The sequence below is a fragment of the Brachyspira pilosicoli P43/6/78 genome (genome assembly GCF_000325665.1).
Classification (GTDB): domain Bacteria; phylum Spirochaetota; class Brachyspiria; order Brachyspirales; family Brachyspiraceae; genus Brachyspira; species Brachyspira pilosicoli.
Genome location: NC_019908.1, coordinates 288,357 through 403,699, shown reverse-complemented (window position 1 = coordinate 403,699; position 115,343 = coordinate 288,357). Strand labels below are relative to the sequence as shown.

The following is a 115,343-nucleotide window of genomic DNA, read 5'->3' as shown; positions in this document are numbered from 1 at the left end:
TCTTCTACTCTTTGTCTGAACTCTTTTGTTTTATTAGTTAACTCTTCATTAGTTAATTTCTTTATTTCTTCTTCAAATGTTAATGTTTTCTCTGCTATAGGTTTTAATATTTTGGCATCATTTTGTTCTTTAGAGCCAAATATTAATTTAAATACTAAATCCATCGCTCCCATTATAGGTAAATCTCCTTTATTAAATCAAGATTGCTTAAACATTATAAACAAATAAATAACTAAAATATTCTTTATTTAAACTTAATAATAACATATAATGTAAATATAATAAAGTACAAAAAAATTATTTTACTATTTAAATTTATTGTTATTTTATTATATAACAAAAAAAATAATAAACTATTATTATGAAGTTATAAAATAGAAAAAGTGAAATATATTTGACTTTTTTATTTAATAATATAACATAATAAAAAAATTTTAATTATTAAATATATATTATATGATTAGAAAATTATTTTATATTATTTTCATAATATTATTTTGCAGCAATCTATTTTCGCAAATTGTAAAAAACGAAATCTCAGAAAAATATATAAAAGAAAATATAGCTGTATTTGAAATACAAGATGTTTCTACAGGTTATAGTAAAGATTTAGGTAAAAAAGTTACAACATTAATAGAAAACTCACTTACTAGAATGAAGAGATTTAATATAGTAGATAGAGAAAATTTAGATAAATACCTAAAAGAAATGGAACTTCAATTAACAGGCATAACAGATGAACAAGTTATAGAAATGGGAAAAATATACGGATACAGTAAAGCTATTACAGGAAAAATAACCCACTCAAGCACAAGATATGATTATGACAGTGATGATGGAACAGGAACAATATATGCTAATGTAGATTTGGTTTTGCAGATAGTTGATGTTTCTACAACAAAAATATTATACTCTTCAAAAGTAAGCGGTTCTAGTTATTATTCTATAGACAGGTATCCTTCACAGGCTTTTAGAGATGCTGCTATTGATGAAGCTTGTAATGATTTGGTTTATAAAGTAAGTACAAAAATGAGAAATATTTTTAAAATAACTTTGAAAATATCTGATATTACAGATGGAAATATTATACTTTTGGCAGGATATGATCATGGACTTACTAAAAATACAAGATTTAAAGTATATTCAAAATCTGAAGATATAGTTTTACCATCTGGAAATGTTATAGAAGGTCAATATAAACAAAAAGGCACTTTAAGAATAAAAGATATGGGAAGTGAATATTCTATAGCAACAATATCGAGAGGAAGAAATATACAAGTTGGAGATATTGTTAGAGAAACTTATATAGGAAACTTTATTTTTGGTCTTAACATAAATTATGCTTCATACAAAATAAATCCTTTAGTAAAAGAATTCCAAGGCACAAACTCTGCTGGCGGTAAAATAAAAGTAAATCTAAATAAAAATGATTATGCTTTAGGTATGCACCTTAAATTCGGTTATGACTTTCAATTATTTTCTCCTAATTTGAGCATGGGGTTATTATTTGGAGATTTTTTCAAAACCAGCTATGGCATTGATACAAGATTTAATTTTGATATAAATATAAAAATATATCAAGAAATAGTAAGGTTGGTATTAACTCCTTATGTAGGACTCGGTGTAACTTTTACAGATATAGGCGAAGTATACGGCGGTGATTATAGAAATGGAAACTTATTAATACCAAATGGAACTAAAATAAAATCTACAGATGTAATGCTAGGTATTGGACTTTTAGCAAATATACAGTATAATATAACTGATACATTAGGTATTAATGCAGGTGTTGGATATAGATTTTATACAAAACCAATTAATGCCGGAACATATTATGAAGATAATAGCTTTAATATGCCTGAGGAAATAAAGACTGTTAATCTAACTGGATTAGAGTTTATGGTAGGAGTATATGGACTTTTTTAAAAGCATAGTAGTATTTTTATTGTTAGCAAAAATATCTTTCGGGGCTTTTTATTTTGCTCCTTCTACCAATATGCCTAGTACTAATAGCACAGAAAATAAAAAACCTATCATAGAAAATAATGAAACATTAAGCTCAGAATATAGCATAGATACTAATAGCGTTAAGTCTATATTTGAAATGAAAGGAACTAATATTATCAATCAAAACGGAGTTATAAGTTCATCTGTAATACCAACAGACGGATACAAAAGCCACCCTTTTAGATACACAGAAGTAACTTTTATATTAGCTGGTTTTTTATCATATAGTTATGCTTCACTTATAGTATTTGGCTTAGATGCTTTAGAAAACTCTTTTGTTCAGCCTTCAACTAGCGGAAGGTCAAGATATAAATCTTTATGGATATCTGCTACAATATTTGAAATTACTGCAGGAGTTATATTTGGTGCTACAGTTGCTTATGATAGTTATCAAAGAATATATGGTAAGAAAAAAGATGGATTAAGCTTTAGTTTTGTGCCATATTATGAACCATTTCAAAATGATGCAGGTTTTATGTTCACATTGAACTACCCTTATAATTAACTACATTATTGCCATGCTTCTTTATAAAGATATTTCTATTAACAAATAATACATAAATAACAAAGCTTATTGCTAACAATATAGCCAAAATAATAACACCTTTAGAATTAATAGCAGCCATTTCAGTATTATTATCTACTACATACTCTTCTGAATTATATGTATTATAAGAATCTTTATTATTATCACGTATTATTTTTATGATTTTTTCATTTTTAGAGCTATCTAAATACCCAAAAGTTTTAGCATATGAAAGAATGTATTCTCTGTCATTTGTAAGTCTATCTATATTATTTAATATCTGTTTCTTTTTTCTATCAAGTTCTTCTATTTTTTCTCTCTTTTTTTCAACAGCCTGTCTTTGTTTATCTATATTAACAAATCCCTTAGAACTAAACACAAATAAAAAAATAATCAACAGTAAACCAACTACTATTATACTATAAAAGATTTCTGCCCTGAGTCTTATATTAAATTGCATAATCATTCGAACCTTAAAAAATATACAATTTATTATCGGAAGTAAAATCTAAAAATTAATTATGCCAATATTAAAATATCAGTATTCCACTATTTTTTCACCGTATTCTAGTCTTAATTTCCTATCAGCCATACTAGCAATAGATAAAGAATGCGTTACAATAATCAAAGTAGATGAAGTTTTTTTAGTCATATTCCACAAAATCTCTCTGATAATTTCAGCATTTTTCTTATCTAAATTTCCAGTAGGCTCATCAGCCAACACAACCATAGGACTATTAATTAAAGCCCTCGCAATAGCAACTCTCTGTGCCTCTCCGCCTGAAAGCTCCCCTATTCTATGATGCATTCTATCTTTAAGCCCAACTGTCTCAAGTAATTCTTCAGCCTTTATGCGGGCATTTTTTTTATCATATTTTAACATTAAAGCAGGTATCATTACATTTTCTATAGCACTAAACTCTCCAAGCAAATTATGAAATTGAAACACATAACCTAAAGACTTGTTTCTAAACTTAGCCAACTGCCCCTCATTCATCTTGCCTATATTGTTGCCGTTTATATTAATACTTCCAGATGTAATATCATCTATACCGCCTATGAGGTTTAAAAGCGTTGTTTTACCGCTTCCAGACTCCCCAGTAATAGCCAATATCTCATTTTTATAAATATCTAAACTTATAGATTTTAATACTTCAACCTTTGGAGGTCCAACATATGTTTTTACTAGTTTATCTATAGTTATTAAAACTTCTCTATTAGCAATATTACTATTCATATTATTATTCATATCTCAACACCTCAGCAGGTTTATATTTGCTTGCTATATATGCAGGTATTATAGCAAATAAAACAGAAAGTAAAAACGATATAGAAGCAACCATAAAAACTTGTGAAAAACGTATTATTGAAGGAAGCCCATTACTTACATAATAAATATCTGGAGGGAAGAAATCAGGCACTATAGGCACAGTTATAGAAGGACTTATATGTGCTGGTATAAACCATATAATGCTTACTATAGATTGTAAAAATGCCCTTATAAACTCTAAAGTTTCATTTACATAGCTTGCAAGAAGTATTCCAAATATCACACCCAAAATAGTACCAACTCCTCCTATTATAGCCCCTTCCAAAAAGAATACCTTAGCTACATTTGAAGGTCTTAATCCAAGAGTCTTTATTATAGCAATATCTCTTCTTTTATCTTTAACAAATATTATCTGGCTTGATGCTATGTTTAGAGCAGCTATTAATATAATAAAAGATAATATTAAACCAAGCATAAGTTTTTCTGTATGAAGTGCCTGAAAAAAGTTTCTGTCAAAAAGCATCCAAGGCATAACATTATAAAACTGCTTTAATGACAAATCTATATTTTTAGCAACCTTATCAGCATCAAAGAAATTTTTTATTTTTACAGCTACGCCTGTTACTCCTCCTTCATAACCCATCATAGCCTGAGCTGTTTTTAGAGGCACTATCACCATTTTACTGTCATATTCATAGTAGCCTGTTTTGTATATTCCCTTTATTGTAAAAGTTGTCTTTTGAGGTCTAAATCCTTTTTCAAAACTTCCAGAAGCAGAAACTATATCTATAGTATCTCCAACAGATAAAGCATAATCGTCTGCCATCTCAGAGCCTATCAAAGCATCATTAGTGCCTAAATTTTTATTATACCCCTCAATAAACTTAAAATACTTAATAAAATCCCTATCTTTTGTAAATATATCATCTTCAAATGAACGAACTGTAATAAGCGTTGTAAAAGTATATGTACGCATTATTGAAGGAAGAACTATATAAGGATAAATGCTTGTTATCTCTTTATTGTCTTTAATATTATCTACAACATACTCATAGTTTAGAAGAGGTTGGTCTCCATAGGCACTGATATTTATATGAGCCCTCATTCCAAGTATTTTATCTCTTATATCATCTTGAAAGCCATTCATAACAGATAAAACAGTAATCATAACCATATCGCCCACAAGTATGCCGAGTATACATATCACTGTAATTATAGAAACAAATGAAAACTTCTTTTTAGGCTTTTAGGTATCTCACACCCAACATTAATTCTAATCTTCAAAAGAAAACTCCAAAAAATTAAAAGTAATTTAGTTGATAGTTTAATTATACTGAAAATTTTTAACTTTGTCAAAAAATCTATTTTAAGTTTTTTGTTTGTGGTGGCTTTGCCCCCTGCGAAGCGTGCCCGGAGGGTGCACACCCCCACTTCTTTTTGCGACCGAAGGAAGTACCTTTAGGTATGACCCAAAGAAGCAAAAAGACTGCATTTTAATAAAGTATTACTTATATATAATCAAAATACAATATATTGTTTATATATTATCTAAATATAAAGCTAAAAACTTGCACTTTTTGCAACTTTTTGCGGCGGGAAAAAGTTGATAAAATATATATCTAAATAACATAGTTATTTAGATATATATAAATAATAATTTTTAAACCATATTTACACAGAAGTAGTTTTTAATAAATATAATACATAAAATATATACACTACTAAAAATATAATTCCCTTTACCTTATTTAAACTTCTTCCTCTTAAAGTAAATAATAACAATATTAAACCGCTTAAAACCATAATAGAATAGTCTATTAAATAATTTTGTGCAGCAGGTAAAACTATTCCTCCAAACTTAAATGAAGCTATAGAAGATATACCAAGCACAGCACCAACATTAAAAATATTGCTTCCAACAATGTTTCCTATAGATATATCAGCCTCTTTCTTTGAAGCTGCTATCACACTTGTAACAAGTTCAGGTATGCTTGTACCAACAGCAACAACTATAAAACCAATAATATGCTCGCTTATAAAATTTCTAAATATACCAGTAACACCTTTCAAAAATATATCAGAACCCACAGCAAGAGCAACTATTGACAACACAATTTTAAATATAGCTCTAGAAATGCTATATGTCTTTGTAGATGATGATACCTCTTTTTCAAATATAGCAAGCTCATCTTTATCTTTAGAGACAACAGTATACAAATAATAAACATATATGCATAGCAAAACTAAAAGTATCACACCCTCTACAACAGATATCTTATCACCAATTAAACTCTTAGTATTAAAATTAAATAAAGTAATAAGTAATACAGCATACATTATAAACATAGAAAGCATAGATACATGATAAGATTTTTTGCCCGCAGCCATATCCATAAACAAAGCAGACACCCCAAGCACAAATACTATATTAAATATATTACTCCCAATAACATTACCAACAGCAATAGCACTCTCTCCCCTCACAGCACCAAATAAACTAACAAAAAGTTCAGGCATAGATGTACCCATTGCAACAACAGTAAGCCCTATCACTATAGGAGGAATCTTTAATTTGTTTGCAATCATTACACTGCCATCAACTATATATGTACCGCCAAGATATAAAAGAAGTATTCCCAAAACTGTAAAAACTATATATAATAAAATATTTGTCATTTATTAAATTATCCTTTAATTGTTTAATTCTGAATCATTATTATTTTCTGTATTATTATTATCAGATTCTATATTATTAGTCTTTTCGTTCTTATTATTTTTTTTAGCTATAAGAGATATTATTAAATAAATTATAAATATTATAAGTATTGCTATTATTAAAGCAGTAGAAAACCATAATGGAAATAATACCCAAACCCAACTCCATGTAACGGCATTAAAAAGTTTTAGTATTATAAATATAAAAGTTAAAAATGTTAAAAAGGCTACTGCTATATTTAGAATAGGTAATTTATTTTTTGTTTGTGTGCTTAGCTCATTTGTTTTTGAATTGTCTTCAGAAAGTTTTTCAGTATTTTCTTTATTCTCTACATTATCTATATTATCATTTTTTTCTTTCTTAAAAAACAATGAGTAAAAAATAATAGTACCAACAATTAAAATTGCTTCCAAAATTAATAACAGTACAATATCTCTCCAATTAAAAATAATAGTTTTACTCAAGTTTAATAAACTCAATGCTATTATAAGCATAGGTAAAAGTTTGCAAGAAATATTTAAAAGATTCTTTAAAAAATATAAACTAGCCATTGTAAAGACATTTTTTATAGTATTAGCTTTCATAATAAAACACCTATTATTATTTTAATAGTATTTATTATAATAATATTTTTAATTAAATTCAAATTATACAAACTTAAAAATAATCAAGTTAAGCAATCAATTTCCGACTAATTAACATAATACAATATATTAAAAACATAAAAAAGGATAAAACAAATATGCAAATTTTTAGCGTAGACTACTTACCTACAAATAATTATGAACTACTAGGTTTAGTAAAAGGCAATATAGTACAATCAAAACATATAGGAAAAGATATATTAGCTTCTTTAAATACATTAGTTGGCGGCGAAGTAACAAGCTACACAGAAATGATAAACGAAGCAAGAGATATAGCTACAAACAGAATGATAGAAGAAGCTAAAAAACTAGGTGCTAATGCAATAATAGGAGTTAATTACAGCACTTCTTCAGTATTGCAAGGCACTACAGAGGTTGTTGCTTACGGTACAGCTATTATACTAAAATAAAAAATTAATTAAAAATAAAAAATTAAAAAAGGATTTTAAATGAGAAGACAAAGCACAGAATTTGAAGATTTAGATATGAATGAAGAGGCATGGCGTATATTTAGAATAATGGGAGAGTTTGTTGATGGTTTTGAAACTATGTCTATATACAACAATGCCGTTACAATGTTTGGAAGTGCAAGAACAAAGCCTGACCATCCGCATTATAAATTAGCTTATGAGACTGCAAAATTATTAGCAGAAAATAAATATGATATCATCACAGGAGGCGGTCCTGGAATAATGGAAGCTGGCAACAAAGGGGCTTTTGATGCTAATGGAAACTCTATTGGCTTATGCATAGAATTGCCTTTTGAACAGAAAACTAACCCCTATGTAAAAGAAGAAATTAAGTTTAGATATTTCTTTGCTAGAAAAGTGATGTTTGTAAAATATGCTAAAGCTTTAGTAGTATTTCCTGGCGGATTTGGTACTATGGACGAAATGTTTGAAACACTTACTCTAGTACAAACTAAAGTATTAAACAAAATACCTATAATAGTATTTGACAAAAAATTCTATACTGGTCTTATGAATTGGATAGAAAAAGATATGATTAATGAGAAGTATATAGATAAAGATGATTTAAATCTTATGCATCATACTGATGACCCTAAAGAAGTACTTAGTATAATTAATAATTTTTATAATAGAAAATAAACAAAATTATGTATAAAATTTTTGTAATTATTTTTATTTTCAGCAATGTTTTATTTGCACAATTAAAAGGGCTTCCTGAGTTTTTTAATTTGGACGGATATAAAACCCTTAAATTTGGTATGAATATAGAAGAAGTTAATAATAAAATTACAAATTATAATACAGACTTATATGCTGACTTTCATCAAGAAATTCAATTAAATGAAAAAACGGTTTTAAACATATATAAAAACCCCGATGATAAGTTGGCATATTATCTATATTTCTATAATGATTATCTTTATAGAATAGAAGTATGCAATCATATAGGCTACAGTTATAACAAAAATGATTTCTACTACCCTTCTGAGGCAGCAGACATAGAAGATATAAAAGAAAAAATAACATTCAAATACGGCGATTCATCTTCCACAGATATAAAATATTATTCATACTACAACAAACCTTTTGAAGAATACACTATATGGTGGTATTCAGATTTATCTAGTGTATCATTATATGTAAAGCCTGATTTAAATAGTTTAGATAAAACTATAAAACTATATTCTTATAGGCTTTCTTTTTATGATGAAACTAAACTAAAAGAAATATACAAATAATAAATATTACTATATTAAATATTATTTAATTCCGAATATTACTATCTATAATATTACTTTTATAAGTATTGACTTTTTTATGTTTTAATTTAACATAATTTTTAATTTTAATAAATTTAAAGGATTTTTAATATGTGCGGAATAGTTGGATATGTAGGAAATAATGATAATGCAATTGATATACTCATTGAAGGACTTTCATCTTTAGAGTATAGAGGATACGACTCTGCCGGAATATCTGTAGTTGATTCAAATAAAGAAATTATTACTTTTAAGGCAGAAGGCAAACTTGATAATTTGAAGAATATTGTTCAAAATAACATATCTTCAAACATAGGTATAGGGCACACTAGATGGGCAACACATGGAGCTCCTTCAGATATTAATGCACACCCTCATTTTACAGAAAGACTTTCTCTTGTTCATAACGGTATTATAGAAAATTATAAAGATATAAAAAAGATTTATTAGAAAAAGGATACAAATTTATTTCTGAAACAGATACTGAGGCAGCAGCAAATTTAATAGATTCATTATATGATGGAGATGCTTTATCTGCTATAAAAAAGGCAGTTAACATAATAGAAGGCTCTTATGCTTTTGCTATTATATTTAAAGATGATGTTAATAAAGTATATGCAGTAAGAAAGTCAGCACCTTTAATAGTAGCTTTAGGGGATAATGAAAACTTTTTAGCTTCTGATGTACCTGCTATACTAAAATATACAAATAAATACGTATTGATAGAAGAAAATAATATTGCCGTTTTGGAAAAAGATAAAATAACCATATATAATGAAAGCCTAAAAGAAACTGATTATAAAATACTTGAAGCTAATTGGACTTTGGAGCAGGCAGAAAAATGCGGATATGAACATTTTATGCTCAAAGAAATTAATGAGCAGCCCAAAGCACTTCTTGATACTATAGAGCCTAGAATAGTTTACGGTGTTCCAGATTTTGAAAGAGACGGAATCACTGATAATGATTTCTGGACATTCTTTGATAGAGTTTATATAGTAGGCTGCGGAACTTCAATGCATGCTGCTATGATAGGAAAAAGACTTATAGAAGATAATTGCAAAATACCTGTAGAATGCGAAATAGCTTCAGAGTTTAGATATAAAAACCCTATACTTACAGAAAAAACTCTTTCAATATTTATATCGCAATCAGGTGAGACGGCTGACACTTTAGCGGCTTTAAATTTGGTTAAAGAGAAAGGATATAAAACTTTAGCAATAGTAAATGTTAATGGTTCATCTATTGCTAGAAGTGCTGATTATGTTATATATACTTATGCCGGACCTGAAATATCTGTAGCTTCAACAAAGGCTTATTCTGTACAGATGGCTGTAATGTATTTGATAACATTTAAGATAGTATTAGATAGAAAAATAAAAGACAATGATTATATAAAAATATTAATAAAAAATTTAATAAACAGCATAGACTCTATAAAAGACGTACTTAATATGAGCGACACTATAAAAGATTTATGCATCGATTATAAAGAAGCAAGCAGTATATTTTTTATAGGCAGAGATTTGGACTATTATCAGGTTATGGAAGGTGCTTTAAAAATGAAAGAGATTAGCTATATTCACTGCGAAGCTTATGCAGGCGGAGAGCTTAAACATGGTGCCATATCTCTTATCACTGATAATACCCCTGTTGTAGCATTAGCTATACAAGAAAAGATATTAAGCAAGATGATAAGCAATACTAAAGAAGTTATATCGAGAGGGGCTAATGTTTTACTTTTTGCTAAAGAAGGTGCTGATATAGATAAAGATGCATACAGAAAAATATTATATCTTCCTAAAGTTGAGGATATGTTTATGCCTATAGTTTCAATAGCGGCATTACAACTATTGGCTTATCATACTGCTGTGATAAGGGGCTGTGATGTTGATAAGCCTAGAAATTTGGCTAAAAGTGTTACTGTTGAATAATATAAATAAAGTATTATTTAATAATTGACTTTTTTGTGTAATAATGTTATTATGTTAAACAAGCCGATTTAATTGGTAAACTTTTCCATAATAGCAAAATGCTCTTTAAAGATAGTTTTTAATAAATTATCTTAAATAAAAAGACATTGTTACTTAAAATTAGTAATCAAAGCATTATGATTTTTTTAATATAGTAATAGTTTAGAAATTTATGGATATAGGGTGCCTTAATCGGTACTCTATTTTATTTTAAAGGATATGCTTATGTCATTACCAGCTATGAAAGACCTCTTAGAGGCAGGCGTTCATTTCGGACATCAAACTAGAAAATGGAACCCTAAAATGAAACCTTTTATTTTTCAGGAGAGAAATGATATACACATCATTGACCTAATGAAAACTTTAACTTACGTAAAAAAAGCTTATGATGCTGTTAAAGAAATGTCTAGAAACGGCGGAAATATACTTTTTGTAGGTACTAAAAAACAAGCTTCACAAAGCATAAAAGAAGCTGCAGAAAAATGCGATATGTATTATGTTAATAATCGTTGGTTAGGCGGTATGCTTACTAACTTCGCTACTATCAAAAAAAGTATTGCTAGACTTAAAAGAATAGAAAAAGAAGAAGTTGATGGTACTTTTGATAAATTACCTAAAAAAGAAGTAATACTACTTCTTAAAGAAAAAGATAAATTAGAAAAGAACTTTGCAGGTATCAAAGATATGGAAAACTTACCAGACATGATATTTGTAATAGACCCTATGCAAGAACATATTGCTGTAAGCGAAGCTAGAAAATTAGGAATACCTGTAGTTGCTGTAGTAGATACTAACTGTAACCCAGAACTTATAGATTATCCTATACCTGGTAACGATGATGCTATCAGAGCTATAAGCTTATTTGCTGGCGTTATATCTTCTGCTATTATAGACGGACAAAACGAGGCTGGAAAAGAAACTTTAGCTAAACATGAATCTACTGGCGAGATTGCTGAAGAGGTTTATGACAATAGTGCTACTGAAGCTGCTGAAGCTATTGCTGAACAGTATGGTGTTTCTGACCAAGACGACCAAGACTAAAAAATAAATAAATTAAATAAAGGATAAAAAAATGGCAAATATTAGTATGGATACTATTAAGGAGCTTAGAGAGCGTACTGGTATAGGTATTATGGAATGTAAAAAAGCTCTTCAAGAAGCTGATGGTGATATGGATAAGGCTATTCGCCTATTAAAAGAAAAAGGTACAGCTGTTGCTGCTAAAAAAAGCGAACGTACAGTTAAAGAAGGTTCTATAGGTTTTTGTGTTAATGATGATAAAACTCAAATTGCTTGTATAGAGCTTCAATGTGAAACTGACTTCGTTGCTAAAAATGAATTATTTGTTAATTTAGCTAAAAGCATTGCTAAAACTGCTATGACTGTTGATAATGCTACTGTTGATACTCTTCTAAACACTAAAGGTGAGAATGGTGAAACTATTCAAGCTATGATAAACGAAGGTATGCAAAAATGGGGTGAGAAAACAGTACTTGCAGAAGTAAAAGTTATGAAGACTGATGGTTTCTTTGGAAGCTATGTTCACTTCAATAATAAACTTGTTACTATTGTTGAGTTTGATGTTAAACCTAAAGGAAAATGTTTAGAGATAGCAAATCAAATAGCTATGCATGTTGCCAGTGAAAAACCTTTAGCTTTAAACAGAGAGGGAATTGACCCTAATGCTGTAAATGAGCAAAAAGAAATATTTGAAAAACAAGTAAGAGATGCTGGCAAACCAGAAAATATGGTAGCAAAAATAGTTGAAGGTAAAATGAACTCTTGGTATTCTGAAAGCGTTCTTATAGACCAAAAATTATTTACAGACAACAAAATATCTATTAAAAGTTTAATAGATGAAATCTCTAAAGAAGCTGGTGCTACTGCTTCTATCAAAAACTTTGCTATAATTTCGCTTGGTGTTTGATTTTAATTAAGACAAATAAAAATAAGGGGCTTTATATTAAGCCTCTTTTTTTATGCCTATGGTATTGGTATAAAAGAACTGCATTTTTATTATAAATTTCATAATTTAATTGTACATTAAAAGGCACTCCCCGCACAACTAAGAAGTTATAATTAAAGCATAACATTACCGTGCGGCAAGGTGGTACAGTTCGTACACGGGAAAAAGTTGATAGAAAATTATTATTTTAATATATTCTTAAAATTTTTAACTTTTTTATTTTAATTATTTTCGGGGACTAGCCCCCGAACCCCCACTTCTTTTATTGGTATAAAAGAAGCAAAAGAACTGCATTTTTATTAAGTATAGCCAAAAATATAATGGTATTATTTTGTATATTTTCTAGATATAAAATAAAAATATTTGCACTTTAGCTAAACGTAAGAGAAGAACTTAAATACTTGTACTTTTTGCAACTTTTTGCTACGGGAAAAAGTTGAATAAAATATACATTAAATAAAAAAATTATTTGTTTTAATGAAAATATTTGCAGGGCTTTACCCTTAACGAAGTACACACCATGCAGCACCCCAGTTCTTTTGCTGATAGGCACCTACTCGGTACGACCGTAGGAAGTGCCTTCGGTATTGGTATAAAAGAACCAAAAGAACTGCATTTTTATTATAAATTTCATAATTTAATTGTACATTAAAAGGCACTCCCACGCACGACTAAGAAGTTATAATTAAAGCATAACATTACTGTGCGGCAAGGTGGTACAGTTCGTACGCGGGAAAAAATTGATAATACTTTTATAAAATATACAAATCTATAAAGTGATTTTTTTGTTTTCTTCAACCGATTCTAAAACTATACAATTAGCACCAATGATAGAATTTTTACCTATTACAGTGTCCCCTCCAAATATAGAAGCATTGGCATATATTGTAACATAATCGCAAACTGTAGGGTGTCTTTTTTTGCCTTCTAAACTTCTTCCATTAGTTAATGATAATGCCCCCAAAGTAACCCCTTGATATATTTTTACATGATGACCTATAAGTGTAGTTTCACCTATAACTATCCCTGTACCATGGTCTATAAAGAAATAATCTCCTATATTAGCTCCTGGGTGAATGTCTATACCTGTTTTTGAATGTGCAAATTCAGATATAGTTCTTGCTATTAAAAACTCTTTTTGATTATAAAATATATGTGCTATTCTATAATGAAAAATCGCTCTAAAACCAGGATATGTTAATACTATTTCATCATAAGATTTTGAAGCAGGGTCAGACTGATAAAAAAACTCTAAATCTTTTTCAAGACTTAATTTAATATCTTTAAGCTTTTCTATAAAATCCAATAATAGAGAATCATTATTTACTATTTTTTTATAAAGTTCAGCTATATTTTTTTCTACAATATCTTTATTAGGAGTCTCTCTAAAAAAATTAGGAAAAACATAGTCCCTTATAAGTTTTACAATTTCTTTTATATCATTTTGATTAGGAAGTTCATTAAAAGTTTTTAGTTTCATAAATATAATCCTTTAATTCCAAGAATATCTCTCTCCTGTATCAGGTAAAATACAAAGCATCTTTATTTTATTATTTAAATCTAATTGTCTTGATAAATCAATTGCAGCATAAACACTAGCCCCTGAAGATATACCAACATATAAACCTTCAGTAAAACATATTTCTCTTGCAGTATTAATGGCATTATCATCTGATACATCTATTATTTTTTCTATTACATTCAAATCCAAAATTTTTGGTATAAAATTAGCTCCTATTCCCTGTATTTTATGAGAGTCAGCATAGCCTTTTGTAAGAAGAGGAGAAGATTCTGCTTCAACTCCAATTACTTTAGTATTTTTATTATTATCTTTAACATACTTCCCTATTCCAGTAACAGTTCCTCCAGTGCCAATTCCTGCAAATATATAATCTACATCTCCCATATCTTTATATATCTCTGGTGCTGTTGTTAAATAATGCGCCATAACATTAGATTCATTAATAAACTGACCTGCTATTATAGAATCAGGTATTTCTCTGTTTAGTTGATTTGCTCTTTCAACTGCTCTATCCATTCCCCCATCAACTAATTCCAACTTTGCTCCATAGTCTCTTATAAGTTTTCTTCTCTCTTCAGACATTGAAGAAGGCATAACTATTATAACATTAAGAGATAAATAGCTTCCAATAGCAGCCATAGCAATTCCGGTGTTTCCTGAAGTAGGCTCTATAATTGTAGAACCTTTTTTTATTTTGCCGTCTTTGATTAAATCTAATAATATTTGTTTTACTGCTCTGTCTTTTATCGAAGCAGCAGGATTATTTTTTTCTACTTTTCCATATAATTCTATATTTTTATTTAAATTAAATTTAGTTTCAATATTACTTAATCTTATAATAGGAGTATTACCTATTAAATCGAGTATGTTGTTAGCTATCATATAAATCTCCAAAATAATAAATATTTATATTATTTTTTATTTGCACTTTTTGGTTCTTTGACGAAGTCCTCAGAGCGTAGATGCGGGAAAAAGAATAATAAAATTTTTATGTTTTTTATTATTTGTGGTGGCTTTGCCCCCACACCCCCAGTTCTTTTATTGGTATAAAAGAACCAAAAGAACTGCATTTTTATTAAGTATATCAAAAAATGCATGGTATTATTTTATATATTTTCTAGATATAAAACTAAAATATTTGCACTTTTTACAGCGAGAAGAAGTTGATAATATATCTATAAAATATATAAATTGCATTTGTAGTAGTTTGTAATTTATTTCAACATGTTTCATAATATATATAATAAAAAAGGGCTTTATTAAGCCCCTTTTTAATTATATATATTCTATATTTTTTAATCTCTATATGGAGAAATATCTCTAAGCCTTGCTACTATCTTTTCTATAGCATCTGCTGTATACATTATTTCTTCCATAGTGTTATCTAATGATAGAGAGAATCTTGTTGAACTATGAGCATATTCAAAAGGAACTCCCATAGCCTGTAAAACAGGAGAAGGCTCTAAAGTACCAGAAGAACATGCACTTCCGCTTGAAGTACATATACCATAACCGTCAAGCAATAAAAGTATAGCCTCACCTTCTATATTTTTAAAACTAATATTTGCAGTGTTGCTTACCCTTTTAGCTCCTCTTCCATTAATTTTTACTTCTTTAATTCTTTTTAAAACTTCTTCTTCAAGTTTGTCTCTCAATTTAGAAGTATGCTCAATGAATTTAGGAAGCTCAGCCTTAACCATAGAAGCAGCCTTACCAAGCCCTATTATATAAGGAACATTCTCAGTACCAGCACGGCGTCCTCTCTCCTGGTGTCCGCCTGTTTGTACTGTTCTTAATTTAGTACCTTTTTTAATATATAAAGCACCAATACCTTTTGGAGCATGTATTTTGTGTCCTGCTATTGTTAGCATATCTATATAAGGCTCATCTTTCATACTTAAAGGCAATTTACCAGCAGCCTGTACAGCATCTACATGAAATACTGCACCAGCATTTTTTACTATCTCGCCAATCTCTTTTACAGGGAAAATTACACCTGTTTCATTGTTGGCATACATTATAGATACTATAGCAGTATTATCATTAATAGCTTTTTTTAAATCATCTATGTTGATGTTTCCGTCAGTATCTACATCTAAAAGAGTGATTCTATAACCCAAACGCTCTAATGATTTGCAAGTTTCTATAACAGCAGGGTGTTCTACCCTAGTAGTGATAATATGATTCTTTGTAGGGTAAGCTTCTATTGTACCCCTAATAGCCATATTATCTCCCTCACTTCCGCAAGAAACAAAACAAACCTCTATAGGGTCGCAGCCTAAAAAGTCAGCAACCTCCCCTCTTGCCTTTTCCATTTCTTTATGCACAGCACCTGCTGGACTATACATACTAGAAGGGTTATAATATTGGTCTTTGAAATATGGAAGCATTGCATCCAAAACTTCTTGATAAACTCTCGTAGTGGCATTATTATCCATATATATAATTTTTTTGTCAGACATAATTCACACTCCTACTACTTCTAAATCTTTATCAACCAACTCTTTAATCTTAGGCTCAACAAAGCCTTTCAAAGTGTTCTTAGAAGCCATACAAGAAGAACAAGCTCCCTTAAAAGATATTTTCACTATGTTGCCTTCTATATCCACTAATTTACAGCTTCCGCCGTCCATTTTAAGCATAGGGTTAATTACTGTTTCTATAGCCTCTTCTATTTTCTTAATCTTTTGAACTGTAGTGAGAGGTGCATTCTTTTGAGCTCTTTCTCTCTCAGCAAGCTCTTCATTTAGTATATCTTCTAATTTTACTTTACAAGCTCCGCATCCGCCGCCTGCTTTAGTATAGAATGTTATCTCATCTACTGTTGTTAAATTATTTTCTCTTATGGCTCTTTTTATTTTAGTATCTGTTATACCAAAACATTTACAAATTATAGCTCCCTCATCATGCTCATCTTCTTCTACTTTGATTCCTCTGTAATTATTAATGGCCTTTTCTAATGTTTCCATTCCCATTACAGAACAATGCATCTTCTCCTCTGGAAGTCCTCCAAGCTCCATTGCTATATCTCTATTTGTAATCTTTTTAGCCTCATCTAAAGTTTTACCTTTTATCATCTCGGTCAAAATACTGCTGCTTGCTATAGCAGAAGCACAACCGAATGTTTGAAACTTAGCATCTTCTATTACTTCAGTATCTTTATTAATTTTTAGAGTTAATTTTAAAGCATCTCCGCAAACGATACTTCCAGTCATAGCTTCAGCATCAGGATTTTCTATCTCTCCAACATTCCTTGGATTTATAAAATGATCTTTTACCTTATCAGTATATTCCCACATATATTTTACCTCCCCCGCTAATAATTATTTATTAATATCGTCGAGTATCTTTTGTATAGTAGGTATACAGCCTCCGCAGCCTGTTCCAGCTTTGGTAATTTTTGATACCTCTTCTACTGTCTTTAATTTATTTTTCTTTATGGCATCTATAATCTCACTCTCTTTCACACCCATACAGAAACATATTGTTTTATCGTCAGACATATTTTTATCTCCTATTATTTATTTTAGTTTAATGTTATAAAACAGACTATAATATTATTTGAAAAATATTAATATTCTATAACCCTTCATTGTTAGAATATTATAACAGTTTAAAAATAAATATCAAGTACAATAACATAGTATTAATTTATTGAGCTATAATACTTTTAAGTAAATTAATAATATAACATAAATTAAACTTTACAAAAAAGCTTATATGATATAGAATTATGTTAATTATAATATATTATTTTTATGGATAATTACTATGAAAACTATTAATTTAATACTTGGAAATCATAATCATCAGCCTGTAGGCAATTTTGACTTTGTATGCGAAAATACTTATCAAAATGCTTACAAGCCTTTTTTAGATATATTAGAAAAATATAAAGATATAAAATTTAACTTTCATTATACAGGCTGTTTGCTTCAATGGTTAGAAAAAAATCACCCAGAACATTTGGACGCTTTAGCTAAACTTGTTTCAGAAAACAGAATAGAGCTTCAAAGCGGTGCTTTTTATGAGCCTATAATGCCTTCTATACCAGACAGAGATAAAGATTTGCAAATAACAAAATTAAATGAATATATAGAAAAAAAGTTCAAAACAACTCCAAAAGGTGCTTGGATAGCTGAAAGAGTATGGGAGCCAACACTTGTAAAACACTTAGCAAAAAACGCAATAAAATATATTATGATAGATGATTCTCAGTTTCTCACAACAGGAATTGATACAAAAAATATGTTTGGATATTTTTTAACAGATGATGAATCTTATAAGCTTAATATATTTCCTATATCTCAAGAGCTTCGTTATTTAATACCATTTAGAGAAGTAGAAAAATCCATCGAATATTTAAAATCTATAGCAACAGAAGAAGGCGACAGAGTAGTAGTATTGCATGATGACGGTGAAAAATACGGAGATTGGCCTGGAACAAAAAAATGGGTTTATGAAGATAAATGGCTTGAAAAGTTTTTTGAGGCACTTACAAAAGAAAAAGACATTATAAAAACTATTACATATAGCGATTATATAGAAAAATATGCCCCTACTTCAAAAATATATATACCTACAGGCTCTTATGAAGAAATGCTTACTTGGGTGCTTCCTGCTAGGGTGCAAGATGAGTTTCATTCAAAACAAGAAGAATTAAAAAAACAAGAAGAAAATGCAATAATAACAAGATTTATGCGTGGGGGTTTTTGGAGAAACTATTTCTTTAAATATTCTGAAAGCAATAGAATGAATAAAAGAATGCTTTTTGCTTCAAATATGGTTAGCGAATTAGATAAATCTAAAGAAAAAGAAGAAGCTTTAGATTATTTATTACAAGGGCAATGCAACTGTCCTTATTGGCACGGCACATTTGGAGGGCTTTATTTAAATAATTTAAGACATGCTACATATGCTAATCTTATAAAATCAACTTCCATTGTAGAAAAAAAGAAATATGGAAGCGGCTATTTTATGAACTATGACTTGGATTTTGATATTGACGGCAGAGATGAGGTTGTAGTAAGTTCAGAGAAATCAAGTTTGGTATTTCACACTTTAAGCGGTTCTATTATAGAATGGGATTTAAAAACTAATAACCCTATAAACCTAATAGACTGCTTAAAAAGAAGAGAAGAGGCTTATCATATTGCAGCTGTTAGAAATGCAAGCAAACAATCTAATGAAAATGAACATGTATCAATTCATGAGATAGCTAAAAAGATAGATGATAATATTGCTAAGTATTTAGTATTCGATAAAAATGAAAAGGTATTTGCTGTTGATCATTTCTTAAAGAAAATGCCTAGTGCTGAAGAGTTTCAATTATTACACTATGATGAAGAAGCTGATTTCTATAATTCTTATTATAATTTAATTGAAAATAATATAGATAAAAATAACGCTAACATAACTTTTGAAAAAAATGGTTTAGTTAATGGAAAAGAAATTCTTTTAACAAAAAAATATATTGTAGAGAAAGACGGCAGTTTTAATATAAACATAACAATATTAAATAAATCTAATGAAGAAATAAGTTTTGTTTATGCTTTAGAAAATAATATTACTTTGCTTGCCGGAAGCGAAAAAGACAGATATTATATTGGGGAAAATAGCAGAATATCTGATAACTTGTCAAACACAGGTGAATACAAAGGCAAAATATTTGGTATGGCTGATGAAGGATATATAAAAATAAAATTATTCTTAGAAACCAATGAAGAGACAAACTTCTTATATATGCCTAATTATACTATATCTGATGCTGTTGATAAACTTGAGATGAATTATCAAAACTCAACTATAGTGTTATGTAAAGAAATAAACTTAAAACAAAATGAAAAAATAGAATATAATATTAAAGCTCGTATAGAAGAATTAAAATAATAAAATAAAGAAGGTAAATGTTAAATGAAAATATTCTATATCATATCAAATAAGAAACATAGCGGTAAAACCTATTTAGCTTCTAATATACTAGAATCAATAAAAATGTTGGGTAAAAGTGTTTGTTATTATAAACCTTTCGTTATGGAGGTAAAAGATAATAAACTATTTGACTGTGAATATATAAAAAATACTACAACATTAAATGCCTCAGATATTTTTGTCTCTTATGCCACAAACGGAAACCTCTCGCCTCTTCATAGTATAAATACAAAAATAGATGAAAGAGATGTTACAGATTTGATAGATGAATGCAAAAAAACTTATGATTATATGGTATTAGAATCTCTATGCCTATATGACCCAATAAAAGAAGATTATAATTTCTTAGATTTAATAACAGATATAGAAAGAGAAAATGAAATACAAATTATACCTTTAATAGAATATGATACTAATGTAATTCATTCTAGTTTTGAACAAGTTGAACTTTTTCATCAAAGGGGTTTTAAAATACCTTTCATAGTTATAAATATAAAAAAAGATGTGTTTGTGCAAAATGAAGTTATAGGCTATATTAGAAGTCAAATATCTCCAATAAAATTGCATACAACCATATTTGATGATTTAGCAGATAAGTCAAAAATCATAGAAATAAAATATCCTAATATAATAAAAGATTTAATATAAAACTTTTACACTATATTTTTATAGAACTTTTCCTTTCTACAACTTCTGGATTATAAATTATTTTTGAAGATTTTTCTGTAAATAATTGCCCATTTCCAAATAATATATATTCTACGCTATACAATATCTTTTCGTACAATTTTTGGTCTATGGAACTTAATCCTAGAAACTCAGATATCTCTAAATTATCAAATCCTATAACACCAATATCCTCCCCCATTTTATACCCCAATTCATTTATAGCCTTTATTCCGCCTATTGCCATTTGGTCGCAAAAATAAAATATAGAATCTGCATCTTCATTATTTAAAACATTTTTTGTTGTATAATAAGATTCTTCCATAGAAAAGTTTTTAGTAGTTATTAACTTGCAATCTATATTAAAATCATTACATGCCATTTTTACCCCATCATATCTCTCTTTAACATCTCCGCTTAAATCATGATGCGTAATAAATACAGGTTTTCTCCAATTATTTTTATATAAATGCTCAATAGCTAATTTTCCGCCTAAATAGTCATTAACATCTATATTAAGCCCATATTCCTGCTGCGGCATATTTAAAAATACTGTAGGAATCAAAAAATCATTTGTACTCTCTTCTGTTTCTGTTGCCAAACTTATTATACCTCTAACATCATTCCATGTCTTTTTATTTTTCTTTAATAACACATTTAAAGGTATATTATCAGTATTTTCATATAATCTTATAGGAATATTATATTTTAAAGTTATTTTCTGAAGATATTTAATAATATCAGAAACTACCATTAAATTATGGTCTCTAATTATAAACAATATATCTCTATAATCTGTCTTCACAATAGACCTTAAATCTTCTGGATAATATTTAGCTAAAATCGACATTATTTCTCTAAAAGTATCAGTATGTAGTTTTTCCGGACTATAAAAAAATCTTTTCACAGTAGTTTCAGCAATATTAAGCATACTAGCAATATTCTCTATTTTTTCTTTCTGCCCCATTGTGTTTCCTTAAATTATTAAGCGATTAATAGATTTTTTATATTATAGAATATTTTTTTATAATAAACAATATAAAAATACAGAGCCAATACTTCTTTTTATCAAAAAAATGATACTTTTTTAAATAAAAAATGAAAAAAATTTAATCATTTTATTGAAATGCAAGCTTTTTTGAATATAATATTATTATGTAATAATGAAACAAATAATATATTAATATTAAAAAACACATTATTTTAAGGAAGATAATATGAAATTTGTTTTAGTTGGTGCAGGAAGTGCACAATTTGGATGCGATATGCTTGGAGACATTTTCTCCACAAAATCATTAGAAGGCTCTCATATAACTTTGCTTGATATTAACAATAACGCCTTAAAAAAGGTATATGATTATGTAAGAGAGTTTATTGAGGCTAACAAATTGAATTTTAGTGTTGATGCTACTACAGAGAGAAAAGAGGCATTTAAGAACACTGATTTCATTATAAGCTCTATAGAAGTGGGAGATAGATTTCAATTATGGGACGAAGATTGGAAAATACCTATGCAATATGGAATACATCAAGTTTATGGAGAAAATGGAGGAGCTGGAGGAGTATTTCACTCTTTGAGAATTATTCCGCCTATTTTGGATATAGTAAAAGATGCTATGGACATATGTCCTAATGCTTATATATTTAATTTTTCAAACCCTATGACTGCAATATGTACTGCTGTAAAAAGGGCTTATCCTAATGCAAAATTTATAGGCATGTGCCATGAGATAGGCTGGCTTCATAAATGGCTTCCAAAAATACTAAAAAAGAATTATGAGGATTTTGAAATAAAAGCTGGCGGGCTTAACCATTTCAGCTGTTTATTAGAGATAAAAGATAAAAAGACAGGAAAAGATTTGTATCCTGATGTATTAAAAAACGCTCATAGTTATTTTGAGCATGAAGTAGGCTATAGTGATTTACTAAAATACGCTAAAGCAAATAATGCATTTTCTAAAACAGAGAGTTTTGACCATTCTATAGAAGAGAAATTGAAAGGTGAGTTTATATGGGCTGACAGAAGATTATTAAAAGTGATATTAGAACAATATAAATTATTACCTATAACAGTTGATAGTCATTTTGGAGAATATATAGCTTGGGCTTGGGACGTTGTTGATCATAGAGGTATATTAGACTTTTATGAATTATACAGAACAGTTCTTTCAAAGGCTGAGCCTAAAATAGAATTAAGAGTAAAAGAGAGAGCTTCAAGCATAATAGATGGTATAGTTACAAACAATAAATACACAGAAGAAGCTGTAAATATTTTGAATGACGGATTAATAGAAGATTTGCCTAATTGGATAGCAGTTGAAGTACCTGCTGAAATAAGCAAAGATGGAGTTAAGGGCGTTAAATTAAACAATATATCTAAAGGATTTTTATCTCTTCTAAGAAACTATGTGAGTGTATATGATTTAACTGCTGAGGCTGCTATACATCATAAAAAAGAATATGCAGTGCAGGCTATACTTGCTAATCCTGTAGTTAATGTATGTAAAAATACAGAGGAAATGCTAGATAGAATGATAGATAATCAAAAGCCATATTTAGATTATTTAAAATAATATTATTTTATTGGCATTAAAAAGTGAGGTTATGAAATATTTTGTACTTTTAACTTAAATATGTAAAAGATATTAAAACATAAAAAATTTAAAAGTTAGGAGGATATAAAATGTTTGCAAATATCGATTTAAGAGCTAGTTTCCAAAAATTTGGGGCGGCTATGTTTGTGCCTGTACTGTTATTTTCTTTTTCTGGTTTAGTTGTAGGGCTTACTATTATTTTTAAAGACCAATCTATAGTAGGTAATTTGGCAAATCCAGACGGCATATTTTACAAGGTAATTTTTATAATAGAAGAAGGTGCTTGGACTATATTTAGAAATATGCCTTTATTTTTCTGTTTGGGTATACCAATAGGTCTTTCAAAAATGGCACCTGAAAGAGCAATATTAGCAACTTTAATATGTTACTTATCATACAATTATTTTATAGCAGCAATACTTAACTTTTGGGGTCCTCAATTTGGAGTTGATTTTACTCAAAATCCAGGCGGAGTAAGCGGTTTAACTTTAATAGCAGGAATCAAAACATTAGATACAAGCATAATAGGTGCTATATTCATAGGTGTAGTTATAACTATGATTCATAATAGATTTTATGAGACAAAACTTCCTGATTATTTGGGAGTATTTCAAGGAACATCTTTTGTGCATATTATAGGTTTTTTTGTTGTATTAGTTTTAGCATTTTTAACTTGTTTAATATGGCCTAAAATACAAGCTTTAATAGCTTCAATGCAAAACTTTTTAGCAAATGCAGGAGGTGTAGGAGTATTTATATATACTTTTTTAGAGAGAATATTAATCCCTACAGGACTTCACCATTTCATTTATGGACCTTTTATTTATGGACCTGCAGTTGTACCGGAAGGTATAGAACCTTATTGGATAACACATGTTTCTGAGTTTTCAAATATGGTAGAGCCTCTTAAACAATTATTCCCAGAGGGAGGATTTGCTTTACATGGAAACTCTAAAGTATTTGGTGCTCCTGGACTTGCTTTGGCTATTTATTTTTGTTCTAATAAAGAAAACCGTGAAAGAATGGCTGCTTTGCTTATACCTGTAACATTAACATCAATACTTGTTGGTATTACAGAGCCTTTAGAGTTTACATTCTTATTTATATCTCCTTTCTTATTTTTAATCCATTCTATATTGGCAGCTAGTTTAGCTACAGTATTATATGAGGTTGGAGGAGTAGTAGGAAACTATGGTGCTGGTTTAATAGGATTTATTACACAAAACTGGATATTTGCAATGAAAAATCATTCTTCTATGGTTATAGCTCATATCATCATAGGTCTTATATTCACTGTTATATGGTTTTTAGTATTTAGATTTTTAATATTGAAATTTAATATTCTAACACCCGGAAGAGGCGAAAGCAAAACTAAGCTATATACTAAAAAAGATTATAAAGAAAGAGAAGCTAAAAAATCAAGCTTTGAAGAACAGGCTGCTATTTATTTAGAAGCATTAGGAGGAAGAACAAATATAGAACATGTTACCAATTGTGCTACTAGATTAAGAGTAACTGTTAAAGATATAAATTTAGTTAAAGATGTAGAATATTTTAAAGAAGGCGGTGCTCATGGACTTGTAAAAAAAGGAAATGCTATACAGATAATAGTAGGTTTATCAGTTCCGCAAGTAAAAGCAAAATTTGAAGATCTTTTGAAAAAAAGTGAGTAATAATTTTTAATAAATTTTTTTTAAGGAGTAATAAAATGAAAAAACATTCAGTTGTTATAGCAGGCGGCGGAAGTACTTTTACGCCAGAGATTATATTAATGCTTTTAAGTGAAGAAGGAAGATTTCCTTTATCAGAATTAAAATTATATGATAATGATGCAGAAAGGCAGGCTATAGTTGGAAATGCTTGTGCTATCATCATGAAAGAGAGAGCTCCTCATGTTAAGTTCTCTTTCACAACAGACCCTAAAGAGGCTTTCACTGGAGTAGATTTTGTTATGGCTCATATAAGAGTTGGTAAATATGAAATGCGTTCTTTAGATGAAAAAATACCTCTTAAATACGGCTGTGTAGGACAAGAAACTTGCGGAGCTGGCGGTATGGCTTATGGTATGCGTTCTATAGGAGGAGTTTTAGAGCTTATTGATTATATGGAAAAATATTCTCCTAATGCTTGGATGCTTAACTATTCTAACCCTGCTGCTATAGTTGCAGAAGCTTGCAGAAGATTAAAACCTAATTCTAAAGTTTTAAACATCTGCGATATGCCTGTTGGTATAGAAGATTTTATGGCTACAATATGCGGATTAAAATCTAGAAAAGAAATGCAAGTTAGATATTTTGGTTTGAACCACTTTGGCTGGTGGACTAGCATAATAGAAAAAAGCACAGGCAGAGATTTAATGCCTATATTAAAAGAACATGTTTCTAAACATGGATATTTACATCCTAGTTTGGAAGGACATATGGATGCTGATTGGCATTCTACTTATGAGAAAGCAAGAGATGTTTTTGCTGTTTCTCCAAACTTTATGCCTAATACTTATTTCAAATATTATTTATTCCCTGATTATGTTGTAAGCCATTCTGATATTAATTATACTAGAACAGATATGGTTAGAGACGGCAGAGAAAAAAGAGTATTTGGTGAATGCAGAAGGATAACAGAAGCAGGCACTGCTAAAGATTCTACATTTGAAGTAGGAGGACATGCTACTTATATAGTAGATTTAGCTTGTGCTATAAGCAATAATACAGGTGAAAGAATGTTATTAATAGTTCCTAACAATGGTTCTATAATAAACTTCGACCCTACTGCTATGGTTGAAATACCTTGTATAGTTGGCTGCAATGGACCTGAACCTTTAGTAATGGGAGAGATTCCTAGATTTAATAAAGGTTTAATGGAACAACAGGTAGCAGTAGAGAAATTAGTTGTTGATGCTTGGATAGAAGGTTCTTACTTGAAAATGTGGCAAGCTATTAGTATGTCTAGAACTGTTCCTAGTGTTGAAGTTGCTAAGAAAATATTAGATGAACTTATCGAAGCTAATAAAAAATATTGGCCAGAATTAAAATAATATAATTAATCATCAATTTTTAAGGGGCTTTAAAAAAGCCCCTTTATTATATTTCAGTATATTCTAAAATAACTATATCTTTTATATAAGTTTTTTTATTCAACTTTTTTGTCGCTCTCGCGGTGCGGACTTAGTCAAAAAGTTGCAAAAAACGCACATACTATAGCTAATGTTTTAGGAATATGTATTAAGTATGAAATAATACATTTATTTTAAGCTAAAAATGCAGCCTTTTTGCTTCTTTGCGGCGGCAAAAGAAGTGGGGTGTGGGGCAAAGCCCTGCAAATAATAAAAATAAAGAAAATTAAAAATTTGCAGTAAAACAATTACTATATATCAATTTTTTATTGTTCTTTTCCCGCAGCATACGCTCTGCGGACTTCGTCAAAGAACCAAAAAGTGCAAGGTAATAAAATAATACTAACTATATTGTATTAAATAACTACTATCCCTTTGTTTGGTATATTCAAAACTTTTATTTCTGATTCTATTTTCTTTTTAGCAAAACTTTCTTTCATAGCATTAGAAACTTTTTTAATAATATTTTCATCGTTTTTAACTAATGCTAATATTGATGAACCTGCACCGCTAATAGTAACAGAATAAGCTCCTGCTTTTTTTGCTTCTTTAAATAATTCTTTAAGCCCTGGTATAAACTTAGCTCTATAATCTTGATGTAGTTTATCATCTGTTGCCACTTCAAGTAAATCAAGTTTATTTGAAGACAATGCAGAAGTAAGAAGTGCTGCTCTTGAAATATTAAATATAGCATCTTTAAAACTTATTTCTTTTGGCAGAGCATTTCTTGCTTTTTCTGTACTTAAATGAAAGTTTGGAATTGCAACTATTGCTTTTAAATTTTTTGGAGTATTAATTTTAACATATTTAAAATCTTCATTTTTGCGTACAACACCAGATATAATTCCTCCAAGTATGGCAGGGGAAACATTATCGGGGTGTCCTTCAAGCTGAACAGCCATATTCAATATATCATTTTCAAGAGAGAGTTTATTTCCTAATATATAATTTGCAGAAAGAAGCCCTCCAATAATTGCTGCAGAACTGCTTCCAAGCCCTCTTGATAAAGGTATTCTGTTTATACATTTTATAATATAGCCTTTTTCTGGCTTTGCTTTTAGTTTTTTGTATACAAGCTTCATGGCGTCAAGTATCATATTATTGTCTTTTGATATCTCATTTTCGCCCTCGCCTATTATTTCAAATTCTATTTTTTTAGAGTTTTCATTTTCGTATATATGTATTTCATTATACAAATCTAAAGCAAGCCCTACACTATCAAATCCAGAACCAATATTGGCAGATGTAGCAGGAATTTTAAAAGTTACAAGTTTTTTATTTTTTGATATTTTATTATTATTTTTTTTATTATTCATAAATCATATTCCTATAGCTTTTCTTATCTCTTCTATATTGTTATCAACTTTTATAGGAGCAGAACAAATCTTTATTGCATTATCAGGGTCTTTAAGTCCATTTCCTGTAAGTACAGAAACTACAACATCACCTTTTTTAAGTTTACCCGCTTTGTAAGTTTTTATAACTCCAGCCAAAGAAGCAGCAGAAGCAGGCTCAGCAAATATACCCTCTTCTCTTGTAAGCATTTTGTAAGCCTCTAATATTTCATCATCAGTAACAGAGTCTATAAAACCATTAGATTCATTAGCAGCATTAACAGCTAACTTCCAACTAGCAGGATTACCTATCTTTATGGCAGTAGCCAAAGTTTGAGGATTTTCTATTACTCTGTTTTGTACTATAGCAGCAGAGCCTTCAGCCTCAAAACCTATCATCTTTGGTAAGTTTGATACCTTTCCGTTTTCTTTATATTCTTTAAAACCCATCCAATATGCAGATATATTTCCAGCATTTCCAACAGGTATAGCCAAATAATCAGGAGCTTTTCCTAAAGTATCGCAAATCTCAAATGCAGAAGTTTTTTGACCTTGAAGCCTAAATGGGTTAATAGAGTTTACCAATGTAATTGGGTATTTATTTGTAATATCCACAACAGCCTTTAATGCTTCATCAAAATTACCTTTAATAGCTATAACCTTAGCACCATACATCAAAGCCTGTGCTAATTTTCCTAAAGCAATATTTCCATCTGGAATAACCACTATACATTGAATACCGCTTCTTGCTGCATATGCTGCTGCAGATGCAGAAGTGTTTCCTGTAGAAGCACACATTATAGCCTTTGAGCCTTCTTCAAGTGCCTTAGCAACTGCCATTACCATTCCTCTGTCTTTAAATGAACCTGTAGGGTTAAGTCCGTCATATTTGAAATATAATTCTATGCCTCCAAGTTCTTTTCCTATCTTTTCTGCTTTTATTAATGGAGTATTTCCTTCATGCAATGTTATTAATGGGGTTTTATCTGTAATTGGTAAATATTCTCTATATTCTCTTAAAAGTCCGTTCCATGCTTTCATAATATTATCCTTTTTAATGTTATTAACTTATAAAAATTAATAATTATTATTAATAGTATTTAATATAGAATATAATATAAACAACAATTTTTCAAGTTTTAATTACTATTAAACAAATAATTTTTTTATATAATGTATATTTTATTCAACTTTTTCCCGCCGCAAAAAGTTGCAAAAAGTGCAAGTACTATAGCTTTGTCATTTGGAATATATAAAGCTAAAATAATATTTATATTTTGTTATATATAAAAAGCTATACTCTATTAAATGCAGTCTTTTTGGTTCTTTGTGCCAACAAAAGAACTGGGGTGCGGGGCAAAGCCCTGCAAATAATAAAAATAAAGAAAATTAAAAATTTGCAGCATATAGTAAAACAATTATTATATATCAATTTTTTTGTTGTTCTTTTTCCCGCAGCAAAAAGTTGCAAAAAGTGCAAATGGTTTAGCTTGGCATGTTTGGAATATATAAAGCTAAAATAATATTTATATTTTGTTATATATAAAAAGCTATACTTCATTAAATGCAGTCTTTTTGGTTCTTTGTGCCAACAAAAGAACTGGGGTGCGGGGCAAAGCCCTGCAAATAATAAAAATGAAGAAAGTTAAAAATTTGTAGTATATACTGTTTCAAAATATTTGATAAATTATAATTTAGTTTTTTAATAATCAATTTTTATAATTTATAATAAAGATTCTCTACTATAATCTGTTATGTCTGTTCCTATTTTTTGAGCCAATTCTTTTACTGTAATTTTTTTATTCATATATAGCATTAAGCTCAGCATCTGTCGCCCCTAAAAGCTCAACAAAAATAACTTTTCCATTTGGAGTATTTATTTCTCCTGCTTCATCTGGTATAGTGATAAAGCCTGTGATTCTTGATTTCTGTTCGGCATCAATTCCTTCTTTTTTGTTTAGTCCATATATATTCATAAGGATTGAAAACCGCACCGCTTTCAAATACATATTTTGCTAATTGCTGTAAAAATCCTACTGCAGTTTTTATTTCATTATCTTGAGTATCATCATCTTTTGTATTATTAATTTGTTTTTCATTCATTTTTAATTTGAAAGTAAGTTCAAAACCAAATCCGCTATACTCTTTATTCTCTGATTCTTTTTTATAAAGTTCACTGAATCCGTAAGTAACAAAATGATAGTATCCATTTCCTCTGTAAATACTTATTCCGTCAAGAGGGTCTTTTCCGCCTAGCATATAACTTATTATAGGTCTGTAATGCAGAGGTTCTTTTTGTTCAGGATATATTTTCTCAAATGTTTCTGTGATAGCGTCGAAACCTGATGTATTTATCTCTTCGTTTAAATCTTCATTACTCATCATTTTATTCTCCGAATTATTATGTTAATTATTATAAAATACAGCATAAATAATAATTTTTCAAGGCTTTTATTAAAATATAAATAATTATTATTTAATTTATTTTGTTTTTATAAAAAATGATTGTAATATTAATTATATATGTTATAGTTGTTGAGAATAAAAACAAATTAAAACAAGGTTATGATTTTTAAACGATTTACAATAAAAAATATTCTGCGAATTAAGCAGTTTTATAATAATCTTAGAAAAAGATTGGAGATTGACTTTCGGTTGATTTCCAATCTTTTTTTTATTTCAACTAAAAATCTAAAAAAAATTTAGAATAATAGGAAGGCAAAATTTGAAACGTTATTTAATACTTGAAGACGGAAGTCATTATGAAGGCATTGGTTTTGGTGCTGATAATTTTAAAATAGGTGAATTAGTTTTTAATACATCTATGACTGGTTATCAGGAAGTGTTATCCGACTTATCATACTGCGGGCAAATAACTGTTATGACTTATCCTTTAATAGGAAATTATGGCATAAACAGAGATGATTTTGAAAGTCTTAATCCAGCAATATTTGGTCTTATAGTAAAAGAGGCTTGTAAAAGTCCTAATAATTTTAGGAATGCAGAAAGTATAGATGAGTTTTTGAAACTAAAAAATATTCCTGCTATAGAAAATATTGATACTAGAGCTATAACCAAAAAGATTAGAGAAGTAGGAACATTAAAAGCTATAATGAGTGACACTATAGAAAATAAAGATGATATAGTAAAAATGCTAAAAGATACACCATATATGAATGACCATGTTAAAAGAGTTTCTACAAAAAATGCATTCCCTATACCAAACAGAGGAAAAAAAGTTGTATTAATGGATTTTGGTGCAAAGCTTGGAATAATAAGAGAGTTAAGCAAAAGAGATTGCGATCTAATAGTAGTGCCTTATGATACAGATTCTAAAACAATAATGAGTTTAAATCCTGACGGAGTAATGCTTTCAAACGGACCAGGAGACCCAAAAGATGTAAAAGAATCAATAAATACAATAAAAGAGCTTATAGGAAAAGTGCCAATATTTGGAATATGTTTGGGGCATCAATTAATAAGTTTGGCATGCGGTGCTAATACAATTAAATTAAAGTTCGGACACAGAGGAGGGAATCACCCTGTTAAAGATTTGGAAACTAATAAAGTAAGCATCACAAGTCAAAATCATAGTTATGCTGTTGAAAAAGAGAGTTTAGTAAATACAGACTTAATTTTAACTCATATATCTCTAAATGATGAAAGCTGCGAAGGGTTAAAACATAAAAAATTCCCAGTATTCTCTGTTCAGTATCACCCAGAATCTAACCCCGGACCAGAGGATAGCAAGTATTTATTTGATAAGTTTATTGATATGATGAATAATAATTATGGAGAGAAAAATGCCTAAAAGAACAGATATAAAAAAAATATTAGTAATTGGTTCAGGTCCAATAATTATAGGACAGGCTGCAGAGTTTGATTATGCTGGTACTCAGGCTTGTCAGTCTTTAAAAGAGGAAGGATACGAAGTTGTGCTTATCAATTCAAATCCTGCTACAATAATGACTGATGCCGCTATAGCAGATAAAGTTTATATAGAGCCTATTAATTTGGATTTTGCTAAGAGAATAATTTATAAAGAAAGACCTGATGCAATATTAGGTTCTTTAGGCGGGCAAACTGGTTTAAACTTGGTTGTTGAACTAGCTGAAAGCGGAATACTAGATGAATATAATGTTGAAGTATTGGGAACAGATTTGAATGCTATAAACACTGCAGAAGACAGAGAACTTTTTAAGAAGCTTATGAATGATATAAACGAGCCTGTGCCAGAAAGCGTAATTGTGCATAGTGTTGAAGAGGCAATAGAGTTTGCAAACAAAATAGGCTATCACTTGGTTGTACGTCCTGCATATACACTTGGAGGAACTGGAGGCGGATTTGCACGCAATGAAAAAGAATTAATTGAGATATGTGAGACTGGATTAAAAATAAGCCCTGTTCATGAATGTTTGGTTGAAAAGAGCATTGCGGGGTACAAAGAAATAGAATATGAGGTTATGCGTGATAATAATGACAATGCAATAGTGGTATGTAATATGGAAAATGTTGACCCTGTTGGAATACATACGGGAGACAGCATAGTGGTTGCTCCTTGTCAGACTTTAAGCGACAGAGAAAATCAAATGCTTAGAAATGTGAGTCTTAAAATAATAAGAGCTTTAAAAATATGCGGTGGCTGTAATGTGCAGCTTGCATTAGACCCAAATAGTTTTAAGTATTATATAATAGAGGTTAATCCTAGAGTATCTCGTTCAAGTGCTTTGGCTAGTAAAGCTACAGGATATCCTATCGCTAAAATAAGTGCAAAAATAGCAGTGGGTATGACTTTAGATGAAATACTTAACCCTATCACTAAAAAAAGTTTTGCTTGTTTTGAGCCTTCTATTGATTATATAGTTACAAAATTCCCAAGACTTCCATTTGATAAATTCCCTAACGCAGACAGACAATTAGGCACACAGATGAAAGCTACAGGAGAAGTGATGAGCATAGGAAGAAATTTTGAAGAATCATTTCTAAAAGCTGTTCGCTCTCTTGAAATAAAATGTGACCATATAATTCATAAAGATGTTTCTGAATATACCACAAAAAAATTATGGGAACGTATTGAATTAAGAGATGATTTGAGAATATTTATTATAGCCGAACTTATAAGACGAAAAGAAGATATAAAAGACATAATAGACATCACTCATATTGATAAATTCTTTTTAGATAAAATAAAAAACATAATAGAGTTAGAAAATAAATTATCTAAAAATAAAATAGGATATAGATATTTTAAGAGAATCTAAAGAGAGAGGTTTTTCAGACAGTTATATAGCCAAAGTTTGGGGAGTGGAAGAGATTGATATATACAAATTAAGACATAAAAATAATATAGTTCCAGTATACAAAATGGTTGATACCTGTGCGGGAGAGTTTGAAAGTGAAACTCCCTATTTCTACTCTACTTATGAGAAAGAAAATGAATCTATTAAAAGCGATAAAGAAAGCATTATAGTTTTAGGTTCTGGGCCTATAAGAATTGGTCAGGGAGTGGAGTTTGATTATTCTACTGTGCATTCTGTTATGACTATAAGAGAGGCAGGTTATGAGGCTATAGTGATAAACAATAACCCTGAAACAGTATCAACAGACTTTTCAATATCTGACAAACTTTATTTTGAACCTCTCACTATAGAAGATGTTATGCATATAGTAGAGCTTGAAAAACCTAAAGGGGTTATTGTTCAATTTGGAGGTCAGACTGCAATAAATCTTGCTGAAAAACTTGTAATGCATGGGGTTAATATACTTGGTACTTCTTTAGAAAATATTAACAGAGCTGAAGACAGACATGAGTTTGAAGAGATGTTAAAAACTCTTAATATACCTCAGCCTAAAGGTGAAACTGCTATAACAGTTGATGAGGCTTTGGTTATAGCAAATAAAATAGGATATCCTGTTTTGGTGCGTCCTAGTTATGTATTAGGCGGGCGTGCTATGGAGATAGTTTATAATGATGCTGCTTTAAAAATATATATGGAAACTGCTGTAAAAGAAGTTAGCAATAAAGCTCCTATATTAATTGATAAATATATTGTAGGAAAAGAAATAGAAACTGATGCTATTTCTGACAGTGAGCATAATGTATTTATACCAGGCATAATGGAGCATATAGAGAGAGCTGGCATTCACTCTGGAGACTCCATAAGTGTATACCCTCCTCAAACTATTTCAAAAAAAGTAAAAGACAGTATTATTGATTATACAAAAAGAATAGGAGAAGGATTTAATTTTATAGGGCTTTATAATATACAATTTATAGTTGATAAAGATGATAATGTTTATGTTCTTGAAGTTAATCCTAGAAGCAGCAGAACAGTACCTTTCTTAAGCAAGATAACTAATGTTCCTATGGCTAATATTGCTACAATGTGTATACTTGGCAAATCATTAAAAGAACAAGGGTATAATGATTTATATAAAAAAGAATCTAACAAAGTATTTGTTAAAGCTCCTGTATTTTCTTTTGCTAAATTAAGAAAAGTAGATACAGTGCTTGGTCCAGAGATGAAAAGTACAGGTGAAGCATTGGGGTTTGATATTAACTTTGAAAAAGCACTTTATAAAGCACTAATTGCAAGCGGAATAAAAATACCTCTTCAAGGAAATGTGCTTCTTACAATAGCAGATGATGATAAGCCTGAAATTATAGATATGGCAAAGCGATTTTCTAATATAGGCTATGGAATATATGCTACAAAAGGAACTGCTAATTTCCTTAGAAAAGAGGGGCTTTATATAAAAGAAGTTTCAAAGATTCACGAAACAGGATTTGAAGATATAATAGATACTATAAGACTAGGCAAAGTTGATTATGTTATTAATACAATAGCAACCAACAGCAAAACTCATTCTGATAGTTTAGAATTGAGACGTGCTTCTGCTGAAAATAATATATCATGTATTACTTCATTAGATACAGCATATGCTTTGCTTAGAGTAATAGAATCTATGAACTTTAGTATAATGCCTATTGCTTAATTATATTTAAATATTTTTGCTAATTACTAAGCATAAGCATCAACATTATTTCCCTTGTCTTTTGGGGCTGATATTGCTGACTTTGTTACGCCTCCAGAAATATATACTCTTTTACATTCTGGGCATATAGATGTGTTTAATGTAACATTTTGAAATAATACTTCACCTCCAGACTTTTGAGCATTTCTTTCATTGTTTGCAACGTGCTCTTGTTCATGAGAGGCTACAGCTGATGGTGCATTAGATGGGCTTATACGTGTTGGCGTTTTAAAAGATACTCCTATATCATTAGAACCATCTTGATATGTTCTATTGGCACAAGTTTTACATACACCTACTTCACTTATTGGAGTTTTTTTGTTTGCTGAAACAGCTGAAATATTTACAATGTTATTTGAATTTCTATAAGCACCTATTTCCATTATAAACCGCCTTTCTAATTACTCTAATATATTATAAACCCATAAAAATAAATATCAAGGAATTTTAAAACTCAATTATTCAGTTTAAATTATCTCTAATTCTCCACTCATACATTAATTAAACTCATCAAAAGTTTTTATATTATCTTTTAATACTGCCTTATAATACTCTATACCCATTATTTTTATATTGTCATGAGTATCATATTTTAATATCGTTCTTCTGTTTTCTTCTGTAAGCATATTTATTATATCGTTGAATACATTTTAAAAATATTTTTTATATAAATACTTTCTAATATAAAAAAGAAATAGCCCAAATAAATGGACTATTTCCTTTCTTAAATAACAAAAATTATATAATAAAACTTATATGAATAAAATTATTTTGTACTAGGACCAAACTTAAATCCTACCTGCAACCCTATATCAAAACTAGAATAAGTAACATCTTCAACTGCCAAGAAATTACCAAACTGAGGATAATTACTAATAAAATTATTGTTTATAGAATACACTGTAGGCTCTAAACCAAAATCATATCCTAAATATAATCCCACATTAATAGCTAAGTTTTGTGCAAAGAATATAGAATAATCAAAAGTTAATTTTATATAAGGTATAACTTTGGTAATAAAATTACTGGAAATATAATTATAATCAATTTTTGTACTGCCTTTAACACTTCCTATTTTATAATAATATTTACCACCTAAAGGCACTTTCACTCCAGCACCAATACCTATAGCAAAATTATAAATATTAAACTTTGGAAGTATTCCAACTTGAAGGCTTTCAAAAGTATAAGTATCAGAAATATTTTTATCAAGCTTGCTTATATAAGAATAACTATCATGGCTATAACCTAACTCTCCAAGCACACTCACACCCATATTATTATTAATAGCAAACATATATCCAAGCTGAGCAGAAACACCAGCATCTAAACCAATGCCGTTATTTTTACCAATAGCATTTCTAACTTCACCATTATGAAGATTATTATAATACTCTCCCCAATCAGTTAAATCATAATCATAAACTCCAAAACTCATGCCAACAGGCACATTTAAAATAAACTCAAATCCGCTAGCCGCAAAACTTGTAGCTGTTATAAAAATAAAAGCAAAAATAGAAAATATAATTTTTTTCATAAATTGCACCGCCAATTTTATAATATGTTATATATTATATTATAACTTTTTCATAAATTTTTCCATAATTTTATACATTTTTATTTACAAATACAAAAAAATAAATATTTTCTAATATCCAATAATAGCAGAATCGGTTCTATAGTCGCACCCGCCATATAATACATTATTCTCATTTCTAAATACTATCTGACCTCTTCCAAAATATCCAAAACCATTTAATTTGTCTTTTTTTATTATATTATGCCCCTTACTCTGAAGCTCTGATGCTAAATTACTATCAAAATTATGTTCTAACTCTATATTTTTTTCACCCACCCATTGCCATCTTGGCTTATCTAAAGCACTTTGAGGATTAAGATTATCATCTATCATATTTCTTAAAACCTGCAAATGACCCTGAGGCTGCATAAAAGCCCCCATTACTCCAAAAGCCCCAATAGGTTTATTATCTTTGCATAAAAAACCAGGTATTATAGTGTGATAAGGCTTTTTTCTTGGTGCTATAAAATTTGCTGATGATTTATCTAATGAAAAATTAGCTCCCCTATTATGTAGTGCTATCCCTGTCTCTGGTATCACTATTCCAGAACCAAAGCCCATATAATTACTCTCTATAAAAGAAACTATATTTCCATAAGAATCAGCAGCTGCTAAATAAACCGTATCTCCGCTATTAAATATATAATTTGAAGGCTCTAATGCTTTATTTTTAGTTATAAGTTTTGCCCTTTCTTTGGCATACTCTTTTGAAAGCATTTCCTCTATTTTTACTTTCATATGCCTTTCATCAGCTATATATTTTTTTGTGTCTGTGAATGCAAGTTTTAATGCTTCTATATCATAATGCGTATTTAACTCATCAAAATTGCTAAGTATATTTAATGCCATTAATACTGTTATGCCATGACCATTTGGAGGTATTTCATAAACATCATATCCTCTATAGTTTGTAGTTATAGGCTCTACCCAAGTCGGATAATAATCATTTAAATCATCTTTAGATAAATAGCCTCCATATTTTTTCATAAATCTATCTATCTTTTCAGCAATCTCTCCCCTATAAAAACTCTCTGCATAAGTATTTCCTATTTCAAATAAAGTTTTCGCATGATGAGGAAGCTTTACAATACTTCCAACTTCTGGAGCTTTGCCTTTAAAACTAAAAGTGTCAAACCAATATTTAAACTCTTCTTTATTATCAGAAACCTTCAAATAATTATTAAAAGCAATATTCCAATCGAAAGCTACTTGCGGCTGTAATGCATATCCATCTTGGGCATATCTAATAGCAGGCTCCAAAACTTCCAACAATTTTAACTTACCAAATTTTTTACTTAAAGAAGCCCAAGTTGCAGGAATGCCGCCAACAGTGATAGGTATTAGTCCATAATGAGGAACGCTATCTAAATTAAGCGACAATATTTTATCAACATCTAAATTTTTTGGTGAAAAGCCGCTTCCATTTATAGCATGCAATTTATTATCAAAATAAACTATAGCAAAAGCATCTCCTCCAAGACCATTAGAAGTAGGCTCTACAACTGTCAAAGCAGCAGCAGTTGCAATGGCACTGTCTATTGCATTTCCGCCCTTTTTTAATATTTCAATACCCGCCTCTGTTGCTAACACATTACTGCTTGCAACCATTCCCTTACTTCCAAATACAACATTTCTAGAAGAACTATATTCATTATTATAAAAATTAAACTTCATAAAAATACCAAAAAATATATTTATTTTAATTATATACTAATAAAAAAAATAAATCATCATTAAAAGCAAATAAATCTAATAATAAAAAGTAATTATTTGTATATTGACAATTTTTATTATATACTCTAATATTACTATATATAATAAAGTTTTTGGAGATAAAAATGGAAATATCGCAAAGAATTCAAAGGCTAAAAACTTCGCCTGTAAGAAAGTTAAACCCCTATGCCGAAGAAGCTGTAAAAAAAGGCATAAAAATCTATCATCTTAACATAGGTCAGCCTGATATTGAAACACCTAAAGTATTTTTGGAAGCTATCAGCAAATATAACGGTAAAACCCTCAAATATGAACATTCAAGAGGTATGAAACCGCTTATAAATAAAATACAAGAATACTATGAGAAAAAAATAGGCGTACATTATGAAGAAGATGAAATTAACATCACTAATGGCGGCAGTGAGGGATTATTATTTACTTTACTAGCTATTTTTGATGAAGGTGATGAAATATTAGTGGCAGAACCTTATTATGCTAATTACAATAGTTTTTATGATGTATTAGATATAAAAAGAAATGCCGTTCGTACTTATGCAGAACAAGGATTCCACCTTCCAAATCGTGATGAGATAGAAAAGCATATTACTCCAAAAACCAAAGCATATATGTTTTCAAATCCTTCTAACCCTACTGGGGTTGTATCTACAAAAGAAGAGCTTGATGATATTGCTTATCTTGCTAAAAAGCACAATATGTTTATTATAAGCGATGAAGTTTACAGAGAGTTTGTTTATGGCGACAGAAAGGCTATAAGTTTTGGTACTTACAAAGATTTAGCAGAAAATGTTGTTATAGTTGACTCTATATCAAAAAGATTCTCTGCTTGCGGTGCTAGAATTGGATGTGTAATAAGCAAAAATAAAACATTTAGCACTGCTGTATTTAGAGAATGTCAGGCTAGATTATCTGCTCCTACACTTGAGATGGTTGGCGCTGCTGCTTTGTATGACTTGCCTGATAACTATTTTGAAGATGCTAGAAAAGAATATGATAACAGAAGAAAAATCATGTTTGAAGAGCTTACAAAGATGGACGGCGTTGTAATGAAAGAGCCTGAGGGAGCTTTCTATGTACTTGCTAAACTTCCTGTAAAAAATGCTGAAGATTTTGCTATTTGGTTGCTTAAAGACTTTAATCTTGATGGGGAAACTGTTATGTTTGCTCCTGGTGAAGGTTTCTATGCAACTGCCGGCTTAGGTAAAGATGAAGTGAGAATGTGCTATGCATTAGAGGCAAGAGACATAAAAAGAGCTATGGAGATTTTGAAACAGGGCTTAATTAAATACAAAAAAGAAGTAGAAAAATAATTTTCTAAAATAAATAAAGGGGCTGTGATAAACAGTCCCTTTTATTTTTATTGATTATCTCCTATATGAGAATATTTATTTATAACTCCAAAGAAATTATTAATAGTAGTTTGAGATATAAGCTTGTTCTCATAGTAATCTATTATATTATTTTTAAATAAAGCAGAAGCGAGTGCATCTTTATTATTTTTATTTATTTTGTAAGTTTGTTTGTCCTTATAATCAAACAAATCTTCTATTGTAATGAAATTAGGATTAATATCTTTAAGCTGAGTTATTCTTAAATTTGTATTTTTTGCTAACTCAGTAAATTGGTCAGCAGAATTATCTCCGTCAATTAAGAGAATTGGATTTTTTGATAATTGGGATAAAGATTTTATTATATCATTTTTCTGTCTTTCATCATTAGGTCTTCCAACTCCATTAATAGGCATAAAAGCAATATTTATTTCTTTATTTTCTATATGCTCCAATAATAATTTGAAAGCTGTAAGATAATTATAATCTGTAATCCCTTCAACATATATTATTCTTGTGTCTCTTGTAATATCTATATGCTTAACACCGAATGCATTAATAATTTTTTCTAATGAATCTACTTTGCCGTAAGTTGCAGAGAAATCATTTTCTATTTTTACACCTATTCCATTTTGTTTTACTTCTACTATTTTTAATTCATCTAAATAATTAATGTCAGCAAAATAAGGAATTTGTATAGATGTAATTATGGTAATACCATTATCTTTTGCAAACTGTTTTAAAAATTTTCTTAGTTCTTTTATTAGAGGTACAGACAAATGTTGTTCAGGCTCATCAATAATGATAATATCTCCTTTCTTTAATTCATTAGGATTTATTGTATTGAAAAATAAGCTAAAAAACCAATTAAAGCCATCAGATTCATTATCTAAATTTGTAAGCCCATTTTTAGTTTCAAAATAGATTCTTATATAGTTAGTTTCTAAAATTATTTTGAAAACATAGTCATTATTAGATTTATAAAGCTCATTGAATCTTTTGGATATAGTATCTTCAAAGAGCCTATTTATTTCATTTTCTTTTTGTTTTGAGAAAGATACATCAGATACTATATAATCATAATTATTTATTAAATATTTATATGTTTCCATATTACTAGTAGATTTAAATAATGAGTATAAAAAAGAAGAGTTTTTTACATTATCTTTATTTATAGTTAACTCTTCATTTTTTATATTTAGTTTATTATGAACATATACCGATGTTATCTCTAATTCACAATCATATTTCATAATATTATTAATAAACTCATCATTAGGATCAATAATATTGTTTTCTATATCTCTATAAGCTTTTTGAATATTAAATTCGTATTTTTTATAAAAATTATTTATATTATAGTAGTCACTATCTAACAAACATTTTAAGAATTTACCTTTATCAATATATGTATATTCATTTTGATAATATATTTTTGTTAAATAATTAATTATATATCTATTTATTTCTTCATCATCAAATAACATTTCTGAATATATTTTTTCTAATTCTTTATTTTTAATTAAAATATTATAAATTATATTAGTTAAATCATTTATTTTTTCTAATTTCCATACAAGTTTATCATTTTCAATTTTCCCTATATATATATTTCCGCTATCTGTTTCAATAAATATTTCTAACTCTGGTTTGCATTCTAAAAAATCATCTATTTTAGGGTTATCTCTTTTATCATCTATGCCGCCTTTAAATGCTTTTTCTACCGCTGAGAGTATGTTGCTTTTACCAGTGCCATTTGCTCCTATAATGCTTATCAATCCACCCTGACCTATATCCCCATTAAGATATAATCTGCCATACTTTACTTCATCTTCTTTTTCTTTATCTGATGCTTCTTCATTTATTATTACAGGGTTAATATTTCTAAAATTTTTAATTGTTACGTATCTTTTCATAAATACTCCCTTATAATTTTTTATTTGCTTTTATCTTTATTTGTAAGTCTCATAACATAATTAAATTTAATATTTTATATTTGATATATTCATAGTATAGCATATTTATAAAAATCTCAATATTTTTATATTAATGATTTATTTTAAATACAAATTAAAAGAAAGTGATTTATATACAAATAAAAAAGAGGCTGTAATAAAACAGTCTCCTTTATTTTGTTTAGTTAAAAATTATTTTTTATTTTAAAGCAGCATTCAATTCTGTATATCCGCCGTCTTTAAGATAATTCACATTTTTAAATCCATTGTCAAGCATATATTGAACTGTTTTGCCTGAACGTCCGCCGCTTTTACAATAAAACATATATTTTTTATTTTTATCTAATGACAATATTTTTTTAGCATAGCCTTTAGCTCTATAGTCAATATTAATAGCACCTTTGATAGTTCCTGTTTGCTTTATCTCTTCTGGTGTTCTAACATCAATTAATACGATGTTTGGATCAGACTTCCATAAAGATATAAAATCTTTAACAGCTAAGCCATTTTTATTGACAACTTTCACATTGTCAAGCTCGTACACAATCTCATTAGTTTGTGTTGTTTGGGCATTAGAAATAATTGTTGTTATTAATAATGCCAAGATAATAAAAATATTTCTTTTCATAGGTATACCCCTTAGTAGTATTTTATATTATTATTAGACGAATATATATAATAATAAGTTCCCAAAATATAAAAATAATTTTTTAATTTTTTATATATAGCTTGTTATTATTATGATTATTTCATCTTTGCTGTCTAATAAAAAGTCTTGAGTAGGATTTAAAAGTATATCATCATACCTTTTTATTCCTATTATAATAATTCCCCTATCAAGCAAATCAAAATAAGCATCTTTAAAAGTTTTATTATCATTAAAATATTTTGAATATGATGATATTATTATGTCTTTTCCATTTTTACTTAAAAGCCCATAAAACAAATACAATATATTATAGTCAATAGAAGCCTGAGCCATAAGCATACCTATTAACTTACCGCTTACTATAAAATCTCTAACATCATCAGAATATATTAAATTCCTTTTCTGTATAGAGTCTAATAAAGATAATATAGATAATTGTATATTTTCTTTTTTTATTATTTGTCTTATGATAAGAAGTATATTTATGCTTTTTGCATCTGTTATGCTGTCTTCAGATATTAAAACTATTTTTGTTATATTAGAGCTTTTTATTTTCTCCAATAAGAATTGATATTTGTTTTTATGCATTTTTATGGCATCATAACTTAAAGATTCTAAGTTTGCATTTTCTATATATTCTTTTATCTCTCTTACAACATCATTATTGTTTTTCTCTTCAGATATTAACAAAATATTATGAATTATATTATTGTTATTATATTTATCATTTTTATTTGCAGTTATGATATCGTTTTTATCATTATTTTTATAGAGAGTAACTAATTTATCATTTTTCTTTATTATATATTTACTGTCAGGTACTTTTAAAAACTCCATATCATTTTCTATTATACCAACAAGTATTATTCCTTTATTCATATATTTTAAAGCAGCTTCTTCAAATATATCATCTTCAAAATTATGATTGCTTTCTATTTTAAAATCATTGCCATCATTAGAAAATAAATCTTCATAAACGCTGCTAAGACCTGTATATATAATGCTTTGAGAAATAAGTTTATATAATAATTCATATTTATAAAGTATATGCACAGTAAAATTTTCATCTTCCATAGATTTTATTATTTCTATAGTATCTTCATTATGAACCAAAAGGCATATATTTATTTTTTCCTCATTACTGCCATCTCTCTCTTCATTTAAAATCTTTTTTAATGCAAGTAAAATATTCAATGACTCAGTATCATCATTATTAATAATAGATATACTAGAACATTTTTTTATATTAAGAAGTTTTATATTTTCTATTCTGCTAGTAGAGCCTTCTCTTATAATAATATTAGATTTTCTATAACCTTTAATAAAAGAAACTCTCTTCCTAATAATATCAACATTATGCTCAGAAAGTAATACTATATTTTTAATTTTTGCAATTAAGAACTCTTCTATAATAGTAAGTGCCTCTTCTCCATATCCAAGTATTATAGAATGCCCCTTTTCCATAATGAAAGCATTACCCTTACTTAAATTGTTTATTCTATCTTGCAATGCTTTATTAATCATAGCAATAAGAGAACCCCAACCGCATACACCTATAAAAGTAACCATTAAAAAAGTAATAACAAGTCCAAAACTTCCGTCTACAGATGATATATTACCAGTATCTATAAATTGCATCAAACTATCCCAAAAAGCATCTTTTATAGGATAATTAAAAACTAGTATTATAAAAGCAGAAACTATTAAAAGAATAATTATTATAACGCAAACTAAAAGCATTAATTGATAGAATAAGCCTTTATTAAGCATTCTATCAATTCTATACTTAAAGTATTTAAATATTTCTTTAATCATATTTTATTATTTATAAGTTCTAAAATAATCCAAAATATCTTTATATTTTTTTACATTGCTGCTTCCAGATAACAAAACAAACTTGTCAAAATTCTCATAAACTTTTTTACCATATTCCACTTCTTTAGCAGCATCATTATTTTTTACAGCTTCATCATATTTATTTTTATATATAATAGCAAGTGAATAATAAGAATTAGGATCCCCTCTCAACTCTAAAGCCTTATTATACATTTCTATAATTTTTTCTTCATTATATTCTTTTTGTAAATATATAGCACCATACATATAAACATCACCCAAATTAGAATATGCAGGATGCTCTTTTAATTCTTTTTTATTTCTAGAATCCAATACACTAATACAATATTTTAATTGAGCATAAGCCTTTGGACTTCCGTCAAATTTACTTAAAGAACTTCCATATTTTGCTACTATATCTAATTGCTCATCTTTGCTAGGTGTCATAGGAACAGAGAAATCTTCTTGAGCTAATAAAATAGTACTGAAAATAGTAAAAAATAATATAATATTTCTTTTCACGTTCACCCCTTAAAGTAATAATATGCAATAATTATCGTAATAAATATAAAAATAATATAAAAATAAAAAAGTAAAAAAGTTATTGACAATATAGTTATTTATTCTATAATTTACACATTAGTTATTACATATTTATAACCCTATACCCATGGAGAATTATTTATGGCTACAACCAAAAAAACAACAACCCAAAAAGAAACAGCTGTAAAAAAAACAGCCGTAAAAAAAGAATGTTGCTGCCGCTCCTAAGAAAACTGCTGCTAAGAAAACTACAGTAAAAAAAGAATCTACTCCTAAAAAGTCCACAGTAAAAAAAGAAACAGTTAAAAAATCTACTACAGCTTCAGCAAAAAAAACTACATCTAAAAAGGCAACTACAGCAAAAGAATCAGTTTCTGCTAAAAAAACAGCTGCAACTAAAAAAACTGCTGTAAAAAAAGAAACAACAGCTAAAAAAACTACAACTGCTAAAAAAACAACCACAAAAAAAACTGGCTAAAAAAAGTAAAAAAGAAGAAGAAATAGTTATTAAAGTAGAAATTGAAGAAGAAGAAACAAAGCCTCAATATATACCTGATGATGTTGATATTGTTAGAGAATTACCTGATAGATATAATGAAACTAAATTAACTTTAATGATGAGAGACCCTGAATGGTGCTTTTTCTATTGGGATATATCTGATTATGATATATCTTATCACTCTTTGAAAAATCGCAGAATTTCTGTGAGAATATTTCATGTATTTGGTTATGATATTACAAATGGTGAAATACATAGAGAAATTGATGTTAATGCTATTTATGGAGATAGATATATAAACTTAGCTATGCCTCATGCTTATTTTATTGCTGAGTTAGGTTATTATGATGAGAATAACAGATTTATTGTATTAGCTAGAAGCAATATGATATATGCTCCAAGAGATTCAATCAGCAGTAATTATGATGAAGAATGGATGGTTAATGAAGAGATTATTAAATTACTTAAAGCTCCTAAAGCTTTGAGAGAAAGTTTATCTTCTGCTACTATATTTGAACTTATTGATTTAAGAGCAAATCATTTACAATCATCATCTTCTTCACTCTTTAGAAGAAAGGAATAATCATTAGCGGTATTAATTTTTTGTAAATAAATTTGTTAGTTAAAAAGACTCAAATTAATGCCGCTAAAAATAATACATATAATGTAGAATCTATTAATATAGAAAATAAATGTCTGCTTGTTATCACTCTTCTTTTCATTACTATAAATGATATTATACTGCTATATAAAACAGGTATAAAATATTTCATATTATTAAAGTCTGAGAAAAATATATTTGCTATAATTACACCTATTAATAATATTATTGGTATAATAGCTGTAATTATTGCCAATTTATCTGAATCTATATAAGTAGTTAGAGTAACAGCTCCTGCTATTTTATCACTTTGTGAAAATTTTATTTCTATTAAAGCTTGTCTTATAAACATAAATATAAAAACAATGCTCACAGAAAATAAATAAGATAATGTATTTTCTTTTAATATGTTTCTATTAAGAAGCAGTATAGAACCATTTAAAAGCGTTGTAACTGCAATAGATATAATTATAGCTTTAAATGGAACTAATTTTTTAAATAATCTAAAGAAGAAAGAGTGATTAAATCTATCATTTTTTTCAAAGCTAATATTGTATGCAGTTCCTAAAAGTGTAGATAATATTGTAAGCATTAATATACCAATATCAACATTGTATGCAAGATAAAACATAATCAATGCACTTACAACAATAATAGTTAAAAATGCTGGTTTATATTTTTGATAAAAAAGGTATCGTCTTTTGTCGCTGATTTTAATAGTATAATTGCTGTATCCATTACCCAAACTCATAAATAAATAATATAATGCCACTATCACCCCTATTCTATATTGAAAGGGTTTATTTAAAATATCATAAATAGCATAAGACATTAAAAAAGCACCGAAAGAAAAAAATATATAACCATAATTAAGAAAATCAAATATTTTATTAATACCTCTATAAAAACTGCTTGAATAATTATCTTTTATAGTTTGGGCAATATCTTCTATTAACCAATCAGGAGTGGAAGCACCTGCCATTATACCTACATTTTTGTATGGGGTAAGGTCTATTTTCTCCAAATCTTCTTTAAACTCTACATAAAATGAAGGCTTTATACTGGAAGCTATTTTGTATAAGTTTCTAGTATTACTACTCTCACTTCCGCCTATAACAAGAACTACATCATTTCTTTTAGCTATATCCAATATTTCATTTTGTCTTTGTTCGGTAGCTTCGCATATTGTATTTTTTATTATTAATTCAGAGTTTTTGTATTTATCTTGTATTTGAGAAACGAATTTGTTAAATGTTTCTTTTTGAAGGGTTGTTTGAGCTACGATAAGAGTTTTTTTATCATCTTCTGGAAGCTTTTCTATATCTTCGTCTTTATAAACAACATAAACATCTTTAGCAAAACCGCATACACCGATAATTTCAGGGTGAGTAGGATTGCCTATAACAATAACCCTATAACCTAATGAACTATGTTTTTTTACTAGAGCCTGAATTTTTGCGACATATTTGCAAGTAAGATTAACTATTTTTTTTGCATGACTAGATAAAGCTTCTCTTCTTTCTGGTGATATGCCATGTGCTCTTATAATTACAGTTTTATCATCAAGCACAGACATATCATCTTCAGTATCTTCGTAGGTTTTAACGCCTGTTTTTTCAAGCATATCTAAAGTTTGAGGATTATGTATAAGATGACCGTCTACATAAATCTCTTCACTGCTTTTAGAGGCTTGAGAAAAAGTTTTTTCAACGGCATATTTAACACCGTCACAAAAACCTGCGAATTTTCCAATTTCTACTTTCATTATTTAGCTTTTACTACTTTGTTTCCTTTAATACATTTAGTGCAAACCAAAGCTTTTTTAGTAGAACCATTAAGTTCTATTTTTATATTTTGCAAGTTAGCATTGAATGAGCGTTTAGTTTTAATATTTGAGTGGCTAACGCTATGTCCATTCTGTTTACCTTTGCCACATATTTCACATACTCTTGCCATCATTTCCTCCAAAAAAAGTTAACAATAATTTTGCAGTTAGTATATAATAAAAACATAATATAGTCAATACTACACTGCAAAATTTTTACTATTATAAAATTTATAAAATTATGTATTTTTAATTATTTCACCCTGTCGCCTGTGCTGTAATAATAAACCCACTTAGCTATATTTTCAGCATGGTCCCCCATCTTCTCAAAATACTTAGCTATCATCATCAAATATATAGCCTGGTCAGCATTCTCAGTTCCGCTCTTTATTAAATTAACCATAGCATCACGCATCTTGTAGAATAATTTATCCACATAATCATCTCTCTCTATAACACTCTTAGATAATTCTCCATTTTTCTCTTTAAATGCCTTAAGACAATTATTAATCATCTCATCAATAATATTAGACATCTCTATTATAGTTTCAATATTATTTTTATACACATTTCCTTCTAATAAAAATCTAAGCAAATCGCATATATCCTTAGCCTGGTCACCTATTCTCTCTAAATCTGTAGCTATCTTTAATGCTGATGAAACTATTCTTAAATCTGTTGCAACAGGGTGTTCTAATAAAAGCATTTTTAATGATGAGCTTTCTATTTTGTAAGATATTCTATTTATATTTCTGTCATTTTCTATAACTTGATTTGCTAATTCAATATCTCCATTTGTTAAAGCCTTTGTAGAGTTTCTTAAAGCCTCTATTATCATATCTCCTGCTTCAACAACATATTCTGTTAATTTATTTAATTCTTCTTCAAATTTTTTCATTTTTTTAACTCCATTTTTATTATAAATTATAAACAATAAAAATTAACCAAATCTTCCAGTAATGTATCTCTCTGTTCTTTGGTCTTGAGGCTTAGAGAATATCTCTTCAGTATCTCTATATTCTATAATCTCACCAAACAAAAAGAAAGCCGTCTTATCAGAAACTCTCATAGCCTGCTGCATATTATGCGTAACTATTACTATAGTGTATTCATTTTTAAGCTCATCAACAAGGTCTTCTATTTTACCAGTACTTATTGGGTCTAATGCACTTGTAGGCTCGTCCATAAGAAGTATTTTTGGATTAACAGATAAAGCCCTAGCAATACATAATCTCTGCTGCTGACCTCCAGAAAGACCTAAAGCATTTTTATTAAGTCTGTCTTTTATATCGTCCCAAATAGCAGCCTTTGTTAAACTATATTCAACTATCTCATCTAGCTCTGATTTCTTTTTTATTCCAAAAGTTCTTGGTCCATAAGCAATATTATCATAAACGCTCATAGCAAAAAGATTAGATTTCTGAAAAACCATTCCTACATTTTTTCTTAAATACGATACATTAACATTTTTATTATATATATTAACTCCAGCTATTTCTATATCCCCTTCTATTTTGCAGTTTGGAACTAAATCATTCATTCTATTAAAAGTTTTTAAAAGAGTAGATTTTCCGCAGCCAGAAGGTCCTATAAAAGCTGTTACGCTGTTTTTGTTTATATCAATATTTATCTTTTTTAAAGCCTGAAAAGATTCATAATATAAATCTAAATCTCTAACTTTAATAGCTATATCAGTATCAAAATTGAAGTTTACTGTATTATTTAATTCATTAGCCATATATATTTAATCCTCTTAGAAATTTAATAATCTTTTTTTAATTTTGTATTCACTAAAAATAATGAAGCATTAAGAAGTATAACCATTATAAGCAAAATGCTTGCAGTAGCGAATGTTTGATTAATGTAAAGACCCTCGCTTGAAAACATCCACATCATAACAGAAAAAGAACTTCCAGCACTAAAATAACCCTTAGGCATATATCTAACAGCACCTGCAGTATATATTAAAGCAGCACTCTCTCCAACTATCCTACCAATACTTAAAATAACAGAAGTCATTATTCCAGAGAAACCGCAAGGCAAAACTATCTTAAATATTGTTCTTACCTTTGAAGCTCCTAATGCCAAACTACCCTCTCTTAAACTTGCAGGTATTGATAATAATGTCTCTTCTGTTTGTCTTATTATAGAAGGAAGTATTATTAAAACCAATGTGAGAGAACCTGCTAATATGCTTCTTCCCATGCCAAACAAATTAGCAAATACCAACATACCAAAAAGCCCAAACACTATTGAAGGTATTCCTGATAAACTGTCTGTAAATATTCTTATTATAGATATTAATTGACTCTTTGCTTTTGAATATTCTGTTAAATAAATAGCAGCAAATACTCCTAATGGAATAGCTATTATTAAAGACATAAAAAGCATCATAGAAGTAGAAACTATTGCAGGCAAAAGCGTCATTTGAGAATTGTTGCTTTCACCAAATAGTAAATTTAATGTTATATGAGGAAGCCCTCTAATAAGTATAAATAATACTATAAATACTAAAAGCAATGTAGATACAATAGAAGCAAACACAGAAATATATTCTAAAATACTAGCCTTTATAGTACTCATTTTCATGTCAAACTTCTTAAAAGAAAAATCATTTATATTTGTTTTAAGCTCTTTGTTTTTTCTAAAAAGACTAGAAAAAGAAAATGAAAAATATAAATTATTTCTTTTTAGAATAGAAAGTACTATATTGATAATAAGTATAAATATAAGAAGCACAAAAGCAGTTGCAATTAATGCGGACCTATGATTACCTGTTGCATAACCCATCTCTAATGCTATATTAATAGTCATAGTTCTAAAATATGAGAATAAATCTTTAGGTATAAAAGGAGCATTACCTGCCACCATCATAACAGCCATTGTTTCCCCAATAGCCCTACCCATACCAAGCACTATAGCAGAAAATATTCCAGACTTTGCTGCCTTTACTATAACACCAAAAATAGCTTGTGAATGAGTGTTACCCAAAGCCCTAGCACCGTCATAATAATATTTGTAAACAGCTTCCAAATTGTATCTTGTAATTGATGTTATAGTAGGAAGTATCATTATAGCAAGTATTATAGAACTAGCTAACACACCTTCGCCTACATCATTAGGAGATAAGTTTTTTAGAAAAGGAACTAATACCACCATTCCAAAAAAACCATAAACTATAGAAGGAATGCCCGCAAGCAAATCTATTACCTGAGATAATATTACTCTTATATTTTTTGGAGCAAACATTGATATATAAACTGCCGTAAAAAAACCAAATCCTCCTCCAAGAAATACAGAAAGAATTGTGATATATAAAGAGCCTACAATCATCGGCAATATTCCAAAGTCCTTTGTTGAAGGCGACCAATTCATTCCAAAAACAAATTTAAAAAATCCAACCTCTTTAAATATTGGCACACTATAGATAAATATAAAAATACATATTGAAAATACAACTATAACTGAAAATATAGAACATATAAAAAATACATATCTCATTATATTATCTATTATTTCATTAAACTTATATTTATTAATATTCTTACTCAAAATACATGTCCTTAAAAATTACTTAGAAATAAAAAAAGCCGATATACAAAAAATATTGTACATCGACTTATTCATTTCAAATTAGTTAGCTACATAGCCGTTTTCATTTATGACCGCTTTCCCTGCTTCACTATTAATGAAGTCTAAGAATGCCTTAGTTCCTTCATCGAGCTCAACACCCTTTTTAGTGAATATATAGAAAGGACGGTATAGCTTGTAGGCATCACTTTTAATATTTTCTACTGATGCTTGAACATATTCATTTTGACCTTTTGCTTTATATGCTAAAGGCTTTATTGTATCATCAATAGAACCCAAAGAAATATATCCAATCTTTGAAGCATCACTCATTACTGATGTTTTAACCTTTCCTGTTCCATCTAATATTTCAACAGTTGCAGGTAATGGATTTTCTTTGCCGATAGAAGTTAAGTCTGTAAAAGCACTTCTTGTACCAGAACCGTCTTCTCTTGAAATAGATTTAGTTACAGTTCCTATAGCAGTATTATTCATGTAAAGATTGTATAATTCTTCTTCGCTTATCTGAGCAATGTCAGCATCTTTATTAGCGATGATTACTATACCATCTTGACACAATAAATAAGCATCTAAACTTGGTAACTCATCTTCTTTCAAATTTCTTGAAGCCATACCTATATTGTTGTTTCCGTTTATAGTGTCCTGAACTCCAATAGTTGAATCTGATGTTTCTACTGTTACAGTATAGTTGGAATTAACTTCTTCAAACTTTTCAGCTAATTTGAACATTAGAGGGGAAACTGAAGAAGAACCTGTTATAACGATATCAGTAGAACTAGAGGCGCCGCCGCCGCAAGAAGTAAGCATGAACATACTTACGAGACTTAAGAAAATCAAAATCTTTTTCATAATATTGATTTACTCCTAAATAGTTTTAATTGCCAAATTAAAAATAGTAGCTCTTAAATTGACACAAGTCTTATATAGTAAAATCAAAATTATGTCAATACAGAAATGAAAAATTATTTTGTTTTTTCAAAATTATTTTTTATTAGATTAAAATATATTAATGAAGAGTTTTATTAAATAATAAGTTTTTTAAATAATTTTATAAAAAAATTCTATTTCAAAATTAAATTAAACATCTCTATATAAAATATTATTTTAATTAATAATATAGAATTATAAATTATGTAAACTAAATTATGTTATTTAAAATATGTAAACTCAATTATGTTAATTATCTTATACTCTTCTTTAAATATTAATCAATCTTTTTTATTATCCATTGAATAGCTATAGCATCTTCCACTATCTCTCCAAGCACAAGCCCAATATTCATTAACTCTTCTCCAGTGTAGATTTTATCAAAGTCATTTACTTTATATTTACTTTTAGGCTCTAATGCCTCTAAACGCAAACGCTTTGTTAATAAATTAGGAACCATATTTATTTGCACATAATTTACAACTATAGTTTTTTCATCAATACTCTTATGAAGCCAAGCATATTCATTACCATAATCTAAACCTTTTAATCTGTAAAGACTTCCAAACTGAACAGTACTTCTTATGAGTTTATAAACTTCCAATTTTTCTGATATAATTTTTTTATCTTCTTTACTTATTTTATTTAAGTTTAATTCTAATCCCAAATTACCCCACATAGCAACATTTGCTCTTGTTTCTATAGTTTCCTTCCTATGTGTTTGATGATTAGGTATATCAGAAATATGGCAAGCTAAAGATATTGAAGGATAAATTAAAGAAGCTCCATATTGTATAGCGAGTCTTTCTATAGCATCAGTATCATCACTTGTCCAAACCTGAGGCATATAATAAAGCATACCAGCATCGCATCTTCCGCCGCCTCCTGCACAGCTTTCAAATAATATATTAGGAAATGCATTAACAATATTTTCTAATACACTGTAAAGACCTAACATATATCTATGAGATTGTTCCTTTTGCTTTTCAGGTTTTAGATAAGATGAACCTAAATTTGTAATATTTCTATTCATATCCCATTTAACATAAGAAATATTATTTTTTGATAAAATATCAGTCATAAAGTTTATTATATAGCCGCATACTTCAGGATTACTTAAATCTAATACATACTGATATCTTGAAGTCTCTATTTTTCTGCCTTTAACTTGAATAGCCCACTCTGGGTGTTTTCTAAATAAATCACTATCAGGAGATACCATTTCAGGTTCAAACCATAATCCAAAACTTAATCCAGTTTTATTTATATCATCTATCAAAGCAGACAAACTTCCGCCAAGTTTTTTTTCATTAGGTATCCAATCTCCCAAAGAACTTTTATCATCATCTCTTTTACCAAACCAACCATCATCTAATACAAATAATTCAGCTCCTATATTTTTTGCCTCTTTAGCTAATTTTAAAAGACTTTCTTTATTAAAATCAAAATAATTGGATTCCCAACTGTTTATCAAAATAGGACGCTCTTTATAAGCATATTTTTTTGACATCAAACAATCTTGATAAAGTTTATGGAAAGTTCTCGACATATCACCTAAACCTTTGTTTGTATATACAAGCACAGCTTCAGGAGTTTGAAACTTTTCATTAGGCATTAATGTCCAACCAAAATCAAAATCATTTATTCCCATTTGAAATCTAGTATTTAAATGCATGTCCACTTCAACACTTGCTTTAAAATTTCCGCTGTATACGAAATTCATAGCATATACTTCCCCATTATTTTCATCAGCATTAGGAGATATTAAAGCAGCAAAGGGGTTTTGACCATGTCCTGATGCACCTCTCACACTTCCTATAGACTGCATTCCCTGCTCTAATTTCCTTCTCTTAATATGACATTCTCTTCCCCAAGCACCAGACAAATGAAGCAATTCAAAATTTGATTCCTGAAGGTCTATATTTGCTGACATTATTTTTTCTATGTATAAAGAATCTGTTTCATGTTTATTTATTACTTTTACTGATTTTGTTATTGCATTATATTTTTCAAATACAGCTAAAGTAATTGTTACTTCAATTTTTTTCAACTCATCAAATAAAACTAATTCTAATACTTCACTATGCTCATCTGATAACACTGTAGGAAGTCCTTCTAATTTCTTTTTAGTTTTATATATGTTATGTGATTTATAACGCAAGTCTGTTATTCTTGAACCGTCTCTATGTAGAAAATGAAATGCTGGTTCTTTTAAATCTGTGTAACCGTAAGAAGGATATATTTGAGGTATTACTTCAAGCTGAAATTTTTTTCTATTATCAGTATATGCCATATAATTAGCTTCAGTTATTTCATCAATAATATAATCTATATTGTTTGCCTCTATTTTTGCCCCCCAATAAGGCATAAATACATAATTATCTTCATGAACCATTAATACTAAAGATGATGAGATAGTGTTTAAAAAGAATAGTTTTCTTTTTTTATGATTTTCGATAATACTAATCATTTTACATAACTCTTAAAATAAATTGATATAAATAAAATTATAATATTTCTAAAATATATAAAACTGTTCTCATTATGTCAACTTATTATTATTGTTTTTATACAAAAAAGTTTTAATATACTTAAACAATGAATAAAAATGCTATAAAATATATTTTTAAAACAATAATAGCCAACCGAAACAAATCGATTGACTATTATCGTATTATTTATGGAGATTGTTATTTAGTTATCTATTTTATTTTATATCCTTCTCATCAAAACCTAATGCTTTGGCAACCCCAAGTCCATAAGCTTTATCAACATTCATACAGTTTTTAATATGTCTTAATTGTACTTCTTTAGTAACACCATTCATATCTCTTGCTGTATTTTCAAACAACACTTGTTTTTGTGCATCTGTCATAAGATTAAATAAAGCTCTTGCATCTGTATAATAATCATCATCATCTTCTCTATGGTCATATCTATAAGCATCACCGTAAATCTTCAAAGGCGGTTCAGCATATTCTCTTTGCTCTTTCCATTCACCTTGTGAGTTTGGTTCATATTCTACTTTAGAACCATTAGACTCTACTCTCATGTATCCGTCTCTGTGATAAGTATTAGCTTTAAACTTAGGAGCATTTACTGGAATGCTAGCATAATTTACACCTAATCTATATCTTTGAGTATCAGTGTATGAGAATAATCTTCCTTGAAGCATTCTGTCTGGTGAGAATCCAATACCTGGCACTATTGTAGAAGGGCTGAATGCTGATTGTTCTACTTCTGCGAAATAGTTTTCAGGGTTTCTATTTAATTCTAAAACACCAACATCAATTAGAGGATATTCTTTTTGCGACCAAGTTTTAGTTAAGTCAAATGGATTTCTTTTGCTTGCATTTGCTTGTTCTTCAGTCATTATTTGAATTTTCATATCCCATTTAGGGAAGTCACCTCTTTCTATAGCTTCAAACAAATCTTTTTGAGAGCTTTCTCTGTCTTTTGCTATTATTGCTGCAGCTTCTTCATCTGTAAGGTTTTTAATTCCTTGCTGAGTTTTGAAATGGAATTTTACCCAATATCTTTTGCCTTCTTTGTTTATAAAGCTATAAGCATGACTGCTAAATCCATGCATATGCCTATAACTATAAGGTATACCTCTATCGCTCATATCTATAGTTATTTGGTGAATAGCTTCAGGAAGTGAAGTTAAGAAATCCCATTTGTTTTGAGCACTTCTCATATTAGTTTTTGGGTCTCTTTTTACAGCATGGTTTAAATCAGGGAATTTCAAAGGGTCTCTAAAATAAAATACAGGAGTATTGTTTCCTACCAAGTCCCAGTTTCCTTCTTCAGTATAAAACTTAATAGCAAATCCTCTTATATCTCTCTCAGCATCAGCAGCTCCCCTCTCACCTGCTACAGTAGAAAATCTTACAAATAAATCTGTTTTCTTTCCAACTTCAGAGAATATTTTTGCTTTAGTATATTTTGTTATATCATGAGTAACTGTAAATGTACCATAAGCCCCAGAACCTTTAGCGTGCATTCTTCTTTCTGGTATAACTTCTCTATCAAAATGTGCCATCTTTTCCATAAACCATACATCTTGAAGCAACATAGGTCCTCTTGCACCTGCTGTCATAGAATGTTGATTATTCTCTACAGGGGCACCAAATTCAGTTGTTAATTTTTTATCTGACATTTTAATTACTCCTTATTAGTATTAATTATTAATAAATATAATATACTACATAAACATACTTATTGCAAGAGAAAACTCCATATTTTTTATAAAATTTTGAATATTTTTTATTAAATCAAAAAATAAAATAACAAATACATATTAAAATTAGAATAATAAAGATAAATTAATAGACAAATATTTATTAGATTATAAAAAACGATAATAAAAAAGAGATGAATATAAAAAATACCCATCTCTTTTTATATAAAATTTAATAATAAAAAATTATAAATTAGCTTTCAATAATTCAATGATCTCTTCTTTACTTAATACTTTTCCATAAGAAAGAACCTTATCATCTAAAACCAAAGCTGGAGTTGACATAACACCATAAAATGCTATATCTTCCATATTTTCTACATGTTTAATAGCCAAATCAAGTTTAGCTTCTTCGATTGCAGCTATAGTATTTTCTTCTAATTTTCTGCAATTTTCACAGCCTGTGCCAAGTATTTTTACTCTTGCCTCAATAGGTTCTTCCTGTACTTTTTCCTCTTCACCGAAGGGATCTATAACAGGTCCTCAGCCACAGCCTCCATTACCAAAAAAAAGATCTTTAAATGACATATAATTTCTACTTAAAAATTTATTTTTTATTATATATAAATTATAACAATTTTTCTTTTAAAATGCCCATTAACTTATCTTCTGAAAGAATTTCACCATAAGAAACAAGCTCATCATTTATTATAAGCGCAGGCAAAGTCATAACACCATAATATGACATAAGAGCTTTATCATCAGTAGATTTAATAGGAAAATCAATATTTAATTTATTTACAGCATTTTGCAAATTAGTAAGCATATCAGCAGAGTTTTCGTTAGATAATAATAGAATTTTATCTACCTCTCTTTGTATACCCTCATCTTCTAGAGGATCAGGTAAACAGCCTCAGCCGAAATCTATTCTTTGCATATGCACCTCTTAAATGTTTTTTATATATACATCATACAGGTATATTGATATAATTGCAAATTTATTTTTAAAAAATATAATTAAATAATATATTTTATAAACTATTTTCTGTAAGCCATTCTCCTATAAGTATGTCTTATTCCCCTAAGAGCAATAGACATAGCCATAATATTTTCAGGCAATGACATTCCGCTATAAGCCGCATCTCCAATATGCACAATATCAGCACCTGCCATCTTTGACCATAAAGTCATCTCTCTAATAGTATTAACATCAGCACCCTCTTGAGAAGTACCTATAGCAGTTTTAGCTAAAGCCCCAAAACTATGTATTCTTTTTATCTGTTCATAAACAAAATCAACAGTATAACCAGGAAGTGTTGAAGGAGCACCAACCATTACAACATCAGCACCAGCTTTAACCATATTATCAAGCTCTTCCATAGAATATACATTATCTCCGCCTGCTCCATGCATCTTGCCTGCAATAATAAGAATTTTATCGCCGCAAACGCTTTTTAATTCTTTAGCAGATTTTGCTATGTTTTCTATTGTAACTCCTGTATTAGGGTTTCCTGTAAGAACAACATAATCAAAACCATATTTAAGAAGTTTCTCATAATTTTCTTTTGAAGCTCTAAAACCAGGATTATAATTGCTATCTTCTGGTACTGGCTCCAAATTAACGCCAATTAATCTTCCTGTAATTTTTTTTAAATCTTTTACTATATTATCATTATTTTTATTTATTTCATTAACCAAACCTTTTAATCTTGCAGAAAGCCAAGTTTGCTCTGAAGAATCAGGATTTTCTTTGTACAATCCCCAAATAAAAGGCTTATTCATATCAAATAAATTTAATGTAATAAAATCAGCACCGAATGCACTTGCTGCTTCTGCATTACTTACAGAATCTATTAAAGGCTGATGTCCGCAGCACACTTCTGCCATAACAGACCTTCCCTCAGATTTTTTTATAATATCTTTTAATAAAGATGCATTCATGTTTAATACATCTTCTAAAGCAAGTTCAAAAATTCTTTTACCCATAATAATATACTCTCCTTTTTAATTATTTATTTTCTTCTTTTAACTCTTCTAATAAAAGCTTTTTATCATAAGCTATTAAGAAAGGGAAATACATAGCAGTTAAAACAGCTAAATTAATTAAAACCAATATTATAGACTTCCAATCTCCTCCCGTAGCAAAATAAGCATATAAAGGAGCAGGGAAAGTCCAAGGCACAACAGCAACAGTCTGAGAAATAAAACCTATCTTAGTAGCTATATAAGAAATAACAACACATATCATAGGACCAGCAATATATGGAACCATTAAATATGGATTAAGCACTATAGGAGTTCCAAAAACTATAGGTTCATTAATATTAAACAAACAAGGAGCCAAAGAAGATTTTCCTAAAACTTTCATATATTTTGATTTTGCCACAAAAGCCATCAATATAACAAGTCCAAGAGTACCGCCGCCTCCGCCTATCCATACAAAAGCATAATAAAACTGATTTGTTAATATATAAGGTATAGCCTCGCCGCTTATATATGCCTGAGCATTAGCTTCAAAAAGCTGTAAAAGTATTGGCATAGTGAAAGCCTCTACTATAGAACTTCCATGAATACCCAAACACCATAAGAAACATATAAAAAACACCATTATTAATGCACCTGGCAAACTGTTTATTATAATAGGAAGCCAGAAGAATAATTTTTGTAATATTACATGTAAATCTATAATGCCTGAAGGAAATTGTTTTGGAAATAATGCTGGTATTAAATGAAGAAGTTCAAATAATGACACTATCACCAATAAAGGAATTAAAGCTTCAAATGACCTTATAACACCTTCAGGAACACCGTCCGGCATTTTTATAGTTAAGTTTTTCTTTTTAAAGAAATTAAATATAAAGCATACAACAATTACACATAGAAAACCTACAAACATTCCCTTACTGCCCATATTATCCATAGGTATTATAAGACCTAAAGATTTTAAAGGAGCTGAAGAAACATTAAAAGTCTCTCCAATATTAGGTAAACTATCTAATTTCAACAATTCCATCAAAGCAATCTGATTTTCCTCTGTTACTACAACTTGAGAAAATGATACAGCTTCTAATGCTTTAGTCCAATCTAAAGTCATAAAAAAAGCTATCAAAGAAATTAATATAGTTGGAATTGTAGGAAGCTCTAAATTTCTTGATAAATGATAGGCTGTACCTATTATAACAAATATAGATATAATACTCATAGTAGCCTGAAAAGGCATTAATATAATATCTCTATTTAATGCAATCCATTTAAAAAGTCCAACTGTCTCAAACCAAGAACTAGGAACAGGGGGATATGCTATAAGCAAGAAAAAACTACCAACTATAGTTATACTTATAACAGATATAACACCCTCTTTAATTGCACTAATATATTTATTATTAGACAATTTAACAACGCTATTAAGCAAAACATTTTCAATGAACTTATTCATAATTATCCCTTATATTTTTTTGAAGTATAAAATATAAGAGATAATTGTCAAACTAAAATATTACCACAATAATCTGGTAATAAATTGTTATTATCAGCCAATAATTATATTTTTATTAATATAATTTTTTACACAAAATAAAAAGACATTAAACAAATAACCTATTATTATTATACCCACAGTAACAATACCAACAAAAGTTATAAGCAAAGGCATCTTTACAACCTTTTTAATCATAATCATAGAAGGAAGAGAAAGAGCAGTAACAGACATCATAAATGATAATATAGTACCTAAACCAGCCCCCTTATAATATAAACTCTCAGCAATAGGAAGTGTACCGAATATATCAGCATACATTGGAATACCCACCAAAGAAGCCAAAGGCACAGAATACCAATTATTTTTTCCAAGTATAGCATTTATCCATGCTTCAGGTATAACATTGTGTATAAAAGCTCCAATTCCAACCCCTATAAATATATATAAATAAACCTTTTTTATAGTTTGCTTTACCTGGTTTTTTGAATATATTAGCCTATCTTTTTTTGTTCATCTTTGCTATTTCTATATTAGCATTAGATTTTATATTTTTCACAAAGTCTTCTAAATATCTCTCCATTTTAAGCTTGCCTATTATAGTGCCTCCCAAAACAGCAAGAACAAGTCCAACTACAACATAAGCGATAGCAATCTTCATTCCAAATACGCTTGAAAGAAGTATTAAAGAAGCCAAATCTACAAGAGGCGATGATATTAAAAAAGAAAATGTCATAGATATTGGTATCCCCGCAGAAGTAAAACCTATAAAAAGCGGTATAGAAGAACAAGAGCAAAATGGGGTAACAGTTCCAAAAAGTGCAGCTAATATATTTGCTGATATTCCATTAAATCTTCCTAATATTTTTTTAGTTCTTTCTGGTGGGAAGTAGCTTTGAATATATGATATACAAAATATTAACACTGAAAGAAGAATAAATATTTTTATAACATCATAAACAAAAAATTGTATAACGCCTTTTAATGTTTCTGACATAGCAAAATTATTTAATATATTGCCTATCAAAACATTAAGCCATTTCATTGATATTATTTGGTCTTGTATAAATATAAATATAGTTTTTATGTTTTCCATTTTTTAATATCCTAATTTTAATTATATTACTTTAATCACATTTGCATTTTATTTTCTTACTAGTTTTTGATTTATTTAAATTCTCTCCATAAGAGTTAAGAATCTTTTTTGCATCTTCAAAGCCTTGTTTATTTATACTATAATGAGTCCATTTGCCATCTTTTCTGCCGTTTACTATTTTGGCATCTAAAAGTATTTTCATATGATGAGATAATGTTGACTGAACTATGTTTAATTTTTCTAAAATTTTACAGGCACATATCTCCCCTTCTTTAAGCATATCTAATATTTGAAGTCTGTTCTCATCACAAAAAGCTTTAAAAACAGATGCATCTTTTTTATAATTTTTCATTAAATCTCCTAATAAATATATCGAACTTTATCGATATGTATTATAACAAACATATCGAAGTTTGTCAATATGTTTAAATGCTAATTTTCACAAAATATTACACTTGCAAAAATATTCAAATAATATATTATTAGAATAATCTAACATTTAAAGGAGATTGTAAAATGAAATACTCAATAGTTTATACAAGTAAAAGCGGAAATACAGAAAAATTAGCTCTTGCTATAAAAGAAGCTGCTAATGGAGAATGCTTACAATGCGTTAAAGCAAATGCTGTAGATAATGCTAAAGTTAATGATTCTGATATAGTATTTGTTGGTGCTGGAAGCTACAAAGGTACTTGCGATGAGGCTGCTGGCAAATTTATGGAAACAATTAAAAAACAAAAAAGTATTTTTATTCATGACTGTTGGTTATGGAGATAATCAAGCTTATTATGATAAAATGCTTAACCCTGCTAAAACATTTATAGATTCTTCTAATACAATAATTGGCACTTATGCTTGTCAAGGTCAGTGGATAGAAGGTCAGAAAAAAAATCTTGAAAATATGTTAGCTAAAGCTGCTACTGATGATGAGAAAAAAGTAATAGAAGGAAAATTAGCTAATCATTCAAATGCTATGGGTCACCCTAATGCTGAAGATTTAAATAAACTTAAAGACATAGTTAAATCTTTATAATAATTTTTTTGTAAATTGGGTGGGTTTTATGCCTACCCTTTTAACTTTTTAAAACCCTTCGCAAATAAAAATACTTCTCTGCTTTCATCTCTAGAACTTTTTGGCTTAAACACTGTTACAGAATCAAAATAATCATTAAGCTCTTTTTTAAAATTAGGCAAATCTTTACCATCAAAAACCTTTATAAAAAAATTGCCGTTATCTTTTAAAACATCTTTTGCCAAATAAAATATCTTCTCGCATAAACCAATAGAACGCAAATGATTAGTTTCTCTATCTGAAGTAGTATTAGGCATAGCATCACTAACAACAACATCAAACTCTATATTATCAAAAGTAGAAGCGTCCATCTCTTTTATATCGCCAAGAATAAATTTAAATCTCTGATGAGAGAAGCTATTAGGAAGTATATCCACTCCCACAACAGAACCCGTTTTAATAATCTTATTAAGCATATATTGACTAAAAGAACCAGGAGAACACCCTACATCAAGCACATTATCAGAAGATTTAATAAACTTAAATTTATTTTGTGCCTCTTCCAATTTAAATACACTTCTAGCTTTATAGTTTTCTTCTTTAGCTTTTTTAAAATAAAAAATCTTGAACTTTTTTCATAAGATAAAATTATATAATCCAATCTAATTTTTCTTCAGTCCTAGTAATACCAACAGGAACGCTTGTAAATGTAGATTTTTCTACTAAGTTTTCTAAACGTTTAATACCAACTATATCAATTCTAGACATAGCAGCATATCTTATAGCATCAGGAGTAGCCATAGCACAAGTTACAAGCACAGAATTAACTATATTAGAATTAACAGCATAATCATATAACTGTATAAGCTCTTCATTAAATATAGGACTATAAGACATTCTAAAAAATACTATCTTTTTAGTAGAATGAACACTCTTACCATCTTTAGCGAAAATTATAACATATTTCTTGTCTGTAGTCTTTAATGAATATGGAATCAAATTCATAGAAGATACTATTTTTAATGCCAAATCAGCAAAGTCATTTTCATCTAGCTTAAAGAAGTTTTTAATATTATCACTATATCTTGACTCTTTATATTCATTTAATTTCTTATTAGCATCTTTATAATTTGGGTCTATTATAATTATATTTTCTAAGTATTCTATAGCCTTATTAAGATTTTCCATTCTGCTGTAGCATTCAGACAATTGATATAATATAGCCAAATTCAATTCTCTATCAATACCATCATAAGCAATAGCCATTTCCAAATATTTTATAGCAAACTCTATATTATTCAATTCTATATAACATAAAGCTATCTCATACAATGATTTAATAGCATATTCTCTATCTTTGCTAGATATTTTATAATGTTTAATAGCGTTTTTGCAGTCTAATTTTCCTTTATATGCACGTCCTAAATTATAATTCAAAGCAGGATCATTAGGATATTTGTTAATAATACCATTCATTATAACTATAGCTTCATTATAGTTACCAGCACTAACATAACAATATGCCTTATATTTTAAAGCCTCTTTATTTGTAGAATCATTCTCTAAAGCATTCTCAAAAAATTGAAAAGCTGTATTATATTGACCATTATCATAGTATATTTTACCTATTTCTATAGATACATTTACTTTATACTCTCCGCCCAATTTTAATAATGATAAAAACTGTGCTAATGATTCTTCTTTTCTTCCTATAGCATTTAAAGACCTGCCTAAAGATATTACTGTTTCAGGAGAATTATCTCCAGTATCTATTGCATGTCTATATTCAACTATAGCAAAAGGATATTCACCCATTTTATAATAGCAATCGCCTATAATTTTATATATTTTATAAGATTTATTATGTGATTTATTTTTTGAGAGTATATCTCTTAGTTTTTTTATTGCCAAATTATATTTTTCTGATGCTATATAATTATTTACTCTATCCATATCGGACTGGACATATTTTGAATACAATTTTGGAAGTATTTTACTTGCAATAAAAAGCAATATAGAAAATACTACAATAAATACTATAATATAAATAGTCATAGTCTTTCTTAAAATTTTTTTGTATTTTATATTATATTACTCGGAATTATTTTCAATATGTAAAGTACTTTTTATTTTAATAGTTTATAAATTATAATTAATATTTTTATATTATGAATTACATAACTCTAAACATTTCTCAAGCCATTTGCAAGTATTCTCTTCACGCATAATAGCTCCTAACAATACTAAATAGTCACTAAAAGCATTTGTATTTTTTTCTGGAATAGAGTCAAATTTTTTTTGGTTGTTTCTTAAATGCTCTAATCTATCTCTATGCTGATTAAGATGATTTTTTATTAATTCTTCTCTATTTTTGTCTGATAAAAAATCTGAGAAAAACAACTGCAGTCTAAACTCATCTTTAAATGTAGGAGGAATATCTATTTTTGATTCAAGCCATTTCATAAAGTCTTTTTTACCAAGCTCAGTTATTGAATATAATTTCTTCTCTAATACATTACCTGATATTTCTATTTTATATTCTACCATACCCTGTTCATTAAGACTTTTTAATTCCGGATATATTTGGCTATGTTTTGCACTCCAAAATTCGCACAAAGCCTCTTCAAATTCTTTTGTAATATCATATCCCGTCATGCTTTTTTGATTTAAAAGTCCCAAAATAGCATACTTTAATACACCCATAAAAACCGCTCCAATAATTATTTTTTTATTATTGCATTTATTATAGCACTATTAAAACTAAAAATCCATATCAAGCAACATATACAAACTTATATGTATGTATTGACATGTTTAATTATATATGTTATCATTCGTATACATTAAAAAGATTAATAATTTACTATAAAGAGTAAAAGAATAACATTTTATAAATGTTTTTATATAAATAATAATTTACAGGAGTATAATTATGAATTACACAAAAAAGAGATGGTTTATACTTTTTGTGGTATGTTTAGCCAATTTATGTTTAGGCTCAATTTATACTTGGAGTGTATTTGCAGCACCTATGGCAGAATATTTATCTGGAATATTAGGAAAAACATTAACTTCTGCAGATTTAGCCATAGTATATACAATAGCTAATAGTGTAGGACCTATCACAATGATAAGCGGCGGTTGGGTTAATGATAAATTTGGACCTAAAAAAGTTTTGTTTGTAGGCGGAATGATGTGGGGACTTGGAATGCTTCTTTCTGGTTTTGCTACAAGTGTAGGATTTTTAATTGTATCTTATGCATTAATAGGCGGTCTTGGTTTAGGAATGGCATATGGTACGGCAATAAGCAGCTGCATAAAATTCTTCCCAGATAAAAGCGGATTGGTAGGCGGTATTATCACTGCAGTATATGGTTTTGGTTCTGTAGCTCTTCCTCCTATAGTTACTGCGATAGTTAATAAATTTGATGCTCCTACTGCTTTCAAAATTGTTGGTATAGCTTTTTGTATTATACTTGCTTTTTGTTCTTTTACTATAGAAAAATGTCCTCCAAACTTTATACCAGATGGTTGGACTCCTAGAGAAAAGAAAAAATCAAATTCTGCTCCTGTAAATAAAGATTGGAAAGGAATGCTTCAAACTCCTGCCTTTTATGTGATGATACTTTTATTTACTTGCGGAGCTTTTACTGGAATGATGATTACTTCTCAGGCTTCAGCAGTTGCAAGGAATTTAGTTGGTATGAGTGCTATTGCTGCTAGTACTGCAGTATCTGTATTAGCATTATTTAATGTATTTGGAAGGATTTTAGCTGGTTATTCTTCAGACAAAATAGGAAGAATATTAACATTAGCTTTTTCATGCGTACTTGGAGCAATAGGTTTATTATGCCTTTACAAATCAGGAGAAGGCACTAATGTGATATTCTATATTGCCATATCAATAGTAGGTCTTTGTTTTGGTTCATTTATGGGAGTTTTCCCTGGATTTACAGCTTCAAAATTTGGAACATTAAATAACAGTGTTAATTATGGAATAATGTTTATTGGTGTTGCTATAGCTGGATATTTTGGACCAACTGTTATGGGAAGCATATATCGTCAATACGGTACTTATCAGAATGCATTTTTGGTGGCATGTGCTTTGAATATTTTTGGAATAGTATTAACAATAATATATTCAATTTTAGATAAAAGAGAGAAGAGAGCTAATTCTTAATTAATAAATAATTATATTTTAATTTAGCTTAATATAGTATCAAAAATTTAGTTCTTTTGGTTCTTTTATACCAATAAAAGAACTGGGGGTGCGGGGGCTAGTCCCCGCAAATAACTAAAATTAAAAAACTATTTTTTACAAAACATATTAATAATAATGAAATTAAATAAATCTAAGGAGTGTAAAATATGAAACATAAATATCCTAATCTATGTAAACCTATAACAATAGCAGGCGTTACTTTTCAAAATAGAATGTTTTCAGCTCCAATGGGCGGAACTGATATAACTAATGATGGCTGTATAGGACCTAAATCTACTGCATTTTATGAATTAAGAGCAAGAGGCGGTGCTGGTGCTGTTACAGTGAGTGAATGTATGGTGCATCCTGACACAGACGGTTCTCATGCTTATCATTTAGATACAAAAATATTAAACTCACTTGCTGCCGCTACTTATACTGCTGACGCTATACGCAGACATGGTTCAATAGCAAGTTTAGAATTATCTCACTCTGGTATGTATGCTGGTACATATATGACAGACAAAAGCAAAAAACAAAGTATGGCTCAATGGGGTCCTTCTGACACTGTTCGTCCTGACGGTATAGAAGTAAAATCTTTAACAAAAGAAATGATTAAAGATATTGTTGATGCTTACGGTAATGTTGCTTCACTTGCTAAGAGAGCTGGTTTTGAAATGCTTTTAATACATGGCGGACATGGCTGGTTATTAAATCAATTTTTCTCTCCTTATTTCAATAAAAGAAAAGACGAATACGGCGGAAGTTTAGAAAATAGATGCCGTTTAGCAATAGAAGTATTACAATCTGTACGTAAAGCTGTTGGAGAAAAATTCCCAATAGAGTTTAGGTTCAGCGGCTCAGAATTATTTGACGGCGGTTATGATTTAGACGAAGGAATAGAGATAGCTAAACAGATATCTCCTTATGTGGACTTACTTCATGTTTCTGCTGGTACTTATCAAAGAGGTTTTGGAGACACTCACCCTTCTATGTTTAAAGAACATGGTTGTAATGTATATTTAGCAGAGGCTATAAAAAAACATGTTTCTGTACCTGTATCAACTATAGGAGCTTTAAATAGTCCTGAACAAATGGAAGAGATTATTGCTTCTGGAAAGGCTGATATTGTTTATATGGCTCGTGCTTTGCTTGCTGACCATGAACTTCCTAGAAAAGTAATGGAAAATAGAGATGAAGAGATAGTACATTGTTTAAGATGTTTTACTTGTATGGCTGAACGTGCTGCTACTGCTACAAGAAGATGTACTGTTAATCCTCTAATAGGAAGAGAGCTTGACGGAGTTGAGATTATGCCTGCTAGAGAAAGCAAAAAAGTGTTAGTTGCAGGTGCTGGTCCCGGAGGATTATATGCGGCTTACACTGCTGCTAGAAGAGGACATAAAGTTATATTATGTGAAAAAGAATCAGAAGTTGGCGGTATATTAAAAAGCGAACAGGCTCTTCCTTTCAAAAAAGAAATGTATGATTTATCTCATACTTATGAATTACTTGCAAAAAAAGCTGGTGTAGAAATTCGTACTAATACAGAAGTAACAAAAGAGTTAGTTGAAAAAGAAAATCCTTATGCATTAATAATCGCAGTAGGTTCTACTCCTTTAGTTCCTCCTATAAAAGGTTTAGATGGAGACAATGTTGTAATAGTAAATAACTACTACAAAGAAAAAGATAAAGTAACTGATAATGTTGTTGTATTTGGAGGCGGTTTAGCAGGCTGTGAATGTGCTATACATTTAGGAATGGAAGGCAAAAAAGTACATCTTGTAGAAATGAGAGATGAACTTGCACCTGATGCCAATGTAAGACACAGACCTTTACTTTTAAAAGAAGTTGACAAATATGTTACAGTTCATACTGGATACAAAGGAATAGAAGTGAGAAAAGATGGAATATTATGCGTAGATAAAGACAATAAAGAAGTATTGGTTAAAGGAACTAGTGTGATATGTGCATTAGGGCAGAAATCTTGTACTGATACTGTTGAAAAATTAAGAGACACAGCTCCATTTGTAAGAGTGATTGGTGATGCTGCAAAAGTTGCTACAATAACAAATGCGGTTTATTGGGGCTATCATGCTGCTTTAGACATATAATACAATTCATAATTCCCTATTGGCTTTATAGTATAGAAATATATTATAAAGCCTTTTTTAACTTTATTCACACACCCCGCCCTATTATATTTATTGTTTTATTTTGAATTTTTTACTTAACTATTTCTTACTGTTTAATTAGAAAAAGCACCCCCACCCTAGTGTTAATCAAATTTATAATCTATATTAACGCACGGTTAGTTTATTATTATAACTTTATAAAATTTGAATTATAAACTAACTATATTTTTTGAGTTTATTCAGCGTGCGATAGATAAATTTTAAATTTAGTTTTATAGTAAAAATTCTAAATTAAAAAACAGCTTGGGCGGGTATGCTTTTTCTTTTGTGATTTTGAAGAATAATAAAATTTTATGTTCAAATTTAAGCAATAAATATAAAAGGGCGGGGAATGTAATAAAAATTATTTATTAATATTTAATATCAATAAAGGCTTTTTTTATATAGAAATTATGTTATAATGGTTTAACTTTTTTATAAGGATAAATTAATGGCTAATAATTCTATAGAAATAAGAGGTGCTAAAGAGCATAACCTTAAAAATATATCACTTTCAATACCTCATAAAACCCTCACTACTTTGACAGGAGTATCAGGAAGCGGGAAAAGCTCTCTTGCATTCGATACTATTTTTAAAGAGGGACAGAGAAGATATTTAGAATCATTGTCAGCTTATGCAAGACAGTTTTTGGGTGTTATGGCTAAGGCTGATGTTGAACATATTGAAGGATTATCTCCTACTATTTCTATAGACCAAAAAAGCGTAAATAAAAATCCTCGTTCTACTGTTGGCACTGTTACAGAAATCTATGACTTTTTTAGGCTTCTTTTTGCAAGGCTTGGAGTACCATATTGCTCTAAATGCGGACATAAAATCTCTAAGCAAAGTGAAGACCAAATTGCACAAAGTGTTTTGAGAGAGTTTGCTCAAAAAAGAATTTTAGTTCTCGCCCCTATTGTAAGAGATAGAAAGGGAGAGTATAGAAAAGAAATTGAAGAAGTAAAACTTGCAGGATATCCTAGAATAAGAATAGATAATATAGTTTATAAATTTGATGAAGATGAAATACCAGAACTTAAAAGATATGAGAAGCATACATTAGAAATAGTTATTGACAGGATAAAAGTAGAAGATAAATACTTGTCAAGAATCACTGATGATATTGAGAGAGCCATAAGAATAACAAAAGGCTTAGTAGCATTCTATGAAGAACATGAAAAAAGTGAAGAAGTATTAGAAACAGAAACTCCAGAAAATGCTGAAGAAGATACAAAAACAAAAAAGAAAAAAATAAAAAATGAGCAAGCAGTTTGAGATAGATAAGTATTATAAACTCTATACAACTGAAAGGTCTTGTGCAAACTGCGGGCACTCTATTGCTGATATTGAGCCTAATTTATTTTCATTTAATAACCCTATGGGAGCATGCACTGTTTGCGGTGGACTTGGAGTTGAACATGTATTCACTGAAAAACATATTGTAAAAGATGAGAATTTAAATATTTATGAAGGGGCTTTATCTTGTTTTGTAGATGACCATATAGGTTTTGATATGGAGTATGGTACTGATGAACTAGAAGTTATTGCCAAAACTTACAAAATAGATTTAAAAAAGCCTTGGAAAGATTTAACTAAAACAGAAAAGAAATATTTACTTTATGGTACTGATAAAGAAGTAAAATGGAGAAAAAGATTTTGGTATCATAGCAAAATGGTAGAAGAGAGAGTTCCTGGAATTTTAGACAGATTAAAATACGATTATGAAACTTATAAAAATAGTTATTATGCTAATTTTATGGACGAAGTTGAATGCCCTAAATGTAAGGGTAAGAGAATTAATGAAGATGCTTTGTCAGTAAAGTTTAACGGCAAAACTATAGCAGATTTCTCTTCAATGACTATAGAAGATTTATATGATTATTTCACTAAATTAAAATTAAAACCAAATGAAGAAGTAATTGGTGCTCCTATAGTAAAAGAAATTATTTATAGATTAACATTTTTGGTGAAAGTTGGACTTACTTATTTAACAGTAGAACGTTCTTCCCCTACTCTTTCAGGCGGAGAATCTCAAAGGATAAGATTAGCATCACAAATAGGAAGCGGACTTGAAGGTGTATTATATGTACTTGACGAGCCTTCAATAGGACTTCATCAATCAGACAATAAAAAATTAATTGAATCATTAAAAACATTAAGAGATAAAAATAATACCGTCATAGTTGTAGAGCATGATAAAGAGACAATGGAAGAGTCGGATTATTTAATCGATATAGGTCCTAATGCTGGAGTTAATGGCGGTGAAGTTGTTGGCATTGGTGATTATGAAGAGTTTATAAAATCTGATAAATCATATACTGCCAAATATTTACGCGGCGATGATGATATAGAGATTCCTAAACAAAGACGTGAAGGAAACGGAAAATTTTTAAAAGTAATTGGAGCTAATCAATTTAATCTTAAAAACATAGATGTTGAGTTTCCTTTGGGTTTATTTATTGTAGTTACAGGACTTTCTGGAAGCGGTAAATCTACTTTAGTTGAAAATATTTTAATGCGTGCATTGCATAATCATTTTTATGGTAAGAGTTTAAATCCTGGAAGCCATAAAAAAATAGAAGGGCTTGAAAATATTGACAAGGTTATAGAAGTTGATCAGTCACCTATAGGAAGAACACCGAGAAGCAACCCGGCAACTTATACAAAAGTTTTATCGCCTATAAGAGATTTATTTGCAGCTACTAAACTTGCTAAAATGAGAGGATATGATAAAGGCAGATTTTCATTCAATGTAAAAATAGGAAGATGTCCTACTTGTGAAGGTGCTGGAGTTATAGAACTTGAAATGCAATTTCTTTCAAATGTGTTAGTGCCTTGCGAAGAATGCGGTGGAAAGAGATTTAATGCAGAAACTCTAGACGTTAAATATAAAGACAAAACTATTTATGATGTTCTTGAAATGAGTGTATCTGAAGCAATAGAATTTTTTGATGGCATCACTTCTATTACAAGAATATTAAAAATAATGGAAGATATAGGACTTGGATATATAAAATTAGGTCAGCCTTCAACTACACTTTCAGGAGGAGAAGCTCAAAGAATAAAATTAGCAAGCGAGCTTCATAAAGTATCTACAGGAAACACTTTATATATATTAGATGAGCCTACTACAGGACTTCATTTTGAGGATATAAAGAAATTATTAAAAGCATTAGACGGACTTGTTGAAAAAGGAAATACTGTTTTAGTTGTAGAGCATAATTTAGACGTTATTAAATGTGCTGATTATATTATAGATATGGGGCCTTTAAGCGGAGATAAAGGCGGAAGAGTTGTTGCTGAGGGTAAGCCTGAAGATATAATAAAAGTAAAAGAATCTCTCACAGCAAAGGAACTTAAAGAAATATTAAAGCCTTCAAAAAAGAAAAAAGAAAATATCAAAACAGAACAAACAAAAAAAGAAGAAAATACATCTCTCATCATAAAAGGAGCTAATAAACATAATCTTAAAAATATAAGCTTGACACTCCCAAAAAACCAAATCAACGTTATTACAGGAGTATCAGGAAGCGGAAAAACTTCTCTTGCATTCGACACTATATTTAAAGAAGGTCAAAGAAGATTTGTTGAATCGCTTTCTACTTATGCAAGAAGATTTTTAGGAAGATTTGAAGATGCTAATGTTGAAAAAATTGAAGGCTTAGCACCAGCAATTGCAATAGACCAAAAAAATGTAAGCAGAAATCCTCGCTCAACTGTGGCTACTGTTACAGAGATTTATGACTATTTCAGATTAATTTTTGCAAGGCTTGCTAAACCTCATTGCCCGCATTGTTCTGATAAAGATACTCTAAAAGCCGAAACTCCTTCAATACTTGCTACTGAAATTGTTGACACTATGGAGCAGAATAAACTTGTAATAATTTCTCCTCTATATCATAGCTCATTTAATCATAGATTTACTTTTAATGACAATGATGCAAAAGATATTAAAAAGATTATAGAGAAAACAAGAGAAGCTGGATATGTGAGAATGCAGATTAACAATAATGACTATGTTATAGATGATATTACAGAAGAAGATATTAAAGAATTATCAAAAGAAGAAATATATTCTGTTGGTATTGTAATTGATAGAGTTGTTGTTGGAAAAGATAAAAGGGCAAGAATTGCAGATGCTCTTGAAAAAGCAATGGATTTATCAAACGGAGTAGCACATATAAAAGCCACTCAAGGAATAATTGTAAAAGAAAGTTTCCACACAAAATTCCCAGCTTGTTTACTTCATGGAATTTTATTTGATTTTGAAGTGACACCAAGACATTTTTCATTTAACTCGCATTGGGGATATTGTGAGGAATGTAAAGGGCTTGGAAGCAAACCTACATTTAGTATAGATTTAGCTATAAAAGACAGCACAAAACCCTTATTTGACGGGGCATTAGATACTGCTATTCATAATATGTTTTCTACTCCAGGAAAATATTATACAGATTCTTTAATGAGATTTTTAAAAAGAAACGGCATAACAAAAAAGGATTTGTATGAAACTCCTTTTAATGAACTTGACAAAAAAGTTATTGATACATTTTTCTTTGGAGGCGATTATTCTGTAGGAAATGTTATTACTGAGTGGCATTCTAACAACGATGTTACAAGTGAAGACTATTCAGAATGGAAAGATAAATCACTTGGTAAATTCTTTATTGATGAGGAATGTAGCTCTTGTCATGGAGAGAGATTAAACGAGATAATAAGGTCATACACTATACAAAATAAAAACATAAGCCAAGTATGTGCAATGACAGTTGAAGAAGCCATTAACTTTTTTGATGAACTTCCAACTCTTTTAACTGAAAGAGAAAATACTATATCAAAAGAAGCAATAAAAGAAATTAGAACAAGATTAAGTTTCTTAGATAAAGTAGGACTTGGATATTTATTTTTAAGCAGGAAATATGCAACTCTTTCAGGCGGTGAGGCACAGAGAATAAGGCTTGCCAGTCAATTAGGTTCTAAACTTACAGGGGTGCTTTATGTATTAGATGAGCCTACTGTAGGACTTCACCCAAGAGATACCAACCATTTGCTTGATACTTTAAAAGAATTAAGAGATTTAAAAAATACTCTTGTAATAGTAGAGCATGACAGAGATACTATGAAGGCAGCTGACAATATTGTAGATATGGGACCTTATGCCGGTGCTTTTGGAGGTGAAGTAGTTTTCCAAGGTAAATATGATGATATATTAAAAGATAATGATTCACTTACAGGAAATTATTTAAGCGAGAGAAAAAAAGTATTTGAAAAAACTGCTGTAAGAAATGAAGAGACTGAATGCATAAAATTAAAAAATGTTTCAACAAACAATTTAAAAAATATTGATGTTGATATACCGCTTAAAAAAATAGTAGTAGTTACAGGAGTATCTGGAAGCGGTAAGTCATCATTAATAATAGACACTCTCTACCCTGCTCTAAAAAAACGCAGACTCAATCAATACTCAAAATTTGAAAGTGTTGAAATACCTGAGATTATTTCGGATACTATATTAGTTGATCAAATTTCAATAGTGGGCTCTATTAGAAGTACATTGGTAAGCTATAGTAAAGTATTTGATAAAATAAGAAATATATTTGCTAAAACTCCTACAGCAAAAGCAAAGGCATTTGCAGCAGGACGTTTCTCATACAACGGCAAAGAAGGAAGATGCAATATATGTGAAGGTAAAGGAATAAGAAAAATTGCAATGCACTTCTTATCCGATATGGAAATAGTTTGTGAGGCTTGCGGTGGTAAAAGATATAACGATGAAACTTTGTCTGTAAGATTCAAATCTCTAAACATAGCAGAAGTATTAGAACTTACAGTTGATGAGGCAATAGAGTTTTTTGACTTTGACAAATCAATTACTAAAACACTTTCTATAATGAGTGAGGTTGGGCTTGGTTATATAAAACTCTCTCAAAGGCTTGATACTTTCTCAGGCGGTGAATTACAGCGTTTGAAACTTGCAACAGAGTTAGCTAAAAAACAAGGTGATGAGCATATAGTATACATTTTAGATGAACCTACTACAGGGCTTCATTTTGATGATGTTAATAAACTTCTCATAGCTTTAAATAAATTAGTAGAGAAAGGACATAGCGTTATAATAATAGAGCATAATCCTGATGTTATAAAAGCTGCCGACTATATAATCGATTTAGGTTTAGAAGGCGGCACTAATGGAGGAGAAATCATTGCAAAAGGTACTGTTGAAGAAATTCTGGAGATGAAAAAAGGCTACACTTGGAAATATATTTAATTAATAAATTTTAAATCATGTAAACAAATACTATATAAAAAATAAAGAGGATAGTTAAATTAATAACTACCCTCTTATTAAAATTACACAAATATTTTTATTACTCAAATATAGTTTTGTATTCGTCTTTCAAATAAGGTTTGATTTCTTCTGTTGGTATTAATACCCTAGTCTCACCTATTGCATAAGGTCCTATTTCATATATTCCCCAAGTAAATACTAAACCTTTTGATGTCAAATAGAAATTGTTGTTTTCTAATGAAATCTCATCTAATCCGAAATATGAATTAGCATCTCTGCCTTCTATTTTTACTAGTTTATCTACTATTAATTTAATTAAGTCAGCACTTTTTAAGTCTATTATTAAATCTTCTATTTTTAACTTGTTTCCATTTTCTAATGAATACACGCTATTTACTGTAGCATAGTTTCCATGTGCTCCGCCTGTATATTCATAAACTAATTGATTAATAGATACAACTTTTTCACTCAAATAATCTATGCCAAATTGTGAAGAATAATTTTCTATATGTGATATATAATCAGATTTTACCCATTCATCATATATAGGAGTCATTTTGTTGCTTATTAAACTTTGAGCTGTTAATAATTTTGTTGGGTCATTGAAAGTGCTTACATCAGTAATGCCAAAATCTTTATTTATGTCTAAATTAATTTTATCTATGTTTGCAGATTTGCTGTCATTGTTTAGAGCAAATATTGCTGTTTTGAATTGAAAAACTCTTTGACCATTAGTTGATGATTCAGGAGAAACATTTGAATAAGTATATTCTATTATTTTAGCACCTGTTACAGGAGTTTTTGGTGCTTTGAAAGTCATTTCTTTACCATCTATTTTGGCAACAAATGGATATGCTATGCTTGGAAAATTTCCTTCTAATGTTTTATTGTCATAAGAAACAGCTGAAATATTTCCTTCATCAAGCTCGCCTGCTTTTGTAACATTAAATGTGTTTAAGTTTTGATTAATATCTCTGTAATATATAACTCCAAAATTACCGTTTTCATTTTGTGCTATCTCAGAGTTAATATATTCTCCTGTATCAGAAACCAAATATACAACATCATAATTATTAGCTTTTTCATTTTCGCTAAGTTGTAATGGTGTGATTTCTGCTGTATTATTATCTGTTACTGTTTCTTGTTTGGTATTATTTGAATTACCGCATGAAACAAAAATAAATAAAGTACATAATGCTGTTAAAAAAATTGCTTTCATTTTTTTTATCCTTAATATAATTTTCTATATAAAAACAAAACATATTTTAGCTTGTAAAATAATTGAAAAGAAATTAATATTTAAACTCCACAGTATAATGCGTAATAGCATCATGAGGCATAATGTAGTCTCTGTTACTTTTCATAAGCTCAAGCATATCAGCCCTAGCATCATAATGCATACCAAGAAGTACATCTTTTACATATCCTCCTTGTCCATTATTGACAATATCACTCCAATGAGTTCCATCTCTCAATTCTTTTGCTGTCTTTCTCAAATCATTTATTACAATAGAATAATCTTTAATAGTATTATACATATATTCTATTTGTTGATAATCCACAAGCTGAACTGCTTTATTATTAATATTAAGCATCACTTTCTTGCCTCCGCTTTGCCATACCATTAATTTATCTGTATAATCTATAGGAGTGATGACTGTCCAATATTCATCTTTATTCGGCTCTTTATCTTTGGTTAAAAATTGATTAAGCCCCGCTGTTTTTATATGTTCTTCTGTAATAGTAAAATATTCCTGCCCGCTGTCATAAGCTGCTTTTATTTCTTCATAAGGAGGTATAGGCACATAATAAGTTTTCTTATTTATTATATAAGTTTCATAAGAATTGTCTGATTTATAATATCTGCCGTTATTTAGCTTTATCCAATTAGGCTCTTCAGGCGTTTTTATTCTATTTTGTATATAAGGTAAATTTCCGCCAAGTGATAAATAAGAATCTATTTCATTTGCCTTGTCATAAGCTGAAGAATTAGGCTCTTTCTGCCAAGTTACGCCATCGGTAGTTGACCATATAGTATTATCATTTTCAAAAGATTCAATTTCATAATCCCAATAAGGTGATTTTATCCATTTATAATATGCTCTTAAACCTTTTGTAATATATATTTTATTTTTATCATAGCGAATAGTAAGACTGCTTCTTTGTCCCCAAGGTGTAGTTATTTTTTCCCAATTAGCCCCAACCGAGGTATCTTTATTTTTATATACTCTATAATATACATCCTTACTTACTGTAAATGATCCTAAATCTGTACTTCTGCATCCGCTTGGATTTTGCTCAGAAAAATCTTCTTTTAAACCTATTAAATATATATAATCTTTAAACTCAACAGTTCTATAGCCACTGGCTCCGAATCTTCCTTGAAAACTAGCATTAGGGTCTGTACTTACTGAAGGAAAAGTTTTATAAATATTATTGCTAGCCCCTTCAAATTTCCAATTTATTAAATCTGATGATGTTCTTATCCTATTATCAAAAGTTATTCCTGTAATAAATGAATGATAATCTTCTTCGCCTTTACAGTCTGTAGTAGTAAAGGAACGTGAAGAATACGAATAAGTTCCATAATCATAATATTCATACAAAACTCTATCTTCTTCTATTACATTCATATAATAACAATCACTGTAGCCTTTACTGTTTTTATCATAAATCATTATATTTGCATTATCATCTATTTGTAAAATTACACGTCTATCTATTTGAGTTAATGTTTTAGTTTCAGGTTTATACTCATACATATAATCAGCTAATATATACCATTTGCCTTGATATCTAAACTTCCTTCTAAAGGCTCCAAATACTTCACCATCTTTGGCAGGCACTGGATTAACATCAATATGTCCGGGTATTGTTTCTTCCGGAAATCTAAAATCTGTTTCAGGCGGTATATAGGTTGGACCTAATATATTAAACTTTTCGCAAGATATAATTAACACTATAACAAGAATTAATAAAACAAATATTAAGTATAGTTTTTTATTAAATTTCTTTTTCATAAAAATAGAAACCATAAATATATTTTTGATAATTAAAAAAATAGCAAAGCATCATTATTCAAAACTATATTAAATTATACACAACAAATCGAACATATTCTACAATACAAATATCATTTTTCAAGCCATATTGATAATTTTTTATTAAAATATCTTAATATTTTTTATTGCCAAATATTTATGGCTATAAAATAATTAATATTTTAATCATAAAATTGTTATAAATACTTGACTTTTATGTTATTAATAGTATAATTAAAGGCAAATATTAAACAGTTTTTAGGAAAAATAAAAATGTATAATATAATCTCTTACATCAAAAATAATTTCTCAAGGCGTTAAGCCTCTATTTTATTTCTTCTAATCTAAAAATAAATTTTTTTAAAAACAATTAAATATTATTCTTTATAATATTATTTTAAATCATTATAGGAGCGTTTTATATGATAAAAGTATCCGTTATAGGTGCAACAGGATATGCAGGTGCAGAATTAATTAGACTGCTATTATCTCATACTAAAGTAGAATTAAATAACATTTCTTCAAAAAGTTTTGTTGGGAAAAATATAAACGAAATATATCCTAACTTAAATAAAAACTTAGATAAATTATTAATAGATGAAAATGAAATATTTGAAAACTCTGATGTTGTATTTGCATCACTTCCTGCTGGTTTAAGCGATGAGATTGCAAATAAATGCTTTGAAAAAAATATTTTATTTATAGATTTGGGTGCTGATTTTAGATTGGACGATGAAGAAGATTATAAAAATTGGTACGGCAAAGAATATAAATATAAAAATCTTCATAAAGAGGCTATTTATTCAATACCTGAAATAATTAAGTATGATAATGTATATGGTAAAAAACAATTAAAGAATGCAAAAATTATAGGAAACCCAGGCTGCTACCCTACTTCTATAGGTTTGGCATTAGCACCATCTTTAGTAAACAAATTAATACAAAAAGATGATATTATAATTGATTCAAAATCTGGAGCTACTGGTGCAGGAAGAGAATTAAAATTAAATACTCATTATACTGAATGTAATGAAGCATTTGCTCCATACAAAATTGCTGAACATAGACATACCCCAGAAATAGAGCAAACATTATCAAACATATACGGTGAAGATATAAAAGTTACTTTTGTTCCTCATTTGCTTCCATTAAACAGAGGAATAGTTTCAACAATATATGCTAAATTAGAAAATAAAAATCTTAAATTAGAAGATATACATAACATTTACAAAGAGTTTTATAAAGATTCAGCATTTGTAAGAGTATTAAATATTGGAGAGATAGCAAATTTAAAATATGTTAAATACTCAAATTATTGTGATATATCTTTGCATATGGACGAGAGAACAAACAAATTAATAATAGTATCAACAATAGACAATATGGTAAAAGGAGCAGCAGGACAGGCAATACAAAACATGAATATAGCTTTAGGCTTTAAAGAAGATGAAGGGTTAAATATAATACCTCCAGCTTTTTAATAATTATAAATATATATTTTTACACAATTTTTATTAAACAACAATAGGAGAATAAAATGATAGATATTAAACAAATTGAAGGCGGTGTATGTGCTTCTGAAGGTTTCTTCGCAAATGGAATACATGCTGGAATAAAGAAAAATAAAGAAAAAAAAGATTTAGCAATAATTTATAGTAAAAGTCAATGTTCTGCTGCTGCAGTATATACTCAAAACAAAGCATGCGGAGCAAACATCACAGTAAGTAAAGAACATTTAAAAGATGGAAAAGCAAAAGCTATTATATGCAATTCTGGCAATGCTAATACTTGTAATAAAAACGGAGTGGAAGTAGCAAAAGAGATGTGCAAACTTACTGCTGATGTACTTGGTATTGATGAAAAAGAAGTAGCTGTTGCTTCTACTGGAGTTATAGGAGTACCTCTTCCAATTGAGCCTATAGAAAAAAATATAAAAGAGCTTATAGACAATGCCAACCACTCTCATGAGCATGCTAAAAATGCAGCAAGTGCAATAATGACAACTGACACATTTATGAAAGAAATAGCATATGAGTTTGAAATTGATGGTAAAAAAGTGCATATTGGAGGTACTGCAAAAGGAAGCGGAATGATTCACCCTAATATGGCTACAATGCTTGCATTTATCACAACAGACTGCAATATATCAAGCGAAATGCTTCAGAAGGCTTTAAGTGAAGATACAAAATCTACATATAATATGGTTAGTGTTGATGGAGATACTTCTACAAACGATATGTGTGTTGTTCTTGCTAATGGTGAAGCTAAAAATACTTTGATAGATAAAGAAGATGATAATTATAAAATATTTTGCAAGGCATTAAATATGACTAATACTTATTTATCCAAAGCAATAGCTAAAGACGGAGAAGGAGCTACAAAGTTAATTGAATGCGAAGTAATGAATGCTAGTGATATAAAATTAGCAAGAAAAATAGCAAAATCTGTAATAACATCAAATTTAGTTAAGGCTGCTATGTTTGGGTGTGATATGAACTGGGGAAGAATTTCATGTGCTATAGGTTATACTGATGCTGACTTTGATATAAATAAAGTTTCTATAAATGTTGGTTCAAAATATGGAGAGATGAATGTTTATAAAGAGGGATATGGTGTGGAGTTTAATGAAGATGAAGCTTTAAAAATATTAAAAGAAGATGAGATAAAAATTACAATAGATATGAACTCTGGCAATAGTAAAGCTGTAGCTTGGGGCTGTGATTTAACTTATGATTATGTAAAAATTAACGGCTCATACAGAAGCTAAAATCTTATATAAAGCAATATAGATACAAGGAAATAAAAATGGAAAATATTTCAAATAGAGATAAGGCACTAATACTTAATCAGGCACTTCCATATATACAAAAATACACAGGGAAAACCGTTGTAATAAAATATGGCGGAAGTGCTATGGAAAATCCTGAGTTAAAAAAGAAAGTGATGAGCGATGTTGCTTTGCTTTCTACTGTGGGAATAAATGTTATAGTGGTTCATGGCGGAGGAAAAGATATTACTGCTATGCTTAACAAAATAGGAAAAGAATCAAAGTTTATAAATGGCTTAAGATACACTGACAGCGAAACTGCTGAAATAGTAAAAATGGTTCTTGCTGGAAAAGTTAATAAAGAGTTGGTGGCTTCTCTTGAAAACTCTGGAGGTAAATGTTTAGGTATATGCGGTATTGACGGCAACATGTTTAAAGTGAGCAAATATAAAGGGGATATTGATTTAGGATTTGTTGGAGATGTAGATGATGTTGATACTCATTTGCTTAATACTATAATAACAAACGAATATATTCCAATAGTTGCTACTATAGGCTGTGATAAAGAAGGAAATGTTTATAATATTAATGCTGATACTGCTGCTGCCAAAATAGCAGAAAGTTTAAAGGCTGAAACATTAATATATATGACAGACACACCAGGGCTTTTAAAAGATAAAGATGATGAAAGCACTTTAATAAGCAAAATAAATATTAAAGAGATAGATAATCTTATAAAAGACGGTACTATATCTGGAGGAATGATACCTAAAGTTCAGCACTGTATTAATGCAGTACAAAATGGAGTATCAAAAGTATTTATAATAGACGGAAGACTATGCCATTCATTATTGATAGAGATGTTTACTGATGAAGGTATAGGAACAATGTTTTATAAAGATTAATAAATATAAATTAAATAATGAGGGTAAAAACATGGCATGCAAAAAAAATAATAATAATCAAAATAATGAAAAATCAAAGTTAAAAAAAGAATATATTAATAACAGCAAAAAATATGTTGCTAACACTTATGCAAGATTCGATTTAGTTTTAGAGTCTGCTAAAGATACTAAATTAAAAGATATAGAAGGAAAAGAGTATATTGATTTAGGAAGCGGTATTGGAGTTAATAGCATTGGTTATGGAAATAAAAATTGGATTAATGCTGTAGTAAATCAAGCAAAAACACTTCAGCATACTTCAAATCTTTTCTACACAAAACCTTATATTGATTTGGCAAAAAAATTATGCTCTATAACAAAATATGATAAAGTATTTTTCTGCAACTCTGGTGCCGAATCAAATGAAGCTGCTATTAAATGTGCAAGAAAGTATTCTTTTAATAAATATGCCAATAATGATAAAAATTATAAAAGAAACAAAATTGTAACATTAAAAAACTCTTTTCATGGAAGAACTATCTGTACAATTTCAGCTACAGGTCAGGAAGTTTTTCACAATTACTTTTTTCCATTTTTGGAAGGCTTTTCATTTGCAGAAGCTAATAATTATGAAGACACTATAGAAAAATTAAAAGACAATGCATGTGCTATAATGATGGAACTTATACAGGGTGAAGGAGGAGTAATACCTCTTGATAAAGAATATGTACAAAAGATAAAAAAATACTGCGAAGAAAATGACATACTCTTTATAGTAGATGAAGTTCAAACTGGTGTTGGAAGAACAGGAAAGTTTTTATGCTCTGAACATTTTGGAATTAAACCAGACATCACTACATTAGCAAAAGGTTTAGGAGGCGGGCTTCCTATAGGGGCTATACTTATGAATAAAAAATGCTCTGATGTATTTGTTCCTGGAGACCATGCTTCTACATTTGGAGCTAATCCTGTTGTCGCTGCTGGAGCTTTGGAAGTATTAAACATTATAGACAAAAGCCTTTTAAAAGAAGTTGAAAAAAAATCTAAATATATAAAAAGTAAATTAACAAAACTTAATAATGTTGTAAGTGTGGACGGAATAGGTTTAATGCTTGGAATAGGATTAAAAGAAGGATTAAATGCTAGAGAAATAGTAGAAAAATGTATATCAAAAGGAGTAATTCCTTTGACTGCTAAAAATAAAATAAGACTTCTTCCTCCTCTCACAATAACTGATAAAGAATTAGAAAAAGCCGTTTCAATACTTTCTGAGTGTATAGGATAAAGATAATAGATTTGCTTCATAATGATATTTTTTACATTATGAAGCAGGTTTATATATACTGGATTTTTTTAACTTTGTCAACTAATGGACTTTATGTAAATGTTATCTACTTTTTTGTGCACACGCTCTGCGGACTTAGTCAAAATAGATGCCACAGGCACGCTTCGCGAAAATGCAATTGCTAGAACTTTATATTAAAAACATGCTATTAAATATAGGGTATAACCTATAAAAATGCAGTTCTTTTGGTTCTTTTATACCAATACCACAGGCACTTCCTTCGGTCGTAAAAGAACTGGGGTATGGGGCAAAGCCCCAAATATAAAAACAAAAATATAAATTTATGTTGACAAAATATAGATGTTTAAGTATATCATAAAAAATTATGCTCTTATATCTCTCTTATTAAAAATAATTATAGCTAGTATATTAGTAACTATTCCAATAATAAATAAACATATAGCACATATTAAAAATGTATTAAAATCACTACTATATTTAGATGGTGCAAATAATGTTATAATACTTAAATATTTAAAAAACTCTGCCTTCTCTCCTACCCTTGATATCATTTGAAAAAGCATGAATAATATACAAAGTCCAGCACCCGCCCAAAGAGAAATTGATGTGGAAGAAAAACTAACGGAGCTTAAAAAACATATTCCCAAAAAAGAAAGCCATAAACCATAAAGAGCAATATTTATAATAATAAGTTTTGTTATATCAAGTTCTCCTTTAAACATCATCTCACTTGTAATTATAAGGAGTATAGTGATATATAGGTTTAATATAAATATTTCTAAAACAGCACTTAATATTTGTGTAGATATTATCTTTATTCTTGAATTAGGTGTTGCAAATAAATATGCAATGCTTCCTTTATCAATGTATCTTATAACAAGTCTATTAACAAGCAAAACAATAAAAACTAATGGAAAAATAATAAGCAAAAAAGAATATAAATAATCAATTAAAAAGTCAGTTAAATTACTAGAAAAATTATTCATTCCAAATAAAGCAAACATCTGAGGCATACTCTCAACCATAGAGTTTAAACTATCAACAAGTTTAGGGTCAAACATAGAAACTATAATTGCTCCATACATAGTTAATACCAAAGCAAATATTAATAATATTTGAAAATTTGATTTGAATTCTTTTTTTAATAAAACTAAATTAAACATACAAACTCCTATTATAATAAAAATCAATTACTGTAAAAATGCAAAAATAACTCCTCCAATGTCTGAGTTGAAGAATTAATATCTAATATATCATAATTGCTAAGTTCTTTTATAAAATTATTAATTTCATTATTGATAATAGAAAGCTTTACAATATTATTATTTAGCTCTGATTTAAAACTAATTTTATTTTTAAAATTTAACGCTTCTTCATTTGTTTTAAAAACCACTTCAAAATTTTTATTCTTTTTAGATTTTAATTCTTCCATATTCTCTATAGCTATAAGTTTGCCGTCTTTTAATATAGCAGTTCTGTCGCATGTTTTTTCAACTTCTTCAAATATATGCGATGACATAAAAATAGTAGTACCTTTTTTTTCTCTTCTAAAATCAATTCAATAAACTTTTTTTGCATCAAAGGGTCAAGTCCGCTCGTAGGCTCATCTAGTATAACAACTTCAGGCTCATTCATAAAAGCACATACTATAGCTATTTTTTGTTTTGTACCTTTTGACATACTTTTTATTTTTCTATTAGCATCAAGTTCAAATAAATCTGTAAGCTCATTAATTCTTTTTTTACTCTTTATTGATTTCATCTCAGCAATAAATCTTATAAAATCACTACCCTTCATCTCGTCCATAAAAGCAATCTCTCCAGGCAAATATCCTAACTTCAATTGTATATTCTCTCTATTTACAAAACAGTCCATATCTAATATTTTGGCACTTCCTTTATCAGACTTTATAAAACCCATTAATTGCCTTATAGTTGTTGTCTTACCTGCTCCATTAGGACCAAGCATTCCAAATATTTCTCCTCTATTCACTTCAAAAGATAAATTAAATACTCCTCTTTTGCTTCCATAATCTTTGCTAATATTATCTACTTTTATTACAGACATAAATAATTCCTCCTTATGCCTTATAAATATTTTTTCTTGTATGCAATCTGCTTAAACATTTTCATCCACTTAGAATACTGTTTTATCATATCCTCTTTATCTATTTTGTTAGTCATTTTCTTTCTGCTTTGTAAATAACCTTCAGATGTGTATGTTATCATTTCTATAATATCTTTTATATCAACATCATCTCTAAACTTAGTTTTATCAATATTTTTAAAATAACTATTTATATCAATTTGCTTTTTATTCTTATAATTATTAACAATTTCTTTTACATCTTCACTCTCATCAAAATATCCATGTATTAAAAAATCAAATATAGATTTATGCTTCTCCATCATTTCTAACTTTTTATAAAAGGAATATTCCATAAGATCAAAAAAATCTTTTATTTTGTAAAAGTTAGAATCTGCAATTATTTTTTCTATATACTCATATACATAATTATAAACATATTCATACAATTTTTTCTTAGTTTTAAAATGATATAAAAGTAAAGATTTAGATATATTTGCATTACTAGCAATATTTTCTAAAATGGCATGTTTATACTCATGTTTAGCAAACTCTTCTATTGATGCGTTTATGACAGCTTCTTTTTTTTCTTCTGGTATATTTATAGTTTTATTCATCATTAGAACTCTTTTACTGACTAAGTTAGTCAGTTAGTTAAAACTATAACACAAAACATTTATTTGTCAAATAAAATTTAAATAATAAATTTACACTTGATAAGCATAATCTTTAGAAACTAATATAGAATAATCAGATATTAAATCTTTTAAATATTCTCTTTCATTAATAAAATAACTCTCATCTAAATCTAATATTTTTAACTCTTCTATAAATGTATTTAAAGCTAGATTTTTATCTGCAAATTTTTCTATAGCCCTATTTGATAACTCAAAAAAATTTTTCATAAGATAAGGAACATAATCCTCATTATAATAATCCATACAATTTTTTAATAATACAAATAATGTTTTAAAATAATTTATATCAGTATTTTTTTTAGTAGAAATAGTATGAATATGTTGTCTGTAATAATATATCGGCTTATGATTAAAAGATATTTTTGGGTTATGAATAAGAGATTTAAAAAACTGCTCTGTATCTTGATAGCAAAGTATAGAAGAATAGTAAATATTATTATTTATTAAAAACTCTCTTCTCCATAGTTTTGACCAAGTTGACTCTTCAATAGTTTCTTTATCTGTAGGAGATAAGTTTTTAATATTAGCACTTGATATTCCTTCTAAATTATCATCACTTAAAAAACTTACTTTATTTAGATGAGATACATATTCTTTTGAATCTATAACATCATATATATTTAAACTGCTTACATAATCAGAATCATATTTTTTTGCTGTATTATATAATTCTTCCAAAAAATTACTAGAAATATAATCATCAGAATCCATAAAAAAAACATATTCTCCTCTAGCAATATTTAAACCAATATTTCTAGATATTCCGGCACCATGTTTTATTTTATTGTCTATTAATATTATTCTTTTATCTTTTAGAGAATATTCTTTTATTATTTCTCTGCTTTTATCACTGCTGCAATCATTAACACATATTATCTCTATTTTCTTAATAGTTTGTTTAATTAAACTATCCAAACAATAGGATAAATATTTATCAGTATTATAGACTGGTATTATAACGCTTACCATATTATGTTACCTTTCTCTATATAATATAATATGCAATATTTTTTGTCAATTAAGATATCGACATTTAAAACAATATTTAGATAAAAATAAATAGCTTTTTTACTTTTAAATCACATTATTTGCACTCATTTTAGCAAAGAAGATAATATTAAATAAAAACCATATTTAAATCTTTCATCAACATATTCATTGAATTTTATCTCTATTTCAGTTTCATCATTATTATTAGAAGCATAATAAACATTAGATAATTTTATATAAATAGAAGCATCATTATAATCATCATAAAAAACATATCCTCTAGTAACAATTCCATTAACATCATCTCTAATCATAGAAAACCTATTAGCAATATTTCTAACAGTGCCGACAGTTACAAGTTTAGGTATTTCTTTTATTAAAGCAGTTTTTGTTTTTGTAGAAAGTTGATTAAAAGGCTGTTCTATTTCATAGTCTAAAATTTGTTTTTGCCATTTTTCTATAATAGATTTTTTTACTTCTATTGGGCTTAATAAACCTATAATATCATCATCTTTAATAAAAATCTCTTCATCATTTATATCATTAAATGTCCCATCTTCCATATATCTAAAACTCTTTAATAAAATATATTTTTTATCATATATACCCCAAACTAAATTAACAGCAAAAATCTTCATAAATGGATTATATAAAAATAAATCTCTCCAATTATTAAACTGCCATTTTCTACCATTCATGCAAACATAAATTAATCTTTCTGTTTGCATTTTAATAAGTTTTTTAGCTTCAGTTTTTAATGTAGTTAATTCAGTTTTTATATCAAGAGGAAAATCTTTTGGTAAAGTTTTGAACGCTTTATTTTTAGACTCATCAAAAATATCAATAGAAAAATTATCCTTTAAAATTATTCTAAATATTCTATCATCTGTTTTAACAATGCGAATCCCCTCTCTATCAAATCCAAAATTAGGCATAATAATATCAGCAAACTCTTCTTCTGTCATATTCATTTTATGAGAAATAGTATAAAACATATCACGGCATTTATTTCTAACACTAACTTGCTTAAACTTTTTTGAAGCTTCATAAATTAAATAAAAACCAATATTCTTTGAAGATAAAAATATAGCTTCCATTATAAAAGAAGCATATTTAAATCTTTTGCTTGCAATATTTTTTGCATTTTTGTAAAGTTTATTAATTTGATTATTAGAAGCAAATATGCAATATGGATATAGAACATTTTTAGTTTTATTGTCTTCAGCAAAATTAATATATATATTTTCTAATGCCTCTCTAAAACTCTCTTCATCTAAAGAATAGCCTATATCATCAGGAATATCTAGCCTACAAGGTTCTTTTAATTCTAAATACGCACCAATAATAAATCTTATAGCTTTCACGCAAACCAAACTGCTTTTATCTTTAATAAAAATTTTAGAAATAATTTTGTTATCTATAAATGAAGTTGTTTTATCATATTTTGATTTGTAATTTTTATCTACTATCTTATTAATCTCTTTTAAACTCAGCATACAAACACCTAATTTTTGAGATTTATATTATAGTATAATAACAATAAAAACAATCTAAATCTTTATTATTTTAATAGTATATTATTGATATTTTATTTAAATGATTTATTATTGATATGAAATTTATTTTAGGATTTTTTAATGAATAATACACTAACATTATTAAAAGATTTAACTAATGCATTCGGACCATCAGGTTTTGAAGATGATGTAATAAATATTATAAAGGAAAAAGCAAATTTTATAGACAGTGAAAGAGACTCTATTAATAATTTGTATTTAGGTTTAGAAAAAATAGATAAAAATAAACCAATAGTAGCCTTAGACTGCCATATAGATGAAATTGGTTTTATGGTAGAGCATATAAATGAAAATGGCACATTATCTTTTATACCTCTTGGAGGTTGGCATATACCAAACATTGTATCAAATTCTGTGGTGATAAAATCATCAAATGGAGAATATGTTAAAGGTGTTATAGGTTCAAAGCCGCCTCATTTTATGACTGATGAAGATAGAAAAAAATTACCTACATTAAAAGATATGTATATTGATGTGGGTACTAGAAGCAAAAAAGAGACTGAGGATATATTTGGAATATGCATAGGCGACCCTGTTGTGCCTGATGTTGATTTTAGATATGATGAGAGAACTAAAAGTTTTTGTGCTAAAGCTATAGATAATAGAGTTGGTGCTGTGTGCGTAATAGAGACTCTAAAGGCATTAAAAGATGAAAAATTAAATGTTAATTTAGTTGGTATGATGACATCGCAAGAAGAGGTTGGAGCAAGAGGAGCTTCTGTTGCTGCTAATAAAGTAAAGCCTGATTTAGTTATAGTTTTTGAGGGATCTCCTGCTGATGATACTTTTTATTATGGAGATAGAGCACATGGAGCTATTGGAAGAGGTTCTCAGCTTAGAGTAATAGACGGAGGCATGATTACAAACCCTAGATTAAATAAATATACTATAAATATAGCGAAAGAAAATAATATTGCCCATCAAGTAATAGTACGTGAAAAAGGCTCTACCAATGGTGCTATATATCATAAAACTAATTTAGGAAGCCCTAGCGTTGTTTTAGGTGTTGCCACAAGATATGCTCATAGTCATTATTGTTATGCTTCTTATGATGATGTAGTTGCTTCTATAGAGATAGCTAAAGCATTAATAAAAACTTTAGACAGAAACAAAATAAAAGAGTTTTAATTTTTTATAAACAATTTATAAAAGGTATTAATTTTTATATAAATTTAATACCTTTTTTATGTACTAATTTTAGTACTTTTGTTATTTACTTTCTTACAACTTCTGCAAACTTTGAAATATTAAATACCCTTGTTGTTTTGCTTTTTTCAAGTGACGCTCTAACTATAAGAAGTTTATGATTAAGCAAGCTATCATAAACATAATCGCTGTCTAACACAATAGAAGAAAGTTTATCTTCAGTAGCCTTACAATCTAAATTATCAGGCAAATCATCATCAAATCTAAAAAAAGCCTTATGAGAAGGAAACACAAAGTCTTTACTATTCCAATTAATTATAATAGTTTTATTTTTACTCTCTTTATTAATATTTACTATTAAATGAGTATCCTCACTCCAAGATGATAATTTATAAGCAAGAAGCCTATAACCAATATTCTTATCATCTTCTACAACTTCCCATTCATCTGGTTTTATCTCATAGATTTCAGGATTCATTATATCTTTATCGTCCATAAACATCTCTCTCCCAATAAACAAAGTCTACTATATTTTTAATCTAAAGTAAATACACTTAAAAATATTTTTCTTATTTTATCTTTATTGTCATAACCATAATAAACGCAATATATGCTGTTGTTGTTATTAACACACCAAGGATAACCGCAATCGCTACTTTTCATTTTATCTTCTATAATTATCTCTTTTTTTTGTATATCATAATCAGAGTAATTTTTTAAATCATTCAAGTCATTTACTAAAATTGCTCTAACCCCATAAGGCTTTAATCTGTAGCCATAACTTAATAAAACTCTACTCTCATCAATCTTTAAAGGATTTAGAGGATAGCCTTTAATATTCGTAAAACAAGGCTTAGTAAAACTCTTTCCATTGTCTAGAGAATAACTTAAAGAAGTAAAAGCATATTCATCATTAACATGCGTCCTTATAAATGCCCATAATATATTATTATGATATATAAGCGAAGGCTCAACATATTCTACTTTACTTTTTTTATTCTCAATTTTTCTGTATTCAGTTTCGCACAAAAAACTCTTTATATCCCAATTAATCAAATCTTTAGTATATATAACATAACATTGATACTTAGAATTATTTTTGTTTATATATTTTTTATAGGCATATATAGGCATAAGTATTTCATTATTTACTTTTACCATGCTTCCTCTCGCCGCAAAGTTCTTCATTCCATTTTTTAATACAATAGTATTAGCCTTTGAAAAAGTTTTTCCATTATCATAACTAATACAGTATCCTATACCGCTTAATAATGCTATTGTATTATTATATTCCAAAAAAGTATTTTCTTTTAATAAATCAATTTCACTTTGCGGGTGAAAAGTATATCTAAAATAGTAGGCAATTATAGTTTTATCATCAACTCTAAAAAGCTGTACATCTTGTTTTGCAGCATCATCTTCTTTAGCTATTTCAGTAGTATTAATTATTTTGTTTTTGTAATATGTTAAAACAATGGCTTTACTTAAAGAATGCAGATGAGAATAATTTTTTTTGTTTTTTGGAGCAAGCCTAAAACTTACTAAATATTTATCTTTTTCTAATTTCACTATAGAAGGAAATGCAGGATATTCATTTTTATTGCAATATAAAATTTGTTTATTCATAATTAATTTTAAATATGAGTTTTTATAATTTTTTAATAAATATTTTTATATAATAATTTTCGGCATAAAAAAGCCCGCACACATAAAAATATGCATACAGGCTTTTTATTATTTAATATAAAATTAGAATCTCAAAGTAATACCTATACGAGGAAGTATTAAGGCTCTTATATTAGAAAATACTTTATACCCTAAAAAACCAGAGAATTGAGGAACATCAAATATAGGAGAAGCCCAAGGAGCAACATAGTAACCAAAATCAAATAAAGAAATATCTATACCAACCTGTACAGGCCAATTAGCACCAGTTTTAGGGAATAATTGTATTCTCCAACCCAATTCAAGAGACAAATAAAAACCTCCATGAGAATATAAACTAGTAATACCATTAGCCTCTATATTTGGACCATAACCATTAGCCCTTAAAGCTGTACCGCCAATTCTTGGAGATAAGAAAAATCCAAAAGGAGCATTCTTCCAAAAGAAAAACTTAACATTTAAAGACCAAGGAATAGTACTGAAAGTTATTCTATCTTCTCCAGCACTAATCTCTCCAACAGAAAAACCAATATCAAGACCAACTGTCATAAAATTAACAGGTGCAAAATCATAACTGAAACCCAAACCAAAAGCATAATTTTTTGAATTTAAATTTCTTCCAGTAGTATCTCCTCCACTCTGTATAACTAAGTTAGCTATATCTAAAACACCTATAAGATTATCAAAAATTCCTGCATATAATGTAGGACCAAAGTTAATACCAAATAAACTTCTGCCATGCATATAATCTAAAAATGCATTTCCTGTTTTCTCTCCAATGTTTTGTGCAAATAAACCTCCGCTTAATGATGCAATCATCATTAAAGCTATAATCAGCTTTTTCATAAAATAACTCCAAAAAGTATTTTTGATAATGTTAACATAAGTAAACAAAAAGTCAATTAATTTTACAATAAATAGGTTTTAATTATTGATTATTTTTTATTATATATATAAGTTTTAATTTTTATTAAAAAGTTTTATATGTATAAAAAAACTAGAAATAAAAAACATAATATATTCCATAATGTTTTATTTTTCTTAATTTCATAAAAATCATATTGATAAAAATAATTCTTTATTTACAATTATTACTATATATAGGTTTTACTTATATATAATATAAAAAAATGGAGGTGATTTCATGGACGTTTCTGCTTACAATTCTTATTCTACAGCTGCATTAAAACAAGATGTTTCTTTAAGCATGATAAGAAAATCTACAGATATGCAAGCTCAAGCTATAGACAAAATTATGTCTAGTGCAATTCAGCCTCAAGCTATATCAGAGCCTATGAGACCTGGTGTGGGCGAAAGATTGAATGTATATGCTTAAATAAAAAAGCAAAAATAAAGGGTTACTATTATTTTAGTAGCCCTTTGTTTTTTTAAATTAAATATTTACAGCGTAAGAAAGTACTCCATTAACTATCTCCTCTCTCACCTTTCCGCTTTCAACTAATTTTTTTAATAACTCGCCTACCCTTTTTTCATCTTCATTAAAACTAATAGCTATCATATGAACAGTATCAGGCTGCCTCATTAAAAAGTTTACTATATCTTCTTCAGTAATTTTTTTAGTGTTTCCTTTTGCTTTATCTGATACACTTGGTATATCTATTTCAATACTAGAATGAGCATTAAAATATTTTTTTACTTTTTCCATCTCTTCATCACTTAATGCCTTAGCCTTTTCATTAGCCGTTCTTCTAGTTGCCGTAACAAGCTGAACTTTATCAGGTTTTATTTTATTTACTATTTTTATTATATCATCAAGCTCTTCTTCGCTGTCATTAATTCCTTTAAGTAAAAATACCTCAAGCCAATACTCCCCCTCAAAAACTCTTCTAAACTCTATAAGTCCATTAACCATTTTATCAAAATCAATTTCTTTATTTGGCTGGTCTATTAGCTTAAAAGTATCCATATTGCCGGCATCAAGAGAAGGTATAATTAAATCAGCCATAAGCAAATTAGAACGCATCTCTTGTTTATAAAGCAAAGAACCATTTGTTATAATGCACACAGGAATATCTGTTATTTGTTTGATTTCATAAATTAACTTTTTTAAATCTTTATATAAAGTAGGCTCTCCAGAACCAGCAAATGTTATATAGTCAATGTTTTTATTATTAAGCAAAGCCTCTTTTAATTCGTATATTATCTCATCAACAGAGTAATAATTAGCAAGACTAGTTTTAGTATTTTCTTCAGAACCCAACTGACAATATATACAATTATAAGAGCAGGTTTTATGAGGTATAACATCTATTCCCAAAGAATTGCCAAGCCTTTTTGATACTACTGGTCCAAATACTCTTTTTGTTTTTAATTTTGATTTAGTTTTATTTTGATTAAGAAGCAAAGGCTCTTTAGTTTCTTTTTTAGCGTTGTCGTATCTATCTTCATTTGCCTTATAGAATGCATTTGTAACATTATCAAGAAGCTCCCCGTCTAAACTAAATACTGATAAAGCAAATATTTCAGGCTCTTCATAATGAGTTTCTTTATTGTTTTTATATTCTTTTTTTATAATCTTTTCTATAGCTTTTACTTTTTCTTTTATTTCATCTTCTTCAAGCATATCAGTTTTATTTAATACTATTATAGACTTTTTCTTTATCAATTCTTTGCTATATTGTTTTAATTCGTTTCTAAGTTTTTTATAAGTATCAACAACATCTTCATCAGTTAAATCTATAACAAAGCATAATGCTCCCGTTCTTTCAATATGTCTTAAAAAAGTAAGCCCAAGCCCAGCACCTTCACTAGCTCCTTCTATAATACCAGGAATATCTGCAATAACAAAACTTCTTTCATAGTCTAAATAACAAACACCCAAATTTGGAGTAAGTGTAGTAAACGGATATGATGCTATTTTTGGATTTGCTCTTGTAAGTCTTGCAAGTAAGCTTGATTTACCAGCATTGGGCATGCCTACAAGACCAATATCGGCTATAAGTTTTACTTCTAATCTTATATTAAGTTTTTCGCCGTCTAAACCATGCTGAGCATAGTCTGGTGCTTGATTGGTGGCAGTGGCATAAAACTTATTGCCTTTGCCTCCTTTACCGCCTCTTGCAACAGTAAAGCTTTGTCCGTCTTCAAGTAAATCGGCTAATATATTATTTGTATCATCATCATAAACAACTGTGCCTATAGGAACTCTTATAACAACATCATCGCCTTTTTTTCCGTCGCTTAGCCTTGCTCTCCCAGGCTCTCCGTCCCTTGCTCTAAATCTTTTTCTGCTTTTTATCTTTCCAAAACTATTTATCCTCGCATCAACTCTTACTATTACATCGCCGCCTTCTCCGCCGTTTCCACCGTCTGGACCGCCCATAGGTACATGTGCTTCTCGTCTGAAACTCACACCCCCAGCTCCGCCATGTCCTGCTTCTATTTCAAAATTTACTACATCTATAAATTGTTCCATTTTATCCTTACCTAATATATATATATACTATTTTTAAAAAATTATGAATTATTATATTATAAAATGCCTTTTTAGCAATCCTATAATAAAAAATATATATTTTATTGTTGACTACTTTTTTATTCATTGTATCATAAACCTACTATGATAAATAAAATATTATTAGATTGCGAAAAAGTTTTACAATATAGTTTCAAAAATAAAAATTATCTCTTAGAAGCAATAACACACAGAACTTTTGCAAATGAAAATGGAAACATGAAATATAATCAGCGTCTTGAGTTTTTGGGTGATTCTGTGCTTTCTCTTATAATATCAGAACATATTTATAAAGAATATAATAATGTAAAAGAAGGTAAACTATCAAAAATAAAAGCTTATTTAGTTTCTCAAAATACATTAGCTAGTATATCAAGAAAGTTAAAGCTTGGAGATTTTCTTTTGCTTGGCAAAGGTGAAGAAGCTTCAGGCGGAAGAGAAAGAGACAATATGCTTGAAGATTTATTTGAAGCTATAATTGGAGCAATATATTTAGATTCAAATTTAGAAAATACAAAAAACTTCGTTATGAGAGTTTATAAAGATATATTAAATAAATTAGACATTAATAATTTTGATAAAGATTATAAAACTATACTTCAAGAAATTGTACAAAAAAAATATAAAATTACACCAACATACAAATCATATGAATATAATGAAAATGATAATATAATGTTTAAAGTAGAAGTTTATGTAAAGACTAAAAAATATGCTTCTGGAATTGGAAAAAGCAAAAAGGAAGCAGAGATAAATGCTGCTAAAAAAGCATTAGAAGAAATAGAAAATATATAAAATATTAATAACAAGGATAATAAAAATGAATAAAATAATAATAGCACCATCTATACTAACAGCATCTTTTGCTAATTTGGAATCTACTATAAAAGAACTTGAAGAAGCAGGGGCTGATTATTTGCATTTAGATATAATGGACGGAAGCTTTGTGCCTCAAATAACATTCGGCTCTAAAATTGTATCCGACATAAAAAAAATTACATCTTTGCCTCTTGATGTTCATTTAATGATAGTAAGTCCGGAAAAACATATTGATGATTTTGCTAAGGCTGGTGCTGATATCATTAGCGTACATTATGAAGGAAATATTCATTTACATAAATTGATAATGCAAATAAAATCACATAATGTAAAGGCTGGAATAGTTCTTAATCCTCATACAAGAGTTGATGTTATAGAGCCTCTTATAGATGATATTGACAATGTTCTTATAATGTCAGTTAATCCTGGTTTTGGTGGGCAGAAGTTTATAACAAATTCAATAAAAAAAATTGAAGATACAAAAAGACTAATAGGACAAAGAGAGATTATAATATCCGTTGATGGAGGAATTAATTTAAACACTTGCAGCGATGTTATAAAAGCAGGAGCTAATTTACTAGTTGCAGGAAGTGCTATAATAGATAGCAAAAACAAAAAAGAAACTATCAAACAATTAAGAAACTTTTAAAAAATTATTATAATTATTTTTATATAAAAAAGGCTTAAGTTTTTAGTTAAACTCAAGCCTTTATTGTTTTTATAAATATATATTATTTATTTTTTATTATTTTTCTTATATTCTATAGCATCATTTACTATAGGAACTAATGTCTCAAAATCAAGAGGTTTTTCTATAAGTCTAAATACACCTTCAGCTATTATCTCTTTTACCATATCAGTATTTCCATAAGCTGTTATAATTATTATAGGTATAGAGTTTTTTCTCTTTTTCATTTCTCTAATAAGAGCAAGCCCTGTCATAGAAGGCATAAGTAAGTCTGTAATAATAACATCAACAGGATTATGTTCTAATATTGTTATAGCAACTTTTCCATTTTCAGCAGTTAATACTTCTAAGTCATGTGCTTCAAGAGTATAGGTTATAAGATTACGTATATTCTCTTCATCATCTACTGCAAGTATTAAGGGTTTACCATTAAGCATACATTATACCCCTATTATATATATTTAGATAATCTGTATAAAATATTTTCTTTACCCAAAAGCTCGCATATATGTGATAACTCAGTACCAGCACTGCTTCCTGTTATTACATATCTTATAGGGTGATACAAATTAGGGCCTTTAAGACCAGTTTCTTTTTGAGCTTGTTTTATTAAATCTTTCATATATTGGTCAGTTATTTCATTAGCATTTTCTATATTAGTTTTAATAAACTGAAGAAGCTTTTTACTTTCTTCTTTATTTACAATCTCTTTCATTTCATCTGTAAGTTCAAAATCATTTTCAAAAAATACAGGAACATATTTAACAATATCAGATAAAACAACACAATTATGTCTTATTACAGATATAAGTTTTTTAGCCCAAGCATGTTCTTCTTCTGTATAATTTTCTTTTAAGAATCCGCCTTGTATAAGATAAGGTAAAAATAATTCAGTAGCCTCGTCCAAATCAAGATTTTTAATATGCCAAGCATTTAAATGTCTTAATTTAGCGGTATCAAATATAGCAGGACTCTTAGAAAATCTATCTAAAGTGAATGCTTTAATCATATCTTCATCATTCATATTTTCCATAGCTTCAGGGTGAGTCCAACCAAGTAAAGCAAGGAAGTTTCTCATAGCTTGAGGCAAGAATCCTTCATCTTTATATTCCATTAAAGTAGCAGCACCATGTCTTTTTGATAATTTCTTTCTATCATTACCAAGTATTGAAGAAGTATGAGCAAATCTAGGAACTTCTGCTCCCAATGCTTCATAAATAAGTATTTGTTTTGGAGTATTAGATATATGGTCCTCTCCTCTTATAACATGAGAAATTTTCATAAGCATATCATCTATAACTACAGCATAATTATAAGTAGGAAAACCATTTTCTCTAACAATGATAATGTCGCCAATTTCATCACTATTAGTTTTAACAACGCCCCTAACAAAATCTTCAAATACTATCTGCTGATTTTTAGGCACTCTAAATCTTATTTTAGCAGGCTCTCCATTAGCAACTCTTCTTTTAGCCTCTTCTAATGGTATATCCTTACATTTGCCGTCATAAATAATGGGCTGATTTAGAGTTTTCTGCATATTAGACTTTTTTTCTAACTCTTCAGAAGTACAAAAACAATAATATGCCTTACCCTCTTCCATAAGTTTTTCAGTGTATTTTTTATATATATCAAGTCTTTCAGATTGAAAATATGGACCATAATTTCCGCCAACTTCCGGACCCTCGTCCCAATCAATTCCAAGCCATTTTAATGATTTTATAGCCATATCAACAGCTTCTTTTGTGCTTCTCTCTTGATCTGTATCTTCTATTCTTAAAATTAATTTTCCTTTTATAGATTTAGCATAAAGCCAATTAAATAACGCTGTTCTTGCATTTCCTATATGTAAAAAACCAGTTGGAGATGGAGCAAAACGAACTCTAATATCTGACATAAAAAAATATCCTTAAATTATTAACTTAACTTATTATACAATAAAAAAAATAAATATCAATTAATAATATTATAAATTTATTCTTAATAATATACATAAAAATAGATAAAAATAACTACTATTATATAAAAATTTTATATTGAAAAATAGAATAATATATTATATAATTGTTTTCATATTTGGAGTTATCAATGGCAAGCATAGAAAGAGAAAAAGCTATAGAGTTATTTAAAAAATACAACAAAGAACCATCTCTATTTAAACATGCCCTATCAGTTGAAGCTGTAATGAGATATTTTGCTAATAAATATAACGAAGATGCTGAAGAATGGGCAATGGTTGGCTTTTTGCATGATATGGATTATGAAATGTTTCCTAATGAACATTGCATAAAAGTAAAAGAGATATTAGAAAAAGAAGGCTTGCCTGAAAGTTTTATTAGAGCTATACAAAGTCATGGTTTTGGAATATGTACAGATATAGAACCTAATACTAATATGGAAAAAACTTTATATGCTGTAGATGAACTTGCAGGTTTTATTTTGGCTTGTGCTTTGGTGAGACCTTCAAAGAGCTTAGATGATATGGAAGTAAAATCAGTTAAGAAGAAATTAAAAGATAAAGCTTTTGCTGCTAAAGTTGATAGAAGTATTATAAATAACGGTGCTGAAAGACTTAATATATCATTAGATGAATTAATAAAAGAAACTATAGAAGCTTTAAAACCTATACAAGAGAGTATAGGATTACAAAAAATATCTTAAAAATAATTTTTAGGTTTCCATTATGAGTAAGGTTAAGATACTAACAATAGTAGATATGCAAAATGATTATATGGAAGGCGGTCCTATGGCTGTTAATGGAGCAATTGGACTTATACCTGTAATTAATGACCTTATAAAAAATGGAGAATATGATGCTATAATAGCTACTCAAGATTGGCATCCATCAAATCATATATCTTTTGCTTCTACTCATAATAAAGAACCTTTTTCTAAAATTAGAGTAATGGACCAAGAAACTGGCGATGAAGATATTTTAACACTTTGGCCTCGTCATTGTGTTGCTAGAACTTTCGGCTCTGCTATTGTTGATGAATTAAAAAAGAAAAAAGATTATATTTATGTTCAAAAGGGTGTTGATGCTGATGATGAGGGAGTATCTGGATTTTCTTATATGCATAAGGATTTTATAGATGCTGCTAGAGAAAATAAAGAAGTATTGATATTAGATTTTGTCGGTGTTGCTTTGGATTATGCTGTTTATTATACGGCAAGAGATACAGCTCAATATGTAACTTCTATTAATGCTGAATATTTAGTTAGCGTAAATGTTTTAGAATATGCAACTGCTGCAATGAATCCAGATAAAGTGTATGAATTATATTCCAATACAAAAAACATTAATCTTAAAAAGGTTCATCTGTGAATATTATAAGACTTGAAAATAGTCAGATAGATGATAAAGTGTTTTTGTATAAAAGCCCTATTGGAAACTTATATTTAACTCATTATAAAGATTATATCACTTCTATTTCTTTTCAAAGCAATTATAGTATAAGCACTGATAAAGAACCAGAAATTATAAAAGAAGCTAAAAAAGAGTTAGATGAATATTTTAATTTAAAAAGAAAGATATTTGATATACCAATAGCAGTATATGGAAGCGATTTTCAATATAAAGTGTGGATTGAAACTTATAAGATTCCTTTTGGAGAAATAGAAACATATTCCAATATAGCAAAAAAAATATCTAACAGTTTTGGCAGTATTTTTAGAGCAGTTGGAAGCGCTGAAGGTAAAAATAAAATACCAATTATAATACCATGCCACAGAGTAGTTTCTAAAGATTTGAAATTAACAGGATATGCCGGAGGAATAGAAAAAAAGGAATATTTACTGAAACTTGAAGGTTTTAATATAGATAAATTAAAAATAATAAGATAGTAATAAAAATGATTAAAAAAAGTTATAATACAAACAGATTACTTTTAGTGCAGCCTAATCTTGAAATGGCTAATTCTATTTTTGATTTTTATTATAGAAACAAAGATTTCTTTAAAGAGTTTGACCCATACAGACCTGATATATTTTATAAACTTAATACACATAAAAATATTATAAAAAAAGAAATGGAAGATACTAAAAACTCAAGAATGCTTAAATTTTATCTATTTAAAATAGAAGATAGAAAAAAAATAATAGGAATGATTAGTTTTGCTAATATAGTAAAAGGCTCTTTTTTATCTTGCACTGTTGGATATAAATTAGATAAAGATGAGACAAAAAAAGGCTATATGACAGAAGCATTAAAATATGCAATAGACATAGTATTTAAAGAATTGAAACTTCATAGAATAGAGGCAAATATTATGCCGCATAATAAACCTTCATTAGATTTGGCAAGAAGACTAGGTTTTGAATACGAAGGACTTGCAAAGAAATATTTAAAAATTAATAATAAATGGGAAGACCATATACATATGACCATATTAAATGATGATATATGATTTTCCCATTAATTATTTTTTAATCAACATCTTCGGCAGCAACAGAGTTTATACAATTTTCAATATTTGTTTTCTCTTCATCAGATTCTTTCTCTTCTGTTTTTTCTTTTATGAGCAAAGCAGAAACTACATATACAAAACAAGCACATAAACCAGCATATATAGGAGCCTCTACCCAGCCAACATTTAATTTTAATATAAATAAAGTGCTTGTTACTAAACCTGTAATCATAGAAAGTAAGCAAGCAGTAATATTAGCTTGTATAAACGGCTTCATCATAATAGGTCCAACAAACATAGCAATAAGTCCGCCTGTTCCAATATAAGCTATTTGATTAAGCATTCCCTGAGGAGCTATATAAGTTAATACTAGTCCCCAAACTCCAGTAAATACTACCCCTATTCTGTTTATTACAGTGCTGCTTTTTTCTGCTTTATCAGTGAATGCCACAAATAAATCATGAGAAAGAGAAGAAGCTAATGCTTGTAATACAGAACTTATTGTAGAAAGCATTGCAAACAATATAAATAATATAATCATTCCTCCAATAGCAGGCGGAAGATATGAAGTTAAAAATACAGGCATAGCACTATCAGGATTAGGAAGATTAGGATTTTTATAAAACATATAAAGTCCAACTATTGGAACTAAACTTAGTATTATACCCATAGGTGCCATTATCAAAGCCATAACAGGAATATTAATCTTATCTTTAAATGATAAAAATCTTACAGACATATAAGGCAATGTTGTAGTAAATAAAAACGCATATATAAATACTAAAAATACTTTATATTTTCCTTCCCCATAAGGATTAGATGTTGTAGGATTAATAAACTCTGGCTTAATAGCTCCTACACTATTAATAAGCTCTGTCATAGAAACATCTTTTATTATTGTAAGATAAACTATTATAGAAGCTACTAACATACCAATACACATTATAGTATCAGTAATAGCAACAGCAAGCAATCCTCCCTGAACAGTAAATATTATAATTACAATCATAAGTATTATAGAAGCTAAATGTTCAGATACTCCAAGCCACTGTGAAGCAACTAACCCTATAGCTCTTATTTGTCCTATTATATATACAGATAAAAATACAAAAGTAGCAATTCCGCCAAGACCATGAACTATTCTTTTTTGAGTTTTATTTCCATTATGAGTTTTAGCAATATATTCAGGTACAGTAAAACCGCCAGCTTCTTCAGCTTTTTTCTTCATAAATCCGGCAAAAAACAATGTACCAAAAGTAATAGCAGGAGCAAAGAAAAAGTTAGCAAATATCTCTATAGCACCATAAGCATAAGTAGTGCCAGGCGAACCAATAAAACCCCAACCGCTGTAGCCAGTAGCCATCAATGTACCAGCACCAACAAAAGCCCCTATTGATTTTGCTCCGAGTAAGAAACCTTCAGAGCTTCCTTTTTTTATTTTTAATTGAGTCCAAAAACCAATTCCAATTAAAATTAAAGATGATAATATTAATATAATCCAATTTCCAAGTATCATTTTTTATCTCCTTTACTATTATTTTTATCAGTTACTGTTTTATATAAAAAAGCTGCTAAAGGTACTGCAATTAAAATTACACAGCCATACAAAAAATAGTCTATCACCCATGAACCTGTCATAGTATACTCCTTAAAAAAAATTTAAAATACTAATGTTAGATTAATAAAATTGCGGATATATAGGACTATTAACGCCTGAATTTTATAGATTTTTTTGTTTTGATAGATTTATGACTTGGAGAAGTGAAAGAAAGCATTTGGGAATGCTTGATTTTATTGAATGATGCGTAAAGCATAAAAATATACTCTCCAAAAATTATATGTATTTAGATTAATTCATAACATTATTTTTGTCAAGTATTTTTTTTAATTTTTTTATAAAAAAAACACAAAACAATAAAAAATAAATTAATAAATAACAATATAGGGGCTTGACTTTTTTTTATTTTATGTTAGTATGTCAAACATCAATTTTCAAGTTGATATGGGTAGGTGGCCGAGCAGTCAATGGCAGCAGACTGTAAATCTGTCGACGTGAGTCTACGGGGGTGCGAATCCCTCCCTGCCCACATTCTTTTTTATCTCTAACAGAAGGACTATTAAATGGCTATAGAGTTTAATGATGCATATATATCTATAGTTCCTGAAGCTAATCTTTGTAGTTCTGAAGAAATATATAGATTCGCTAATGAATCTGAAGAAGCTGCTTCTATTAGAATGCCTATTGTTATACTTGACTTAAAAAACACTAAAGAAATTAATAGTGCTGGAATAGCAAAAATATTAAAACTTTATAAAAACTTACAAGCTCTAAAAATAAAATTATATATGATGAATCTTAATGCAGATGTAGAGCCTATATTGAAAAATTTGCTTCTCACATATTTAATCACAAAAATAGAAAGTGTAAAAGATTTAGACCTTTAATTAAACTAAAAAATATAAATCGTTGACATAAAATAAAAAGTAATATATCATTAAAAAAGCTTGGAGGTAGATGAGTCCCGGTGGGCTCCGCGCTCTTCAAAAGCGTTGGACGTTATAGCAACGTTGGCAGGTTCAACTCCTGCCTCTTCCGATAAATAAGCGATTATTAAAAATAGTATGATTAAATTACTAATAAACCATTGAAAATAGTCTCTTATTCTTGAGGAATATTATATTTTTATTGAGAAAAGGAGGCTAAAAAATGAATAACAATTTTAACTTAGTTCAAACCAATGTCGTATTGGAAGATAATTCTATTAAACCATATCATAAAATTTTATCTCGTCCTATAGTTACTGATATTATCAGAGAAATATTAGAGAAATTAAGAGCAGAATTAAAAAATAATCCAAATGCTCATTACAGCAAAGAAGATATCATTAAATTATGTGAAATGAGATTAAAAGAAAAATCTAATCTCCCTATAAAAAGAGTTATAAATGCTACAGGCACTATCATGCATACCAATTTGGGACGTTCTCCTATTGATGAAGATATATGGCAGGAAGTAAAAGATTTAAATATATACAGCAATAACCTCGAATACAATATAAACAAAGAAGGAAGAGGTTTAAGAGGAGAGTTTTTATACACATTATTAGCTAAACTCACAGGTGCTGAAGATGCTTTAGTTGTAAACAATAATGCTGCTGCTGTATTTTTAATATTAAAAACATTCGCTAAAGAAAAAGAAGTTATAGTATCTAGAGGAGAACAGGTACAAATAGGAGGCGGTTTTAGAATACCGGATATTTTAAGAGAAGCTGGTGCTAAGCTTGTTGAAATAGGTACTACAAATATAGTAACAATAAATGATTATAAAGAAGCTATAACTGAAAACACAGCAATGATATTAAAAGTACATGCTTCCAATTTTAAAATTAGGGGTTTTGTAAAAAGTCCATCATTTAAAAAAATTAAAGATGCCATACCAAGCAATATACCATTAGTTTATGATGAGGGGGCTGGCATATTTGATGAGAGCATGTCTGAAGAAGAGCATATAAAATCTGCATTAAAAGCTGGTGTTGATTTGGTATGTTTTTCTGGGGATAAGATGTTTTCAAGTGTGCAGGCGGGCATTATAGTTGGAAAAAAAGAATATATAGCTAAAATATACAAACACCCTCTTATGAGAGCTTTTAGATGCGGTAAAACTGTACTTTCTATATTAGAGAAAAATGTTATTAAAAGATTAAATACAGAAGGACAATTTAAGGGTTATTGTGAAAGATTATTGTCTATTAGAGAGGAAGCTGTAAAACAAAAAGCATTTAGAATTATTAATGATTTGAAGGGTTTTGATGTAGTTGAGGAATATGTAGAGACTGGAGGCGGTGCTATGGCTGATACTTTCTACTCTTCTTATGCTATAAGCTTTAAGCCTAAAAACATTAAAGAGACTATAAAATATTTACATAATTTAGATACTCCTATTATATCAAAGATAAAGAAAGACTATGTGTTATTATATGTTTTAACAATAGAAGAGAGAGATATTGAGTATGTATATAATGTCTTAAAGCATATAGAAAAAGAATATTTATAAAAGATATTAATTAATAAAATATTAATTTAATTAGGGCTAGTAATTTTTAATTTAAGGAAATGTCAATGAACAAAATTATAGGAACTGCTGGGCATGTTGATCATGGTAAATCAGAATTAATAAAAGCTTTAACAGGTATTGCTATGATGCGTTTACCTGAAGAGAAGAAAAGAGAGATGACTATTGATTTGGGTTTTGGATTTTTTAAGCCTAATGATGACATTACTATTGGGGTAATAGATGTTCCTGGGCATGAAAGATTTATTAGAAATATGGTTGCGGGAATGTGGAGTTTGGATTTGGTGATGCTTGTTGTATGTGCCAATGAAGGCTGGATGAATATGACAGAAGAGCATGCTAAAGTAGCTTTGGCATTGGGTATAAAAAACATTGTATGTGTAATAAATAAAATAGACCTTGTTGATGATAATAAATTAAAAGAATCTGAAGAGAGTATTAAAAAAAACTTATACAGAATATTTCAAAGAGATATAGAAACAATAAAAGTATCTGCTTTAAATGGCACTAATATAGATTTATTAAAAGAAAGAGTTACAGATATATTATTAAATGATAAAACAAAAGAAGAGATAAAAACTCATATTTATGTAGACAGGGTATTTTCTATAAAGGGAGCTGGACTTACAATTACAGGAAGTATTAAAGGAGGAGATATAAAAAGAGATGACACTCTTATACACTACCCTACTAAAAGAGAAGTATCTATAAGAAATATTCAGTCATACCATCAAGACAGAGAGATTGTGCATTCTACTTCGAGGGTTGCTTTGAATTTAAAAAACATAAAAAAAGAAGAGATAAGAAGAGGGCATTTATTATGCTCTAAAGAGGAGAATGTTTTTCTAACAGATGAAATAATATTAGAATTACTTGGAAATAGCGATGTTGATTATTTGAAAAAGATAAAAAATGCAGAGTTTGCAATTGGTACAGAATGTTTAGTAGCTCAGATTATACCTTTATACAAAAAACAAGATAACAACAATAAAGATGACAGCAAAGAAATAGACAGAAGATTTATAAGATTAAAATTTGATGAGCCTATAGCGGTATTTTGGAAAGAGAGAGGAATACTTATTAGCCATGGAGGAAGTGCTATAATTGGTACGGGCGATGTATTTTGGGGAGAGAAAACTAATCCATTTATTAGAAAAAATATTATGGATAGAGCTTCAGATTTCTTGGGCAAAATTGAGAGAAAAAAATATACTGACTTAGTAATGAGTGTTAATGGATATAGTTTAGCTAGCGGAAATATGCCTGAATATGCTGTAAAACTTGCTAACTATTTTGTAAAAAAAGATTATTTAAAAGAATCAACTGAAAGAATAAAAAAACTAATAGAAGTAAAAAAAGACGGATTCTCTTTTGAAGATATAAAAAATTATCTTAATATAGAAACTTCATTTACAAAGCCTTTTATTGATTATTTACTAGAAAATAAAATTATCATGTCATTAGACAATAATATATATAAAAAATATGTAGATACAGTACAGCTTACCAATTCACAAAAAATGCTTATTGACAAATTAAAAAAAGAAGACTTAAATGGATTAGATGAAAAAATTATAAAAACTATCAATAACGGAATAAAAGATATAAAAACACTAACAGCATTAAAATATGCAACATATCTTGATGAAGGCTTATATTATCATACAGAAGTTTATAACAGAGTAAAAAGCCTAATAATGAAGAACACCAAGAAAAATGATGTTATCACTATAGCATTAGTTAAAGAGAGAACAGGGTTATCTAGAAAATACACTATACCAATACTAAATGCTTTAGAGAGAGAAAAGTTGGTAAAAAGGCAAGGCAATGACAGAATAGTGCTTTGATTAGTTCACTAAAATTTTTAAGTTTGTAAAAATTTATATTTTTTAATTTTAAATATTTGTTGGGCTTTGCCCCCTGCGAAGCGTGCCCGTAGGGTAGTAGCCCCAGTTCTTTTACGACCATAGGAAGTGCCTTCGGTATTGGTATAAAAGAACCAAAAAAACTGCATTTTTAAACTAAAATTTATGTTTTATCCTATTATTTAATACATATTCATAAATAATTAGCTATATTATGTGCATTTTCGCAAAGCGTGTACGAAGGACAAAAACTTTTTGACGAAGTCCGCACCGCGAGAGCGACAAAAAAGTTGATAACTTCTCTATAATGTGCAGAGCTTGAGAGAATATATTTGTTTCAGTATACACTACCCTACTGCATAACTACTCTGTCTGCAATGCTTCTTGCTAATGAACGTGAATCAGCATTTTCAATATCGCTTGCTAATGATATACCATACGTAATGCGGCTTATTTTTTTATCGAAATTATTGTTTCTCAAAGTTTTATTTATATACGATGCTGTAGTATCTGCCTCTAATGAAGCACCAAATGCTATAATAATTTCTTCTATTGAGCTATTATCTTTAACTCTATCTATTAATTCTTTTATTCTTATATCTGAAATACCTATTCCTTTAAGAGGCTCTATTAATCCTCCTAAAACATGATAAATACCATTGTATTCTTCTGTTTTTTCTATGGCAATCATATCTGTATAAGATTCAACTATGCATAGCTTTGTTCTGTCTCTTTTATCACTTGCACATATATTGCAAATGTCATTCTCACTCAAAGAATAACATTCTCTGCAAAGCTTTATATTTTTATGCAGCGACAAAATAGAATTAGATAACTCGCTTAAATATTCATCATCACTGTCAAACAAATACAAAGCAATACGCATAGCACTCCTTCCCCCTATTCCAGGAAGTCTAGATATCATCTGTGTAAGCTTATCTAAAGAATCAATACCGCTCAATTTTTATCCTTATCATCATTATTATTGTTGTTAATCATATCATTTACTCTAGATATAATATCTGGATTTATAGCATCTAAAGATATATTTATAATTGGTTTTCCATTTTCATCATATTTTATTGTAGTCATCTTTGTTATATCAGCAAATGCTTTATCCATATCCTTCATATTAAAAGCATTGAAAGGATTTTTATAATTATCATTTTTATTATCATCAGAAACATTTAAATCTTTTACTTTTGAAATAGCATCATTCATGCTAGATACAATCATCTCTTCCAAAAGCTCTTTTTGGTTTTTATCTAAAAGACTTTCATCTACATTGAAATTTGATATACTATAATTTTTGTTAATCTCAAATGAAATTAAATTGCCAGGTGAACTATATTTTATAGAATTATCGCCCATATATAAAAAACTCCTAAACATAGCATTATTTTTATAATATATTGTTTTTTACAATTAATCAATATTATTATATTATGTTTTATATTAAATAAAAAATATTTTTATGATATATATTTAATAATTTTACAAAAGCAGATTCAAATAAATTACGATAATCTTTAATAGACATTTATTAAAAAGTGTACAAAAAATAATATACAAAAATAAAATAATGTAGCAAAATATGTATAAAATGTTTTATTTTTTGTTAAAAAACTTATATAATAAAATATTTTTTCGACAAAAAATGCATTATGTATATTTACTTATATAAAATATACTATATGCTTTTTATTAGAGACAAGCCAACAAATGGAGTTTATATTATGAGAAAGAAACTAAATTTTATTATAATATTTTTTGTGATAGCATTAAACCTTTATTCTTTCGACGAAGGATTTGTATGGGGATTAAGGGCTAATTTTAACGGCACTGCAACATTGCCATCTATTAGTGCATCAGACTTAGACAAGATAGGTGCTGCATACATGAAAGGTTCTGTAGGATATACTATGGACGGAGAGGCAGAGCTTGGATATTTATTTGGATCACAAAAATGGTTTGGCGGATTAGACCCTGCAAAATTCAGCGGTATGAGTTTATATGGTTCTATTGGTGTTGGTAACGGATTTGCCGGACAGGTTGCTGGAAATACAATAGGTGGCGTAACTGTTAATATGTATATTAACGTGAACTATGCTCCTGTAGTTAGTTTTGGAGTAGGAACTAAGGCTTATTTTTTGAATAGCAAATTAGCTTTAGGTCTTCAGGTTGGAGGAAAATTAATAGCAGATTTATCACCATCATATTTGGCTTATGCTGATGATGCATCAATTTTAACTCCTGAAGTTGGTGAAATAATAGTTACAGATTTTATGATAAAAAACATGAATCCTCTAATGCTTAGCATAAAATTTTCTTTAGAATACAATCAGCCGGTTAATGATAGAGTTGAAGTTATTTTAGGAGTATATACAAGATTTAATGTATACAGTCCTCAATACATAACAATGCCGGATTCTTTATTAAAATTAATGAATACAGTAAGACCTAATTTTACAACAGATACTAAATTACCATCATATTATATTAATTCATTAGACTTTGGTTTAACTTTAGGTTTAGCATTCAAAGGATAATCAATAGTTAGTTAATACTATTTTTTCGGAGTTATTTTTATGAAAAGAAATTTTATATTATTTTTATTATTAATGCTAAGTGTTTTATTTATAAGCTCTTGTGCAAGAGGCTTCAACCCTATGTATTATTATAATAAGAGAAGTGAGTCTTTAAGCGGAGGAGATTCATCTAATAATCCTCCACCAACTCCTCCAGAAGAAATTCCAGAAGATGAAGACCCATTCAAAGTAGATAACGACTACAATAAACCAGATTATGGCGGATATGATGCAAGTCAATTTGACAAATGGTTATTTAAAGTTAGTTTTAGAGGAGATAAGCTTCCAATCTACGTATTTTTTGACGACAGCAGCAGAGCTTGGTCATCTGGCGCATTAGATTGGAGAAATAAATCAGCTGACTTTTATAAAGCAAATGACGGAGAAAATAAAGTTTATGGCACTGTAGTAGGAGATGTAAGTATTACTTCTCTTAAGATATATAAATACAATAAAGAAAATCCTCTTTATGATAGCGTAGGTTATTTACCTGGAAGAATGGATAGATTCCGTTTTTATTCTATAGATGGTGAAGCTTCTGTTTCTCCTTTAAAACAATATTTAATAGCTGTTGATACTTATTCTAAATTTGTATTTGCTTTTGGAGCTATTACAGGAACAAAAAATGTAGCAGGTGATGATGTACCTATTGAGTTTGAAGCTATAGAATATCATGCTGACAAAAAACATTTTTATGAGTACGACCCTATAGGATATGTTGATAAATCCGGAAGCGTAGTTTTGTATCAGCATTATGAGGAAGAATTTGTTAAAGTACCTACAAGCTATGTTCCAAAACAACATGGATATGATAATTATGCTGAACATAATAAATTCAAACCTGGTAAATCTCCATATGTACCTTTAAATAATAATACTGAAGCTACTCCTGAACAAAAAGAACAATTTGAATCATCAATAAAAGAATTCGTAGGCAAAACTTTTAAATGGAGAGATTATATAGGTTATCAAAAATCACCTACTGGAGACAAAGACCAAATTAATTTAGAAGAATGGAAAAATGCCGGATATGCTGGTAAGAGCTTAATATTATATACATACAAATTAGAAAATAATGCAAGTACATTAACAATTACCGAAGAGGATTATAATAGCGGTGAGAAGAAAACAAGAACTTACAATATGAGCTTAGTTAATACAGAATATAAGGCTACTTATACAAATACTGTTGATAGCTCAGAGAGTATATCTATAACTATAGTGAAAAATGATAGCGGAAATAATACTATATCTGTAAGCGGTACAGTATTAGATGAGAATTTCCAAGATTATGGACCTATATTTGTAGACAGAGTAAAAAATGCTGTATTTGACAAGAGAGGAAATACTTCAATTCCTCCTGGAGGAACATTTACTCATAGTATGGGAGAAACAGTAAATGGAACTAGATATGAGTTTAATGAAGATGGTACAGAGTTTACTCTAATATTAGATGGTATAGCAGATGATAGTTGGGGTGATTTATCTGGAAATCAAGTAACTAAAAAATATTATTTCAAATTAGCACGTTTTGACTCTGATGCTCCTAATACTTGGGCAGCTAAATATGAATGTACTAATTTGAGCGGAACATTAGGAAAATATTCTAGAGTTGTATTAAGAAAAGATGGAAGTGCTATTATAAATGGTGCAGAAAAAGACACTATGATACGCTCTAGTATGACACTACATTCTATAGATTTCTGGGAAGACCCTAAGTCAGATGCTGGATTATTGTATGATGCATATAGAGAAAATAAATAATTAAAATAAAAATATAAAAGCGGGTAAAATTTTTATTACTCGCTTTTTATTTTATTAGAAATTATACAACAAATTAATAAAGAGAGTTTTTTATTAAAGAAGATAATAAGGATTTTATTCTTTAGTTATCATGAATGTATTTACATATTATTAGAATATAAAATATCAGTTTAATATTTTTATTTTAAGAGATGTATATGTAAATAATTAAGAGAAAGAATGAAAAATTCTTTTAGCTTTAATAGTAAAAAATGATAAAAAGCTCTTGATTTTTACTATTTTTTATTATATTTAAATAGGGATAGTGTTTTTTATTGATGCAATGAGAGGTTATAAAATGAAAAAATTACATATATTATTAGTAGCAATTATGCTCATGCTTATAGCTTGTGCAAGACCTTTTGACTCAAGATATTATTATAATAAAAAAGTTGATTCATCAAAAGGAGAAAATATAGATACAACCCCAGAAACTCCTCCTGAAGCTGTAGACCCTAACGAAGACCCATTTTTAAATGGAGATTGGAATAGACCAAATTACGGCGGATATGATGCAAGCAAATTTAAAACTTGGTTGTTTAAAGCTAGCTTCCAAAAGGATAAACTTCCTATATATACTTTCTTTGTATGATAATAACGGCAGAATTTGGGAAGCGAATGGTTCTGATTGGAATAATAAACCAGCACAATATTACAAAGGAATAGACGGCGAAAATTATGCTGACAGCAGTTTAATGAAAGCAGATATAACAGATTTAACTGTATATAAATATGAGAGTGAAAATCCTCTTTACAGTAGCAGCGGATATTTACCAGGAAGAATTGATAGATTTAATTTTTATTCTATAAACGGTAAAGCTGCCATTGTAACGCTTAAGCAATATTTAATAGCAGTTGATACTTATTCTAAGTTTATATTTGCTTATGGTGCTATTACAAAAGTTGATACGGTATTTGGCGGGGAAAAAGTACCTATGGGTTTTGAGGCTATAGAAAAGTATGCTGAAAAACGTCCTTTCTTTGAATATGACCCTATTGGTTATGTAAAAGATGATGGAAGCGTTGTGTTATTTGAGCATTATATAAACGAGTTTGTTGCTTCCCCTACTACATATGAGCCTAAAATACATCTTGAGTTTACTAATATGGCTAAGCATGATGCAAAAGGACAAGGTTATTCTCCTTACTTACCAAAAAAAGATTTAGAGTCTACTACTTTAGATGAGATAACTGTATCTGCTAAAAGCTTGAAAAATATTAGCGTAAAAAGTTCTGATGGAAAAGGAAAATGGGGAACTATATTCCCTCCATTTACATATACAATACAAAATCATGGATATTTTACTTACGGCATAGGAGCTAAAATTTCAAGCGATGCTAATTCTCAAGTAGAATATTTAGAAGATTATTATTCTGGAGGTGTTGGTGCCAATACTCTAATAGTAAGCAAAGAAGATTTGCAGATAAATTTAGATGCTCAAAAAACATTTACAGGTACAAAATCATATACTGTTAAAAACATAAAAGAAAATGATACTTATATAATATTGGCATCTAGTATTTATAAATATAATAGCTTATTAAATTATATAGATACTGATAATTTAGAAGAAAACGGAAGCGGTATTGTTGCTACTTCTAGTACTCCTAAAGTAAAATTAAAATATAATCCTGATAGAGCAAGTTTTATCATTGACAGTTATGAAGAAACAGAAAATACTAAAATCTCTTTCGATAATAACTTTACTATTAAATTAGGAGAGAGCAAAGACTTTACAATAAAATACAAATATCTAAAAGGTAATGATCCAAATGGTGAAGAATTTGAAATAACTTACACATTGAATTTTAAATCTATAAAATAAAAGTATATATTTTAAGATACTTTGAATATTATTAAGCGAGTTGAAAGCAAAAACTTTTCACTCGCTTTTTTATATGATTTGATATATAATATAGCAGTTAAATTTTTATAAAATAGGTTATTAATTATATGATAAAAGCAGCATTTTTTGATGTAGATGGAACTTTGGTGAGTTTTAAAACACATAAAATATCTGAATTATCAAAAAAAGCAATACTCACTCTCAAACAAAAAAATATAAAAGTATTTGTAGCAACAGGAAGAGCTTTATATCAAATAGATAATTTGGATAATATAGAGTTTGATGGATACATTACTTTTAATGGTTCAGAATGTTATATAGAAAAAAAAGAAATATATAAAATTACATTAAACAAAAATGATTTAAAAAGTTTATGCAATTATTTAGAAAACCATAGTCTGCCCTGCTCTATTATGACAAGTAAGGATATTTATACAAACACTCATGAAACTATAGAAATGTTTTATAATATGGTAAATGTTAAAGCAAATGTTATAGATAATTTTATAGAATATATAGATAATAATATAAATGATATATTTCAGATTAATATATTTTCAGATAGAAATACAGAAAAAGAAATAATGAATAATGTATTAATAAACTCTAGTTCAAGCAGATGGCATCCAATTTTTTTTCGATGTTAATATAAAAAATATAGGAAAGCATATTGGTATAGATAAAATCATAGAGCATTATGGAATAAAATTAGAAGAGACTATTGCTTTTGGTGATGGAGAAAATGATATTAGTATGATAAAACATGCTCATATTGGTGTTGCTATGGGGAATGCTAATAAAGAAGTAAAAGAAATTGCTGATTATATTACTGATGATGTGGATAATGACGGAGTATATAAAGCTTTGAAGCATTATGGATTAATAAGTTAATATATTATGATAAAAGCAGCATTTTTTGATATAGATGGAACATTAGTAAGTTTTAATACGCATAAAATTTCTGATTCCTCTAAAGAAGCTATAAGGTTATTAAAAGAAAAAGAAATAAAAGTTTTTATAGCTACAGGAAGAGCTTTATTTCAAATAAACGATTTACATGATTTAAAATTTGATGGATATATAACTGTAAACGGATGTAATTGTTTTGTTAATGAAAATGATAAACTTAAAGAGATATATAGAGTTTCTTTAGATAAAAATGATTTATTTGCTTTAATTGATTATATTAAAAATAATAGATTTCACTGCAGAATTATTACTAAAAATGATATATTTATTAATTATACAAACAGTGTTATTAATATGATTTATGCTTTATCTAAAATAAAAGTACCTAAAGTTGTAGATTTTAGAGATTATATTAGTAACAATTATGGAGATATTTTGCAGTTAAATATTTTTGTAGATGAAAATAAAGAAAAGTATTTAATTGATAATGTTTTGAAGAATTCTCAATCTAGCAGATGGAATAAATCTTTTGCAGATGTTAACTCTAAATATGGAGGTAAAGAAGTAGGCATAGATAAAATTATAGAATATTATGGAATTAAATTAGAAGAGACCATTGCCTTTGGTGATGGAGGGAATGACATTAATATGATAAAGCATGCTCATATTGGTGTTGCTATGGGAAATGCCAATAAAGAAGTAAAAGAAATTGCTGATTATATTACTGATGATGTGGATAATGACGGAGTTTATAAGGCATTAAAACATTTTAACTTAATAGATTAACAATATATAAATAAGGATTTTTATTATGATAAAAGCTGTATTTTTTGATATAGACGGAACTTTAGTAAGTTTCAAGACACATAAGGTTTCTGATTCTTCAAAAGAAGCTATAAGGCTATTAAAAGAAAAAGGAATAAAAGTTTTTATAGCTACAGGAAGAATAAAAAAACATATAAACAACATAGATGATTTAGTTTTTGATGGTTATATTACAGCTAATGGTTTTGATTGCTACATAGGAGATAAATCTATATATAAACACACTATAGCAAAAGAAGAAATATATTCTTTAATGGATTATTTAAAAAACAAAGAATTATTTCCATGTTCTATTATGATGAATAGCGGAATATATATTAATTACATAACTGATGATGTAACTAATGTATCTAAATCTATTAATTTACCAATACCAGCTATTGATAATTATTATGATTTTTTAGAAGAAAATATTGATAATATATTACAGATTAATTTATTTGTAGATGAAAATAAAGAAAAAGAATTAATGAATAAAATATTTAAAAATTGTGAAGCAAGCAGATGGCATAAAGCGTTTGCTGATGTTAATACTAAAGGAGGAGGAAAGCATATTGGTATAGATAAAATCATAGAACATTATGGAATTAAATTAGAAGAGACTATTGCTTTTGGTGATGGCGGAAATGATATTAGTATGATAAAGCATGCTCATATTGGTGTTGCTATGGGCAATGCTAATAAAGAAGTAAAAGAAATTGCTGATTATATTACTGATGATGTTGATAACAATGGAATATATAACGCTTTAAAACATTTTAATATAATATAATCGAATATATACTTATTTTTATAATTATTTATCCGATAAAGTAAGTAATAATTTGACTTAATTTATAAATATTATTATAATATATAATATAAGTTTAATGGAGTTTTACTTATGACTAAAAAAATATTTCTACTTTTATTTACCGTTTTACTTTTATCTATAATGTTTATAAGCTGTAAAAAATTTGATACAACAGCAACAAATATTCAAGGTACCAGTGCTAATCCATATATAAGTATAGACCCTATTTTAGGTCAAGATTATAAATTAAGTGTTACAACAACAGCAACTTCTATTTCTATAGCTATAGTGCTTGCTAATAATACAACAGCTCCTATAGGTGGAGAAGAAACTATAGATAAGATATATCAGGAAACAGGAAGCAGTAATTATAGTTTTCAAAATGGTGTAATGTCTGGCAATTTCAGTGTATTATCAGGCGACCAAATAAAAATTAGTTTTGTAAGAAATACTCCTCCATATCTTAGTGTAAGAGATGTAATTTGTACTGCTAATAATCCTTAATTAAAAGGAATTAAATAATGGAGGCTTTGAGGTTTATTAAAATAATATTTATTTTTTCTATTTCACTACTAGT

The 115,343-nt window shown here is 28.6% G+C and carries 97 protein-coding genes, 2 tRNA genes and 8 pseudogenes (2 of these 107 cut by a window edge); 48 read left to right on the top strand and 59 right to left on the bottom strand.

Annotation, left to right across the window (positions count from 1 at the left end):
- Window positions 1-173: the 5' portion of a preprotein translocase subunit SecA gene (gene secA / locus BPP43_RS01800; RefSeq protein ID WP_015273984.1), read on the bottom strand. It extends 2,764 nt beyond the left edge of the window; the window shows 173 of its 2,937 coding nt (coding positions 1-173); its start codon is at window positions 171-173; the stop codon falls past the left edge of the window.
- Between the two features lie 283 nt (window positions 174-456).
- Between secA and BPP43_RS01795 the strand changes: the two genes are divergently transcribed.
- Window positions 457-1,926, top strand: coding sequence for a CsgG/HfaB family protein (locus BPP43_RS01795; protein WP_013243193.1), 1,470 nt, complete (start codon window positions 457-459; stop codon window positions 1,924-1,926).
- On the top strand, window positions 1,913-2,512 hold the full coding sequence (locus BPP43_RS01790) for a hypothetical protein (protein WP_014932930.1): 600 nt from the start codon (window positions 1,913-1,915) through the stop codon (window positions 2,510-2,512). Before BPP43_RS01795 ends, BPP43_RS01790 begins: the two co-directional genes overlap by 14 nt.
- Here the strand turns inward: BPP43_RS01790 and BPP43_RS01785 are convergent.
- The 5 genes and pseudogenes from BPP43_RS01785 to BPP43_RS01765 all read right to left on the bottom strand — a co-directional run bounded on the left by BPP43_RS01785 (window position 2,487) and on the right by BPP43_RS01765 (window position 7,103).
- Window positions 2,487-2,993, bottom strand: coding sequence for a septum formation initiator family protein (locus BPP43_RS01785; protein ID WP_015273983.1), 507 nt, complete (start codon window positions 2,991-2,993; stop codon window positions 2,487-2,489). The two genes, BPP43_RS01790 and BPP43_RS01785, sit on opposite strands and share 26 nt — an antisense overlap.
- A 78-nt stretch (window positions 2,994-3,071) precedes the next feature.
- Complete coding sequence (locus tag BPP43_RS01780; protein WP_015273982.1) at window positions 3,072-3,782, bottom strand: ABC transporter ATP-binding protein; 711 nt, start codon at window positions 3,780-3,782, stop codon at window positions 3,072-3,074.
- Window positions 3,775-5,071 (bottom strand): annotated as a pseudogene (locus tag BPP43_RS01775) (ABC transporter permease). Before BPP43_RS01775 ends, BPP43_RS01780 begins: the two are co-directional and overlap by 8 nt.
- A 403-nt stretch (window positions 5,072-5,474) precedes the next feature.
- Window positions 5,475-6,479: a calcium/sodium antiporter gene (locus BPP43_RS01770; protein WP_014932927.1), complete on the bottom strand. Its 1,005-nt coding sequence runs from the start codon at window positions 6,477-6,479 to the stop codon at window positions 5,475-5,477.
- A gap of 15 nt (window positions 6,480-6,494) precedes the next feature.
- Entirely contained in the window at window positions 6,495-7,103 is a 609-nt protein-coding gene (locus BPP43_RS01765) for a hypothetical protein (protein ID WP_015273980.1), read from the bottom strand.
- Window positions 7,104-7,261: 158 nt separating this feature from the next.
- Between BPP43_RS01765 and BPP43_RS01760 the strand changes: the two genes are divergently transcribed.
- The 6 genes and pseudogenes from BPP43_RS01760 (at window position 7,262) to tsf (ending at window position 12,792) form a co-directional block, all read left to right on the top strand.
- Entirely contained in the window at window positions 7,262-7,573 is a 312-nt protein-coding gene (locus BPP43_RS01760) for a YbjQ family protein (protein WP_013243201.1), read from the top strand.
- A gap of 39 nt (window positions 7,574-7,612) precedes the next feature.
- A complete protein-coding gene (locus BPP43_RS01755; RefSeq protein ID WP_013243202.1) occupies window positions 7,613-8,272 on the top strand; it encodes an LOG family protein in 660 nt (219 codons plus the stop codon).
- Window positions 8,273-8,280: 8 nt separating this feature from the next.
- Window positions 8,281-8,871: a hypothetical protein gene (locus BPP43_RS01750; protein WP_014936129.1), complete on the top strand. Its 591-nt coding sequence runs from the start codon at window positions 8,281-8,283 to the stop codon at window positions 8,869-8,871.
- Between the two features lie 132 nt (window positions 8,872-9,003).
- Window positions 9,004-10,826, top strand: a pseudogene (glmS, locus tag BPP43_RS01745) (glutamine--fructose-6-phosphate transaminase (isomerizing)).
- Window positions 10,827-11,090: 264 nt separating this feature from the next.
- Window positions 11,091-11,906 carry a 30S ribosomal protein S2 gene (rpsB, locus tag BPP43_RS01740; RefSeq protein WP_014936132.1) on the top strand — a complete coding sequence of 272 codons (816 nt, stop codon included), beginning with the start codon at window positions 11,091-11,093 and terminating at the stop codon, window positions 11,904-11,906.
- 31 nt (window positions 11,907-11,937) lie between these two features.
- On the top strand, window positions 11,938-12,792 hold the full coding sequence (tsf, locus tag BPP43_RS01735) for a translation elongation factor Ts (RefSeq protein ID WP_014936133.1): 855 nt from the start codon (window positions 11,938-11,940) through the stop codon (window positions 12,790-12,792).
- Between the two features lie 808 nt (window positions 12,793-13,600).
- Here tsf and epsC read toward each other — a convergent pair.
- The 5 genes from epsC to BPP43_RS01710 form a co-directional block, all read right to left on the bottom strand.
- Window positions 13,601-14,311 (bottom strand): serine O-acetyltransferase EpsC, encoded by a 711-nt coding sequence (epsC, locus tag BPP43_RS01730; protein WP_015273977.1) that lies wholly within the window; start codon window positions 14,309-14,311, stop codon window positions 13,601-13,603.
- A gap of 12 nt (window positions 14,312-14,323) precedes the next feature.
- A complete protein-coding gene (locus BPP43_RS01725; RefSeq protein ID WP_015273976.1) occupies window positions 14,324-15,235 on the bottom strand; it encodes a PLP-dependent cysteine synthase family protein in 912 nt (303 codons plus the stop codon).
- Window positions 15,236-15,648: 413 nt separating this feature from the next.
- Window positions 15,649-16,815 (bottom strand): cysteine desulfurase NifS, encoded by a 1,167-nt coding sequence (nifS, locus tag BPP43_RS01720; RefSeq protein WP_013243209.1) that lies wholly within the window; start codon window positions 16,813-16,815, stop codon window positions 15,649-15,651.
- A 3-nt stretch (window positions 16,816-16,818) separates the two neighbouring features.
- On the bottom strand, window positions 16,819-17,652 hold the full coding sequence (gene nifU / locus BPP43_RS01715; protein WP_014932918.1) for a Fe-S cluster assembly protein NifU: 834 nt from the start codon (window positions 17,650-17,652) through the stop codon (window positions 16,819-16,821).
- 24 nt (window positions 17,653-17,676) lie between these two features.
- Window positions 17,677-17,856 carry a (2Fe-2S)-binding protein gene (locus BPP43_RS01710; protein ID WP_015273975.1) on the bottom strand — a complete coding sequence of 60 codons (180 nt, stop codon included), beginning with the start codon at window positions 17,854-17,856 and terminating at the stop codon, window positions 17,677-17,679.
- 268 nt (window positions 17,857-18,124) lie between these two features.
- On the opposite strand from BPP43_RS01710, the gene BPP43_RS01705 reads away from it, so the two are divergent.
- Both BPP43_RS01705 and BPP43_RS01700 read left to right on the top strand, forming a co-directional pair.
- Entirely contained in the window at window positions 18,125-20,242 is a 2,118-nt protein-coding gene (locus tag BPP43_RS01705) for an alpha-amylase/4-alpha-glucanotransferase domain-containing protein (RefSeq protein ID WP_014936137.1), read from the top strand.
- A gap of 24 nt (window positions 20,243-20,266) precedes the next feature.
- Window positions 20,267-20,932 carry an AAA family ATPase gene (locus BPP43_RS01700; RefSeq protein WP_013243213.1) on the top strand — a complete coding sequence of 222 codons (666 nt, stop codon included), beginning with the start codon at window positions 20,267-20,269 and terminating at the stop codon, window positions 20,930-20,932.
- A 10-nt stretch (window positions 20,933-20,942) separates the two neighbouring features.
- Here BPP43_RS01700 and BPP43_RS01695 read toward each other — a convergent pair whose 3' ends face one another.
- Window positions 20,943-21,917 (bottom strand): substrate-binding domain-containing protein, encoded by a 975-nt coding sequence (locus BPP43_RS01695; RefSeq protein ID WP_014932914.1) that lies wholly within the window; start codon window positions 21,915-21,917, stop codon window positions 20,943-20,945.
- Window positions 21,918-22,167: 250 nt separating this feature from the next.
- On the opposite strand from BPP43_RS01695, the gene BPP43_RS01690 reads away from it, so the two are divergent.
- The 3 genes from BPP43_RS01690 to BPP43_RS01680 all read left to right on the top strand — a co-directional run bounded on the left by BPP43_RS01690 (window position 22,168) and on the right by BPP43_RS01680 (window position 26,578).
- Entirely contained in the window at window positions 22,168-23,523 is a 1,356-nt protein-coding gene (locus tag BPP43_RS01690) for a family 4 glycosyl hydrolase (protein ID WP_015273974.1), read from the top strand.
- A gap of 110 nt (window positions 23,524-23,633) precedes the next feature.
- Window positions 23,634-25,217: an alpha-glucoside-specific PTS transporter subunit IIBC gene (locus BPP43_RS01685; protein WP_013243216.1), complete on the top strand. Its 1,584-nt coding sequence runs from the start codon at window positions 23,634-23,636 to the stop codon at window positions 25,215-25,217.
- A gap of 35 nt (window positions 25,218-25,252) precedes the next feature.
- Window positions 25,253-26,578, top strand: coding sequence for a 6-phospho-alpha-glucosidase (locus tag BPP43_RS01680; RefSeq protein ID WP_013243217.1), 1,326 nt, complete (start codon window positions 25,253-25,255; stop codon window positions 26,576-26,578).
- Window positions 26,579-27,012: 434 nt separating this feature from the next.
- On the opposite strand, the gene thrB is transcribed toward BPP43_RS01680, so the two are convergent.
- The 3 genes and pseudogenes from thrB to BPP43_RS01665 all read right to left on the bottom strand — a co-directional run bounded on the left by thrB (window position 27,013) and on the right by BPP43_RS01665 (window position 30,375).
- Window positions 27,013-27,972, bottom strand: coding sequence for a homoserine kinase (gene thrB / locus BPP43_RS01675; RefSeq protein WP_015273973.1), 960 nt, complete (start codon window positions 27,970-27,972; stop codon window positions 27,013-27,015).
- Between the two features lie 3 nt (window positions 27,973-27,975).
- On the bottom strand, window positions 27,976-29,031 hold the full coding sequence (gene thrC / locus BPP43_RS01670; protein WP_015273972.1) for a threonine synthase: 1,056 nt from the start codon (window positions 29,029-29,031) through the stop codon (window positions 27,976-27,978).
- A 682-nt stretch (window positions 29,032-29,713) separates the two neighbouring features.
- Window positions 29,714-30,375, bottom strand: a pseudogene (locus tag BPP43_RS01665) (suppressor of fused domain protein).
- Window positions 30,376-30,715: 340 nt separating this feature from the next.
- On the opposite strand from BPP43_RS01665, the gene BPP43_RS01660 reads away from it, so the two are divergent.
- The 3 genes from BPP43_RS01660 to carB (BPP43_RS12800) are packed head-to-tail and all read left to right on the top strand — an operon-like array spanning window position 30,716 to window position 34,986.
- Window positions 30,716-31,801 carry a carbamoyl phosphate synthase small subunit gene (locus BPP43_RS01660; RefSeq protein WP_013243221.1) on the top strand — a complete coding sequence of 362 codons (1,086 nt, stop codon included), beginning with the start codon at window positions 30,716-30,718 and terminating at the stop codon, window positions 31,799-31,801.
- A complete protein-coding gene (carB, locus tag BPP43_RS12805) occupies window positions 31,794-33,251 on the top strand; it encodes a carbamoyl-phosphate synthase large subunit (protein WP_289844193.1) in 1,458 nt (485 codons plus the stop codon). The genes BPP43_RS01660 and carB (BPP43_RS12805) overlap by 8 nt, the downstream gene beginning before the upstream one ends.
- The gene (carB, locus tag BPP43_RS12800) at window positions 33,229-34,986 is read left to right on the top strand and encodes a carbamoyl-phosphate synthase large subunit (RefSeq protein ID WP_493526477.1); all 1,758 of its coding nucleotides are present in this window, start codon (window positions 33,229-33,231) and stop codon (window positions 34,984-34,986) included. Before carB (BPP43_RS12805) ends, carB (BPP43_RS12800) begins: the two co-directional genes overlap by 23 nt.
- A 26-nt stretch (window positions 34,987-35,012) precedes the next feature.
- Here carB (BPP43_RS12800) and BPP43_RS01650 read toward each other — a convergent pair whose 3' ends face one another.
- From BPP43_RS01650 to BPP43_RS01640, 4 genes are all read right to left on the bottom strand, one after another.
- Window positions 35,013-35,408: a hypothetical protein gene (locus BPP43_RS01650; RefSeq protein ID WP_015273970.1), complete on the bottom strand. Its 396-nt coding sequence runs from the start codon at window positions 35,406-35,408 to the stop codon at window positions 35,013-35,015.
- A gap of 114 nt (window positions 35,409-35,522) precedes the next feature.
- Window positions 35,523-35,651: a hypothetical protein gene (locus BPP43_RS12520; RefSeq protein WP_015273969.1), complete on the bottom strand. Its 129-nt coding sequence runs from the start codon at window positions 35,649-35,651 to the stop codon at window positions 35,523-35,525.
- A gap of 140 nt (window positions 35,652-35,791) precedes the next feature.
- Window positions 35,792-36,562 carry a hypothetical protein gene (locus BPP43_RS01645; RefSeq protein WP_013243225.1) on the bottom strand — a complete coding sequence of 257 codons (771 nt, stop codon included), beginning with the start codon at window positions 36,560-36,562 and terminating at the stop codon, window positions 35,792-35,794.
- Between the two features lie 111 nt (window positions 36,563-36,673).
- Window positions 36,674-38,278 (bottom strand): gamma-glutamyltransferase family protein, encoded by a 1,605-nt coding sequence (locus tag BPP43_RS01640; RefSeq protein WP_015273968.1) that lies wholly within the window; start codon window positions 38,276-38,278, stop codon window positions 36,674-36,676.
- Between the two features lie 164 nt (window positions 38,279-38,442).
- Between BPP43_RS01640 and BPP43_RS01635 the strand changes: the two genes are divergently transcribed.
- Window positions 38,443-39,645, top strand: a complete 1,203-nt coding sequence (locus BPP43_RS01635) for a pyridoxal phosphate-dependent aminotransferase (RefSeq protein ID WP_014932904.1) — start codon at window positions 38,443-38,445, stop codon at window positions 39,643-39,645.
- Window positions 39,646-39,692: 47 nt separating this feature from the next.
- On the opposite strand, the gene BPP43_RS01630 is transcribed toward BPP43_RS01635, so the two are convergent.
- The 5 genes from BPP43_RS01630 to BPP43_RS12730 form a co-directional block, all read right to left on the bottom strand.
- Window positions 39,693-41,579, bottom strand: coding sequence for an AAA family ATPase (locus BPP43_RS01630; RefSeq protein WP_015273967.1), 1,887 nt, complete (start codon window positions 41,577-41,579; stop codon window positions 39,693-39,695).
- A 238-nt stretch (window positions 41,580-41,817) separates the two neighbouring features.
- Window positions 41,818-42,246, bottom strand: a complete 429-nt coding sequence (locus BPP43_RS01625; protein WP_013243228.1) for a rhodanese-like domain-containing protein — start codon at window positions 42,244-42,246, stop codon at window positions 41,818-41,820.
- 90 nt (window positions 42,247-42,336) lie between these two features.
- A complete protein-coding gene (locus BPP43_RS01620; protein WP_041752803.1) occupies window positions 42,337-44,082 on the bottom strand; it encodes a CASTOR/POLLUX-related putative ion channel in 1,746 nt (581 codons plus the stop codon).
- 6 nt (window positions 44,083-44,088) lie between these two features.
- A complete protein-coding gene (locus tag BPP43_RS01615; protein ID WP_013243230.1) occupies window positions 44,089-44,625 on the bottom strand; it encodes a tetratricopeptide repeat protein in 537 nt (178 codons plus the stop codon).
- Between the two features lie 156 nt (window positions 44,626-44,781).
- A complete protein-coding gene (locus tag BPP43_RS12730) occupies window positions 44,782-45,108 on the bottom strand; it encodes a hypothetical protein (RefSeq protein ID WP_015273964.1) in 327 nt (108 codons plus the stop codon).
- A 152-nt stretch (window positions 45,109-45,260) separates the two neighbouring features.
- Between BPP43_RS12730 and BPP43_RS12725 the strand changes: the two genes are divergently transcribed.
- On the top strand, window positions 45,261-45,728 hold the full coding sequence (locus BPP43_RS12725; RefSeq protein WP_014936155.1) for a DUF4912 domain-containing protein: 468 nt from the start codon (window positions 45,261-45,263) through the stop codon (window positions 45,726-45,728).
- 49 nt (window positions 45,729-45,777) lie between these two features.
- On the opposite strand, the gene ispH is transcribed toward BPP43_RS12725, so the two are convergent.
- The 14 genes and pseudogenes from ispH to BPP43_RS01535 form a co-directional block, all read right to left on the bottom strand.
- Window positions 45,778-47,511, bottom strand: a complete 1,734-nt coding sequence (gene ispH, locus BPP43_RS01600) for a 4-hydroxy-3-methylbut-2-enyl diphosphate reductase (RefSeq protein WP_015273963.1) — start codon at window positions 47,509-47,511, stop codon at window positions 45,778-45,780.
- The gene (rpmB, locus tag BPP43_RS01595) at window positions 47,511-47,702 is read right to left on the bottom strand and encodes a 50S ribosomal protein L28 (protein WP_014932896.1); all 192 of its coding nucleotides are present in this window, start codon (window positions 47,700-47,702) and stop codon (window positions 47,511-47,513) included. Before rpmB ends, ispH begins: the two co-directional genes overlap by 1 nt.
- Before the next feature lie 122 nt (window positions 47,703-47,824).
- Window positions 47,825-48,469: a phosphate signaling complex protein PhoU gene (gene phoU / locus BPP43_RS01590; protein WP_015273962.1), complete on the bottom strand. Its 645-nt coding sequence runs from the start codon at window positions 48,467-48,469 to the stop codon at window positions 47,825-47,827.
- Between the two features lie 42 nt (window positions 48,470-48,511).
- A complete protein-coding gene (pstB, locus tag BPP43_RS01585; protein WP_014932894.1) occupies window positions 48,512-49,309 on the bottom strand; it encodes a phosphate ABC transporter ATP-binding protein PstB in 798 nt (265 codons plus the stop codon).
- 23 nt (window positions 49,310-49,332) lie between these two features.
- Window positions 49,333-51,123, bottom strand: a complete 1,791-nt coding sequence (gene pstC, locus BPP43_RS01580; protein ID WP_014932893.1) for a phosphate ABC transporter permease subunit PstC — start codon at window positions 51,121-51,123, stop codon at window positions 49,333-49,335.
- 81 nt (window positions 51,124-51,204) lie between these two features.
- A complete protein-coding gene (locus tag BPP43_RS01575) occupies window positions 51,205-52,011 on the bottom strand; it encodes a substrate-binding domain-containing protein (protein ID WP_014936159.1) in 807 nt (268 codons plus the stop codon).
- Between the two features lie 355 nt (window positions 52,012-52,366).
- Window positions 52,367-54,559, bottom strand: a complete 2,193-nt coding sequence (locus tag BPP43_RS01570; RefSeq protein WP_015273961.1) for an alpha-galactosidase — start codon at window positions 54,557-54,559, stop codon at window positions 52,367-52,369.
- A 237-nt stretch (window positions 54,560-54,796) separates the two neighbouring features.
- Window positions 54,797-56,248, bottom strand: coding sequence for a catalase (locus BPP43_RS01565; RefSeq protein WP_013243239.1), 1,452 nt, complete (start codon window positions 56,246-56,248; stop codon window positions 54,797-54,799).
- 267 nt (window positions 56,249-56,515) lie between these two features.
- The gene (locus tag BPP43_RS11525) at window positions 56,516-56,803 is read right to left on the bottom strand and encodes a thioredoxin family protein (RefSeq protein ID WP_081445689.1); all 288 of its coding nucleotides are present in this window, start codon (window positions 56,801-56,803) and stop codon (window positions 56,516-56,518) included.
- Window positions 56,804-56,897: 94 nt separating this feature from the next.
- Window positions 56,898-57,182 (bottom strand): annotated as a pseudogene (locus tag BPP43_RS11855) (thioredoxin family protein); the annotation flags it as partial.
- A gap of 125 nt (window positions 57,183-57,307) precedes the next feature.
- Window positions 57,308-58,255, bottom strand: coding sequence for a DUF7916 family protein (locus BPP43_RS01550; RefSeq protein ID WP_013243242.1), 948 nt, complete (start codon window positions 58,253-58,255; stop codon window positions 57,308-57,310).
- 22 nt (window positions 58,256-58,277) lie between these two features.
- Window positions 58,278-59,705, bottom strand: coding sequence for a PTS sugar transporter subunit IIC (locus BPP43_RS01545; RefSeq protein ID WP_015273959.1), 1,428 nt, complete (start codon window positions 59,703-59,705; stop codon window positions 58,278-58,280).
- Window positions 59,706-59,798: 93 nt separating this feature from the next.
- Window positions 59,799-60,840, bottom strand: a pseudogene (locus BPP43_RS12615) (permease).
- A gap of 31 nt (window positions 60,841-60,871) precedes the next feature.
- Window positions 60,872-61,192, bottom strand: a complete 321-nt coding sequence (locus BPP43_RS01535; RefSeq protein ID WP_014932886.1) for an ArsR/SmtB family transcription factor — start codon at window positions 61,190-61,192, stop codon at window positions 60,872-60,874.
- 164 nt (window positions 61,193-61,356) lie between these two features.
- Between BPP43_RS01535 and BPP43_RS12610 the strand changes: the two are divergent.
- Window positions 61,357-61,873, top strand: a pseudogene (locus tag BPP43_RS12610) (flavodoxin family protein).
- 32 nt (window positions 61,874-61,905) lie between these two features.
- Here BPP43_RS12610 and BPP43_RS01525 read toward each other — a convergent pair.
- The 3 genes from BPP43_RS01525 to BPP43_RS01515 all read right to left on the bottom strand — a co-directional run bounded on the left by BPP43_RS01525 (window position 61,906) and on the right by BPP43_RS01515 (window position 64,555).
- Window positions 61,906-62,418 carry an SAM-dependent methyltransferase gene (locus BPP43_RS01525; RefSeq protein ID WP_015273958.1) on the bottom strand — a complete coding sequence of 171 codons (513 nt, stop codon included), beginning with the start codon at window positions 62,416-62,418 and terminating at the stop codon, window positions 61,906-61,908.
- Between the two features lie 82 nt (window positions 62,419-62,500).
- On the bottom strand, window positions 62,501-63,907 hold the full coding sequence (locus tag BPP43_RS01520; RefSeq protein WP_014936169.1) for a tetratricopeptide repeat protein: 1,407 nt from the start codon (window positions 63,905-63,907) through the stop codon (window positions 62,501-62,503).
- A 111-nt stretch (window positions 63,908-64,018) separates the two neighbouring features.
- Window positions 64,019-64,555, bottom strand: a complete 537-nt coding sequence (locus BPP43_RS01515; RefSeq protein WP_013243250.1) for a PadR family transcriptional regulator — start codon at window positions 64,553-64,555, stop codon at window positions 64,019-64,021.
- A 229-nt stretch (window positions 64,556-64,784) separates the two neighbouring features.
- Between BPP43_RS01515 and BPP43_RS01510 the strand changes: the two genes are divergently transcribed.
- The 3 genes and pseudogenes from BPP43_RS01510 to uvrA all read left to right on the top strand — a co-directional run bounded on the left by BPP43_RS01510 (window position 64,785) and on the right by uvrA (window position 74,496).
- On the top strand, window positions 64,785-66,032 hold the full coding sequence (locus BPP43_RS01510; RefSeq protein ID WP_015273957.1) for an L-lactate MFS transporter: 1,248 nt from the start codon (window positions 64,785-64,787) through the stop codon (window positions 66,030-66,032).
- A gap of 188 nt (window positions 66,033-66,220) precedes the next feature.
- Window positions 66,221-68,167 (top strand): NAD(P)/FAD-dependent oxidoreductase, encoded by a 1,947-nt coding sequence (locus BPP43_RS01505; RefSeq protein WP_015273956.1) that lies wholly within the window; start codon window positions 66,221-66,223, stop codon window positions 68,165-68,167.
- A gap of 511 nt (window positions 68,168-68,678) precedes the next feature.
- Window positions 68,679-74,496, top strand: a pseudogene (gene uvrA, locus BPP43_RS01500) (excinuclease ABC subunit UvrA).
- Window positions 74,497-74,596: 100 nt separating this feature from the next.
- On the opposite strand, the gene BPP43_RS01495 reads toward uvrA, so the two are convergent.
- Window positions 74,597-75,736, bottom strand: coding sequence for an RsiV family protein (locus BPP43_RS01495; protein ID WP_015273955.1), 1,140 nt, complete (start codon window positions 75,734-75,736; stop codon window positions 74,597-74,599).
- Between the two features lie 73 nt (window positions 75,737-75,809).
- Complete coding sequence (locus tag BPP43_RS01490; protein WP_015273954.1) at window positions 75,810-77,537, bottom strand: hypothetical protein; 1,728 nt, start codon at window positions 77,535-77,537, stop codon at window positions 75,810-75,812.
- 443 nt (window positions 77,538-77,980) lie between these two features.
- On the opposite strand from BPP43_RS01490, the gene argC reads away from it, so the two are divergent.
- Genes argC through BPP43_RS01470 form a run of 4 tightly spaced genes read left to right on the top strand, consistent with a single transcriptional unit; the run spans window position 77,981 to window position 82,494 of the window.
- Window positions 77,981-79,039, top strand: coding sequence for an N-acetyl-gamma-glutamyl-phosphate reductase (argC, locus tag BPP43_RS01485; protein WP_015273953.1), 1,059 nt, complete (start codon window positions 77,981-77,983; stop codon window positions 79,037-79,039).
- Between the two features lie 56 nt (window positions 79,040-79,095).
- Window positions 79,096-80,325, top strand: a complete 1,230-nt coding sequence (gene argJ, locus BPP43_RS01480; RefSeq protein WP_015273952.1) for a bifunctional glutamate N-acetyltransferase/amino-acid acetyltransferase ArgJ — start codon at window positions 79,096-79,098, stop codon at window positions 80,323-80,325.
- 38 nt (window positions 80,326-80,363) lie between these two features.
- Window positions 80,364-81,230: an acetylglutamate kinase gene (gene argB / locus BPP43_RS01475; RefSeq protein WP_015273951.1), complete on the top strand. Its 867-nt coding sequence runs from the start codon at window positions 80,364-80,366 to the stop codon at window positions 81,228-81,230.
- A gap of 31 nt (window positions 81,231-81,261) precedes the next feature.
- On the top strand, window positions 81,262-82,494 hold the full coding sequence (locus tag BPP43_RS01470) for an aspartate aminotransferase family protein (RefSeq protein ID WP_015273950.1): 1,233 nt from the start codon (window positions 81,262-81,264) through the stop codon (window positions 82,492-82,494).
- A gap of 383 nt (window positions 82,495-82,877) precedes the next feature.
- Here BPP43_RS01470 and BPP43_RS01465 read toward each other — a convergent pair whose 3' ends face one another.
- The 6 genes from BPP43_RS01465 to BPP43_RS01445 all read right to left on the bottom strand — a co-directional run bounded on the left by BPP43_RS01465 (window position 82,878) and on the right by BPP43_RS01445 (window position 87,784).
- Window positions 82,878-83,678, bottom strand: a complete 801-nt coding sequence (locus tag BPP43_RS01465; RefSeq protein WP_015273949.1) for an efflux permease Rv1217c-related protein — start codon at window positions 83,676-83,678, stop codon at window positions 82,878-82,880.
- Window positions 83,679-83,701: 23 nt separating this feature from the next.
- Window positions 83,702-84,034 carry an ABC transporter-like protein gene (locus BPP43_RS11825; RefSeq protein ID WP_015273948.1) on the bottom strand — a complete coding sequence of 111 codons (333 nt, stop codon included), beginning with the start codon at window positions 84,032-84,034 and terminating at the stop codon, window positions 83,702-83,704.
- Window positions 83,977-84,582 carry an ABC transporter ATP-binding protein gene (locus BPP43_RS01460; protein ID WP_015273947.1) on the bottom strand — a complete coding sequence of 202 codons (606 nt, stop codon included), beginning with the start codon at window positions 84,580-84,582 and terminating at the stop codon, window positions 83,977-83,979. Before BPP43_RS01460 ends, BPP43_RS11825 begins: the two co-directional genes overlap by 58 nt.
- Before the next feature lie 20 nt (window positions 84,583-84,602).
- Window positions 84,603-85,220 (bottom strand): TetR/AcrR family transcriptional regulator, encoded by a 618-nt coding sequence (locus tag BPP43_RS01455; RefSeq protein WP_252832354.1) that lies wholly within the window; start codon window positions 85,218-85,220, stop codon window positions 84,603-84,605.
- Between the two features lie 87 nt (window positions 85,221-85,307).
- On the bottom strand, window positions 85,308-86,267 hold the full coding sequence (locus BPP43_RS01450; protein WP_015273945.1) for a glycosyltransferase family 2 protein: 960 nt from the start codon (window positions 86,265-86,267) through the stop codon (window positions 85,308-85,310).
- A gap of 125 nt (window positions 86,268-86,392) precedes the next feature.
- Window positions 86,393-87,784: a DUF4132 domain-containing protein gene (locus BPP43_RS01445; RefSeq protein ID WP_015273944.1), complete on the bottom strand. Its 1,392-nt coding sequence runs from the start codon at window positions 87,782-87,784 to the stop codon at window positions 86,393-86,395.
- A gap of 141 nt (window positions 87,785-87,925) precedes the next feature.
- Between BPP43_RS01445 and BPP43_RS01440 the strand changes: the two genes are divergently transcribed.
- A complete protein-coding gene (locus BPP43_RS01440; protein ID WP_015273943.1) occupies window positions 87,926-88,993 on the top strand; it encodes a M42 family metallopeptidase in 1,068 nt (355 codons plus the stop codon).
- Between the two features lie 85 nt (window positions 88,994-89,078).
- On the opposite strand, the gene BPP43_RS01435 is transcribed toward BPP43_RS01440, so the two are convergent.
- From BPP43_RS01435 to BPP43_RS01425, 3 genes are all read right to left on the bottom strand, one after another.
- Complete coding sequence (locus BPP43_RS01435; RefSeq protein WP_014932866.1) at window positions 89,079-89,507, bottom strand: hypothetical protein; 429 nt, start codon at window positions 89,505-89,507, stop codon at window positions 89,079-89,081.
- A gap of 38 nt (window positions 89,508-89,545) precedes the next feature.
- Window positions 89,546-90,637 (bottom strand): sialidase family protein, encoded by a 1,092-nt coding sequence (locus BPP43_RS01430; protein ID WP_015273942.1) that lies wholly within the window; start codon window positions 90,635-90,637, stop codon window positions 89,546-89,548.
- 123 nt (window positions 90,638-90,760) lie between these two features.
- Window positions 90,761-91,522, bottom strand: a complete 762-nt coding sequence (locus BPP43_RS01425) for a hypothetical protein (protein WP_015273941.1) — start codon at window positions 91,520-91,522, stop codon at window positions 90,761-90,763.
- 298 nt (window positions 91,523-91,820) lie between these two features.
- Between BPP43_RS01425 and BPP43_RS01420 the strand changes: the two genes are divergently transcribed.
- Window positions 91,821-92,012 (top strand): putative motility protein, encoded by a 192-nt coding sequence (locus tag BPP43_RS01420; RefSeq protein WP_013243270.1) that lies wholly within the window; start codon window positions 91,821-91,823, stop codon window positions 92,010-92,012.
- 57 nt (window positions 92,013-92,069) lie between these two features.
- On the opposite strand, the gene obgE is transcribed toward BPP43_RS01420, so the two are convergent.
- Window positions 92,070-94,112 carry a GTPase ObgE gene (gene obgE, locus BPP43_RS01415; protein WP_015273940.1) on the bottom strand — a complete coding sequence of 681 codons (2,043 nt, stop codon included), beginning with the start codon at window positions 94,110-94,112 and terminating at the stop codon, window positions 92,070-92,072.
- A gap of 144 nt (window positions 94,113-94,256) precedes the next feature.
- Between obgE and rnc the strand changes: the two genes are divergently transcribed.
- Window positions 94,257-94,946, top strand: a complete 690-nt coding sequence (rnc, locus tag BPP43_RS01410) for a ribonuclease III (protein ID WP_015273939.1) — start codon at window positions 94,257-94,259, stop codon at window positions 94,944-94,946.
- A gap of 25 nt (window positions 94,947-94,971) precedes the next feature.
- Window positions 94,972-95,619: a ribulose-phosphate 3-epimerase gene (gene rpe, locus BPP43_RS01405; RefSeq protein WP_015273938.1), complete on the top strand. Its 648-nt coding sequence runs from the start codon at window positions 94,972-94,974 to the stop codon at window positions 95,617-95,619.
- 86 nt (window positions 95,620-95,705) lie between these two features.
- Here the strand turns inward: rpe and BPP43_RS01400 are convergent, their stop codons facing one another.
- Both BPP43_RS01400 and gltX read right to left on the bottom strand, forming a co-directional pair.
- On the bottom strand, window positions 95,706-96,095 hold the full coding sequence (locus BPP43_RS01400) for a response regulator (protein ID WP_015273937.1): 390 nt from the start codon (window positions 96,093-96,095) through the stop codon (window positions 95,706-95,708).
- Between the two features lie 14 nt (window positions 96,096-96,109).
- Complete coding sequence (gltX, locus tag BPP43_RS01395) at window positions 96,110-97,555, bottom strand: glutamate--tRNA ligase (RefSeq protein ID WP_013243275.1); 1,446 nt, start codon at window positions 97,553-97,555, stop codon at window positions 96,110-96,112.
- A 191-nt stretch (window positions 97,556-97,746) separates the two neighbouring features.
- Here gltX and BPP43_RS01390 point away from each other — a divergent pair, with 191 nt between their 5' ends.
- Genes BPP43_RS01390 through BPP43_RS01375 form a run of 4 tightly spaced genes read left to right on the top strand, consistent with a single transcriptional unit; the run spans window position 97,747 to window position 100,064 of the window.
- The gene (locus BPP43_RS01390; protein WP_013243276.1) at window positions 97,747-98,319 is read left to right on the top strand and encodes an HD domain-containing protein; all 573 of its coding nucleotides are present in this window, start codon (window positions 97,747-97,749) and stop codon (window positions 98,317-98,319) included.
- 22 nt (window positions 98,320-98,341) lie between these two features.
- Window positions 98,342-98,983, top strand: coding sequence for an isochorismatase family protein (locus BPP43_RS01385; RefSeq protein ID WP_013243277.1), 642 nt, complete (start codon window positions 98,342-98,344; stop codon window positions 98,981-98,983).
- Window positions 98,980-99,501 (top strand): methylated-DNA--[protein]-cysteine S-methyltransferase, encoded by a 522-nt coding sequence (locus tag BPP43_RS01380; RefSeq protein ID WP_013243278.1) that lies wholly within the window; start codon window positions 98,980-98,982, stop codon window positions 99,499-99,501. Before BPP43_RS01385 ends, BPP43_RS01380 begins: the two co-directional genes overlap by 4 nt.
- Window positions 99,502-99,509: 8 nt before the next feature.
- Complete coding sequence (locus BPP43_RS01375) at window positions 99,510-100,064, top strand: GNAT family N-acetyltransferase (RefSeq protein WP_015273936.1); 555 nt, start codon at window positions 99,510-99,512, stop codon at window positions 100,062-100,064.
- Window positions 100,065-100,083: 19 nt separating this feature from the next.
- Here BPP43_RS01375 and BPP43_RS01370 read toward each other — a convergent pair whose 3' ends face one another.
- Both BPP43_RS01370 and BPP43_RS12515 read right to left on the bottom strand, forming a co-directional pair.
- Window positions 100,084-101,580 carry a sodium:solute symporter family protein gene (locus BPP43_RS01370; RefSeq protein WP_015273935.1) on the bottom strand — a complete coding sequence of 499 codons (1,497 nt, stop codon included), beginning with the start codon at window positions 101,578-101,580 and terminating at the stop codon, window positions 100,084-100,086.
- Window positions 101,577-101,702 (bottom strand): hypothetical protein, encoded by a 126-nt coding sequence (locus BPP43_RS12515; RefSeq protein WP_014933312.1) that lies wholly within the window; start codon window positions 101,700-101,702, stop codon window positions 101,577-101,579. Before BPP43_RS12515 ends, BPP43_RS01370 begins: the two co-directional genes overlap by 4 nt.
- Before the next feature lie 366 nt (window positions 101,703-102,068).
- On the opposite strand from BPP43_RS12515, the gene BPP43_RS01365 reads away from it, so the two are divergent.
- From BPP43_RS01365 to selB, 5 genes are all read left to right on the top strand, one after another.
- Window positions 102,069-102,151: transfer RNA gene (locus BPP43_RS01365), tRNA-Tyr, on the top strand.
- A 34-nt stretch (window positions 102,152-102,185) separates the two neighbouring features.
- Window positions 102,186-102,509: an STAS domain-containing protein gene (locus BPP43_RS01360; RefSeq protein WP_013243282.1), complete on the top strand. Its 324-nt coding sequence runs from the start codon at window positions 102,186-102,188 to the stop codon at window positions 102,507-102,509.
- Window positions 102,510-102,571: 62 nt separating this feature from the next.
- Window positions 102,572-102,661: transfer RNA gene (locus tag BPP43_RS11690), tRNA-Sec, on the top strand.
- Between the two features lie 110 nt (window positions 102,662-102,771).
- Window positions 102,772-104,118, top strand: coding sequence for an L-seryl-tRNA(Sec) selenium transferase (gene selA, locus BPP43_RS01355; RefSeq protein WP_014936197.1), 1,347 nt, complete (start codon window positions 102,772-102,774; stop codon window positions 104,116-104,118).
- 65 nt (window positions 104,119-104,183) lie between these two features.
- Window positions 104,184-105,983, top strand: a complete 1,800-nt coding sequence (selB, locus tag BPP43_RS01350) for a selenocysteine-specific translation elongation factor (protein WP_013243284.1) — start codon at window positions 104,184-104,186, stop codon at window positions 105,981-105,983.
- Window positions 105,984-106,353: 370 nt separating this feature from the next.
- On the opposite strand, the gene recR is transcribed toward selB, so the two are convergent.
- Together recR and BPP43_RS01340 are read right to left on the bottom strand one after the other, a co-directional pair.
- Window positions 106,354-106,962, bottom strand: a complete 609-nt coding sequence (recR, locus tag BPP43_RS01345) for a recombination mediator RecR (RefSeq protein WP_015273934.1) — start codon at window positions 106,960-106,962, stop codon at window positions 106,354-106,356.
- Entirely contained in the window at window positions 106,959-107,372 is a 414-nt protein-coding gene (locus tag BPP43_RS01340; RefSeq protein WP_015273933.1) for a YbaB/EbfC family nucleoid-associated protein, read from the bottom strand. Before BPP43_RS01340 ends, recR begins: the two co-directional genes overlap by 4 nt.
- Before the next feature lie 365 nt (window positions 107,373-107,737).
- On the opposite strand from BPP43_RS01340, the gene BPP43_RS01335 reads away from it, so the two are divergent.
- The 9 genes and pseudogenes from BPP43_RS01335 to BPP43_RS01300 form a co-directional block, all read left to right on the top strand.
- Window positions 107,738-108,550, top strand: coding sequence for a hypothetical protein (locus tag BPP43_RS01335; protein ID WP_015273932.1), 813 nt, complete (start codon window positions 107,738-107,740; stop codon window positions 108,548-108,550).
- A gap of 39 nt (window positions 108,551-108,589) precedes the next feature.
- The gene (locus BPP43_RS01330) at window positions 108,590-110,353 is read left to right on the top strand and encodes a hypothetical protein (RefSeq protein ID WP_015273931.1); all 1,764 of its coding nucleotides are present in this window, start codon (window positions 108,590-108,592) and stop codon (window positions 110,351-110,353) included.
- A gap of 337 nt (window positions 110,354-110,690) precedes the next feature.
- Complete coding sequence (locus BPP43_RS11820; RefSeq protein WP_252832353.1) at window positions 110,691-110,984, top strand: hypothetical protein; 294 nt, start codon at window positions 110,691-110,693, stop codon at window positions 110,982-110,984.
- Window positions 110,902-112,218 (top strand): hypothetical protein, encoded by a 1,317-nt coding sequence (locus tag BPP43_RS01325; protein ID WP_252832352.1) that lies wholly within the window; start codon window positions 110,902-110,904, stop codon window positions 112,216-112,218. The genes BPP43_RS11820 and BPP43_RS01325 overlap by 83 nt, the downstream gene beginning before the upstream one ends.
- Before the next feature lie 128 nt (window positions 112,219-112,346).
- Window positions 112,347-113,130 (top strand): annotated as a pseudogene (locus tag BPP43_RS01320) (Cof-type HAD-IIB family hydrolase).
- 6 nt (window positions 113,131-113,136) lie between these two features.
- Window positions 113,137-113,934, top strand: a complete 798-nt coding sequence (locus BPP43_RS01315; RefSeq protein WP_013243291.1) for a Cof-type HAD-IIB family hydrolase — start codon at window positions 113,137-113,139, stop codon at window positions 113,932-113,934.
- A 25-nt stretch (window positions 113,935-113,959) separates the two neighbouring features.
- On the top strand, window positions 113,960-114,745 hold the full coding sequence (locus BPP43_RS01310) for a Cof-type HAD-IIB family hydrolase (RefSeq protein ID WP_015273930.1): 786 nt from the start codon (window positions 113,960-113,962) through the stop codon (window positions 114,743-114,745).
- A gap of 111 nt (window positions 114,746-114,856) precedes the next feature.
- Entirely contained in the window at window positions 114,857-115,270 is a 414-nt protein-coding gene (locus BPP43_RS01305; RefSeq protein WP_015273929.1) for a hypothetical protein, read from the top strand.
- A 17-nt stretch (window positions 115,271-115,287) separates the two neighbouring features.
- Window positions 115,288-115,343, top strand: the 5' end (the start) of a protein-coding gene (locus BPP43_RS01300) for a hypothetical protein (protein ID WP_015273928.1). The gene runs 394 nt beyond the window's last position; 56 of the gene's 450 nt are visible here — the first part of the coding sequence; it begins with the start codon at window positions 115,288-115,290; its stop codon lies beyond the right edge, outside the window.

Coding starts and splice junctions, on each gene's coding strand:
- BPP43_RS01795 (WP_013243193.1), top strand. CDS start 457: ATGATTAGAAAATTATTTTATATTATTTTCATAATATTATTTTGCAGC.
- BPP43_RS01790 (WP_014932930.1), top strand. CDS start 1,913: ATGGACTTTTTTAAAAGCATAGTAGTATTTTTATTGTTAGCAAAAATA.
- BPP43_RS01785 (WP_015273983.1), bottom strand. CDS start 2,993: ATGCAATTTAATATAAGACTCAGGGCAGAAATCTTTTATAGTATAATA.
- BPP43_RS01780 (WP_015273982.1), bottom strand. CDS start 3,782: ATGAATAATAATATGAATAGTAATATTGCTAATAGAGAAGTTTTAATA.
- BPP43_RS01770 (WP_014932927.1), bottom strand. CDS start 6,479: ATGACAAATATTTTATTATATATAGTTTTTACAGTTTTGGGAATACTT.
- BPP43_RS01765 (WP_015273980.1), bottom strand. CDS start 7,103: ATGAAAGCTAATACTATAAAAAATGTCTTTACAATGGCTAGTTTATAT.
- BPP43_RS01760 (WP_013243201.1), top strand. CDS start 7,262: ATGCAAATTTTTAGCGTAGACTACTTACCTACAAATAATTATGAACTA.
- BPP43_RS01755 (WP_013243202.1), top strand. CDS start 7,613: ATGAGAAGACAAAGCACAGAATTTGAAGATTTAGATATGAATGAAGAG.
- BPP43_RS01750 (WP_014936129.1), top strand. CDS start 8,281: ATGTATAAAATTTTTGTAATTATTTTTATTTTCAGCAATGTTTTATTT.
- rpsB (WP_014936132.1), top strand. CDS start 11,091: ATGTCATTACCAGCTATGAAAGACCTCTTAGAGGCAGGCGTTCATTTC.
- tsf (WP_014936133.1), top strand. CDS start 11,938: ATGGCAAATATTAGTATGGATACTATTAAGGAGCTTAGAGAGCGTACT.
- epsC (WP_015273977.1), bottom strand. CDS start 14,311: ATGAAACTAAAAACTTTTAATGAACTTCCTAATCAAAATGATATAAAA.
- BPP43_RS01725 (WP_015273976.1), bottom strand. CDS start 15,235: ATGATAGCTAACAACATACTCGATTTAATAGGTAATACTCCTATTATA.
- nifS (WP_013243209.1), bottom strand. CDS start 16,815: ATGTCTGACAAAAAAATTATATATATGGATAATAATGCCACTACGAGA.
- nifU (WP_014932918.1), bottom strand. CDS start 17,652: ATGTGGGAATATACTGATAAGGTAAAAGATCATTTTATAAATCCAAGG.
- BPP43_RS01710 (WP_015273975.1), bottom strand. CDS start 17,856: ATGTCTGACGATAAAACAATATGTTTCTGTATGGGTGTGAAAGAGAGT.
- BPP43_RS01705 (WP_014936137.1), top strand. CDS start 18,125: ATGAAAACTATTAATTTAATACTTGGAAATCATAATCATCAGCCTGTA.
- BPP43_RS01700 (WP_013243213.1), top strand. CDS start 20,267: ATGAAAATATTCTATATCATATCAAATAAGAAACATAGCGGTAAAACC.
- BPP43_RS01695 (WP_014932914.1), bottom strand. CDS start 21,917: ATGGGGCAGAAAGAAAAAATAGAGAATATTGCTAGTATGCTTAATATT.
- BPP43_RS01690 (WP_015273974.1), top strand. CDS start 22,168: ATGAAATTTGTTTTAGTTGGTGCAGGAAGTGCACAATTTGGATGCGAT.
- BPP43_RS01685 (WP_013243216.1), top strand. CDS start 23,634: ATGTTTGCAAATATCGATTTAAGAGCTAGTTTCCAAAAATTTGGGGCG.
- BPP43_RS01680 (WP_013243217.1), top strand. CDS start 25,253: ATGAAAAAACATTCAGTTGTTATAGCAGGCGGCGGAAGTACTTTTACG.
- thrB (WP_015273973.1), bottom strand. CDS start 27,972: ATGAATAATAAAAAAAATAATAATAAAATATCAAAAAATAAAAAACTT.
- thrC (WP_015273972.1), bottom strand. CDS start 29,031: ATGAAAGCATGGAACGGACTTTTAAGAGAATATAGAGAATATTTACCA.
- carB (WP_289844193.1), top strand. CDS start 31,794: ATGCCTAAAAGAACAGATATAAAAAAAATATTAGTAATTGGTTCAGGT.
- BPP43_RS01650 (WP_015273970.1), bottom strand. CDS start 35,408: ATGGAAATAGGTGCTTATAGAAATTCAAATAACATTGTAAATATTTCA.
- BPP43_RS12520 (WP_015273969.1), bottom strand. CDS start 35,651: ATGCTTACAGAAGAAAACAGAAGAACGATATTAAAATATGATACTCAT.
- BPP43_RS01645 (WP_013243225.1), bottom strand. CDS start 36,562: ATGAAAAAAATTATATTTTCTATTTTTGCTTTTATTTTTATAACAGCT.
- BPP43_RS01640 (WP_015273968.1), bottom strand. CDS start 38,278: ATGAAGTTTAATTTTTATAATAATGAATATAGTTCTTCTAGAAATGTT.
- BPP43_RS01635 (WP_014932904.1), top strand. CDS start 38,443: ATGGAAATATCGCAAAGAATTCAAAGGCTAAAAACTTCGCCTGTAAGA.
- BPP43_RS01630 (WP_015273967.1), bottom strand. CDS start 41,579: ATGAAAAGATACGTAACAATTAAAAATTTTAGAAATATTAACCCTGTA.
- BPP43_RS01625 (WP_013243228.1), bottom strand. CDS start 42,246: ATGAAAAGAAATATTTTTATTATCTTGGCATTATTAATAACAACAATT.
- BPP43_RS01620 (WP_041752803.1), bottom strand. CDS start 44,082: ATGATTAAAGAAATATTTAAATACTTTAAGTATAGAATTGATAGAATG.
- BPP43_RS12725 (WP_014936155.1), top strand. CDS start 45,261: ATGATGAGAGACCCTGAATGGTGCTTTTTCTATTGGGATATATCTGAT.
- ispH (WP_015273963.1), bottom strand. CDS start 47,511: ATGAAAGTAGAAATTGGAAAATTCGCAGGTTTTTGTGACGGTGTTAAA.
- rpmB (WP_014932896.1), bottom strand. CDS start 47,702: ATGGCAAGAGTATGTGAAATATGTGGCAAAGGTAAACAGAATGGACAT.
- phoU (WP_015273962.1), bottom strand. CDS start 48,469: ATGAAAAAATTTGAAGAAGAATTAAATAAATTAACAGAATATGTTGTT.
- pstB (WP_014932894.1), bottom strand. CDS start 49,309: ATGGCTAATGAATTAAATAATACAGTAAACTTCAATTTTGATACTGAT.
- BPP43_RS01575 (WP_014936159.1), bottom strand. CDS start 52,011: ATGAAAAAGATTTTGATTTTCTTAAGTCTCGTAAGTATGTTCATGCTT.
- BPP43_RS01570 (WP_015273961.1), bottom strand. CDS start 54,559: ATGATTAGTATTATCGAAAATCATAAAAAAAGAAAACTATTCTTTTTA.
- BPP43_RS01565 (WP_013243239.1), bottom strand. CDS start 56,248: ATGTCAGATAAAAAATTAACAACTGAATTTGGTGCCCCTGTAGAGAAT.
- BPP43_RS01550 (WP_013243242.1), bottom strand. CDS start 58,255: ATGGGTAAAAGAATTTTTGAACTTGCTTTAGAAGATGTATTAAACATG.
- BPP43_RS01545 (WP_015273959.1), bottom strand. CDS start 59,705: ATGAATAAGTTCATTGAAAATGTTTTGCTTAATAGCGTTGTTAAATTG.
- BPP43_RS01535 (WP_014932886.1), bottom strand. CDS start 61,192: ATGAAAAATTATAAAAAAGATGCATCTGTTTTTAAAGCTTTTTGTGAT.
- BPP43_RS01520 (WP_014936169.1), bottom strand. CDS start 63,907: ATGACTATTTATATTATAGTATTTATTGTAGTATTTTCTATATTGCTT.
- BPP43_RS01515 (WP_013243250.1), bottom strand. CDS start 64,555: ATGGGTGTATTAAAGTATGCTATTTTGGGACTTTTAAATCAAAAAAGC.
- BPP43_RS01510 (WP_015273957.1), top strand. CDS start 64,785: ATGAATTACACAAAAAAGAGATGGTTTATACTTTTTGTGGTATGTTTA.
- BPP43_RS01505 (WP_015273956.1), top strand. CDS start 66,221: ATGAAACATAAATATCCTAATCTATGTAAACCTATAACAATAGCAGGC.
- BPP43_RS01495 (WP_015273955.1), bottom strand. CDS start 75,736: ATGAAAGCAATTTTTTTAACAGCATTATGTACTTTATTTATTTTTGTT.
- BPP43_RS01490 (WP_015273954.1), bottom strand. CDS start 77,537: ATGAAAAAGAAATTTAATAAAAAACTATACTTAATATTTGTTTTATTA.
- argC (WP_015273953.1), top strand. CDS start 77,981: ATGATAAAAGTATCCGTTATAGGTGCAACAGGATATGCAGGTGCAGAA.
- argJ (WP_015273952.1), top strand. CDS start 79,096: ATGATAGATATTAAACAAATTGAAGGCGGTGTATGTGCTTCTGAAGGT.
- argB (WP_015273951.1), top strand. CDS start 80,364: ATGGAAAATATTTCAAATAGAGATAAGGCACTAATACTTAATCAGGCA.
- BPP43_RS01470 (WP_015273950.1), top strand. CDS start 81,262: ATGGCATGCAAAAAAAATAATAATAATCAAAATAATGAAAAATCAAAG.
- BPP43_RS01465 (WP_015273949.1), bottom strand. CDS start 83,678: ATGTTTAATTTAGTTTTATTAAAAAAAGAATTCAAATCAAATTTTCAA.
- BPP43_RS11825 (WP_015273948.1), bottom strand. CDS start 84,034: ATGTCATCGCATATATTTGAAGAAGTTGAAAAAACATGCGACAGAACT.
- BPP43_RS01460 (WP_015273947.1), bottom strand. CDS start 84,582: ATGTCTGTAATAAAAGTAGATAATATTAGCAAAGATTATGGAAGCAAA.
- BPP43_RS01455 (WP_252832354.1), bottom strand. CDS start 85,220: ATGATGAATAAAACTATAAATATACCAGAAGAAAAAAAAGAAGCTGTC.
- BPP43_RS01450 (WP_015273945.1), bottom strand. CDS start 86,267: ATGGTAAGCGTTATAATACCAGTCTATAATACTGATAAATATTTATCC.
- BPP43_RS01445 (WP_015273944.1), bottom strand. CDS start 87,784: ATGCTGAGTTTAAAAGAGATTAATAAGATAGTAGATAAAAATTACAAA.
- BPP43_RS01440 (WP_015273943.1), top strand. CDS start 87,926: ATGAATAATACACTAACATTATTAAAAGATTTAACTAATGCATTCGGA.
- BPP43_RS01435 (WP_014932866.1), bottom strand. CDS start 89,507: ATGGACGATAAAGATATAATGAATCCTGAAATCTATGAGATAAAACCA.
- BPP43_RS01430 (WP_015273942.1), bottom strand. CDS start 90,637: ATGAATAAACAAATTTTATATTGCAATAAAAATGAATATCCTGCATTT.
- BPP43_RS01425 (WP_015273941.1), bottom strand. CDS start 91,522: ATGAAAAAGCTGATTATAGCTTTAATGATGATTGCATCATTAAGCGGA.
- BPP43_RS01420 (WP_013243270.1), top strand. CDS start 91,821: ATGGACGTTTCTGCTTACAATTCTTATTCTACAGCTGCATTAAAACAA.
- obgE (WP_015273940.1), bottom strand. CDS start 94,112: ATGGAACAATTTATAGATGTAGTAAATTTTGAAATAGAAGCAGGACAT.
- rnc (WP_015273939.1), top strand. CDS start 94,257: ATGATAAATAAAATATTATTAGATTGCGAAAAAGTTTTACAATATAGT.
- rpe (WP_015273938.1), top strand. CDS start 94,972: ATGAATAAAATAATAATAGCACCATCTATACTAACAGCATCTTTTGCT.
- BPP43_RS01400 (WP_015273937.1), bottom strand. CDS start 96,095: ATGCTTAATGGTAAACCCTTAATACTTGCAGTAGATGATGAAGAGAAT.
- gltX (WP_013243275.1), bottom strand. CDS start 97,555: ATGTCAGATATTAGAGTTCGTTTTGCTCCATCTCCAACTGGTTTTTTA.
- BPP43_RS01390 (WP_013243276.1), top strand. CDS start 97,747: ATGGCAAGCATAGAAAGAGAAAAAGCTATAGAGTTATTTAAAAAATAC.
- BPP43_RS01385 (WP_013243277.1), top strand. CDS start 98,342: ATGAGTAAGGTTAAGATACTAACAATAGTAGATATGCAAAATGATTAT.
- BPP43_RS01375 (WP_015273936.1), top strand. CDS start 99,510: ATGATTAAAAAAAGTTATAATACAAACAGATTACTTTTAGTGCAGCCT.
- BPP43_RS01370 (WP_015273935.1), bottom strand. CDS start 101,580: ATGATACTTGGAAATTGGATTATATTAATATTATCATCTTTAATTTTA.
- BPP43_RS12515 (WP_014933312.1), bottom strand. CDS start 101,702: ATGACAGGTTCATGGGTGATAGACTATTTTTTGTATGGCTGTGTAATT.
- BPP43_RS01360 (WP_013243282.1), top strand. CDS start 102,186: ATGGCTATAGAGTTTAATGATGCATATATATCTATAGTTCCTGAAGCT.
- selA (WP_014936197.1), top strand. CDS start 102,772: ATGAATAACAATTTTAACTTAGTTCAAACCAATGTCGTATTGGAAGAT.
- selB (WP_013243284.1), top strand. CDS start 104,184: ATGAACAAAATTATAGGAACTGCTGGGCATGTTGATCATGGTAAATCA.
- BPP43_RS01340 (WP_015273933.1), bottom strand. CDS start 107,372: ATGGGCGATAATTCTATAAAATATAGTTCACCTGGCAATTTAATTTCA.
- BPP43_RS01335 (WP_015273932.1), top strand. CDS start 107,738: ATGAGAAAGAAACTAAATTTTATTATAATATTTTTTGTGATAGCATTA.
- BPP43_RS01330 (WP_015273931.1), top strand. CDS start 108,590: ATGAAAAGAAATTTTATATTATTTTTATTATTAATGCTAAGTGTTTTA.
- BPP43_RS11820 (WP_252832353.1), top strand. CDS start 110,691: ATGAAAAAATTACATATATTATTAGTAGCAATTATGCTCATGCTTATA.
- BPP43_RS01325 (WP_252832352.1), top strand. CDS start 110,902: ATGATGCAAGCAAATTTAAAACTTGGTTGTTTAAAGCTAGCTTCCAAA.
- BPP43_RS01315 (WP_013243291.1), top strand. CDS start 113,137: ATGATAAAAGCAGCATTTTTTGATATAGATGGAACATTAGTAAGTTTT.
- BPP43_RS01310 (WP_015273930.1), top strand. CDS start 113,960: ATGATAAAAGCTGTATTTTTTGATATAGACGGAACTTTAGTAAGTTTC.
- BPP43_RS01305 (WP_015273929.1), top strand. CDS start 114,857: ATGACTAAAAAAATATTTCTACTTTTATTTACCGTTTTACTTTTATCT.